General features: G+C 67.9%; 102 protein-coding genes and 2 tRNA genes (1 of these 104 cut by a window edge). 42 read left to right on the forward strand and 62 right to left on the reverse strand.

Going from position 1 to position 111,076, the window contains the following annotated elements; translation table 11 throughout:
* Positions 1 to 231: 231 nt before the first annotated feature.
* From drmA to drmC, 3 genes are read left to right on the forward strand one after another with little or no spacing between them, the layout of a single operon-like run.
* On the forward strand, positions 232 to 3,897 hold the full coding sequence (drmA, locus tag MLG87_RS15230) for a DISARM system helicase DrmA (protein ID WP_425250901.1): 3,666 nt from the start codon (positions 232 to 234) through the stop codon (positions 3,895 to 3,897).
* Positions 3,894 to 5,744, forward strand: a complete 1,851-nt coding sequence (gene drmB, locus MLG87_RS15235) for a DUF1998 domain-containing protein (RefSeq protein WP_243295922.1) — start codon at positions 3,894 to 3,896, stop codon at positions 5,742 to 5,744. Before drmA ends, drmB begins: the two co-directional genes overlap by 4 nt.
* Positions 5,741 to 6,499, forward strand: coding sequence for a DISARM system phospholipase D-like protein DrmC (drmC, locus tag MLG87_RS15240; RefSeq protein WP_243295923.1), 759 nt, complete (start codon positions 5,741 to 5,743; stop codon positions 6,497 to 6,499). Before drmB ends, drmC begins: the two co-directional genes overlap by 4 nt.
* Positions 6,500 to 6,809: 310 nt before the next feature.
* On the opposite strand, the gene MLG87_RS15245 is transcribed toward drmC, so the two are convergent.
* A tRNA-Met gene (locus tag MLG87_RS15245) sits at positions 6,810 to 6,886 on the reverse strand.
* Positions 6,887 to 6,979: 93 nt separating this feature from the next.
* On the opposite strand from MLG87_RS15245, the gene MLG87_RS15250 reads away from it, so the two are divergent.
* Entirely contained in the window at positions 6,980 to 8,926 is a 1,947-nt protein-coding gene (locus MLG87_RS15250; protein ID WP_243295924.1) for a M1 family metallopeptidase, read from the forward strand.
* 18 nt (positions 8,927 to 8,944) lie between these two features.
* On the opposite strand, the gene MLG87_RS15255 is transcribed toward MLG87_RS15250, so the two are convergent.
* The gene (locus tag MLG87_RS15255) at positions 8,945 to 9,904 is read right to left on the reverse strand and encodes a hypothetical protein (RefSeq protein ID WP_243295925.1); all 960 of its coding nucleotides are present in this window, start codon (positions 9,902 to 9,904) and stop codon (positions 8,945 to 8,947) included.
* Between the two features lie 50 nt (positions 9,905 to 9,954).
* Between MLG87_RS15255 and pyrF the strand changes: the two genes are divergently transcribed.
* Genes pyrF through pnuC form a run of 3 tightly spaced genes read left to right on the forward strand, consistent with a single transcriptional unit; the run spans position 9,955 to position 11,830 of the window.
* Complete coding sequence (gene pyrF / locus MLG87_RS15260) at positions 9,955 to 10,680, forward strand: orotidine-5'-phosphate decarboxylase (RefSeq protein ID WP_243295926.1); 726 nt, start codon at positions 9,955 to 9,957, stop codon at positions 10,678 to 10,680.
* Positions 10,680 to 11,222 carry a hypothetical protein gene (locus MLG87_RS15265; RefSeq protein ID WP_243295927.1) on the forward strand — a complete coding sequence of 181 codons (543 nt, stop codon included), beginning with the start codon at positions 10,680 to 10,682 and terminating at the stop codon, positions 11,220 to 11,222. Before pyrF ends, MLG87_RS15265 begins: the two co-directional genes overlap by 1 nt.
* The gene (gene pnuC, locus MLG87_RS15270) at positions 11,222 to 11,830 is read left to right on the forward strand and encodes a nicotinamide riboside transporter PnuC (protein WP_243295928.1); all 609 of its coding nucleotides are present in this window, start codon (positions 11,222 to 11,224) and stop codon (positions 11,828 to 11,830) included. The genes MLG87_RS15265 and pnuC overlap by 1 nt, the downstream gene beginning before the upstream one ends.
* On the opposite strand, the gene MLG87_RS16235 is transcribed toward pnuC, so the two are convergent.
* Complete coding sequence (locus MLG87_RS16235) at positions 11,811 to 13,466, reverse strand: B12-binding domain-containing radical SAM protein (protein ID WP_279341319.1); 1,656 nt, start codon at positions 13,464 to 13,466, stop codon at positions 11,811 to 11,813. The two genes, pnuC and MLG87_RS16235, sit on opposite strands and share 20 nt — an antisense overlap.
* 139 nt (positions 13,467 to 13,605) lie before the next feature.
* Here MLG87_RS16235 and purL point away from each other — a divergent pair, with 139 nt between their 5' ends.
* Positions 13,606 to 15,918, forward strand: a complete 2,313-nt coding sequence (gene purL / locus MLG87_RS15280) for a phosphoribosylformylglycinamidine synthase subunit PurL (protein ID WP_243295929.1) — start codon at positions 13,606 to 13,608, stop codon at positions 15,916 to 15,918.
* Positions 15,919 to 15,966: 48 nt separating this feature from the next.
* Positions 15,967 to 16,479, forward strand: a complete 513-nt coding sequence (locus MLG87_RS15285; RefSeq protein WP_243295930.1) for a hypothetical protein — start codon at positions 15,967 to 15,969, stop codon at positions 16,477 to 16,479.
* A 25-nt stretch (positions 16,480 to 16,504) separates the two neighbouring features.
* Here MLG87_RS15285 and MLG87_RS15290 read toward each other — a convergent pair whose 3' ends face one another.
* Positions 16,505 to 16,693: a hypothetical protein gene (locus MLG87_RS15290; RefSeq protein ID WP_243295931.1), complete on the reverse strand. Its 189-nt coding sequence runs from the start codon at positions 16,691 to 16,693 to the stop codon at positions 16,505 to 16,507.
* A gap of 88 nt (positions 16,694 to 16,781) precedes the next feature.
* Complete coding sequence (locus tag MLG87_RS15295) at positions 16,782 to 16,976, reverse strand: hypothetical protein (protein WP_243295932.1); 195 nt, start codon at positions 16,974 to 16,976, stop codon at positions 16,782 to 16,784.
* A gap of 126 nt (positions 16,977 to 17,102) precedes the next feature.
* Between MLG87_RS15295 and MLG87_RS15300 the strand changes: the two genes are divergently transcribed.
* The 3 genes from MLG87_RS15300 to MLG87_RS15310 all read left to right on the forward strand — a co-directional run bounded on the left by MLG87_RS15300 (position 17,103) and on the right by MLG87_RS15310 (position 19,648).
* On the forward strand, positions 17,103 to 18,713 hold the full coding sequence (locus tag MLG87_RS15300) for an amidase (protein ID WP_279341320.1): 1,611 nt from the start codon (positions 17,103 to 17,105) through the stop codon (positions 18,711 to 18,713).
* A 73-nt stretch (positions 18,714 to 18,786) separates the two neighbouring features.
* Entirely contained in the window at positions 18,787 to 19,242 is a 456-nt protein-coding gene (locus MLG87_RS15305) for an Ada metal-binding domain-containing protein (RefSeq protein WP_243295933.1), read from the forward strand.
* Positions 19,243 to 19,291: 49 nt separating this feature from the next.
* Positions 19,292 to 19,648 (forward strand): hypothetical protein, encoded by a 357-nt coding sequence (locus MLG87_RS15310; protein ID WP_243295934.1) that lies wholly within the window; start codon positions 19,292 to 19,294, stop codon positions 19,646 to 19,648.
* 61 nt (positions 19,649 to 19,709) lie between these two features.
* Here MLG87_RS15310 and MLG87_RS15315 read toward each other — a convergent pair whose 3' ends face one another.
* From MLG87_RS15315 to MLG87_RS15335, 5 genes are all read right to left on the reverse strand, one after another.
* Positions 19,710 to 20,567 (reverse strand): AraC family transcriptional regulator, encoded by an 858-nt coding sequence (locus MLG87_RS15315; RefSeq protein WP_243295935.1) that lies wholly within the window; start codon positions 20,565 to 20,567, stop codon positions 19,710 to 19,712.
* Positions 20,568 to 20,714: 147 nt separating this feature from the next.
* A complete protein-coding gene (gene purQ, locus MLG87_RS15320) occupies positions 20,715 to 21,413 on the reverse strand; it encodes a phosphoribosylformylglycinamidine synthase subunit PurQ (protein WP_243295936.1) in 699 nt (232 codons plus the stop codon).
* Entirely contained in the window at positions 21,413 to 21,649 is a 237-nt protein-coding gene (gene purS, locus MLG87_RS15325) for a phosphoribosylformylglycinamidine synthase subunit PurS (RefSeq protein WP_243295937.1), read from the reverse strand. The genes purQ and purS overlap by 1 nt, the downstream gene beginning before the upstream one ends.
* Before the next feature lie 31 nt (positions 21,650 to 21,680).
* Positions 21,681 to 22,040, reverse strand: a complete 360-nt coding sequence (locus MLG87_RS15330) for an MGMT family protein (protein ID WP_243295938.1) — start codon at positions 22,038 to 22,040, stop codon at positions 21,681 to 21,683.
* Positions 22,041 to 22,195: 155 nt separating this feature from the next.
* Positions 22,196 to 22,558 (reverse strand): DUF2203 domain-containing protein, encoded by a 363-nt coding sequence (locus MLG87_RS15335; protein ID WP_243295939.1) that lies wholly within the window; start codon positions 22,556 to 22,558, stop codon positions 22,196 to 22,198.
* Between the two features lie 28 nt (positions 22,559 to 22,586).
* Between MLG87_RS15335 and MLG87_RS15340 the strand changes: the two genes are divergently transcribed.
* The 4 genes from MLG87_RS15340 (at position 22,587) to MLG87_RS15355 (ending at position 26,545) form a co-directional block, all read left to right on the forward strand.
* Positions 22,587 to 23,273, forward strand: coding sequence for a hypothetical protein (locus tag MLG87_RS15340; protein WP_243295940.1), 687 nt, complete (start codon positions 22,587 to 22,589; stop codon positions 23,271 to 23,273).
* A complete protein-coding gene (lpxB, locus tag MLG87_RS15345) occupies positions 23,270 to 24,415 on the forward strand; it encodes a lipid-A-disaccharide synthase (RefSeq protein ID WP_243295941.1) in 1,146 nt (381 codons plus the stop codon). The genes MLG87_RS15340 and lpxB overlap by 4 nt, the downstream gene beginning before the upstream one ends.
* A gap of 237 nt (positions 24,416 to 24,652) precedes the next feature.
* Entirely contained in the window at positions 24,653 to 25,858 is a 1,206-nt protein-coding gene (locus tag MLG87_RS15350) for a hypothetical protein (RefSeq protein WP_243295942.1), read from the forward strand.
* Between the two features lie 162 nt (positions 25,859 to 26,020).
* Positions 26,021 to 26,545 (forward strand): dihydrofolate reductase family protein, encoded by a 525-nt coding sequence (locus MLG87_RS15355; RefSeq protein ID WP_243295943.1) that lies wholly within the window; start codon positions 26,021 to 26,023, stop codon positions 26,543 to 26,545.
* 24 nt (positions 26,546 to 26,569) lie between these two features.
* Here MLG87_RS15355 and MLG87_RS15360 read toward each other — a convergent pair whose 3' ends face one another.
* Positions 26,570 to 27,013, reverse strand: coding sequence for a cupin domain-containing protein (locus MLG87_RS15360; RefSeq protein WP_243295944.1), 444 nt, complete (start codon positions 27,011 to 27,013; stop codon positions 26,570 to 26,572).
* A gap of 217 nt (positions 27,014 to 27,230) precedes the next feature.
* Here MLG87_RS15360 and MLG87_RS15365 point away from each other — a divergent pair, with 217 nt between their 5' ends.
* Positions 27,231 to 27,746: a hypothetical protein gene (locus tag MLG87_RS15365; protein WP_243295945.1), complete on the forward strand. Its 516-nt coding sequence runs from the start codon at positions 27,231 to 27,233 to the stop codon at positions 27,744 to 27,746.
* On the opposite strand, the gene MLG87_RS15370 is transcribed toward MLG87_RS15365, so the two are convergent.
* The 5 genes from MLG87_RS15370 to MLG87_RS15390 all read right to left on the reverse strand — a co-directional run bounded on the left by MLG87_RS15370 (position 27,733) and on the right by MLG87_RS15390 (position 31,840).
* Complete coding sequence (locus tag MLG87_RS15370) at positions 27,733 to 28,950, reverse strand: hypothetical protein (protein ID WP_243295946.1); 1,218 nt, start codon at positions 28,948 to 28,950, stop codon at positions 27,733 to 27,735. The two genes, MLG87_RS15365 and MLG87_RS15370, sit on opposite strands and share 14 nt — an antisense overlap.
* A 68-nt stretch (positions 28,951 to 29,018) precedes the next feature.
* Positions 29,019 to 29,579: a hypothetical protein gene (locus MLG87_RS15375; RefSeq protein WP_243295947.1), complete on the reverse strand. Its 561-nt coding sequence runs from the start codon at positions 29,577 to 29,579 to the stop codon at positions 29,019 to 29,021.
* A 130-nt stretch (positions 29,580 to 29,709) separates the two neighbouring features.
* Positions 29,710 to 30,525: an energy transducer TonB gene (locus tag MLG87_RS15380; protein ID WP_243295948.1), complete on the reverse strand. Its 816-nt coding sequence runs from the start codon at positions 30,523 to 30,525 to the stop codon at positions 29,710 to 29,712.
* Complete coding sequence (locus tag MLG87_RS15385) at positions 30,522 to 30,965, reverse strand: ExbD/TolR family protein (protein ID WP_243288696.1); 444 nt, start codon at positions 30,963 to 30,965, stop codon at positions 30,522 to 30,524. Before MLG87_RS15385 ends, MLG87_RS15380 begins: the two co-directional genes overlap by 4 nt.
* 110 nt (positions 30,966 to 31,075) lie before the next feature.
* The gene (locus tag MLG87_RS15390) at positions 31,076 to 31,840 is read right to left on the reverse strand and encodes a TetR/AcrR family transcriptional regulator (protein WP_243295949.1); all 765 of its coding nucleotides are present in this window, start codon (positions 31,838 to 31,840) and stop codon (positions 31,076 to 31,078) included.
* Between the two features lie 194 nt (positions 31,841 to 32,034).
* On the opposite strand from MLG87_RS15390, the gene MLG87_RS15395 reads away from it, so the two are divergent.
* Entirely contained in the window at positions 32,035 to 32,448 is a 414-nt protein-coding gene (locus MLG87_RS15395) for a response regulator (RefSeq protein ID WP_243295950.1), read from the forward strand.
* Positions 32,449 to 32,611: 163 nt separating this feature from the next.
* Positions 32,612 to 36,085, forward strand: coding sequence for a serine/threonine-protein kinase (locus tag MLG87_RS15400; protein WP_243295951.1), 3,474 nt, complete (start codon positions 32,612 to 32,614; stop codon positions 36,083 to 36,085).
* Between the two features lie 24 nt (positions 36,086 to 36,109).
* On the opposite strand, the gene MLG87_RS15405 is transcribed toward MLG87_RS15400, so the two are convergent.
* The 5 genes from MLG87_RS15405 to MLG87_RS15425 all read right to left on the reverse strand — a co-directional run bounded on the left by MLG87_RS15405 (position 36,110) and on the right by MLG87_RS15425 (position 41,436).
* Positions 36,110 to 36,427: a hypothetical protein gene (locus MLG87_RS15405; RefSeq protein WP_243295952.1), complete on the reverse strand. Its 318-nt coding sequence runs from the start codon at positions 36,425 to 36,427 to the stop codon at positions 36,110 to 36,112.
* 143 nt (positions 36,428 to 36,570) lie between these two features.
* Positions 36,571 to 37,425 carry an MBL fold metallo-hydrolase gene (locus MLG87_RS15410; protein ID WP_243295953.1) on the reverse strand — a complete coding sequence of 285 codons (855 nt, stop codon included), beginning with the start codon at positions 37,423 to 37,425 and terminating at the stop codon, positions 36,571 to 36,573.
* A gap of 134 nt (positions 37,426 to 37,559) precedes the next feature.
* Positions 37,560 to 39,527, reverse strand: coding sequence for an alpha-ketoacid dehydrogenase subunit alpha/beta (locus MLG87_RS15415; protein ID WP_425250902.1), 1,968 nt, complete (start codon positions 39,525 to 39,527; stop codon positions 37,560 to 37,562).
* Between the two features lie 186 nt (positions 39,528 to 39,713).
* Complete coding sequence (locus tag MLG87_RS15420) at positions 39,714 to 40,715, reverse strand: sensor domain-containing diguanylate cyclase (protein WP_243295955.1); 1,002 nt, start codon at positions 40,713 to 40,715, stop codon at positions 39,714 to 39,716.
* 178 nt (positions 40,716 to 40,893) lie between these two features.
* Positions 40,894 to 41,436, reverse strand: coding sequence for a NifU family protein (locus tag MLG87_RS15425; protein ID WP_243295956.1), 543 nt, complete (start codon positions 41,434 to 41,436; stop codon positions 40,894 to 40,896).
* Between the two features lie 71 nt (positions 41,437 to 41,507).
* On the opposite strand from MLG87_RS15425, the gene MLG87_RS15430 reads away from it, so the two are divergent.
* Genes MLG87_RS15430 through MLG87_RS15440 form a run of 3 tightly spaced genes read left to right on the forward strand, consistent with a single transcriptional unit; the run spans position 41,508 to position 44,450 of the window.
* The gene (locus tag MLG87_RS15430; protein WP_243295957.1) at positions 41,508 to 42,176 is read left to right on the forward strand and encodes an adenine nucleotide alpha hydrolase; all 669 of its coding nucleotides are present in this window, start codon (positions 41,508 to 41,510) and stop codon (positions 42,174 to 42,176) included.
* Positions 42,173 to 43,669 carry an SDR family oxidoreductase gene (locus MLG87_RS15435; protein WP_243295958.1) on the forward strand — a complete coding sequence of 499 codons (1,497 nt, stop codon included), beginning with the start codon at positions 42,173 to 42,175 and terminating at the stop codon, positions 43,667 to 43,669. The genes MLG87_RS15430 and MLG87_RS15435 overlap by 4 nt, the downstream gene beginning before the upstream one ends.
* Before the next feature lies 1 nt (position 43,670).
* Positions 43,671 to 44,450: an inositol monophosphatase family protein gene (locus tag MLG87_RS15440; protein ID WP_243295959.1), complete on the forward strand. Its 780-nt coding sequence runs from the start codon at positions 43,671 to 43,673 to the stop codon at positions 44,448 to 44,450.
* On the opposite strand, the gene MLG87_RS15445 is transcribed toward MLG87_RS15440, so the two are convergent.
* The 17 genes from MLG87_RS15445 to MLG87_RS15525 form a co-directional block, all read right to left on the reverse strand.
* Entirely contained in the window at positions 44,447 to 47,035 is a 2,589-nt protein-coding gene (locus MLG87_RS15445; protein WP_243295960.1) for a serine/threonine-protein kinase, read from the reverse strand. The genes MLG87_RS15440 and MLG87_RS15445 overlap by 4 nt on opposite strands.
* A gap of 9 nt (positions 47,036 to 47,044) precedes the next feature.
* Positions 47,045 to 49,849 (reverse strand): TonB-dependent receptor, encoded by a 2,805-nt coding sequence (locus tag MLG87_RS15450; protein ID WP_243295961.1) that lies wholly within the window; start codon positions 49,847 to 49,849, stop codon positions 47,045 to 47,047.
* Positions 49,850 to 50,262: 413 nt separating this feature from the next.
* Complete coding sequence (locus tag MLG87_RS15455) at positions 50,263 to 51,105, reverse strand: secretin N-terminal domain-containing protein (protein ID WP_243295962.1); 843 nt, start codon at positions 51,103 to 51,105, stop codon at positions 50,263 to 50,265.
* Complete coding sequence (locus MLG87_RS15460; RefSeq protein ID WP_243295963.1) at positions 51,102 to 51,695, reverse strand: anti-sigma factor family protein; 594 nt, start codon at positions 51,693 to 51,695, stop codon at positions 51,102 to 51,104. The genes MLG87_RS15455 and MLG87_RS15460 overlap by 4 nt, the downstream gene beginning before the upstream one ends.
* On the reverse strand, positions 51,692 to 52,321 hold the full coding sequence (locus tag MLG87_RS15465) for an RNA polymerase sigma factor (protein WP_243295964.1): 630 nt from the start codon (positions 52,319 to 52,321) through the stop codon (positions 51,692 to 51,694). Before MLG87_RS15465 ends, MLG87_RS15460 begins: the two co-directional genes overlap by 4 nt.
* A 197-nt stretch (positions 52,322 to 52,518) precedes the next feature.
* Positions 52,519 to 54,564 carry an OPT family oligopeptide transporter gene (locus MLG87_RS15470; protein ID WP_243295965.1) on the reverse strand — a complete coding sequence of 682 codons (2,046 nt, stop codon included), beginning with the start codon at positions 54,562 to 54,564 and terminating at the stop codon, positions 52,519 to 52,521.
* A gap of 138 nt (positions 54,565 to 54,702) precedes the next feature.
* Positions 54,703 to 56,481 carry a M1 family metallopeptidase gene (locus MLG87_RS15475; protein WP_243295966.1) on the reverse strand — a complete coding sequence of 593 codons (1,779 nt, stop codon included), beginning with the start codon at positions 56,479 to 56,481 and terminating at the stop codon, positions 54,703 to 54,705.
* 116 nt (positions 56,482 to 56,597) lie between these two features.
* On the reverse strand, positions 56,598 to 58,247 hold the full coding sequence (locus MLG87_RS15480) for a dipeptidase (protein ID WP_243295967.1): 1,650 nt from the start codon (positions 58,245 to 58,247) through the stop codon (positions 56,598 to 56,600).
* A gap of 35 nt (positions 58,248 to 58,282) precedes the next feature.
* The gene (locus MLG87_RS15485; RefSeq protein WP_243295968.1) at positions 58,283 to 60,289 is read right to left on the reverse strand and encodes a M13 family metallopeptidase; all 2,007 of its coding nucleotides are present in this window, start codon (positions 60,287 to 60,289) and stop codon (positions 58,283 to 58,285) included.
* A gap of 50 nt (positions 60,290 to 60,339) precedes the next feature.
* On the reverse strand, positions 60,340 to 62,364 hold the full coding sequence (locus tag MLG87_RS15490) for a M13 family metallopeptidase (protein WP_243295969.1): 2,025 nt from the start codon (positions 62,362 to 62,364) through the stop codon (positions 60,340 to 60,342).
* 32 nt (positions 62,365 to 62,396) lie between these two features.
* Complete coding sequence (locus MLG87_RS15495; RefSeq protein WP_243295970.1) at positions 62,397 to 62,858, reverse strand: DUF4442 domain-containing protein; 462 nt, start codon at positions 62,856 to 62,858, stop codon at positions 62,397 to 62,399.
* A 15-nt stretch (positions 62,859 to 62,873) separates the two neighbouring features.
* Entirely contained in the window at positions 62,874 to 63,854 is a 981-nt protein-coding gene (gene glpX / locus MLG87_RS15500) for a class II fructose-bisphosphatase (protein WP_243295971.1), read from the reverse strand.
* A 31-nt stretch (positions 63,855 to 63,885) separates the two neighbouring features.
* Positions 63,886 to 64,212 carry a divalent-cation tolerance protein CutA gene (cutA, locus tag MLG87_RS15505; protein ID WP_243288678.1) on the reverse strand — a complete coding sequence of 109 codons (327 nt, stop codon included), beginning with the start codon at positions 64,210 to 64,212 and terminating at the stop codon, positions 63,886 to 63,888.
* Between the two features lie 717 nt (positions 64,213 to 64,929).
* Positions 64,930 to 65,006, reverse strand: a tRNA-Pro gene (locus tag MLG87_RS15510).
* Positions 65,007 to 65,054: 48 nt separating this feature from the next.
* Positions 65,055 to 65,462, reverse strand: coding sequence for a DciA family protein (locus MLG87_RS15515; protein WP_243295972.1), 408 nt, complete (start codon positions 65,460 to 65,462; stop codon positions 65,055 to 65,057).
* Entirely contained in the window at positions 65,459 to 66,577 is a 1,119-nt protein-coding gene (locus MLG87_RS15520) for a CaiB/BaiF CoA transferase family protein (protein ID WP_243295973.1), read from the reverse strand. Before MLG87_RS15520 ends, MLG87_RS15515 begins: the two co-directional genes overlap by 4 nt.
* Before the next feature lie 52 nt (positions 66,578 to 66,629).
* Positions 66,630 to 67,037, reverse strand: a complete 408-nt coding sequence (locus MLG87_RS15525; protein ID WP_279341342.1) for a BrxA/BrxB family bacilliredoxin — start codon at positions 67,035 to 67,037, stop codon at positions 66,630 to 66,632.
* Positions 67,038 to 67,130: 93 nt separating this feature from the next.
* Between MLG87_RS15525 and MLG87_RS15530 the strand changes: the two genes are divergently transcribed.
* The 4 genes from MLG87_RS15530 to MLG87_RS15545 are packed head-to-tail and all read left to right on the forward strand — an operon-like array spanning position 67,131 to position 70,450.
* Positions 67,131 to 67,676 (forward strand): NADPH-dependent FMN reductase, encoded by a 546-nt coding sequence (locus MLG87_RS15530; RefSeq protein WP_243295975.1) that lies wholly within the window; start codon positions 67,131 to 67,133, stop codon positions 67,674 to 67,676.
* Between the two features lie 37 nt (positions 67,677 to 67,713).
* The gene (sppA, locus tag MLG87_RS15535) at positions 67,714 to 69,486 is read left to right on the forward strand and encodes a signal peptide peptidase SppA (RefSeq protein WP_243295976.1); all 1,773 of its coding nucleotides are present in this window, start codon (positions 67,714 to 67,716) and stop codon (positions 69,484 to 69,486) included.
* A gap of 28 nt (positions 69,487 to 69,514) precedes the next feature.
* Positions 69,515 to 69,829: an Mpo1-like protein gene (locus MLG87_RS15540; RefSeq protein WP_243295977.1), complete on the forward strand. Its 315-nt coding sequence runs from the start codon at positions 69,515 to 69,517 to the stop codon at positions 69,827 to 69,829.
* Positions 69,830 to 69,841: 12 nt separating this feature from the next.
* Complete coding sequence (locus MLG87_RS15545) at positions 69,842 to 70,450, forward strand: MarC family protein (protein WP_243295978.1); 609 nt, start codon at positions 69,842 to 69,844, stop codon at positions 70,448 to 70,450.
* On the opposite strand, the gene MLG87_RS15550 is transcribed toward MLG87_RS15545, so the two are convergent.
* Genes MLG87_RS15550 through ffh form a run of 6 tightly spaced genes read right to left on the reverse strand, consistent with a single transcriptional unit; the run spans position 70,447 to position 74,978 of the window.
* A complete protein-coding gene (locus MLG87_RS15550; RefSeq protein WP_243295979.1) occupies positions 70,447 to 70,932 on the reverse strand; it encodes a PaaI family thioesterase in 486 nt (161 codons plus the stop codon). The two genes, MLG87_RS15545 and MLG87_RS15550, sit on opposite strands and share 4 nt — an antisense overlap.
* Before the next feature lie 16 nt (positions 70,933 to 70,948).
* Complete coding sequence (locus MLG87_RS15555) at positions 70,949 to 71,494, reverse strand: ribosome maturation factor RimM (protein WP_243295980.1); 546 nt, start codon at positions 71,492 to 71,494, stop codon at positions 70,949 to 70,951.
* Entirely contained in the window at positions 71,495 to 71,749 is a 255-nt protein-coding gene (locus MLG87_RS15560; RefSeq protein WP_243295981.1) for a KH domain-containing protein, read from the reverse strand.
* 60 nt (positions 71,750 to 71,809) lie between these two features.
* On the reverse strand, positions 71,810 to 72,052 hold the full coding sequence (gene rpsP, locus MLG87_RS15565; RefSeq protein WP_243295982.1) for a 30S ribosomal protein S16: 243 nt from the start codon (positions 72,050 to 72,052) through the stop codon (positions 71,810 to 71,812).
* A 57-nt stretch (positions 72,053 to 72,109) separates the two neighbouring features.
* Positions 72,110 to 73,594, reverse strand: coding sequence for a tetratricopeptide repeat protein (locus MLG87_RS15570; RefSeq protein ID WP_243295983.1), 1,485 nt, complete (start codon positions 73,592 to 73,594; stop codon positions 72,110 to 72,112).
* 25 nt (positions 73,595 to 73,619) lie between these two features.
* A complete protein-coding gene (gene ffh, locus MLG87_RS15575) occupies positions 73,620 to 74,978 on the reverse strand; it encodes a signal recognition particle protein (protein ID WP_243295984.1) in 1,359 nt (452 codons plus the stop codon).
* 102 nt (positions 74,979 to 75,080) lie between these two features.
* On the opposite strand from ffh, the gene MLG87_RS16240 reads away from it, so the two are divergent.
* From MLG87_RS16240 to MLG87_RS15595, 4 genes are all read left to right on the forward strand, one after another.
* On the forward strand, positions 75,081 to 77,075 hold the full coding sequence (locus tag MLG87_RS16240; RefSeq protein ID WP_279341322.1) for a thioredoxin domain-containing protein: 1,995 nt from the start codon (positions 75,081 to 75,083) through the stop codon (positions 77,073 to 77,075).
* Positions 77,076 to 77,194: 119 nt separating this feature from the next.
* A complete protein-coding gene (locus MLG87_RS15585) occupies positions 77,195 to 78,925 on the forward strand; it encodes an NAD-dependent malic enzyme (protein WP_243295985.1) in 1,731 nt (576 codons plus the stop codon).
* A 450-nt stretch (positions 78,926 to 79,375) separates the two neighbouring features.
* Positions 79,376 to 79,747 carry a BlaI/MecI/CopY family transcriptional regulator gene (locus MLG87_RS15590; RefSeq protein WP_243295986.1) on the forward strand — a complete coding sequence of 124 codons (372 nt, stop codon included), beginning with the start codon at positions 79,376 to 79,378 and terminating at the stop codon, positions 79,745 to 79,747.
* Positions 79,747 to 81,489 (forward strand): transglycosylase SLT domain-containing protein, encoded by a 1,743-nt coding sequence (locus MLG87_RS15595; protein WP_243295987.1) that lies wholly within the window; start codon positions 79,747 to 79,749, stop codon positions 81,487 to 81,489. The genes MLG87_RS15590 and MLG87_RS15595 overlap by 1 nt, the downstream gene beginning before the upstream one ends.
* A 59-nt stretch (positions 81,490 to 81,548) precedes the next feature.
* Here MLG87_RS15595 and MLG87_RS15600 read toward each other — a convergent pair whose 3' ends face one another.
* The 5 genes from MLG87_RS15600 to MLG87_RS15620 all read right to left on the reverse strand — a co-directional run bounded on the left by MLG87_RS15600 (position 81,549) and on the right by MLG87_RS15620 (position 87,106).
* Positions 81,549 to 81,749, reverse strand: coding sequence for a hypothetical protein (locus MLG87_RS15600; protein ID WP_243288661.1), 201 nt, complete (start codon positions 81,747 to 81,749; stop codon positions 81,549 to 81,551).
* A gap of 166 nt (positions 81,750 to 81,915) precedes the next feature.
* Entirely contained in the window at positions 81,916 to 82,410 is a 495-nt protein-coding gene (ruvC, locus tag MLG87_RS15605) for a crossover junction endodeoxyribonuclease RuvC (protein ID WP_243295988.1), read from the reverse strand.
* Entirely contained in the window at positions 82,407 to 84,671 is a 2,265-nt protein-coding gene (locus MLG87_RS15610) for a ribonuclease R family protein (RefSeq protein WP_243295989.1), read from the reverse strand. The genes ruvC and MLG87_RS15610 overlap by 4 nt, the downstream gene beginning before the upstream one ends.
* Before the next feature lie 37 nt (positions 84,672 to 84,708).
* Positions 84,709 to 85,596: a hypothetical protein gene (locus tag MLG87_RS15615; RefSeq protein ID WP_243295990.1), complete on the reverse strand. Its 888-nt coding sequence runs from the start codon at positions 85,594 to 85,596 to the stop codon at positions 84,709 to 84,711.
* 688 nt (positions 85,597 to 86,284) lie between these two features.
* On the reverse strand, positions 86,285 to 87,106 hold the full coding sequence (locus MLG87_RS15620) for a hypothetical protein (protein WP_243295991.1): 822 nt from the start codon (positions 87,104 to 87,106) through the stop codon (positions 86,285 to 86,287).
* Positions 87,107 to 87,144: 38 nt separating this feature from the next.
* Here MLG87_RS15620 and MLG87_RS15625 point away from each other — a divergent pair, with 38 nt between their 5' ends.
* Positions 87,145 to 88,149, forward strand: a complete 1,005-nt coding sequence (locus tag MLG87_RS15625) for a glycosyltransferase family 9 protein (protein WP_243295992.1) — start codon at positions 87,145 to 87,147, stop codon at positions 88,147 to 88,149.
* Here the strand turns inward: MLG87_RS15625 and MLG87_RS15630 are convergent.
* The gene (locus MLG87_RS15630; RefSeq protein WP_243295993.1) at positions 88,136 to 88,492 is read right to left on the reverse strand and encodes a cytochrome c3 family protein; all 357 of its coding nucleotides are present in this window, start codon (positions 88,490 to 88,492) and stop codon (positions 88,136 to 88,138) included. The two genes, MLG87_RS15625 and MLG87_RS15630, sit on opposite strands and share 14 nt — an antisense overlap.
* Before the next feature lie 312 nt (positions 88,493 to 88,804).
* On the opposite strand from MLG87_RS15630, the gene MLG87_RS15635 reads away from it, so the two are divergent.
* Positions 88,805 to 89,803, forward strand: a complete 999-nt coding sequence (locus MLG87_RS15635; RefSeq protein WP_243295994.1) for a PstS family phosphate ABC transporter substrate-binding protein — start codon at positions 88,805 to 88,807, stop codon at positions 89,801 to 89,803.
* Positions 89,804 to 89,978: 175 nt separating this feature from the next.
* Here MLG87_RS15635 and cysS read toward each other — a convergent pair whose 3' ends face one another.
* Positions 89,979 to 91,427: a cysteine--tRNA ligase gene (gene cysS, locus MLG87_RS15640; protein WP_341848589.1), complete on the reverse strand. Its 1,449-nt coding sequence runs from the start codon at positions 91,425 to 91,427 to the stop codon at positions 89,979 to 89,981.
* 50 nt (positions 91,428 to 91,477) lie between these two features.
* On the opposite strand from cysS, the gene MLG87_RS15645 reads away from it, so the two are divergent.
* Positions 91,478 to 92,122: a GAF domain-containing protein gene (locus MLG87_RS15645; protein WP_243296050.1), complete on the forward strand. Its 645-nt coding sequence runs from the start codon at positions 91,478 to 91,480 to the stop codon at positions 92,120 to 92,122.
* On the opposite strand, the gene MLG87_RS15650 is transcribed toward MLG87_RS15645, so the two are convergent.
* Positions 92,110 to 92,502, reverse strand: a complete 393-nt coding sequence (locus MLG87_RS15650; protein ID WP_243295995.1) for an acyl-CoA thioesterase — start codon at positions 92,500 to 92,502, stop codon at positions 92,110 to 92,112. The genes MLG87_RS15645 and MLG87_RS15650 overlap by 13 nt on opposite strands.
* Before the next feature lie 64 nt (positions 92,503 to 92,566).
* Positions 92,567 to 92,914 (reverse strand): hypothetical protein, encoded by a 348-nt coding sequence (locus MLG87_RS15655; RefSeq protein WP_243295996.1) that lies wholly within the window; start codon positions 92,912 to 92,914, stop codon positions 92,567 to 92,569.
* A 168-nt stretch (positions 92,915 to 93,082) separates the two neighbouring features.
* On the opposite strand from MLG87_RS15655, the gene MLG87_RS15660 reads away from it, so the two are divergent.
* Positions 93,083 to 93,490 carry a thioredoxin family protein gene (locus MLG87_RS15660; RefSeq protein WP_243295997.1) on the forward strand — a complete coding sequence of 136 codons (408 nt, stop codon included), beginning with the start codon at positions 93,083 to 93,085 and terminating at the stop codon, positions 93,488 to 93,490.
* A 91-nt stretch (positions 93,491 to 93,581) separates the two neighbouring features.
* Here MLG87_RS15660 and MLG87_RS15665 read toward each other — a convergent pair whose 3' ends face one another.
* From MLG87_RS15665 to MLG87_RS15700, 8 genes are all read right to left on the reverse strand, one after another.
* Positions 93,582 to 95,120, reverse strand: coding sequence for a vWA domain-containing protein (locus MLG87_RS15665; protein ID WP_243295998.1), 1,539 nt, complete (start codon positions 95,118 to 95,120; stop codon positions 93,582 to 93,584).
* Positions 95,117 to 96,073: a VWA domain-containing protein gene (locus MLG87_RS15670; protein ID WP_243295999.1), complete on the reverse strand. Its 957-nt coding sequence runs from the start codon at positions 96,071 to 96,073 to the stop codon at positions 95,117 to 95,119. The genes MLG87_RS15665 and MLG87_RS15670 overlap by 4 nt, the downstream gene beginning before the upstream one ends.
* Entirely contained in the window at positions 96,070 to 96,825 is a 756-nt protein-coding gene (locus MLG87_RS15675; RefSeq protein ID WP_243296000.1) for a hypothetical protein, read from the reverse strand. Before MLG87_RS15675 ends, MLG87_RS15670 begins: the two co-directional genes overlap by 4 nt.
* Positions 96,826 to 96,908: 83 nt before the next feature.
* Positions 96,909 to 97,673, reverse strand: coding sequence for a DUF58 domain-containing protein (locus MLG87_RS15680; protein ID WP_243296001.1), 765 nt, complete (start codon positions 97,671 to 97,673; stop codon positions 96,909 to 96,911).
* A gap of 241 nt (positions 97,674 to 97,914) precedes the next feature.
* Positions 97,915 to 99,345, reverse strand: coding sequence for a DUF4139 domain-containing protein (locus MLG87_RS15685; RefSeq protein WP_243296002.1), 1,431 nt, complete (start codon positions 99,343 to 99,345; stop codon positions 97,915 to 97,917).
* A gap of 224 nt (positions 99,346 to 99,569) precedes the next feature.
* On the reverse strand, positions 99,570 to 99,992 hold the full coding sequence (locus MLG87_RS15690; protein WP_243296003.1) for an SRPBCC family protein: 423 nt from the start codon (positions 99,990 to 99,992) through the stop codon (positions 99,570 to 99,572).
* Positions 99,993 to 100,069: 77 nt separating this feature from the next.
* Positions 100,070 to 100,741, reverse strand: coding sequence for a YggS family pyridoxal phosphate-dependent enzyme (locus MLG87_RS15695; RefSeq protein WP_243296004.1), 672 nt, complete (start codon positions 100,739 to 100,741; stop codon positions 100,070 to 100,072).
* A complete protein-coding gene (locus tag MLG87_RS15700) occupies positions 100,738 to 101,436 on the reverse strand; it encodes a zinc ribbon domain-containing protein (protein WP_243296005.1) in 699 nt (232 codons plus the stop codon). Before MLG87_RS15700 ends, MLG87_RS15695 begins: the two co-directional genes overlap by 4 nt.
* Before the next feature lie 212 nt (positions 101,437 to 101,648).
* On the opposite strand from MLG87_RS15700, the gene MLG87_RS15705 reads away from it, so the two are divergent.
* The 6 genes from MLG87_RS15705 (at position 101,649) to MLG87_RS15730 (ending at position 108,848) form a co-directional block, all read left to right on the forward strand.
* Positions 101,649 to 101,936 (forward strand): co-chaperone GroES, encoded by a 288-nt coding sequence (locus tag MLG87_RS15705; RefSeq protein WP_243296006.1) that lies wholly within the window; start codon positions 101,649 to 101,651, stop codon positions 101,934 to 101,936.
* A 92-nt stretch (positions 101,937 to 102,028) separates the two neighbouring features.
* A complete protein-coding gene (gene groL, locus MLG87_RS15710) occupies positions 102,029 to 103,654 on the forward strand; it encodes a chaperonin GroEL (RefSeq protein WP_243296007.1) in 1,626 nt (541 codons plus the stop codon).
* Positions 103,655 to 104,227: 573 nt separating this feature from the next.
* On the forward strand, positions 104,228 to 105,007 hold the full coding sequence (locus MLG87_RS15715; protein ID WP_243296008.1) for a 4Fe-4S dicluster domain-containing protein: 780 nt from the start codon (positions 104,228 to 104,230) through the stop codon (positions 105,005 to 105,007).
* Positions 105,004 to 106,182, forward strand: coding sequence for an NrfD/PsrC family molybdoenzyme membrane anchor subunit (nrfD, locus tag MLG87_RS15720; protein ID WP_243296009.1), 1,179 nt, complete (start codon positions 105,004 to 105,006; stop codon positions 106,180 to 106,182). Before MLG87_RS15715 ends, nrfD begins: the two co-directional genes overlap by 4 nt.
* A 2-nt stretch (positions 106,183 to 106,184) precedes the next feature.
* Entirely contained in the window at positions 106,185 to 107,717 is a 1,533-nt protein-coding gene (locus MLG87_RS15725) for a sensor histidine kinase (RefSeq protein WP_243296010.1), read from the forward strand.
* Between the two features lie 9 nt (positions 107,718 to 107,726).
* On the forward strand, positions 107,727 to 108,848 hold the full coding sequence (locus tag MLG87_RS15730; protein ID WP_243296011.1) for a response regulator: 1,122 nt from the start codon (positions 107,727 to 107,729) through the stop codon (positions 108,846 to 108,848).
* Between the two features lie 44 nt (positions 108,849 to 108,892).
* Here the strand turns inward: MLG87_RS15730 and lipA are convergent, their stop codons facing one another.
* Positions 108,893 to 109,777: a lipoyl synthase gene (gene lipA, locus MLG87_RS15735; RefSeq protein WP_243296012.1), complete on the reverse strand. Its 885-nt coding sequence runs from the start codon at positions 109,775 to 109,777 to the stop codon at positions 108,893 to 108,895.
* A gap of 147 nt (positions 109,778 to 109,924) precedes the next feature.
* On the opposite strand from lipA, the gene MLG87_RS15740 reads away from it, so the two are divergent.
* Positions 109,925 to 110,734 carry a segregation and condensation protein A gene (locus MLG87_RS15740; RefSeq protein WP_243296013.1) on the forward strand — a complete coding sequence of 270 codons (810 nt, stop codon included), beginning with the start codon at positions 109,925 to 109,927 and terminating at the stop codon, positions 110,732 to 110,734.
* A protein-coding gene (locus MLG87_RS15745) for a hypothetical protein (RefSeq protein WP_243296014.1) crosses the window boundary here: on the forward strand, positions 110,731 to 111,076 show its 5' portion. It continues 128 nt past the right edge of the window; the window shows 346 of its 474 coding nt (coding positions 1-346); the start codon lies at positions 110,731 to 110,733; its stop codon lies beyond the right edge, outside the window. The genes MLG87_RS15740 and MLG87_RS15745 overlap by 4 nt, the downstream gene beginning before the upstream one ends.

The following is a 111,076-nucleotide window of genomic DNA, read 5'->3' on the forward strand; positions in this document are numbered from 1 at the left end:
TGATCTCTGGAGCAAGCTGTGGCAAAGGATCACCAAAAGACCGAGAAGAAGGAACAGCCCGTTCGGATTCCCAACGCATGGCTCTTGGAAACGAAGCAGGGGGTGGATCTGGGCATCCATCTGGTGGATATCCAGGCGGATGGCATCGAGAGCGTCGGAATCGAGGATCTGGACGGAATTCTGATCTTCGATTCTTCCAAACAGATCATCGGGCTCGCCCGTGTGTTCCGGATGCGACGGTTCGAGGGACGGATCCGGGTCTACTTCGAGAGTCAGCAGCGCTTCGATCCGCCCATCGATACTTCTGGGCTGGGTCAGACCCTGCCCAGCATGGTCGGGGTGCTCACGCGCCTGGACTGGCCCGCCTTTGAGGGCATCGTCCAGGCCATCACGGGGGCCCCCTTCGCCTCCTTGCCGCCCATCAGCGGGGAGACTCCGGCTGAACAGGCCTATTTCCGAGAACTGCTCCACGACGCCGTCCGTGATGACCTCCTCGGCCCGGCAGGTGGGCCGAGGGAAGAAATCCTCGGGATGAGCGTGCGGGACCGCTATGTGGTGGGGAAGCTCGCGCCGAGGGAAACGGCGATCGATGGCGAACAGATCGAGGAATTGGGCGGTGGTGCGGGGAAGGTGGAACCGGAGGACGGCGGCAAGGAAATCGACGCCTCCACGAACACGTCCCTCGTTCCCTCCTCCCTCGGGTTCACTTTCTGCGTAGACCAGGAAATCCAGGACCTGGTGATCGAAGCCCGATGGGGAAGGTACGAACGCACGGAAGGTTCCGAACCCGACCCGAAGACGGGAAAATCCAGATCCGTATGGAAGCGGATTCCGAGCGGAGGAAGGCTCACCCTGAGGTTGGTCAATGGCCACATCGCCCCCATGTCGCCGGACGGAGACTGTCCGGAGATCGTCATCCAGGGCTCGATCCGTCAGGCCGGGAACGGGGATCGCTTGATCACCCTCTTCCTCGTGAACGCCCAGGCGCAGCCGAAGAGCAACCCGGACCAGGCGTGGATCTTCCAACCGGAGGTCATCGCCCGCCATCCCGAAGGGGCTCCGGTCTTCAGGCGCAGGCCGGTGCTCGGGGACGGGGACCCGGACGAGGAGCGGACTGCCCTCGAAATGATCTACCGCCGCCGCGTGGAGTTCGCCGTTGGCCACGGGGTCTCGGTCCACGCCGAAGTGGCCACCGAAACCCCCGATCGCGCTTCGGAAGTCCGGACCAGCGTCATGCCCGGATACGAGGTCGGTGTCACCGAGACTCCCGGCCTTGAACCCGAGGACCGCCCCGCCATGCAGAAGCTGGTGAAGGATGGGTTCCTGGACATGCGGACCTTGGCGGGCCTTGACCAGAAGGAACTGGGCCTCGTCCTCGACATCCTCGCCGCCGACTACGAGACCTGGATTGGTGAACAGCGCAGTCGGATCGGCGCGAGTGTGACCGGGTTCGATGCGGCTGCAACCGAAGCAATGCTGCGTTGCGAGAAAGTCTTGGAGCGCCTCCGCGAAGGCATCCAGGTGCTGGGAAGCGATGCCAGAGCCTGGAAGGCCTTCAAACTCGCCAACCTCGCCATGGCGGACCAGCGTGTCCGCAGCATCTACGCGCTTGAGCACCGCAGGGACCCCGCGAAGCAGATCGACCCGAAGGACTTCGACATCCCCAAGAACCGATCCTGGCGTCCCTTCCAGCTCGCGTTCGTCCTGCTCTCCATCCCTGCCCTCGCAGACCCCACCCATCGGGACCGGACCGATCCGATCGAGGCCATTGCCGACTTGCTCTGGTTCCCGACGGGCGGTGGTAAGACCGAAGCCTACTTGGGGGTGGCCGCCTTCACGATGGTCATCCGCCGCCTCCAGGGGATCGTGGGAGGCTTGGACGGCACCCGAGGCCTGGCCGTCATCATGCGCTACACCCTGCGCCTGTTGACGCTCCAACAGTTCCAGCGTGCCACGACCCTCATCTGCGCCCTGGAGATACTGCGGAAGGACGACCCGGAACTGGGTGGTACCAGATTCACGATCGGCCTCTGGGTGGGGCAGAAGGTCACCCCCAACACGACCGAACAGAGTCACCGCGCCATTCTGGCGATCCGGAACGACAAACGTCCGGAGTCCTCCACTCCAGCGCAGTTGACCACCTGTCCATGGTGTGGCGAGGAGATCGAACCGAAGCGGGACATCGAGGTCGACACTGAACTCGGCATCACCCGGATTTTCTGTGGCGACAAGCTGAGTCAATGCCCCTTCTCAAGGAATGTGGACGGCAGTCCTGGTATTCCTGTGCTCGTCGTGGACGAAGAGATCTACCACCGGCCACCGAGCATGCTGATCGCCACGGTGGACAAGTTCGCCATGATGGCCTGGAAGGGGGACACCCGGACTCTCTTCGGGCGTGCCACCCGCGAATGCCCGCGCCACGGACTGATATGGCCAGGGGCCGAATGCAACGGGGAGCACAAGAAGAAGAAAGACTTCCCGGCCACCACGGGCGTGGACCTTCTTGGGCTGAGACCCCCGGACCTGATCATCCAGGACGAGTTCCACCTCATCAGTGGCCCGCTGGGCACCATGGTCGGGCTCTACGAAACGGCAGTGGACGAACTCTGCGCGTGGAAGATCGGAGAGAAGGTGGTGCGTCCGAAGGTCGTGGCTTCCTCTGCGACGGTCCGGAAGGGCAAGGAACAGGTCAAGAGCGTGTTCCTGCGGGAGATCTCGGTCTTCCCGCCCCACGGACTGGACGTGGAGGACAACTTCTTCGCCGTCCAGCGTGGAACGGATTCGAAGCCGGGTCGCCAATACGTGGGGGTCTGTGCGCCTGGGAGTTCCAGACCCGCCGTCCTGATCCGTCTTTACGTGGCCCTGCTCACGGCAGGAAAGGCCTTGTTCGACCGTTTCGGGCCAGCAGCGGACCCCTACATGACCGTGGTCGGGTACTTCAATTCCCTTCGAGAGCTAGGCGGCATGAAGCGGCTCGCCGAGGACGACGTCCAGACCCGAGCCTTCCGCGTCCAACGCAGCGAGGTGAGGCGACCAGGGTTGGCTCAGCGGAATGTGAATCAGATCGAGGAACTCACGTCCCGCGTGTCCAGCAAAGACATCCCGAAGAAACTCGACCAGCTCGAAGTGAAGTTCAAGACCCAGTGGGCCAAGGGCGAGACGCGAGCCATCGATGTGGTGCTCGCCACGAACATGCTTTCGGTGGGTGTCGACGTGAACCGCCTCGGCCTCATGGCCGTGAACGGACAGCCCAAGAGCACGGCGGAGTACATCCAGGCCACGAGCCGCGTGGGCCGTGCCTTCCCCGGCATCGTGTTCACAGTCCTGGTGTGGTCGAGGCCTCGCGATCTCTCCCACTACGAGACCTTCGAGCACTATCACGCGACCTTCTACAAGCACGTAGAAGCCCAGTCGGTGACGCCATTCTCGCCCCGCGCCATGGACCGTGGCCTCACCGGAGCCATGGTCAGCCTGCTCCGTGGGCGGGAAACCCCCTTCACGCCGAACCTGGGTGCCCAAGAGGCCACCACTCCCTCTCGCCCTGAGTTGCAGCAGGCGGCGAAGGTTTTCTTGGACCGCGCCTGGAAGGCTACGAATCAGAGCAGCATCAAGGATCTCGCGGACCTCATGGTCGGGGAGAGGTTGGACCAGTGGGCCAAGGAGGCCCAGCGACCCAATCGCCAGTTGGGCTACGAGCGACCCGGTTCTGGCGGAACCGTTGCTCCCCTGCTGAGCAAACCCGGCTTCGAACCCTGGGGGACATTCACTGTGCCGATGTCCATGCGTGAAGTCGAGCCGGGTGTCCGGCTCCAGATGGAGACCCGGGGCATCGCAGATGCCCCACCTTGGCGGCCTCCGGTCAAGCCTGCGACCGATCAGACCGGAGGTGAGGAATGAGTACGATCCCCGTCGGAGAAGTGAGACCCAGCCAGTTGCTCTGGACCTATGGGCCAGGCGCTCTGGTGGACCTGCCTAACCTGTCCGTGGTCACCATGGGGCTCCACCAGTGGGATACGGCCCGGTGCCGCCGAGTCGAAGAGGTGCGGCTCCTCGATGCCGTGAGGCGGAGGCTCGGCCCACAAGTCGAGAAGCTGCTGATGCCGCCCGTGGTCGAGGACGACTCGATCGATCCATTCTCGCCCGAGGCTCTGGTCGGTGTGCCAGTGAAGCCCTTCCCTCGCTGGCTGCGCTGCGTGAAGTGCCAGCTACTGGCGGAAGTCGATTCCGGACTGTTCCGCGTAGCTGAGAACAGGTTCCGCCCAGAGCGCACCCAGTACCTCCACGTCAACTGCCCGAAGGGGGACGGGCGGGATCAGGACGCGGTGCCAGCCCGCTTCTTGCTGGCGTGCCGCAACGGCCACCTGGACGACTTCCCCTGGCACTGGTTCGCACACGGGGGTCCCTCGGATTGCCGGGGCACGCTCCGATTCCTGGAAGAGAGCGCTTCGCTCCAGACCCAGGACCTGTTCGTGCGCTGTGATGACTGCCGGTCCAGCCGGTCCTTGGCCCAAGCCTTCGGAGCCCGCGCCGCAGGCTTCCTTCCTGGATGCCGGGGACGGCATCCGCACCTCGACACCTTCGACGAGGGCTGCGACCAGTCCCCGCGAGCCGTGCTGCTCGGGGCCACCAACAGTTGGTTCCCCGTGAACATGTCCGCCCTGGCGATTCCCATCGCTTCAAGCCCTTTGGAGCACCTGCTCGAAGAGGGTTGGGATACCTTCCAGGAAACGGAGTCCCTCGGCGAATTGAAAGGCCTCCTGAAGGGGCTCAAGCGGAGTGGCTCCCTGCCTGGCATTGAGAAATTCGAACCGGAGGACATCTGGTCCGCCATCGAGGCCAAGCGATCTGGCGCTGCCGTTCCCGCAGGATCGAGCGAAGTCGATCTCAAACGTCCCGAATGGACCGTGCTCACGGATCCCAACCCCAGGACGGACTTCCCCCATTTCTTGGCCACACCCGTCTCAGTTCCTTCGGACTTCTCTTCGAAGTTGCATAGCGTGTTGCTGCTGGAGCGGCTGCGTGAGGTCAACGCGCTGATCGGATACACCCGCGTGGAGGCTCCCGAGGAGTCGAGCAATCCGGAAGACCGGGCTCCCATGGCTGCGTTGACGAAAGGCAGCCCGATATGGGTCCCGGCCACCGAAGTGCACGGGGAGGGAATCTTCATCCGCTTCCATGAGGATGTACTGGCTGCATGGGAAGGCTGGACGGGCGTCCTCGCGAGGGACGTCAAACTCCAGGAGGGCCACCGGGGGTGGAGAAGTTCTCGGAAACTCTCACCCGACGAAGGCTATCCCGGCATCCGATACGCCCTCCTGCACACGTTTTCCCACCTGCTGATCCGCGAACTCGCCTTGGAATGCGGGTACAACGCAGCGAGCATTCGCGAGCGGATCTATGCCTCGAAGGACGGAGATCCCATGGCCGGGATCCTGATCTACACGGCGGCTGCCGATTCCGATGGAACACTGGGAGGCCTCGTCCAACTGGGCAAGCCTGAGAACCTCGGCAGGTTGATCCGGCAGGCACTCCAGAGGGCGCGGATCTGCTCCTCGGATCCACTCTGCTCGGAACACGATCCCGGCAAGGACCGCTCGATCCACGCCGCCGCCTGCCACGCCTGCGGATTCGTGGCCGAGACTTCGTGCGAGAAGGGGAATCGCTACCTCGATCGCGCCCTGTTGTTGAAGACCTTCGAGACCACGGATGCAGCATTCTTCGGGGCAGAGGAGGATCCTGCATGACCCTGTGGGATGTCATCGCTGCCGCCGCTCAGGAATTGCACCCGGATCGCATGGAAGCGGCAGCACGGGCGGCGGAATCCCGCGATCCGGCGGGATTCCGAACTTGGACACAGGGGGCTGGGGCTCTGGTTCTCACCCAGGTCGGCAAGGCGTGGTTGGAGTGCCCAGGAACGACCGGGAAGGAAATCGCCTCTGCCCTCCGAGCTGCGGGCTCCACGGCTCGAGCCATTCGTGCGCAATCCCGTGTGGATCTCGTCTGGAGTGGTCCCGATACGCACCTCGTCCCCGTTCGCAGGACGGACCAGGTTCTCCTGGAACTGATCGAAACCTCTGAGCGAACCCTATTCCTGGTCAGCTTCGTGGCCTACAACGTGGAGAGTCTCCTGACGGCTCTCAAGAAGGCCCTTGCGCGAGGCGTAGAGGTCTCCTTCCTCCTCGAAGCCCCCGAGGCAGGGCACATCTCCATAGACTCGCCTGGGCTCATCCGAGGGGCCTTGCCGGCGGCCAAAGTCTATCAGTGGGAACCCAAGGAAACGGTGCCGGGTGGACAGGGAGCAGTCCACGCCAAATGCCTGCTGGCAGACGGAAAGGCAGCCTTCATCACCAGTGCCAACCTCACCAACGCCGCAATGGAAAAGAACATGGAACTCGGCGTGAAACTCACGGGTGGTGCGGTCCCGGAACAACTGAGGGCGCACTTCGAGGCCTTGATCGTGACTGGGGAGATCGTGCCGGTTTCACCGGGCCACCCATAGCCACCGCCTTCCGAACGCCGCCAAGTCAGCTCCGGCCGGGAAATGAGGCCCGATAATTAAGGGCATGGGTGCAGGGAAGACCAAGAGAGCCATCCGGGCCTGATTTCTCGGATGCGTAACCGATCCGCTCCTCTGGGGGCCCATTTCGCTCTGAGAAGCCGGTGGTTCCTAGGACCGTAGGTAGCCAATAGGGGATTCCATCCCCTCGAGCCTGCCGATTTCGAGTCCCTCTAGGCCCCCTCTCACCCTAGGGGCTGGCGGTTTCTCGCAACATAATGAGGAGGGCCGACATGTAGTCGGCCCTCTTGGTTGGTAGCGGGGGCAGGATTTGAACCTGCGACCTTTGGGTTATGAGCCCAACGAGCTACCGGACTGCTCCACCCCGCGGTAGGAAATCAAGTGTAGCAGGGATCTCGGGCGTGGCAAGGACGCATGGGTGGCGGGTGTTGGTAGACTCGACGGACGCTCTGGGAGGACCTGATGGGACGCCGCATGCTGGCTGCGCTGGTGCTGTTCGCGGCCATGGGGCTGGGCGCGGCGCCGCGGACCTGGACGCCGGAGAAGTGGTTCGACAAGCCGAAGTCGCCACGGATCGCCAACTACAAGATCGACGCGGTGCTGGACTTCGAGCACAAGACGCTGGAAGCGACCGAGACGCTGTCGTGGCGGAACACGGGCACGGCGCCCACGCAGGAGCTGCCGCTGCACCTGTACCTCAACGCATTCAAAGGGCCCCAGAGCCTCTTCGTGCAGGAGAGCGGCGGGCGGCTGCGCATGGACCACCAGGATCGGCCCGCGGAGCCGTCCTCCTGGGGCTATTGCCGCCTCATCAGCGCCCGGATGGAGGGCCATGACCTCCCCGGCCACGCGGGCGAGGATGAGACCGTCCATTGGCTGAAGCTGCCGCGCGCCGTCGCGCCCGGGGAGACCATCCAGGTGGAGATCGCCTGGGAGAACCGCTATCCCAGGGTCTTCGCACGCAGCGGATGGTCGGAGGACTTCCTCATGTCGGGCCAGTGGTTTCCCAAGGTGGGCGTCTACCAGGGAGACCGGTGGAACTGCCACGCCTACCACGCGAACACCGAGTTCTTCGCGGATTTCGGCGTCTACGACGTGTCCCTGTCGCTTCCGAATGCGCTGGGCCTCGCCCACACGGGGACCCAGACGAACTTCGTGACGGAGATCGAGCAGGATCCCAAGCGGCCCTTGAACGTGATCTGGCGCCTGCACGCGGAGGATGTCCACGACTTCGCCTGGGCGGTGATGCCCCGGGAGAGCTGGCGGAACCCGGCCATGTTCGAGTATCGCGGCGTGCAGGTGTTCTACTACGCCGCGGACCGCAACCGGGGGAATTTTCAGCGGCAGCGCCGGGCGGTGGAGAACGCCCTGCGCTGGAGCGAGGAGTGGTTCTTCAAGTACCCGTACCCCACGCTGACGGTGATCGACACGCCGAAGGACGCCTCCGGGGCCGATGGCATGGAATATCCGACCCTCATCACCGCCGGATCGCTACCGTTCGATCCCATCCAGCAGCGGTTCGTGCCGGAAGTTGTGTCCGTCCATGAGTACGGGCACCAGTACTTCTACGGCATGCTCGCCAGCAACGAGTTCGAGGAACCTTGGCTGGACGAAGGCTTCACGAGCTGGTTCACCCGCAAGGCCATGGAGCGCAGCTACCACAGCCTGCTGAGCGGGCGGAGGTTCCAGATCCCCACGGAGTTCGTGGAGTGGTCGGGGTACTGGTCCCTGCCGTCCGCCGATCCCCTCACGCGGGTCGGCTTCAAGACGATCAATCTCCGCAGCTACTTCGTGACGGCCTACGGGAAGCCCACCCTGGTGCTGGACCAGCTGGAGGCCATGCTGGGCCGGCCCGTGATGGAGCAGGTGATGCGGGCCTACGCCCAGGAGATGGCCTTCCGCCATCCCACCCGGCACGACTTCATGCGGATCGCGGAGCGCGTGTCCGGCCGGGACCTCTCGGCTTTCTGGCGGGACTTCGTGGAAGGCACGGAGGTGCTCGACTACGCCATCCGCTGCGTGAAGAGCCGCGAGGTCACCCAGGGCGGCTGGCTGTTCTCGGACAAGGCACCGGTCTTCGCGGCGCCTCAGCCGGCGGCCCCGGGCCGGGTGGGCTCCATCACCCTGGAGCGGAAGGGCGGGCTGAAGGTGCCGATCACGCTTTGGGTGCGCCTGGAGAACCGCGAGGAGCAGCGGCTCGTGTGGGACGGCCAGGACCGCTGGATCACCTATGAGTTCGATTCGCCCGTGGCTGCCGCCGTGCTGGATCCCGACGGCAACTACCCCATGCTCAGGGACCGGCTCCACGCCAGCTACACGCCGAAGCCGATCAAGCGCGGCTTCTACTACTGGTCGCAGATGGTCTGGGGCGCCGTGGCGGGGTGGCTGCAGGGCTGCGGGATCGGCTAGGCCATCCGTCGGATCAGGCTAGGGCTTCCGCGGCGCCGCGTCCCCCATGCGGACCGCTCGGATGTTCCCCTGTGCGTCCAGGTCGATGAGGATGGGGAACCAGGCCAGGCCCAGAACCTCGAAGGCCGCCCGGCTGGGGACGTAGTGTGCGGTCCGTCCCGCGGCCTGGAGCCGCGCGGACAGGGCCCGGGCCTCGGCCGCCAGTCCCTCGGGGATGCTCGCGCTGCGCTCGTCCATGCCCGCCTCCAGGCTGGGAATGACCCAGGCCACATCCGCGGGCAGCTCCGGCCAGGCGCCTTCTCCGGCCGGGTAGATCCAGATGCGGCGGGCGCCCAGCTGGTCCAGCCTCAGGTCCTGGTACTCCTGGCCGGGCAGCGTCCACAGGCGCAGGACCGGGGAAGGTCCGCCCAGCATGCCGAACAGCCGCTGGAACTGGGAAAGGATGGGTTCGGCAGACTCATCGGCCCGGGCCTTGAGCGCGGCGAGCCGGGTCTCGTCCTGGTCCGCCAAGGCCCAGCAGAGGGCATGGCGCAGGGCGTAGCCTCGGGTGAGGGCGGGTCCTTTCCCCAGCAGGCGATCCTCCCAGGCCTGCCGGATCGCCGGGGTGAACCGGCCTTCGCGGACCTGGGTCTTGCCCCACCGCCACAGGGCCAGGGCTGTACCGGCCTGGCGGAGGGGCAGGGCGGCCAGGCGCTGGGTCAGTCGGGCCTGGGGCGCCTGCATCAGGGCCCTCAGGGCCTCCGCCTCCCGGTGCGCGGCTCCGGGCGGGAAGGGGTCGGTGGGCGCCGTCGTCAGCGGGTCGAAGGTGGCCGCGGCCTGAAGCCACCGGTAGGCGGCGGCCCCGGGGCCCCGGGGAGCCGCAGGCAGGGGACGGCCCCAGTCGTAGGCATCCAGCGCCTGATCCTGCAGCTGGGCCGCGGTAGGCGGCGCGGGACGGACCTCGGCGGGAGGCGTGGGTGGCGGAGCGGTCAGTGGCACGGGGTCCCCTTGGTGGCAGAATGATCCTCCGCATCATACGGGAGTCCTCCTTGAACTCAGCCCCCTCACCTCTTACGCCCCGGGACCGCCTCGTGGTGGCCCTGGACCTGCCCACGGCCGGGGAGGCCCTGGCCATGGCGGAGCGGCTGGCGGGCCGCGTGGGCATGCTGAAGGTGGGGCTGGAGCTGTTCTGCGCGGAAGGGCCCGCCTTCGTCCGGGAGCTCCAGAAGCAGGTGCCGGTCTTCCTGGATCTCAAGCTCCACGACATCCCCACCACCGTGCGCCGGGCCCTGGAGGCCGTCCTGAAGCTGGATCCGCGGCTGGTGAATGTCCACGCCCAGGGGGGCCCAGCCATGCTGGAGGCGGCGGTGGAGGCCGTGCGCGCCCACCGTGCCGCGGGCGGCCGGACCGAGCTGCTGGCGGTGACCGTGCTCACGAGCCTGGACCGGGAGGCCCTGGCGGCCCTGGGCCACGCGGGGCGGCCCGAAGACCTGGCGCTGGCCTATGCGAAGCTGGCCCACCGCGCCGGTTGTGACGGCGTGGTGTGCTCGGCCTGGGAGGCTGCCAGCATCCGCGAGGCCTGTGGCGAAGCCTTCCACCGCCTCACGCCGGGCATCCGTCCCGCCGGCGCCGCCACCCAGGACCAGGCCCGCGTCATGACGCCGACCCAGGCGCTGAAGCAGGGCGCCACCTGGCTGGTGGTGGGGCGGCCCATCACCCATGCCGCGGATCCCGCCGCGGCGGCGGAAGCCATCGTGGCGGAGATGGAAGCCTGATGAGTGTCGGCTCACCCCTCGTTTACAGACCCTCCTTCGCCCAGCGGGCCATGGCCGTGCTGTTGTTCGCGGGCTCCTGGCTGGTGGGCGTGCGGGCCCTGGCCCAGATCTTCGAGCGCCTCCCTGTGCTCCGCGCCTCCATGAAGGTGGCGGAGGCCGCGGGCGAGCCCACGTGGTCATTCTGGGTGGCCCTGGTGGCGGCCGTCGGCGCGGTGGTGGCGGGCGGCGCCCTGCTCCTGGCCACCCTCCTGGGCCTGCTCCTCGTGGAGGGTTCCCAGGTGCTGGTGGATGAGCTGGGCCTCGCCGTGGAGCACAATGCTCTGCCGGCTCCCCTGGCCCGGAAGCTGGGAGCGGGCCGCCTGCTCTGGAAGCGCATCACCCTCCTCGACCGCTCCGGCCCCTTCTTCGTGGTGAAGGGCGGTGGCGAGCCGGGCCACCCCGGCCCTGGCGATCCGACCCTGCGCTTCCTCATGGTGGACCAGCTCGAGCGGCTGGTGCTGACCATCCTGGAACGCAGCCCGAACCTGAAGCACGAGGACTGATGCCAAGCGGGATGGAGGTCTTCGGGTTCCTGACGGGCGCGGCCTGCGTGGCGCTGCTGGTGCGGGAGAACATCTGGAACTGGCCTGTCGGTATCGCCAACAACCTGGTATTCATCGTGCTGTTCTACCGGACGGGCCTCTACGCGGACGTGGGGCTCCAGGCCTTCTACGTCGCCATCTCGATCTACGGCTGGTGGAGCTGGCTGCACGGGGGGCGGGACCACGGCGCGCTCACCGTGAGCCGCATCCGGCCGCCGGCTGCGATCAGCCTGGCCCTGGCGGTGGCCGCCACCACCGCCGTGCTGGCCTGGTTGCTGCGCCACTTCACGAACAGCACCGTGCCCGTGCTGGATTCCCTCATCACGGCCCTCAGCCTCGCGGCCCAGTTCATGATGACCCGCAAGTGGCTCGAAAACTGGCTGGTCTGGATCGCGGCCAACTGCCTCTCCGTGGGCCTGCTGATCTACAAGGGGCTCTACGTCACCAGCGGGCTCTACCTGGTCTACCAGGTGCTCTGCGTCCTCGGCTGGGTGGCCTGGCGGCGGGCGCTCCGGGCGGGAATCCCCGTGCCGGGGCAGCCGGTGGAGGCTACATCTTCGGCCGGCTGAGGTAGGCCTCCGCGCCCTTCATCTCGGCCGTGGGCCCGTGGGCGGGCTTCTTCGCCTTAGCTTTGTGCCGGTTCAGGCCCCAGAGGGCCGCCAGCTCCGTGGCTTCGGGGTTGCCCGGCGCGAGGGCCAGCACTTCCGCGAGGTCGGCGCGGGCCTTGTCGACCCGCCCCAGCTTCTCCCGCAGCAGGGCCCGCTTCATGAAGCCCCAGGGATTGGCAGGCTCCTTCGCGATGATCTCGGCGTACTCGACCTCGGCCTCGGTGAAGCGACCCTCCTCCTCCGCGGCCTCGCCACAGAGCAGGTTGGTGACGGCGCAGAAGCCCAGCCAAGCCTTCTGCTCGGCGAATTCGGCGGGGCTGAAGCGTGACTTGGCGCGGGCCTGCTGAGCGACATGGTCGATGTGCCGCAGGGCCTTTTCCGTGTGGCTGTCCACCCGGGCGAAGATCTCGGCGTCGCCGCTGGCGCGGTAGAAGTCCTTCCGGATGCGGCCCTCGGCCCGGTACTGGTCGAACATGCGGGTGCCCGGATACAGCGCCAGGGGGCTGATCTGGCAGTCCTGGGGCCGGGTGTCGCGGATGAAGGCGGCGGTCTCCTCCACGTCCGCCCAGGTCTCGCCGGGGATGCCGGTGATGAGGTAGATGCCCAGGTTCATGCCCACCTTGCGCACCAGGCCCAGGGCCCGGCGGGCGTGGCGCAGGTTCGTGCCCTTGTCCAGCAGCTGCAGCACGCGCTCGCTGCCGTGCTCCACGCCGAACTGCATGAACTCGCAGCCGGCGCGCTTCATGGCCACCAGCCGGTCCTCGTCCACCAGGTTCACGCGGCTCTGGCAGTTCCACAGCGGGTGCAGGCCGCTCTCCTGGATGCCCTTCATCAGCGTCAGCACCCGGTCGCGGTTGGCGGTGAAGGTGTCGTCCCGGAAGCTGAAGTAGGTAAGGCCGTGGTTTTCGCGGAGCAGCCGCATCTCCCGCAGCACCGAGGGCGCGCTGCGGAAGCGGATGGAGGTGCCCCAGAACTCCGGCGTGTTGCAGAAGTTGCAGGTGGCCGGGCAGCCCCGGCTGGTGCTGAGGTAGGCCAGCTGGCCCACGTCGTTCAGGAAATCCGCCTCCAGGTGCTCGGCGGGGATGCCGATGGTGTCCAGGTCCTCCAAGGGCGGCTGGGGCAGGGTGCGGCCCTCGCGAAGGATGAGGCCCGGCGTGCGCTTCCAGAGGTCCGAGCCGGAGGCGGTCTTCAGGCGCTCGGCGATGCCCAGCAGCACGGCCTCGCCCTCGCCCTGCACGATGGCGTCCAGGGCCGGGCAGTCCTCGAAGACCTCCTCGGCCAGGTGCGTCGGATGCGGCCCGCCCGCCAGGAGGATGGCGCCGGGGCAGGCCTCCCGGGCCCAGGTGAGCAGCTCGTAGGAGCGCTTGCGGTTGAAGGTGAACATGGAGACACCCACCACTCCCGGGTTCTGGGCCCTCAGGTAGGCCAGGACCTCCTTGCGTCCCTTGCCGCTGAGGTTCGCCACGCGGCAGGGCAGCTCCCGCGACTTCAGCATGGCCTGGAGGTAGCCCAGGCCGATGGGCAGGAAGGTCATCCACTCGTCCCCGAAGCCGCTGCGGGGAGCGCTGTAGGCGAGCAGGGTGCGGGGAGGGGTCATGGGCTCCGAGGGCGTGACTTTCCAGTGTACGGAAAGGGATTCCCGAGGGAAGCGGACATTCCGCGGCTGAGCCTCGGACGGATGTCAAGCCTCGTCCGGAGAGCCCGGAACCGCTAGAATCAAGGCTTCCGGAGCCTCCATGTCCGTTGCCCACGAACCGGCCGTCACCGAATCCCTGGCTCTGGAGCTGGGCCTGTCCAAGGATGAGTGGCAGGTCCTGCTGCGCCTGCTCGACGGCCGCATGCCCACCTACCCCGAGCTGGGCGTCTTCAGCGCCATGTGGAGCGAGCACTGCTCGTACAAATCCAGCCGCGTCCACCTGAAGAACCTGCCCACGGAGGGCCCCCGCGTCATCCAGGGTCCCGGCGAGAACGCGGGCGTGGTGGACATCGGCGATGGCTGGGCCGTGGCCTTCAAGATGGAGAGCCACAACCACCCCAGCTTCATCGAGCCCTACCAGGGCGCGGCGACCGGCGTGGGCGGCATCCTGCGCGATGTCTTCACCATGGGCGCCCGGCCCCTGGCCAACCTGAACTCGCTTCGTTTCGGAGAGATCGACGCGCCCCGCATGAAGGGCCTCGTCAAGGGCGTGGCCGCGGGCATCGCTGGCTACGGGAACTGCATGGGCATCCCCATGCTGGGCGGGGACTGCGCCTTCGACGCCAGCTACAACGGCAACATCCTCGTGAACGCGTTTACGCTGGGCGTGTTGCGCAGCGACAAGATCTTCAAGGGCTTCGCCTCTGGCGTGGGCAACAAGGTGATGTACATCGGTTCGAAGACGGGTCGTGACGGCATCCACGGCGCCAGCATGGCCTCGGCGGAGTTCGGCGAGGGCAGCGAGGAGAAGCGGCCCACGGTGCAGGTGGGCGATCCCTTCACGGAGAAGCTTCTGCTCGAAGCCTGCCTAGAGATCTTCCAGACCGACTGGGTCATCGGCATCCAGGACATGGGCGCCGCGGGCCTCACCTCCAGCAGCTTCGAGATGGCCAGCCGCGCCGGCACGGGCCTGGAGATCCGCCTCGACCAGGTGCCCCAGCGCGAGGAGGGCATGACGCCCTTCGAGCTCATGCTGAGCGAGAGCCAGGAGCGCATGCTGCTGGTGGCCCGGCCCGGCTGCGAGCCCAACATCATCGCCGTGCTGCACAAGTGGGGCCTGGACGCCTGCGTGGTGGGCGAGGTCACCGACAGCGGCCGCTTCATCGGCAGCTGGCACGGGGCGCCCGTCATCAACCTGCCCATCCAGCCCCTGGTGGACGCCGCGCCGAAGTACGACCGGCCCCGCCAGCGGCCCGGCTACCTGGACGCTGTGAATGCCGCGCCCCTGCCCGCGGACCTGAAGCCCGCCGAGGTGGAGCGCACCCTGCGCCAGGTCCTCGCGGCCCCCACGGTGGCCAGCAAGCGGTGGATCTTCGAGCAGTACGACGGCACCGTGCGCAGCAATACGCTGCTCGGCATGGGCCGGGGCGACGCGGGCCTCATCCGCGTGAAGGACGAGCAGGGGAAGGACACGGGCAAGGCCGTGGCCATGAGCAGCGACTGCAACAGCCGCTTCTGCTACCTGGATCCCTTCTGGGGCGCGGCCCACGCGGTGGCCGAAGCCTGCCGCAACCTGGCCTGCGTGGGCGCCGAGCCCATCGGCCTCACGGACTGCCTGAACTACGGCAACCCCGAGAAGCCCGAGAACATGTGGACCTTCGAGCAGGGCTGCCTAGGCATCCGCCAAGCCTGCCTGGCCCTCGACGTGCCCATCGTCAGCGGCAACGTGAGCCTCTACAACGACACCGAAGGCCAGAGCATCGCCCCCACGCCCATGATCGCGGCCGTGGGCCTCCTCGAGGATTGCGCGGGCCAGGTGGAGGTGGCCGCCGCCGACGCCACGGCCCTCTCCAAGGTGGGCAACCGCCTCTGCGGATCCAGCTTCCGCGCCGCCCACGATGGCATCTTCCTCCTGGGCGAGACCCGCGATGAGCTGGGCGGCAGCGAGTACCTCAAGCTCCGCACCGGCAAGGTCCAGGGCGCCTGCCCCGAGCTGCGGCTGGATGAGGAGCTGCGCCTCCAGGCCTGCGTGCGCGAGGGCATCCGCCTGGGCCTCATCCGCAGCGCCCACGACACCAGCGAGGGCGGCCTGCTGGTCACCGCGCTGGAGAGTGCCTTCGGCGCGAATGATGGCGAGGGCATGGGCTGCCAGCTGATGTTCTCGAAGGGCGCCCTGCGCCTGGACAGCCTGCTCTTCGGCGAGACCGCCGGCCGCATCGTGGTGAGCGTGAGCCCGGAAGCCGAAGGCAGCCTGGCCACCCTCTGCGCCACCCACCGCGTGCCCGTCGCCAAGATCGGCACCACGGGCGGTAGCCGCGTCACCCTTGCCGTGGACGGCCAGCCCCTGCTGGATGCCGACGCCGCCGAGCTGAAGGACCTCCACGCCGGGGCCCTGGAGCGCGCCCTGGGTTGACAGGGGGCCGCAGCCCCGGAAACCCTGGGACATTCCCCCGGGGGCCCCATGCGTCTGCCCATCCTGCTGTTTCTGGCTTCCACGCTCCTTGCGGCCGGCACCGCGCAGAAGGCGGCGAAGGCGAAGCCCTCCGCGGCCGGCGTTGAAGCGACTCGCCTGGAATCCGAGGCGAAGCGCGCCAAAGCTTCAGCGGAGCGCCTGAAGGTCAGCGCGGCCAAGGCGGAAACGCAGGCCAAGGCGGCCGCGGCCAAGGCCAAGGACGCGGAAACCCGCGCGGCGGACCTTCAGATCCGCGCTTCGGAAGCCCGGGCCAAGGCGGCGGAGGCCGAGGCCAAGGCTGCCTCCGAGAAGGCCAGCGAGGCGCGCGTGAAGGCCCGCGAGGCCCAGCAGCGCGTGGCCAACCTCAAGGGGGCCAAGGCGAAGCCGGCCAAGTCCGCCAAGCCTGCCGCGCCGGCGGCCAAGCCCGAGGAGGCACCGGCCACCAAGGCCGACGTGGCGCCCAAGCCAACTGCCAAGTCAGAGCCCGCGCCCAAGCCCGAGCCGGAAACAGTACCCAAGTAGGGGCCCCTCGGGCCCCTGCCTTGACTCAGATCCCCATGGCGGCCGGTGCCTTGAGCTTGGCCGCGATCTTCTGCATCAGCTCCTGATCGGCCTTGAGGGTTGCCTTGAAGGCCGCGTGGTCCGTGTGGTGGATCTCCCGCCGGATCTCGTCGAGGCTGTGGTCCAGCATCCGCATGAGGAGTTCGGTTTCCTTGGCGTCCAGGTAGAGTTCCATGGTCCCTCCCGCTGGCTTGGCCGCGTCCCGGTGGGCCGTGGTCGTGGCCAAATATCAGGTCCCGGCGGCCCTTATGCCAGCCCCGGCCCTAGAAGCGGCCACCGAGGATCCGGGCCGGCAGCAGGAACAGGCCCTTGATGAGCCCGAACACCCCCTCCACGGCGAAGCCCAGGAGCCGGAAGGGCAGAAGCAGCAGCCAGACCAGCGGGTAGAGGATCAGCGCCAGGAGCGCCAGCGGCCAGCAGACCACCAGCAGGATGAGCCAGAGCAGGAACGCGGCCATGGAAGCCTCCCGGGGCCAGGATGGGACCGCCCGGCCCCGCGTGGCGGCGTGGACCGGTCAACGCTCGTGGCGGACCGGCCGGTCGCAGGAGGATATGATCCACTGACACCCACCCCGAGGAAGCCCATGCCACGCCGAGCTGATTCCCTGTCCCTCGATCGCCGTGCCTTCCTGGGGGCCGGCCTGGCCACGGGCGCGGCTGCGCTGGTGGGCGGCGACCTGAAGGTGGGCCCGACCCGCAAGGGCCTGGCGCTGGAGGAGGCCACGGTGGATGCCCTCCAGGCGGGCATGGCGGACGGGCGCTGGACCTCGGCCGATCTGGTGCGGCGCTACCAGGCGCGCATCCGCGCCCTGGACCAGGCGGGTCCGAGGCTGAATTCGGTCATCGAGCTGAACCCCGACGCCCTGGCCATTGCGAAGGCGCTGGATGCCGAGCGGAAGGCGGGGAACCTGCGCGGGCCCCTCCACGGCATCCCCGTGCTCATCAAGGACAACATCGACACCGCGGACCGCATGAAGACCACGGCGGGCTCGCTGGCCCTGGCGGACGCCCCAACCCCGAAGGAGGACGCCTTCGTGGCGAAGCGCCTGCGGGACGCGGGCGCGGTGATCCTCGGCAAGACCAACCTCAGCGAGTGGGCCAACTTCCGTTCCACCCGCAGCAGCAGCGGCTGGAGCGGCCGGGGCGGGCAGACCCGGAACCCCTACGCCCTGGACCGGAGCCCCAGCGGCTCCAGCTCGGGCTCCGGGGTCGCCGCCGCCGCCAGTCTCTGCGCCATGGCCGTGGGCACCGAGACCGACGGCTCCATCGTGAGCCCCTCCAACGCCAATGGGCTGGTGGGCGTGAAGCCCACGGTGGGCCTGGTGAGCCGCAGCGGCATCATCCCCATCTCCAGCACCCAGGACACGGCGGGGCCCATGGCGCGGACCGTGCGGGACGCGGCGCTCATGCTGAACGCGCTGGTGGGCGCCGACCCGAAGGATGCCGCCACTGGCGATCCCGCGGCTCGCCGGGAGAAGGACTACACCCAGTTCCTCGCCGCCGAGGGCCTCCGAGGGGCCCGGCTCGCGGTGGCGAAGAACTTCCTGGGCGTGCATGCTCACGTGGACGCCGTCATCCAGCCCGCCCTGGACCTGCTGAAGGCCCGCGGGGCCGTGCTCGTGGATGTGGAGCTGAAGACCGCCGCCTACGATGACGCCGAGTTCGAGGTGCTGCTCTACGAGTTCAAGGCGGGCCTCAATGCCTACCTGGCGGGCCGGGGCGGCGCCGTGAAGGACCTGGCGGGGCTCATGGCCTTCGACGAGCGCGAGAAGGCGCGGGAGATGCCCTTCTTCGGCCAGGAGATCGTCCTGCAGGCCCAGGCCAAGGGGCCGCTGACGGATCCCGCCTACCGGAAGGCCCTCGAGACCTGCGCCCAGGCCCGGAAGGATATCCTGGGCCTGCTGGAGAAGCACGCGGCGCAGGCCCTGGTGGCGCCCACGGGCGGCCCCGCCTGGCTCATCGACCACCTCAACGGCGACAGCTCGGGCTTCAGCTTCTCCAGTCCCGCCGCGGTGGCGGGCTGCCCGCACATCACCGTGCCCGCCGGGTTCGCCGCGGGCCTCCCCCTGGGCCTGTCCTTCGTGGGCGCGCCCTGGCAGGAGGGCACCCTGCTGAAGCTGGCCTACGCCTATGAGCAGGCCTCCAGGGCGCGCCGCCCGCCGCGCTTCGCACCGTCCTGCCGCCTGACCCGTTGACTGCCCTGTTGACGGCCCCGTTGACAGCGGAGGTTCGGAAGACCACGCTTGTCCTCCCATTCAAGGAGCATCCATGAACCGCGCCCTGTTCGCCCTCCTGCTGGCCGCCTCCGTGATGGTCGCCGCCCAGGCCCCCCAGCCCAAGCCCGCCGAGCCCAAGACCGCCGCCGAAAAGAAGGCCGAGAAGAAGGCCAAGAAGGCGGAGGAGAAGAAGAAGGAGGCCGAGGCCAAGGCCGCTGCCGCGAAGCCGGCGCCTGCTCCCGCCCCCGCTGCGAAGCCCGCGCCGGCTCCGGCCCCTGCCGCTGCCCCCGCGCCCAAGCCGGCCCCCGCCCCCGCCGCTGCCAAGTCCACCGCCCCCAAGTCCGCCGCGGTCTCCACGGCCATCGTGGCCAACAAGGACTCCAAGATCTACCACCGCGCCGACTGCAAACTGGCCGGGAAGATGAAGGAAGCGAACAAGGTCACCTTCGCCTCCGCCGCCGAGGCCGACAAGGCCGGCTACAAGGCCTGCAAGGTGTGCAAGCCCTAGGCAGTCCTCAGTCCTCAGTGTTCAGTCCTCAGACTTTCGGGAGGTTCCGATGAAGTTGGTCATGTCATTGATCCTGGGTGCGTCGCTGGCCCTGGCAGCCCAGGTTCCCAGCAAGGCCGACCTGAAGGGGGCCGCGGACGCCACCGTGGACAAGGCGAAGGCTAAGGGCGATGAGAAGGCCGACCAGGCCAAGGTCAAGGCCGACCAGAAGGCCGAGGCCGGCAAGACCAAGGCGGACGCCAAGGCCGGGGCAGTCCCCGTGGCGGGCGAGCACGTGAAGGCCGCCACCGCCAAGGGCGAGGGCGCCGCCAAGACGGGCACCACCAAGGCCAAAGCCAAGTCGAAGAAGGGCACCACCAAGGGTGCCGACAAGGCGAAGGCGGTCACGGAGAAAGCAACCAAGTAACGCTTTTCTCCACTCAGAAAAAGGGCGCCGGTCGGCGCCCTTTTTCTGAGTATGGGAAAGATTACTTCTTCGGGAACTGCCGCTCGTAGGCTTCCTGCGCGTACTCGCTGGGGGGGACGCCGAAGCGGCGCTTGAAGGCGCGGGTGAAGGCGCTGGCGTCGTAGAAGCCCAGGATCTTCGCCACGTCGCTGGGGCGCTCGCCGTTGGCCAGCAGGGTCACGGCCCGCTGGAGGCGGCGCTCGATGAGGTACTGGTGGGGCGTGGTGCTGGTGGCCTCGCGGAAGAGGCGGATGAAGTGGTCCGGGGTGCAGCGGGCCATGGTGGCCAGCTCGGGGACGCTGTTCTTGGAGCCGATGTGGACTTCCATGTGGTCCAGCACCAGCTGCAGGGTGGAGCGGTTCAGGCGGTAGGGGAAGCGGCCCCGGTCCTCCTTCTCCGTGAGGCGGGACAGCTCCGCGCCCAGCAGGATGAGGAAGAGCTCGCGCGTCATCAGCTGCACGCCGTCGGGGTTGGACAGCTCCTGGGAGAAGATGCTGAAGAGCTGCTTGAGGCTGAGGCTGCGGAGCACCGCGAAGCTGGATTCCTGCCACTTGCGGGGTGGGTTCTGCAGCGACGACAGCAGCGGCTCGGGGAAGGGGCCCTCCATGAACAGCGCCGTGAAGCCGAAGGGCGCGTTCGCGTGGTGGCGCTTCAGGGTGTGGCCGAAGCCCGGCAGCAGCAGGGCCAGGTCGCCGGAGCGGATGACGCCCTCCTCGCGGTCCTCGCTGGTGCAGACGCGCACCGCATGCGTGGGCTGGAGCAGTGTCCACGCGTCCCGCGCGGGCAGCAGCTTCGCGGGCACGGGGTCGCGCTTGAGGACAGCCAGGCGGAGGGGGCCGCTGGTATAAGTTTGGAGGTTCTTGGCTTCAGGTACGCTCATGGCTCAGGAATAAACAGAGGTGCCCATCGGGGCCTTCCGGAAGGATGACAGGAAAACTTTTCGGCACGCGTGAAAATTTCACAAGCCAAGGCTGTTTTTTTTCCACGGTGCCGGCAAAGGCCCGTCCCGACCCTATTCAGACCCGATTCAAACCTTGCTGAAGGCCGCCTCCAGGCTCCTGAAGATGCCCATGCCGCCCGTGGGGCCCAGCTTGGGGTCCACGGCCCGCTCGGGGTGGGGCATCATGCCCAGCACGTTGCCCCGGATGTTCACGATGCCCGCGATGCCGTTCATGGCGCCGTTGGGCACGTGGTCCGCCCCGATCTCGCCCTGGGCCGAGCAGTAGCGGAAGGCCACGCCGCCCCGGGCCTCCAGGTCGGTCAGCTCCGCGGGGTCCAGGGTGAAGTTGCCCTCGGCGTGGGCGATGGGCACCCGGAACACCTCGCCGGCCTTCATGGCCCGGGTGAAGGGCAGATCGGTCCGCTCCACCCGCAGGTGGACGTCCGCGTGGATGAAGCGCAGGGATTCGTTGCGCAGCAGGGCGCCGGGCAGCAGCTGGGCCTCGCAGAGGATCTGGAAGCCGTTGCACACGCCCAGCACCAGGCCGCTGTTGTCGGCGTGGCGCTTCACGTCGGCCATGATGGGCGCCAGGGCCGCGATGGCGCCGCAGCGCAGGTAGTCGCCGTAGCTGAAGCCGCCGGGGATGAAGACGAGATCCGTGTTCTCAGGCAGACGCGGATCCTGGTGCCAGACGGGGATCGTCTCCCAGCCCAGCACGGTGCCGCAGGCGTGGAGGGCGTCGTGGTCGCAGTTGGAGCCCGGGAAGACCGGGACGGCCACGCGCATCACAGCACCTCGATGGAGGCCTTCTCCATCACGGGATTGACCAGCAGCTTGTCGCACATGGCCTGGGCCTTGGCCTTCACGTCCGCCGCGTCGGAACCGGGAATGTCCATCTCGATGAGCCGGCCGATGCGGACATGCTCCACCTCGAAGGCGAAGCCGTGCAGCCCCTGTTCCACCGCCTTGCCCTGGGGATCCAGGATCCCCGGCTTCAACTGCACCGACACGCGCACCTTCATGGAGCCCTCCGCCCTCCAGTGTACCTGATGGTCACCGGCCCCGGGGCCGCCACCGGTGGGCTTCCAGATCCAGGTTGCCCTGGTCGTCCACTTCGATGCCCTCGTCCCGCAGGCGGCCGATCTGCTCCATGGCGCCCCACCAGCGGCCCCGGCTGGGCACGTAGCCTCGTGTGTTCACCACGCGGTGCCAGGGCAGGTCCGTGCCCTCCGGCAGGCCCGAGAGCACCATGCCCACCTGGCGGGGCCGCTGGGGGAAGCCCGCCAGCAGGGCCACCTGGCCGTACGAGGCCAGGCGCCCCTTGGGGATGCGTGCCACCACCGCCAGGACAGCCGCGCGGAAGTCACCGGGCGGGGCGCCGGGTTCGACACGCTTGGGGGGGCGAGCGGCCATGGGGGGATTTTCCGGAAAAGGGAAGAAGAACAACTCACGCAGAGGTTCGCAGAGAAAGCCGAGGTTCGCGGAGGAAAGATGAGGTCAAAAAGCCTTCCTCCGCGTTCCTCCGCCAGCCTCCGCAATCTCCGCGAGCGTATTTTCGGGAACGGCCCTCAGGCCTGCACGCCGGGCCGCTGGTCGGCGGGCACGCGGGAGCGGAAGCCGCCTTCGTAGCTGTGCCAGTGGTCGAGGGCCTCCTCGGGGTAGGCCCAGCACCAGTAGCCGTCGCCGGCGTCGAAATCCACCAGCCACAGGCCCTTCACGTCGGCCTCCAGGTCCTGCATGCTCTGCTGCCAGGACTTGACCAGCACCTGCAGGCGCTCGCGCAGCTCCTCCACCCGGTGCCCGTCCCGGGCCTCTTCCGCCTGGGTGAGCTCCTCGGCGAGGCTGGCGGCCAGTGTGTAGACAGGTTCCGTCAATGCCTTCACTTGCGGCATCAGGGCCCGCGCTTCGTCCAGGGTGAAAATGCGGCCCATGGCACCTCCGATGCTCCATGATAAGCCGATGCGGTTCGTGCCCCAGATCCCTTCCCACGTTGATCCCGGTCCCTGGGTCCCCCTGGCGCCCCTGACCCTGCGGTGGGAGGGCGGCCTGCATCCCGACTGGTCCACCCTTGCGCGCCGGGGCCTGGCCATCCACGCCGTCCATCTGTCCGGCGAGTCGCCGGTGGAAGACGGGCTCGCCGTGCTCCACGCCTCGCTCGGCCCCGATTTCCTCATCGTGCCCGCCGCCCGTCCGCAGACCCGCGAGGCGGGCTTCCGCCTGCTGGGACACCTGGAGACCCTGCTGGAGGCCGCCAGCGGCCGCGGCGCGAAGATCGCCCTGAGCATCGAGGGCGGGGCCGAGGCCGCCGTGCTGGACCTGCTGGCCCAGGCCAAGGCCGACGCGGTGGGCTTCTGCTGGCACCCGGGCACCGTGGACGCGGCGCGCCTGGCGGACCGGCTCTGGTGCGGCGTCTGCGGGCCGACCTCGGACCTGCGCCCGCTCCAGAAGCTGGGCTACCGCTGGGACATGGCCCTGCCCGCGGAGGATCCCGCCACCTTCCGGGCGCAGGCCGCCGCGCTGGCGGCCGCCCATCCCGAGGTGATCTTCCCCGAGGAGATCCTGCCCCCGGGCCTGGACCGCGCGGCCGAGCCGCCGGAGGGCTTCGCCTTCGGGCGGCACTGGGGTCCCACGGGGAACCGTTCATGACGAAGACCCTGCTGGTCATCGCGGGCGAGGATTCCGGCGACCTCCACGGCGCGGAACTGCTGCGGGAGCTGAAGGCCCGCCGGCCCGACCTGCGCCTCGTGGGCGTCGGCGGCCCGCGCATGAGCCCCTTCCTGGACCGCAAGCTGGCGGACGTGAAGGATCTCGCCGTGGTGGGCTTCGTGGAAGTCATCAAGCACCTGCCGCGCCTGAACCGGCTGTTCAAGGCCATCCTGGCCGCCGCGGCGGAGGAGCAGGTGGCCGGCGCCCTGCTCATCGACTACCCGGGCTTCAACCTGCGGCTGGCCAAGGCCCTGCGGAAGCAGCTGCCCGCGGTGACTCTGCACCAGTACGTGTGCCCCCAGGTGTGGGCCTGGAAGAAGGGGCGCATTCCCGAGCTGGGCACCGTGCTGAACACGCTCTACTGCCTCTTCGACTTCGAGCCGGAACTGTTCCGCGGCTACCCCGTGGACGCCCGCTTCGTGGGCCACCCCCTGGTGGAGGTGGTGAAGCCCGAGTGCGACCGCGCCGCCTTCTTCGCCGAGACCGGCCTCGACCCCGCGCGGCCCCTGGTGGCCCTGCTGCCCGGCAGCCGCAAGGGCGAGATCGAGCGACTCCTGCCGCCCATGGCGGAGCTGGCCCGGCGCTGGCGCACGGCCCAGTCCGAGGTTCAGTCCGAGGTCCAGTGGGTGCTGCCTGTCGCCCCCACGCTGGATCCCGCCTTCGTGCGCAGCCACCTGGGAGACGCGCCCGTGACGCTGGTGCAGGACCGCCCCTACGCCGCCCGCGCCCACGCGGACGCGGCCCTGGTGGCCTCCGGCACCGCCACCCTGGAGACGGCCCTGCTGGGCACCCCCTTCGCCATCGTCTACAAGCTGAACGCCCTCACCTACGAGATGGCCAAGCGCGTGGTGAAGGTCCCCTACTTCGGCCTCGCCAACGTCGTGGCCCGCCGCGAAGTGGCCCCCGAATTGCTCCAGGGCGAGGTGAACCCCGAGCGGTTGGGTGTTGAGCTGGCGCGGCTGCTGGAGCCCGAGGTGGCTCGGCGCGTGCGCGCCGAGTTGAGTGAAGTGCGTGGCCACCTGGGGGAGCCGGGCGCTGCGGGGCGCGTGGCCGAGGATCTGCTGGGGAAACTCCAAGGCTGAGGGGCTCTGATAGGACTGCTTGAGATGTGGTAGTAGCGCCACTTGGAGATTCTTAATTCTTTTCCGCCAGATCTAGGGAGCGTTCCCGTTCGCCCCTGGTTTTGCCCCGTTCGGCGGAGAAAGGATCCAATGATCTACAATGCCGGTATCGTGCCTTCATCCCTATCAGACACTAGGCCCAAGGCGGGTCTGGTTGTTTATTGAAAGGTGCCCAACCATTAATACATGGAGACTCACATGACCTTGACTGCCTATAAAGAGCACCCGCTTCGTGAGTCTATATCTCGAATTCTTCATATGAAGAATGACCCCGCATTTTCAATAAAAGAAATCTCAGAAAACGAAACATATGCGTTTGCTCGAGATAAAATATTTGCAATATCACAATCCATTTATGATTTACTAAAACAAACTCCTGCAGAACTGACAAGCATAAATGCATTAAATCAAATCCATTCAAATATACAAGCACCAATTAATGAATTAACTGCTTTTATATCAAATAAAAATCTAGCCCATTTGGCCAATGCTGTATCACAGTTTGAACAAAATATACTTCCGTCTATGTGGGCATTCATGCCTGTTGTTAAATCGGTGAATGGAAAGACATTTCCTGCCATTTTGGATACAGTTTCAAAATTATCACTCGAATCCATTCAACAAATTAGTGCTAATAGAGATCAATTGATTCAAAGAATTCAAGAAGCAGAAAGTGACGTTGAAAAAATAAAACTAAAACTCGATGAAATTTCTACTGGAGCGGCGCGAGAACGCGCAGAGGCTGCTGCCTCTGTCGCAAAACTTGAACAACAGTATGTTCAGAGCGAAGGTGCAAGGCAGACTGGATTTGATGCATCTATGGCCAATTTCAAACAAGAGTTCATCGAATTAACAAATAATATAGAGCAATCAGGCGATTCAATAATTGAAACACTACTAAGTAAAAAGGATGACGCAGCTAGAATTGTTCAAATAGTAGGTAATATAGGTGTTACTGGAAATTATCAAAAAATCGCAAACTCCGAATCAACACAAGCCAACATATGGCGAATCATTACACTTGGATTCTTTTCTATAGGCATAACTATCGCAATTATCACATTTTTAACACACCTTGGCGATTCTCTGTCTCCGGATATTATGCGCTCCGTAATGATTCGCTTGCTTTATGCGCTAGTGATTGCAGCGCCCGCGTGGTACACAGCTCGGGAATCCGCTAGGCACAGGTCCAATGCCGATCGAGCAAGGCAGACTGAACTGGAACTGGCCTCACTTGGCCCATTCCTTGATGCCCTTCAGGATGATAAAAAGTCCGCAATTCGAGAAAAACTTGCCCCGCTGTATTTTGGGCGCCCTATTGAACCCCACACGGTCGAACCACCAATCGACCCAAAACTCATCAAAGAAACCGCAGTCGAAGTCGCTAAGGCCCTTAAGCATTAAATTCGTATGCTGTTGGCTAACCCTACGCTCAATTTGGGCCCCGCCTTGCCTCGTCCTTCGCGCCTTATAACCCTTGCTTCCAAGCTTCTTTTCAACATCTCGGCGCAGCCAAATCCGGTCACTTTTACCCACCCCGCGCCACCCAAAGGGGGGGAGGGCCTGATGACGGTATCCGTCTTTGTGGGGACGAGCGTGGACGGGTTCATCGCCCGCCTGAACCACGACCTGGACTGGCTGCCGGAGGGGGGCGGGGAAGACCACGGCTTCCAGGCATTCCTGGCGGGCGTGGATGCGGTGGTCATGGGGCGCAAGACCTTCAAGAAGGTGCTGACCTTCGACCCCTGGCCCTACGGGTCCAAGCGGGTGGTGGTGCTGAGCGGCCAGCCGCTCCGGCTGCCGAGCGCCATCGGCGGCGCGGTGGAGCAGATGGCGGGCTCGCCGACGGAGATCGTGGCCCGGCTGGCGGAGCGCGGCGCCACGAACCTCTACGTGGACGGCGGCATCACCATCCAGCGGTTCCTGCGGGCGGGGCTGGTGGACCGCCTCATCATCACCCGGGTTCCGGTGCTGATCGGCGAGGGCATCCCGCTCTTCAGCACCCTGCCGCACGACATCCATCTGCGGCACGTCGCCACCCGGTCCTTCCCCAGCGGCCTGGTCCAGAGCGAGTACCAGGTGCTCCGCTGACCGGGTGGCGCGCTCCTGTTCGGACTAGTGGCCCGCCGGCTTGTTGTCGTACTTGCCGGGCTGCTCGACGTAGACCACGGCCCCGTCCGGCTGGCTGTTCGAGTGGGGATGGTTCGCCGGGATGAAGACGTAGGAGCCTGGACCGTAGGGCTGCTCGTGGTCGGGGTCGCTCCCGTAGCGGAAGGTGCCCGACACCACCACGAGCCTCAGGGCGCTGGAGTGGGCGTGGACGGGGCTCTTGCTGGCCACGGGGAACTTGACGAAGCCATGCCAGGCCCCCTTGGCATGGAGGCCCTCCACATCGGCCACCATCACGCCGACGCCCTTGGCCGCCAGGTCCTCCCACGGGAGCTTGTCGGCGGCCAGGGTGACCTCCCCGCTGTGCTTCTCGCCGCCGTGGGCGAAGGAAAGGGTGCCGGCAACCAAGGCCGCGGAAAGCACGACCAGCCCGGAAGGTGAGATCTTCATTGCTTCCTCCTGGTAGAAAGCCCGCATGGGCTGTCAGACGATAGTCCTCCACCTTGTTTGTCGCAACAGGTAGATTGCTGGACGGCAGGGGTGGATTCCCCGCCGGGAGGGAGGCAGGGGAAGGCCTTTCCAGAGGCGATGTCCTGGGCGCTTGTGATGCCCCTAAACCCATCCCGGGCTTGGCGCATCATAGGGATGGATGTGCGCGGAGGTGCCCATGCTTCCCAGTCTGTTGATGCTTCCCATGGCGGTCCTCCAGGCCCCGGCGCCCCTACCGGTGGTGGAGGCCAAGGATCTTCCCAAGGCTCCCCGGGGCCCCATGACCCCCCATCGCCCCGATCCTGGCGGCGAGGCCAGCATCCTGGGCGAGACCCGGCACGGGGCCCGGAAGGGGCCGTCCATCCCGGCCCTCCAGCTGCCGGCGGGCAGCGTCCGGGTGACGGACAAGGTCCCCGACATGAGCGGGCGGCGGGCCTTCGCCATCGAGGTGCCCGCTGGCGGCAAGGTGAAGGCCCAGGTCGTGGAGGGCCGGAAGGCCTGGTTCCGTGTGCTGGCCGTGAACGCCTGGGGGCGGGATGAGCCGGGGCTGCTCCAGAACCGGATCCCCACCGGCGAACCCCAGGCCACGTACGAGAACCCCAGCAAGGAGACGCGCACCATCTACTTCATCGTGGACACCCTCGACGCCAACATGGTCGGCGAGCCCTACACGCTGGAGGTCACCCGGAACTAGAGCCGGCCTTCGGCGGATCCCCGGGGAGGTGCTGGAGCCGGAGGGGCAGGGCGTCGCGGAAGGCCTTCCGCAGGCTTTCGGGGGCGCTTCGCCAGGCCTTCAGGGCGGCGGCGCGGGTGGGGTAGGCGCCGTAGCAGGCCTGCCACCAGCGGAAACCATCCGGCCGCACGTAGGGCAGCACCAGCACGTCCGGGGCCTTGGGGCCCGCGGCGTGGGCCACCACCTTCAGGCCCTCGGCGCGGCCGGAGACCACCAGGCGCAGGGTCCAGGCGCCCTGCGGCGCGGCGGCTCGCTGGGCGGCGCCCCGGTGCAGGGCCTCCTGCAGGTCCATGCGCTCCAGCGGCTTCACGGCCTCTTCCGGATCGGCCAGGTCCTTCTCCGTGAGCACGCGACGCGGCGCTTCCACCTGCACTTCGAGGCTGCGGGAGGATCCGCCCATGAGATTGCTGACGCTGAGGGTGTAGACCGTGGTCTTGTCGGGGACCACGGCGATGCTGGACTGGCCGTCCAGCTCCAGGCCGCCGGGCTCGAGGCGCACCTTGGCGTCGCCCTGGCAGATCCACTTGAGATCGACCTGCTCACCGGGCTTCACCACGGTGCGGCTGGCTTCGAAGCTGCACACGCTGGCGATGGGCGTCTGGGCCGCCGCCATGGGCCGGCGCCCCAGCACCGCCACCTCCAGCGTGCGGCTCTGGCCACCGGCGGCGTTGTTGGCGGTGATGGTGTAGCGGGTGCTCTCCAGGGGCGTGACGGTCACTTCGCTCTTGCCGTCCAGCTCGAGCCCGCCGGGCTCCAGGCGCACCTTGGCGCTGCCCGCGCACTCCCACTTCAGCACCACGGGCTCGCCCGGCAGCACGGCCTTGGTGCTGGCGTCGAAGGCGCAGATGCGGGCGGCCTCGCCCAGGGGCATCCCGGGCGTCACGCGCACTTCCGCGTGGCCGAGTTCGGCGCTGCCAGACCCGGCGCCGGGCCCCGCGTCGAAGAGGCTGTACCTCGTCGTATAGGAAGGTCGCACCGTCACCTGGGATCGCCCCGGCAGGATCATGCCGCCGGGTTCCAGGCGCACCTGGGTCGACTGGGGGCAGGTCCAGGCCAGCAGCACCGATTCGCCCGGGCGGATTTCGCGCGGCTCGGCGGTCACGGTGCAGGGCGGCTGGGCCTGAAGAAACCCGAGGGCCACCGTCATCCAGAGGGCTGAGCGCATCAGGGGAGTTTAGTGCACCCGACCCCCCGGTGCCCCGGCGTTTTGTCAGACATCACCGGTTCGGGTTCCTACATCCGCAGGCTGGTTTCCGCGGCCACGCCCGGGTCCTCCAACAGGGTCTCGAGCAGGAGCAGGTACCACCCGATGGCGGACAGCAGCGCCGGATCGGCCAGGCGCCGGTGGGGCTGGGAGATGTCCACCAGGGCGAGGGGGGTGTTCTCCGGGACCGACCGGCTGGTGCCGTCCGGGTTCAGGGTGAGCTGGACCAGCGGCAGGCCGTCCGCGTCCAGGAAGGCCGCGCCGGGGTGGATGCCTCCGATGCGGACCCAGTCGAAGGTTTCGTCACCCTGGAAGACCAGCTTCCCGTTTCCCACCAGGTGGGGGTGGAACATGGCCAGATCCGTCTTGGAGCCCGCTTGGCGGAGGGTGACGGAACTGGCCGGGAAGCGGCTGTGCTTGAGGGTCCAGGCTCCGCCGGTGGTTTCCACCCTGGCCAGGGTGGGATCCTCGGGAAGGAAGGTGAGGGTGGCGACGGTTCCCTCCCTGGTCTCCAGGCTGAAGGTGGGACCGGCCTCGCCGGTCTTCTTCCAGGCGAGAGCGGCGGAGGCGAGGTTGATGAGCGCTGGCATAAATCCCCCTTTCTGGGGCGCTGATGCGCACACCCCAAAGGTAGGCCTGGAATGGCCTCCTGGAGGGGCGGAGAGGGGGCGTCCGACCGACCCGCTTCAGGCCGGGCCGGTGGCTGGTCGGGGTTCCTGCTCAGTTCCCCAGGTAGGTGAACCAGAAGCGCACGCCCAGGTACGAACCGTCGTAACCGTCCGGCAGACGCTGGAGGGGGGCGGCGCGGAGGACGGCCATGCGGGCGCTCTCGTCCATGGCGGCGTTGCCGCTGGGGATCTCCACCCGCACCCGGTCGAGGCTGCCGTCCCGGGCGATGCGGAAGTAGATCTGCACGCGGCCCTGGGTGCTGGACACCCGGTTCCAGTTGGAGGTGATGCGGGCCTGGACCTGCTGCAGGTACCACACGAACGGGAAGTTGCCGTCCACCCCGCCCACCAGGCCCACGCCGCCCTGGACGCCGGAGGTGGGGTTCAGGCCCGGGATGCCCGAGCCGGCGCCGAAGGCCGCGCCGTTGCCCGAGCCCACGGCGCCGGCCACGGGGTTGGGCGAGGCGGTCTTGCCCTTGGCGGCGGTGGTGCCCGTGCCGGTGCTGGCGGCATCCTTGCTGTCGCCCTTCGCGGCGGCCTTGGTGGTCTTGGTGGCGAAGGGATCCGGGGCCGTGGCGGAGGGCGTCGTGTTCCGCACCGGTGCCACCTCCTCCACGCGCCGCAGGCGCTCGCCGGTCTTGCCCACCTCCATGGCGTCGGAGCCGCCAGACTGGCCGCCCATGGCCGCGGGCAGGTTCACCCAGGTGACCTTGACCTCTTCGGCCTTCTCGCCGCCGCCGCCCCGGGGCCAGAAGAAGGCCACGCCGATGGTCAGGTGCAGGGCCAGGCTCAGGGCCAGCCCAGGCCCCCAGCGGAGCTCGCCCAGGTGGGCGCGGCTGCGGAGGTAGGCCTGGAGGTCCTGGCTCATTTCGTTCCGGTGGCTGAAGCGGCGGTGGGCGCGGCGATGGGGGCCGCGGCGGTGACGAAGCCCACCTGAGTGAAGCCCGCCTCACGGATGGCGTCCACCACCTGGATGACGCGGCCGTAGGGCACGTTGTGGTCGGCCCGCACCAGCACGGGGCGCTTGCCGCCGGACTGGGCCCGGGCCTTGAGCTGGTTGGCCAGCACGGGCAGGGCCATGAAGGCCTGGTCGAACTGGAGACGGCCATCGAAGGTGATGGAGACCGTCAGGGCCTCACTCTCCAGGTTCCGGCCCGTGCGGCTCTCCGGCAGCTTCACGTCCACGCCCGTCATCATCATGGGGGCCGCGATCATGAAGATGATCAGCAGCACCAGCATCACGTCGATGAGGGGGGTCATGTTGATGTCGGCCATGGCGCCGCGCCTGCTGCCTGGGGTGAATGACACGGGGACCTCGCACGTCTGGCTACCAGTCTACCGCCTGCCAGGTCTGCTGTCGGCGCGGCTGGATCCCGCGGCTCCCGGCCCAGGGCCACGGCGCCGGATCGGGCGCGGGCCTACCCGGATCGCTGGCGCTTGAAGATCCGCGCCAGGATGGCCTCCCGCCTGGCGGGGCCGACCGGGGCCCCGGTGATGGCCACGGGAGCGGGCGCGTCGGTGACGAACGGGTGGTCCCCACTCACCGGGGCCTCGCGTCTCAGCCCGGACTGCAGGATGGGCCGGAGAAGCTTCCGCGCCATGGATTCGAGATCGCCGAGGGGGCACGCCGGATGGGCCATGGCCACGTCGGCGACGCCACGCACCACGTGCAGGCTCAGGTGCACGACCGGCCCCAGGGCCGGTTCGGAGAAGCGGTTCCCGTAGCGCAGGAGGATCTCCTGCCGCAGGGCCTCCTCCAGGCCCTCCGCATGGGTGGCCAGGGAGCCCAGGCGATGGGCTTTCAGGTAGGCGTTGACCGTCACATGGAGTTGGAGATTTTCTTTCAGGTTCCCGACCGTGGCCCGCGCGAGGGAGGCACTGAGCGCCATGGTGATGCCCTCGGCATCCCTCAGGGAATCCCACGCCACGGTCTGGACGTGGCTGCGGAACGCCCGTTCGTCCGCGCGCCGGAGGCGGTCGAAGAGGGCGATGGCCACGTCATCCCGCCCTGCTGGGAAGTAGTTGTACAGGGTCTGGTTGCCCACACCGGACAGGGCGAGGATGTCCCGCAGGGTGATGGCGTCGGCGGGGAACTGGCGGAAGAGGCCCGCCGCCGCCTCGAGGATGGCCGCGTACGAGGCCTGGCCGGCGTGCCTGGGTTCGAGGCCCCGCAACAGTCGCATCCGCTCGTCCATGACGAGAACCCCCCCTCTCCACCGCCCCCACCATACGGTTGGCGAGGCCCATGGTTTCTAGAACGGCTGTTGGAGGCGTCAACGTAAATACCGATAATCCCAAGACTAACGAACCCGGTGGCCCTGGAATCGAGGCATTCTGGACCTAACGATAGACTGGACAACAGATCGATGAGACCCCCATGCCTGCAGTCGGGAAACCCGAGCCTGACCCGGAGACGGCATTGCCTGCCGCGTGCGTAGCCGCGCGCGCCGTGGTCCTCCTTGTGGATGACGACATCTCGATCCAGGATTCCGTGGGCGCCATCCTGGATTTCCTGGGCTTCGAGCCCATCATCGCCGCCACGGGCGAAGCGGCGCTGGACCTCCTGGAGGGGGGACTCCAGCCCGCCGTGACGATCCTGGACATGGACATGCCCGGCCTGGGTGGTGCCGGTACGCTGCCGCACCTCCGCGCCCTCCGTCCGGACCTTCCGGTGGTGATCTCGACCGGCCGCGTCAACCACGCCGTCCTGGAGCTGGTGGGGCGCTACCCCGGGGTGAGCCTGATGCCGAAGCCCTTCAGCCTGGCCGACCTCAAGCGCCACCTCGCCTGAGGGCGGCGGGTGGGAGGAGGCGGCCGTCCCCATAGGCAGGGGCGTCTGTCGAATGGTCTTAAATTGACAAATTGACCCTTGAATTCGAGTGGGTCTAGCGTGCCATGATTCGATCCTGAATATCGGTCTCTGCCGCCAACTTCTCGCCCTGGGAGCTGTGCAGATGGATGAAGTCAGGAAGGCGCGCCGGATGGTTCCCCTGGGGTCCCGGGCCGAGACCCTGGATGGCCGCGAGCCCGAACCCGAGCCCGGGTCCGCGCCCGGGAGCGGTCTGACCCTGGGTGCGCCGGTTCCCGCGGCCAGATCCGGTCCGCCGGCCTTCCCGGTGCCGGGCTGGGACCGCTACGAGTGCCTGGGCTTCCTGGGGCAGGGCGGCATGGGCAAGGTGTTCCGCTGTCGCGACCGGCGCCTGGGCCGCATGGTGGCCATCAAGTTCGTGCGCCTGGACGACGATCGCCACCTCGCGCGCTTCATGCTGGAGGCCCGGGCCCAGGCGCGGGTGGACCACGACCACGTGTGCAAGGTCTTCGAAGTGGGCGAGGTGGAGGGCCGGGTCTTCATCGCCATGCAGTGCATCGGCGGGCGGCCCTTCGACCTGGCGGCCGAGGAGCTGTCGCTGGAGCAGCGGGCCATGGTGGTGCGGGACGCGGCCCTGGGCGTCCAGGAAGCCCACCGGGTGGGGATCATCCACCGGGACCTCAAGCCCTCCAACATCATGGTGGAGCGCACGGAGGACGGCACCCTGCGCACCTTCGTCATGGACTTCGGACTGGCCCGGGACTGGGACCAGAACGTCACCGAGACGGGTGCGGTGCTGGGCACGCCGTCCTACATGTCTCCCGAGCAGGCCCGCGGAGAGGTCTCGCGACTGGATCGGCGCACGGACATCTACAGCCTGGGTGCCACGCTCTACCAGGCGGTGACGGGGCGGCCGCCGGTCACCGGAGCCAACGCGCTGGAGATCCTGGGTGCCATCGCCGCCCATGAGGTTCCGTCCATGCGCGGCCCGGGCCTGGACGTCCCCCGCGACCTGGAGGCCATCACCCTCAAGTGCCTGGAGAAGGAGCGCGGCCGCCGCTACGAGTCGGCCCGGGCCCTCGCCGAGGATCTCGACCGCTTCCTCGCCGGGGACCCGGTGCTGGCCCGGCCCACGGGGCTCTGGTACCGCGTCCAGCGCAAGCTCCGCAAGCACCGGCAGCTGGCGGCCGTGGGTGCTGTGGCCGCGCTGGCCGTGCTGGTGGCCCTGGGCGTCGCGGTGAAGACGCGGCGCGACGCCGGCCGCCGGGAGCATCTCGCCCAGCAGTTCACCGAGGCCACCGCCCGCATCGACGCCACGGCCCGCTACTCCGCCTTGTCGCCGCCCCACGACATCCGACCGGACCTGCAGGCCGTGCGGGACCAGATGACCCGGCTCCAGGCCGACATGGCCCAGGCCGGCGCCATCGCCAACGGGCCGGGCCACTACGCCCTGGGCCTGGGCCATTGGACGCTGGATGACGTGGAGAAGGCGCGGGAGCACCTGCAGATGGCCTGGGACGCGGGCTACCGGCAGCCCCGCGTGGCCTACGCCCTGAGCCTCGCCCTCGGCCAGCAGTACCGGGACCGACTCCTGGAAGCGGAGCGCATCGCCTCCAAGGACCAGCGGGAGGCCCGCCTGCGGGAAGTGGAGCGCACCCTGCGCGACCCCGCCCTCGCCTTCCTCCGCCAAGCCAAGGGCGCGGACGTGCCTTCGCCGGCCTACGTGGAGGCACTGCTGGCCTTCTACGAGGGGCGGCTGGACGAGGCCCTGGCGCGGCTCGAGGCGCTGGGGACCGAGCTGCCCTGGTTCTACGAGGCCCCGCTGCTGCGCGGTTCCCTGCTGCAGGCCCGGGCCTGGCAGGCGTGGAACCGGGGCGACCGGGAGGGCGCGCACCGGGACTTCGAGGAGGGCCGCCAGGCCCTGCGTGCCGCCACCGTCACGGGGCGGAGCGTGCCCGCGGTGTACGCGGCGACCGCCGATCTGGAGAACAACGCCTTCTTCATGGAGAAGTACGGGCAGGGGGATGTCCAGGGGCCCTTCGACCGTGGCATGGCAGCCCTGGATACCGCGCTGCGCCTCCAGCCGGACCATGTGCCGTCCCTGATCCTCGTGTCGGCGCTGGAGCGGAACCTCGCGGACACCCAGGTCCTCCAGGGCCAGGACGCCCAGGCCCTCGCCGGCTCGGCGCTGGCCGCCGCCGAAAAGGCCGTGGCGACCGGCCCCGCCCGGGCGGATGCGCGGATCGCCCTGGGCCAGACCTGCTACGTGCTGGGCAACGCCCGATTCCAGCGGGGTCTCGATCCCACGGAGGCCCTGGCCCGGGGGCTCTCGGCCTTCGGGGCCCTTTCGACCGAGAAGCGGGACTACACGGTCTGGAACCACCTCGGCCTGCTGAACCAGAAGCTGGCCCAGTACGAGGACGGTTGCGGCAAGGACTCCTCGGTCCACCTGGACGCGGCCATCGAGGGTTTCCGCACCGCGGCCCGGATGGAGCCCCACCTCCTGCCGGCGTGGATCAACCTCGGCCTGTGTCTTGAGCAGCGGGCCACGCGGCCAGGTGCCATCCAGTCGGCGGCGGACCTCCAGGAGGCGGTGGACGTCTTGACGAAGGCCCGGGGTCTCAATCCCCAGCATTTCGTGCCCTGCTTTGCCCTCGGTCAGGTGTTCTTCGACCGCGCCCTCCGCGCCCGGGCTGAGGGCCGGGACCCGCGCCCCGATCTGTTCCAGTCCCGGGATCTGCACCGCCAGGGGCAGGCAATCAATCCCGCCATCCCCAACCTCCACAACGGAGAGGGCATGGCCCTCGTCGAGCTGGCCCAGGAGGCCTGGGAGCGGGGGGAGGACCCATCCCCATCACTCGGGGAGGCCGAGGCCGCTTTCGGGGCGGCCATTCGAGTGGCGCCTGCTCAAGCCTATGGCTACGCCAACTTGGCGGAAGCGTTGCTCAGGGAGACCCGGTGGACCGGGGCGCTCCGCTCCCTCTCGAAGGCGGAGGCCGCGTTGGTGCGGGGCCTTCGCGCCGCCCCAGGCGATTCCGCCCTCTGGGGGGAGCAGGGCCGCGCCGCGGCAGTCCGGGTGGAGGCGGCACAGCGCACCGGAGCGGATCCTGCGGCTCCGGTCCGCGCGGGCGAGGCCGCTCTGGCCCGGGTCTTGGCCGCGGATCCGAAGAACCGCGACGCTTGGCAGTACCTGGGTGAGTTGCGGGCCGCCGCCGTCCGCTGGAAGGTCACCCGGGCCTCGGCCACCGAGGCGGACTTCGCCGCCGCCCGGGAGGCCTTCAACCGGGCCCTGGCGGTGGACCCGGCTTCGCAGGAGTCCCGGCTCGCCCTGGGGCAGCTCTGGCGGGACCAGGCGGCCTGGGAACGGGGGCGGGATGCCGGTCCGGCCCTGGCCCAGGGGAAGGCCCAGGCCGAGGCGCTCCTCAAGGTCCGGCCGGGCTGGGCCGAAGCCCTGGCCCTGCGGGGCACACTCCAGGTGATCGATGCGGAGACCCTGCTTCGTCCAGCCTCCCTTCAGCCGGCCCTGGCGGATCTCACCGCCGCCGAGGGCGGGAACCGGCACCTGGCGCCGGTCCTGGCCCCCTGGAAGGTCCGCGCTCAGCGGGCGGGGGCCCGCTGAGCGCGTCTGCCGCCCCGGTTGGCGTCAGCCGGTGACGCCGATCGTTCCGGCGTTGAGGGTGGCCCGGAGGTCCGGCGGGGTGTCGACCGAATAGTTGCCCAGATCGGCGTTTGCCAGGATGGCGTAGACGTTGGAGCCGCTGGCATTCGCGTCCACGGTGCAGGTGGTGGTCCCGAAGAGGGTCGAGGGATCCACCGTGGAGCCCGGGGCGGCCGTGATGGTCACGGTGGTGGGGGCACTGGAGCCGGCCTGGATGAAGTGGATGGAATCCACCGTGCGCTTGCCTTGCGTCAGGGAGGGATTGCATGAGTTGGGACCGACGGTGATCGTCTTGGTGGCCATGACGCCTCCAGAGAGAGAGAAAGAGAGGGATGCCAGGGGCCCAGGGTGGACCCTGGCTGATCGGGTGTGGCGATCCAGCCTAGTCCCATCCTGGAATAAATCGAATCAATTTGTTTGGACAGCCGGTTTGTGCCCGTCTGGGCCTACACCTGGACCGGAGCCACCACGTACTTCCCCTTGGCGTCCCGGCTGACGGTGCCGGCAGGGAACTCGGGATCGTGCTCGAAGACGCACACCGTATCCGTGCCGGTCACCTCGTCCAGCAGCTTCTGGCGCTCGTTCACGCAGGTCACCACGTCCAGGTCGTAGCCCATGCACCAGGCCGGCTGGATGTGGCGGGCCGTGGGGATGAGGTCCGCCAGGTAGACGAGCCGCTTGCCGCCGCCCTCCACGATGACGTTCTGAAGGCCCTCGATGTGGCCGGGGGCGGGGCGCACGGAGATGCCGGGCAGCAGCTCGGCGATGCCGTCCACGGTCTCCAGCAGGCCCGCGGCCTCCAGGGGCTCCCAGTTCTGGGGCAGGTAGCTGGCCTTCACGCGCAGGTGGGGGTGCTTCGCATCCGCGAGGTCCTTGGCCTGCACCACGTAGCGGGCGTTGGGGAAGCTGGGCACGGGCTTGCCGTTCGCGTCGAAGCGTGTGCTGCCGCCCGCGTGGTCGAAGTGCAGGTGGGTGAGGATGCAGAGGGTGATGTCCGCGGGCTTCACGCCGTGCTTCGCGAGGTTGGCGTCCAGCACGCCCCGGCCCTCGAACTTGAAGCGGGCCATGAAGTCGTCGCTCTCCTTGTCCCCGTTGCCGTTGTCCACGAGGATGACGTGCTTCTTCCCGTCCACCTCGCCGCGGATCAGCAGGCAGTTGGTGGCCATGAGGATCTGGTTCTCCTCGTCGGCGGGGTAGAGCTTGTTCCAGACGACCTTGGGTACGGTGCCGAACATGGCGCCGCCATCCAGCCGGAAGGTGCCGCCGCTGACGATCTGGACATCCCAGGGACCGAACTGCATGGAGACTCCTCAGGGGAAGGGACTGGAACCGCGAAAGGGGCGAATGGGCGCGAAAGAGAGATAGGGCAAAGGCCCATGCCTTGGATGCTTTTCGCGTGCCCGCAGGGCTTCGCGTTTTTCGCGGTTGCTTCTTCTTAGAATGCCAGGACCTTGCGCGCTGCCGCCAGCACCTTGTCGGCATTGGGGAGGATGGCGCGCTCGAGGATGCGGTTGAAGCCCACGGGCGTGAACTCGGAGCCCACGCGCTCCACGGGCGCGTCCAGCCAGACGAAGCACTCGGAGGCGCAGATGGCCGCCAGCTCGCCGCCGAAGCCGCCGAAGACCTTGTCCTCGTGGGCGATGAGCACACGGTGCGTCTTCTTCACGGACTTGAGGATGGCGGGCGTGTCCAGGGGGCTGAGGCTGCGGAGGTCGATCACCTCGGCGGACTTGCCCTCCTTCTCCAGCTTGGCCGCGGCTTCCAGGGCGAAGTGGACCGGCGTGCCGTAGGCGAGGATGGTGAGGTCCGTGCCTTCGCGGCGGACGCGGGCCTTGCCGAAGGGCACGGCGAAGTCCGACGGCACCACGGCCTGGGCCATCTTCGCGTTGTAGAGGAACTTCGGCTCGAGGTAGAGGGTGGTGCCGCGGCTGCGCAGGGCCGTACGCAGCAGGCCCGCGGCGTCGTCGGCGAAGGCGGGCACCACCACGCGGATGCCGGGCAGGGTGGTGAGCCAGCCTTCGACGTTCTGCGAGTGGTAGAGGCCGCCGCCGATGTAGCCGCCGGAGGCCAGGCGGATGGTGACGTTGGGAGCGAACTGGCCGTTGCTGCGCCAGTAGTCGTGACTGCACTCCACGATCTGCTCGGCGGCGGGCCAGATGTAGTCGGCAAACTCGGCGCCCTCCACCACCACCCGGATCTTGTCGTCCAGCCGGGAGAAGCCGTTGGCGGTGCCGACGATGAAGTCCTCGGCGATGGGGGCGTTGAAGACCCGCTTCTCGCCGAACTCCTGCTGCATCCCCTTCGACACGTTGAAGATGCCGCCCTTCTCCTTGTTGGCCATGTCCTGGCCCCAGATGAAGGTGTCGGGGTTGTGGCGGAACTCCTCCTTCAGGGTCTGGTTGAGGGCGGTGATCACGCTGACGGGCGTACCTTCGGCGTGGTGCGTGCCGTCCGGATACTGCGCGGAGACCCAGCCCTCGGGGATGACGAAGTCGTAGATGGTGGCGGGATCGGGATTCGGCGCGGCCATGGCCTTGTCGTGGGCGGCCAGGTAGCGGGCCTGGTTTTCCGTCTCGATGGCCTTCAGCTCCTCCTCCGCGAGGCCGTTCGCCAGGCAGTAGGCGCGGAAGCGGGGCAGGGGATCCTTGGCCTTGGCCTCGGCCCGCTCCGCGTCGTCGCGGTAGAGCTCGTGGCGGTCCGAGTTCGAGTGGCTGCCGATGCGCACGCACATGGCGTAAACCATGGCCGGACCCTGGCCGGTGCGGATGTAGGCGATGGCCTCCGCCATGGCGCGCATGGAATCCAGGAGGTCCAGCCCGTCGCACTTGATGATCTTCAGGTTGGAGTAGCCGCTGAAGTTGTCGCAGAGGTAGTCGTTGGCGCTCTGGTCGTGCTTGGGCACGGAGATGCCGTAGCCGTTGTCCTGGACCACGAAGACCACGGGCAGCTGCTCGCGGTCGGCCCCGTTGATGCTCTCGGAGCAGTAGCCTTCGGACAGCGAGGACTCGCCCTGGCTGCAGAACACCACGCTGTCGCGGCCGTAGTACTTCACCGCGCGGGCGAGGCCCACGGCGTGCTGGGTGTGGTTGCCCGTGAGGCTGGACACGTTCTGGATGCCGATGGACGGCTTCGCGAAGTGGTTGCTCATGTGGCGGCCGCCGCTGGCAGGGTCGGTGGCCTTGGAGATGCCGTTGAGGATGATCTCCTCGGGCGTGAGGCCCGCGGCGAGGCAGGTCATCATGTCGCGGTAGTAGGGGAACAGGAAATCCTGGCCGGCGCGGAAGGCCAGCCCGGCCGCCAGCTGGATGCCGTCGTGGCCGGCGCACGGGGCGTGGTACGACCAGCCGATGGCCTGCTTAAGGTAGTTCGGCGCTTTGTCATCCAGGATGCGTCCGAGGTGCATCAGTTCGTACCATCGGGCGAGGTCCTCGCGGCTGGGGGCACCCTGGCCCTCCAGCGCGTTGAGGGCCGCTTTCACCAAGGTCGGAGTTTCCAACATCCACCTCCACGGGGCCGGGTTCCACCGGCTGTGCCAGAGCTTTTCATCTTCCCATGGACCTGCCTGACGGGCCAGCGTGCGTGTCGCCGCTCACCCTCGGCGATGGCTCCAGATCAGGCTCGTACCTTCGCGATTGGCTTCAGTGAAGGCTTTGCCGACGCGGGTCAAAGCCGACTTCAAGGTCATGTCGTCATCGCCGGGGAACCACAGCGTCGCCCCGGTGGGGTGCTCGCCCACGATTCCGCGAAGCCGCGTGAGCAGGACCTCCGTGCCCTCCTCGCTGGTGTGGGGCATGATCAGCAGGTACTGGTCCGCCGACAGCTCGATGAGCAGATCCTCGCCGCGCAGATGGGAGGCGGCGGCGGCCAGGCGGCCGCGGGTGCCCGTCACCAGGGGTTGGGACCAGAGGGCGAGGGCGATGGGTTCCTTGCGGCGGCGGGCCATGAACAGCGAGGCGCGGAGCCAGATGTCGAGGTAGCGGCGGTTGGGCAGGCCGGAGCGGGCGCTCTGGAGCGCGCTGTCCTCCACGATGGCGCCGCTGAGTTCCAGCGCGTCCAGGGCCCCCCGGAGCTCCTGCTTCATGCTCTCGGATTCGAGGGTGCGCGCCATGAGGTGCCCCATGGCGCGGATCAGCTCGGTCTCGCCGCGGTCGAAGGCCCTGGGGGCGTGGCACTGGACGCACAGGGTGCCCACCACGTTGTCGCCTTCCTTCAACGCCACGCCGGAGTAGGCGCGGATGCCAAGCTCCAGGTAGCCGGGGCTCTTGCGCCAGCGCGGTTCCAGCGAGGCGTCCCGGATGGTGAGCGGGCGGTCCGGGTGGGCCATCACCCACGGACAGTAGCCCTTCTCGGGGGCCTCGAAGATGCCGTTCATGCCGGCGCCGTCCGCCACGGCCCACCAGAACACTTCGTAGCCCAGCCCCGTGATCCGGGTGAGCAGGGCGCGGTCCACGTTGAGGCGGTCCACCAGCAGGGCGAGGCCATGCTCGAAGAGCCGGGCCGGGTCCTCCCGGCTGGCATTGAGCAGGTCCGCCAGCGCGGCAAGATGGTTCCCCTTGGCACTGCGACGCTTGACCGCCTTCCCAGGGCTCACGCATGTCTCCAGTCGGTACCCTTAGAGTGCCGGACTTTTACCACAGTGCAAGGGGTCAGATTGGAAAGAATCTACCAACTCACGACGCGGATGCTGGGACTGATCTCCACTCGGCCTGGCCTCCGGCCATGACCGAGGTGCCGTGGGCGGGGAGCCGGCCAGGCCTCTGACGGGCCCTTCACCAGCTTACGACGCGGATGCTGGGACTGATCTCCTCCTGGAGCAGCCCCTCGATGTAGCGCAGGGTGCCGCTGGTGGAGGAGGGGCAGGAGCCGCAGGCGCCGTGGTAACTGATCTGGAGGGTCTGGCCGTCGAAGGAGATCACCTCCAGACCGCCGCCATCGCCCGCCAGGCCGGGGCGGATGCGGGAATCCAGCAGCTGGTTGATGCGCTCCAGCGTCGCGTCCGCGTCGCCGCCCGGCGTCAGCGCCACATCGCCGGTGTCGTTCTCCGGCAGCTTCAGGTCCTCGATGGATTCGCAGATGGGGTCGATGAGATCGGTCCACTCGGCCGAGGGATCCTTGTTCACGGTGACGAAGCGGTCCATGTAGAACACGGAGGTCACCTTGCCCAGGGCGAAGAGCGCCGAGCCCAGCGGATCGCCCACCGCCGCCCCGAAATCCTTGAAGGACCGGGAGCCGGCCTTGAGAATGGCCGGGTGCACCAGGAACTTCAGGGCATCGGGATTGGGCGTGGGTTCGATGTTGATGACCTTGGGCATGGAAGGCTCCCAGGAAAGTTTACCAAATTCGTCAGGATTTGCGAGAACCCATACTTGGACCCGGAGATCCCATGACTCGGACGAAGGTCCTCCTGAGCTGGTCCAGCGGCAAGGATGCCGCCTGGGCCCTGCACGCCCTCCGGCAGGCCGGAGACGTGGACGTGGTGGGTCTCCTCACCACCACCAACGAGGCCTTCGGACGGGTGGCCATGCACGCGGTGCGGGAATCCCTGCTGGAGGCCCAGGCCGAGGCCGTCGGTCTGCCCCTCTGGAAAGTGCCGCTGCCCTGGCCCTGCCCGAACGAGGCCTACGAGGCCCGGATGGCCGAGGCCTGCGCCAGCGCGGTGGCCGAAGGCATCGGGGCCATGGCCTTCGGGGACCTGTTCCTGGAGGATGTGCGGGACTATCGCATCCAGAAGCTGGCAGGCACGGGCCTGGCGCCCCTGTTCCCGATCTGGGATCCGGATACGGCGGGGCTCTCCCGCGCCATGGTGGCCGCGGGCCTGAAGGCCACCCTGACCTGCGTGGATCCCCGGGCGCTGGACGCGGCCTTCGCGGGCCGGGCCTTCGACGCCGGGCTGCTGGCGGACCTGCCGGCCGGCGTGGATCCCTGCGGCGAGCGGGGCGAGTTCCACACCTTCGCCTGGGACGGCCCCATGTTCAGCCATCCGGTGGCGGTCCGGAATGGCGAAGTGATCGAGCGGGACGGCTTCGTCTTCGCGGACCTGGTGCCCGCATGACGTCGCCGCAGCCCACGGGCGCGAGCCTGATGGACCCAGGCCGACCGCTGATCCTCGTCACCGGCGCCACCGGCTACATCGGCGGACGCCTGGTGCCCCGCCTCCTCGCCGCCGGCCACCACGTGCGCTGCCTGGCCCGCAACCCCGACCGGCTGGCGGGCCGGCCCTGGCCGGGGGTGCAGACGGTGAAGGGGGACGTGAGCGATCCGGCCTCCCTGGCGGTGGCCCTGGACGGCGTGTCGCAGGCCTACTACCTGGTCCATGCCATGAGCGAAGACCGGCCGGACTTCCGCGACCGGGACCTGGGCCATGCCCTGGTCTTCGCCGCGGCCTGCGCCAAGGCGGGCGTGCAGCGGATCATCTACCTGGGCGGGCTGGGGGATCCCAAGGGCCACCGGAGCGATCACCTCGCCAGCCGGCAGGAGGTCGGGGCGGCCCTCGGTTCCACGGGCGTGCCGGTGCTGGAGTTCCGGGCCGCGGTCATCGTGGGCAGCGGCAGCGCCAGCTTCGAGATGATCCGCCACCTGACGGAGCGCCTGCCCATCATGATCACGCCGCGCTGGGTCAACACCCGCTGCCAGCCCATCGGCGTGCGCAACGTGCTTGGCTACCTCACCGAGGCCCTGGAACACCCGGACGTGTCGGGTATCTTCGAGATCGGCGGCCGCGATGTCCTCGACTACCGGCGGATGATGCTGGGCTATGCCGAGGCCCGGGGCCTGCGCCGCTTCATCATCCCCATGCGCGTGCCGCTGCCGATCCTGTCGGCCCTGTGGGTGGACCTGGTCACGCCCATCCCGCTGGTCCTGGCCAAGCCCCTCATCGAAGGCATGACGACCGAGGTGGTGGTGCGCGACCCCCGCGCGCTGGAGGTCTTCCAGGTGCGCCCCATGGCCTACAAGGAGGCCCTGGCCCTCGCCTTGCAGCGCCTGGACGAGGATGCGGTGGAGACCACCTGGGCCACCAGCCTCTCCCGCGAGCAGGAGGAGGAGGTCCTGGGCTCCCACGAGGGCATGTTCCTGGAGCGCCACCACCGGCACGTGAAGGCCCCGCCTCGCACGGTGTTCGAGACCTTCTGCGCGCTGGGCGGCGAGAACGGCTGGCCCGCCGGCAACTGGCTGTGGCAGATCCGCGGCTTCCTGGACCGGCTGTTCCGCGGCATGGGCATGCGCCGGGGGCGGCGGCATCCGCGGCAGCTCCGCGTGGGCGATCCCGTGGACTTCTGGCGCGTCGAGGCCGTCGAGGAGGACCGCCTCCTGCGGCTGCGCTCCGAGATGAAGCTGGATGGCCACGCCTGGCTCCAGTTCACCGTGCGCCCGGAGGGAGCGGGCTCGCGCCTGGAGCAGACCGCCTTCTTCGAGCCCCACGGCGTGCTCGGCCTGATCTACTGGTACTCGGTGCTGCCATTCCACCTCTTCGTGTTCCCCGGCATGATCCGGGCGCTGAAGAAGCGGGCGGAGGCGGCCATGCCAGAATCAAGGCCGGGAGCCTGACATGTACGACGCGCAACGGGAGGCCTGTGTGGCTGCGGCCCAGGCCGGAGGGAAGGTGCTGCTCGGCTATTTCCGGAAGCTCGATCCCGCCACCATCACCGAGAAGACCAAGAACGACGTGGTGAGCGAGGCTGATCGTGCCGCCGAAGCCGCCATCCACGCCGAGTTGGACTTCCGCTTCCCCCAGTACGGGTTCCTGGGCGAGGAGGGCGGGAGCCACGGCAGCGCGGACATCCGCTGGATCGTGGACCCGCTCGACGGCACGCTGAACTTCGTCCAGGGCTTCCCCCACTGGTGCGTCTCAGTGGCCCTGTGGGACGCGGAGGGCCCTGTGGTGGGCTGCGTGCTGGATCCCCTGCGGGGCGACTGCTTCCTGGCCGTGCGCGGCATGGGCGCCACCTGGAACGGCAGGCCCATGCGCGTGTCGCAGCAGGCGGGCCTGGATGGCGCCTTCCTGGCCACGGGCTTCGCGTTCCAGCTGGGCGAGCGCTGGCCGGTCTTCAATGCCGCCCTCGGCCGCGTGTTCCCCCGGGCCAAGGGCATCCGCCGCGCCGGCAGCGCCGCCCTCGACCTGGCCCACGTGGCCTGCGGCATCTTCGACGGCTACTTCGAGCTGGGCCTCAAGCCCTGGGACCTCGCCGCCGGTGCCCTGCTGGTGCAGGAGGCCGGCGGCGTGATCACCGATTGGGAGGGCGGGCAGACCTGGTGCGGAACGGGGAACCTGGTGGTGGGAAATCCCGGCGTACAGCGGGACCTTCGGGCCTGTTTGCTCCCGTCCTAGTCAACCGGTTTGATCAGGTCCTCGAAGGGGGGGTATCCGCGGAACTTGCGGAAGGCCTCGTCGTGCGTCAGGACGTAGGCCAGGTTCGAGCCGCCCGCCACGGCCTGGCGGAGGCGTTCGACCATCCGCTCCTTCTCCCCGAGCGCGGCCAGTACACAGGCACATTCGAAAGGATGGCCGGGCATCGAACCTGGCTTGGACGGAAGGGCGGCCAGTTGTGCCTCCACCGCCCTGGCCTCGGTGGCCGCGCCCAGTTCCGCCAGGAGCATGCCCCGGTCGGAGAGCGGATCCGGATTGTTAGGGTCCTTTGCCAGCCGGGCGTCCACCAGGGCCAGCGCCTCCTTCTGCCGCCCCAGAATGCGAAGCATGTGGATGGTGTCGCCCCACAGCCACGGTTCCGTTGGCGGGTCCGCCGAAGGGGAATGGCGATCGAGGAACCGCGATGCCCAGCGTTGGCTCTCCGCCTCCTCCCCGTGGGCATGAAGCTCCGCGGCGGCGATGGCCTCGAGGGCCCGGGGGGGAGCCGCAAGCCCGCGGCTCGGCTTGACGAGGCTGCCGTCCTGCACGGCCTGTTCCACCTCCGCCATCCGGCCCATGGCTGCGAGCGCAGCAACTTCGCGCACGCGGAAGAGGGTGTTGTCCGGCACCACCGCCAAGCCTTTGCGAGCCAGCCGGAGCTCCTCCTCGTACTCTCCCCGCTGGTGCAGGAGCCTCCCCATGGGTAGGGCGATCCATCCTGCGAACCAGCCCTCCCAGAATACCGACGAATCCATGATCGGCCGGAATTCCCGGAGCGCACTGCCATCGTGGTGCATGGCCAGGTACAGGTTTCCAAGGTTGTAGTGGAGCGATTCGAAATCCCCGCAGACGGCGCGGACATCCAGCAGGGCCTTGACGCCTTCCGCCGGGCGGTTTTCGGTCCTTGCGCGGAAGAACCGCAGGAAGCCGCGCTCTGCGGACGTGTAGAAGGGACTGCGGGGCTCGATGGCGTCGAGCAAGGCCCTCGCCTCCTCTGCGCGCTTGGGCGTCGCGATGTAGGCGAGCAGCACGTAGATGGCGTCGAATCCATCTGGATCGCTTTCCAGAATCTTGCGCAAGGCGGCAATCGTTCCTTCGGGATCGGCGTTGAACCGTTCGTAGCAATCCCTCGACTGCAGCCAGGTGTCCAGGCGGGGTGCCCGCCACGTGCCGAACCTGGCGCCGCCGGTATCGCAAAGGGAGATGACCAGCGCACCGGCCAGGTACTGCCTGAGCTCCTTCAGCGCGGCGGTGGGGTCCTCCGGCGGCGCCTGCCAGGGTCCCAGCGAATAGATGGTCGTGCCAGCCCACGGATCCTCGAGCCGGGCCTGGAACACCAGGTCCCGGCCTCGTCGTGCGTAGCTGCCGGTCGCGACCAGTCTCGCCCGCGTGGCCGCCGCCAGACGGTGCAGGTCGCGTCCCCCGGGGTTCACCGCCAGCTTCAGGCTCCCCACCTTCTCCAGATCCTGGCGGACCAGGTCGGCGGCCTGCTGGCCCAGATCGTCCAGGGAAGGATCCCCGGTCCGGTTCTCCAGAGGCAGGACAAGCGCGAGGTGATCGTCCCACTTTGGCGTGGAAGGCACCCAGGGGCGCCACCACAGGAGGAAGCCGAGAGCTGCGGTCAGCGCCACTCCGGCGGTGGCCAGCAGTCCCCTGCGGGGAAGTCGCAGACCAGCCTGGGGTCTGGACGGAAAACGGAGTATCGGCCCGCCCTCCTTGGTCGCCATGGCCGCCAGTGCCTCCGCGAGCTCACCGTCGCTCCGGTAGCGTTCGGTGGGATCCTTCGCCAGGCAGCGCCGGACGATCGAGACCAAGCCCGCAGGGACCCCCGACGCCAGGCTTTCCAGCGGCGTAGGCTTGTCCCGTACGATCGCCGCCAGGGTCTCCGTAATCGAATCGCCGGTGAAGGGACGCATCCCGGCAACCATCTCATAGAGCACGACGCCGAGGCTGAACTGGTCGGTTGCGAACCCCACGGGTTTCCCGGTCGCCTGCTCGGGGCTCATGTAGGACGCCGTCCCCACCACCATCCCCGTGCCGGTTCCGAGGGTCGTCACTGACGTGAACTGATTCTCCAGGCAACCGGACTTGGCCAAGCCGAAGTCCAGGATCTTCACCACCCCGCGGCGGGTGAGGAAGAGGTTCTCGGGCTTGATGTCGCGGTGGATGATCCCCCGCTCGTGCGCCGCCGCAAGCCCTTCAGCGATCTGCGCACCCAGCTCTGCGATGCGTCCCGCCGTCAACGGACCCTGTTTCATCAACTCCCGCAGGGTGAGCCCCTCGAGCAGTTCCATGACCAGGAAGGGTGAGCCCTCGTGGGTGCCGAGTTCATAGATCGTGAGGATGTTCGGGTGGTTCAGCGCGCTCGCCGCCCGGGCCTCCCGCTCGAAGCGGCGCAGCCGCTCGGCATCCTCGGCGAAGGCCGCCGGGAGGACCTTGATCGCCACCTCCCGCCCGAGCTTCGGATCATGGGCGCGGTACACCTCACCCATCCCGCCCTTGCCCAGCAACGCGAGCACCCGATAAGGACCGAGGAAGGAGCCTGTGGAAAGAATTTGAGCAGACATCTTCCCCTCTCAGAAGCTCAGGGACAGGCTCCAGCGCAGGCTGCGGCCGGCGAGCCAGGACCATGGTTGGCGCCAGGTGGGGTTGCCTTCAGGGTAGGGGTACTTCCACCAGGCCTTGTTCTCGTCCACGCCAGTGACCGTCTGCCGATTGAACAGGTTGAACACGTCCAGGGAGGGCGTGACCTTGACCCGGCTGAAGCGCATCTCGTAGCGCAGGGTGAGGTCGCATACCACCTGGGTGGGCAGGCGGCCGTGGTTGCCGTACCTGCCGTCGATGGGGTGTGCCGCTCCGTAGTTGCCGAAGTCGTTGGTGCCATCCCAGTCGGTGCTGGGGATGCCGCTCACCAGCCGGGAGAAGGTGCCGACCGTGAAGGTGTGCCCAAAGAGCGGAAGGCTCTTGGTGGCGAGCAGCTTCAGGCTGTGGGTGTGGTCGAGGGGCAGGAGGCCCACACCCACATAGGGCCAGTAGTCGTAGGTGAAGGTCAGGTTGGCATTGGCCTGGAACTGCACGGCCAGGCCCTCGTAGGAGCCCTCGAAGCGGCTGTGGGTGTAGCTGAGCTCGAGGCTGTAGTCGGAGCCGTGCCTGGCCAGGGTGAGGTCGATGGCCCGGTAGAGGTTATAGGCGGTGGGGAAGACGTCGTTCACCCACACGTTGAGTGCGCCGGGGTCATTGTGCAGGGCATTGTTCCGCCAGCGCACGGTGGCGCCGGCCCTGGGATTCCAGAGGATCGAGAAGCCTTCGTCGTCGATGGGATTGCCATTCCGGTCGGTGGGCACCGAGTCCTCGATGACTTGGGTCAGCTTGCGCCAACGGTAGTGGACGCCGGCCAGCCAACCGCTGGCGAAGCGGTGGTCGTAGCCGAGGGTGTACTCATCGCGCCGGGGGAGCTGGATGCCTTCGGCAATGGGCGGCCGTGTCCCCCAGAACCTGGAGTTGTCGTAGGTTGGGCGGGAGTCGAAGCCGGGGATGCCATCGGGATTCCCGGTGATGGTCCAGGCGCGGGTGGTGAGGTCGTAGCTGGCGCTGGCGGGGCTGTAGTTCTCCCAGAGGTTGAAGTAGCCCCCGCCCGTGGTCATCACCGGGTTGAGGGGGATCTGCTCGTAGTACTGGCCGTAGCTCCCGCTCAGCTTGAGGCGGCCATCGCCCCGGAGGTCCCAGGTGAAGCCGAGGCGGGGTTGGGTGACATCCTTGGCCCTGGTGAACTTGAAGAAGGTGGCTCCCTGGTTGTCCCGCTGCTCCTGGCTCTCGTAGCGGAGGCCGTACATCAGGCGCAAGCCTGGCCGGACCTCCCAGGTGTCCTGGGCGTACAGGGCCGAGTAGTCGCCGGAGGCATGTGAATCCCGCGAGGAGAAGCTGCGCCTCAGGCCGCGGAACTGGTAGCGGTCGGGCCCGGAGTTGAACTGGTAGATGGAGATGGCGTAGCCGCCGGTGGTCCGGCCCTGGAAGGTCCACTCCGGCAAGGTCCGGCTGATCCCGACCTTCAGGATGTGGCTGGCGATCAGCCAGCTGAAATCCACGCGCAGCTGGCGCGCGGTGATGGCGCTCTCCGAGGTGTACCACCCCAGTCCGCCGTACGCGAAGTTACTGTCAGGAAGGGTTGACGTCGGCAGGGGGTTTGATCCCCAGGGCCCCAGCGGGCTGAAGTACATCTGGTCGTTCACGCGGACCTCCGTGCCGTCCGTCGGGGTTCGGTCCGATTTGAATTGGGAGCGTCCGGCTTTGACGGCCAACACCATGGACGGGCTGATGATCCAGTCCCAGTTGAGGCTCAGGTTCCGGGTGCGGTCGTGGACTGCGGCGCCGAATTGGGCCGTGCCGTTGGGTGAGGGATAGCGGTTGTCTTGGCTCTGGTCACGGTTACGGTCCTGAAGCGCGAAGGTCACCTGGTGATCCGGATGCGGGAACCAGTTCACCTTGCCGTACAGGTTGCGGGTGTCATCCTTCGCTGGATCGGACCGGAGGCCCTGGTTGTTGGGAGTCACCGAGGCCGGGTCGGGCGCCACCCGGTTGAAGCTGCCGCCGAGGAAGTAGAACAGCCGATCCTTGCGCAGGGGCCCGCTGACCGTGAAGGTGGTGTCCCAGGTCCGCTGCGGATCGTTCGGCTTCAGCTGGCCCACGGCCGGGTTGTACTTCGCGCGTGCCTGCAGCTGCGGCAAAGTCGAGGTGTAGGCCAGGGAGCCGGCGAAAGCGTTGGTGCCCTGCTTGGTGATGGCCACCACGATACCGCCGAGCGCCGAATACTCCGGGGCAAAGCCGCCGGTCTGAACCTCCACCTGCTTGACCCATTCCTTGGGCAATGCAGCACCCTGAAAGCCAGTCCGGAAGTCGTTGGTCACCAGGCCGTCGAGCAGGTAGAGGTTTTCCAGGGAAGATGCGCCGCTCACCGAAGGGTTGCCATTCCAATTGGTGGTGCCGGTGTTCGTGAAGCCCGAATCCTCCACCCCGGGCCCGAGCATGAGCAGGTCGCTCAGGTCCCGGCCGGTGGGCAACCGCTCAAGGTCGGAGGCGGTCAAGCTGGAACCCTGGATGTTCGTGCTCAAGTCCATCTGCAGGGCCTCGGCCACAACCTCGACCCGCGCCTGTCCCGACGGTGCCATCTTCACCCTCACCGGATGAACGGATGCAGTGGTGACGGTGAGGGACAGGGACAGGGCGGTGTAGCCCGCCAGTGTGAACTCCAGGGTCCAATCGCCGGGGTTGAGCAGCGCGAGATGGAACCCGCCCTCAGGGTCCGAGGTGGTCGTCCGCTGGATCTGCGCCGAAGTCGCACGGATTGTGGCGCGCGCCAGGGGGGTGCCTCTGGTGTCGAACACCAGGCCAGAGATCGCCCCAGTGGTGGACGTCTGCCCCCGCAATGGTGGGCCGATGGCCAGCAGAAGAGAGATCAAGTAGCTGACAGACCGGGGGGACACCATACTGCCTCCCTGGGTGCTTCGAAAGCCGGATCAGGTGAGTCAGGTGGATTAATCAGATACATAGTTCAGCGATTGGTCGTTTTTTCAAGGGGGAAAATGCCCTCATCGTGAAGGCTTCCACCGAGTCCATCCTCCGGTTGAGACAAAGCCTCAGCCGAGGGCGGCCCACGTCCTCGGGGCTTTGTTAGGCGCTCTCAATGCCAGCCGAGATCTTTTTCGTAGCCCGTGTTTCTCCTTCATCCTGGCTGGTTCCGTTTCTTTTTCAGCCAGGATGAAGGGGATGAATAGGATCCGGGCCGCTCAATCCCCAGCTAGTTCACGCGCCGGGCGCTGAGCACGACGATGAGGCCGCGGCCCTTCACGACCGAGGTTCCGACCACCACGGTTTCACCTTCTTTCAGGCTCAGTTCTGTGCTCATTCCAGCGACCGCGGGGCGACCATCGGATCGATTCTCCATGAGGTTCAGCCGGAAGGATTCAATCCGGAAGACAAAGGTTTCGCTGCCTGTGTTTTCGAGGACAATCCCGCGGGGGAGCGAACAGTCGATGCTCAACTCAGGGGTGTCCTTGCCCGCGGAAGCACCCATCCCGCTGGGGTCCACGGCGCTCTGCATCCTGATGCCTTCCATGAGTTGTTCCCTGGGATGTACACGCTGAACCACGGTCGCCCCAAGGGTATAGCTGCGATAGTCGAGGGTGTCCTTCAACTGCTTCACCACCCCATCAAGGTTTGATGGGAGCCCGCTGCCCTGTGCCTGAGCCTTCGATGCGAACAGGATCTGAAGGGTCAACTCCACATTCGGGGTCTTCTTGATCGCCGTAGGTGCATCCAGGCGCTTGATCGCTTCTTCGATGGCGGCCAAGTTCTCAGGGAAATCTCGGACAGTGAGCAGCCTCAGGCCATCATCGTTGGTCCAGTCCAAACGGCTGCCCCGCACACCGCTGCCCAGGGCTCGAAGGCTATTGGCGAGCCATAGGGGGCTGCGGTGCTTCACTTCGAACACCTTGCTCTTCATGGCGCGGAGCATGGCGGGGTCGGGGTCAGGCTCAGGGGCCTTGGGCTGGGCGGCGGCGGGCGGGGCGGTGGTCTGGGCCAGGGCCGGGAGGGCCGTGCCGATCAGAGTGGCGAAGGCGAGGGCGAGGCGGACGCTCATGGATGCTCCGTGGACGGTTCGGTTTCGGGAAGGGGCTTGGCCTGGGCCAGCCAGATGATTCGGATGTTGGGATCGGCGGTCTGGAACTCGATGCGCGCGGGAGTTGCGGGAGGCGATGGAGGCTCCTCGCGGGCCGAGGCAGGCGTGCGGCGGGCCGGGGCGGGTGTGGCACGGGCGGCGAGGGGGTGGGGTTGGGGTAGGGCGGGTTTCGAGCCCGGAAGAGCGGGCTCGGGCACCGCAGGCCCAGCCACGGGTGCCGTCGGTTGAGGCTGGCGCAGAGCCCAGGTGAGACTGGCCAGAAGCAGCGCGGCCGCGGCGAGGAGGGAAATGCGCATCCGAGGCGAGAGCGGCCGTGGGCGTGGTTCGGCCGCCACCCGATCCATCAACGCGCGCCGGAGCCGGGCGTGGTCGGCGGCTCCAAAGGGCGCCGCCATGGCCTCTCGCAGCCAGGCCCGGCTGGCTCGCAGATCCTCGGCCGCGGCGCGGCAGGCGGGGCATCCCTCCAGGTGCCGGTCGACGGCGGCCATCTCCGCCGTCCCCAGGTCGTCTCCGGCCCAGAGGGGCAGCAGGTCGAGGACATGGCTCGTCATGGGCGTCCTCCAGGTGTGGATTTCAGGTGGCGGGCGCAGAAGGCCTGCACCTTGGCACGGGCCGAGGCGGCCTGGGAGCGGACCGTGACGGGGCGGACGCCCAGGATCCGGGCAGCCTCCTCCGTGGACAGGCCCTCCAGGTCCCGGAGTACCAGGGCGGCCCGCTCGGCCTGGGGCAGCGTGGCCAGAGCCCGCCGCACCAGGGCCCGGCGCTGGTCGAGGAGGATGGAGGCCTCAGTGCCCAGAGGCGCTTCGCCTTCGAGGACCTCCAGTACCTCCACAGGAGCAGGCCGGGGTCCACGTTTCCGGGTGAGATCGTGGCAGACGTTCACGGCGATGCGGACCATCCAGGCCTCGAAGCGCTCGCCCAGACGGAAGGAGTTCAGGGACCGGAATACGCGGAGGTAGGTCTCCTGGGCCGCATCCTCGGCCAGGTGCCGGTCTCCCAGCATCCGCCAGGCCAGAGCCAGGATCCGCCCTTCGGTGCGCGCCAGCAGATCTCCGAAGGCTTCCACATCGCCAGCCCGGATGCGGCGGATCAGCGGTTCCAATGGATCATCCGCCGATGCTTCCGGAAGCGAGGCCAGCCCCTCATCCATCAGCGCGGCCTCGGTCTCTGGGAACACGTCACGATTCCTCCCTCACCTATCCATACCGGGGGAGCGCGCCAAGTGTTGATCCGAAAATCGAAAAGGAGAACGGAATTAAGGAAGCAGAGGAAAGCGGAGATGCGGAGGGCAACGGAGGGATGAATAGGTCATCCTGCCTCCGTTTTCCTCTGCCCCTCTGCTCTCCTCCGCTTTTCAAATTCCTTTTCGGAGAACTACGCCTCGCCCTTGGCCCGCCGGCTGTAGACGACCACGTAGAGGCACAGGGCCACGAGGGCGGCCAGACCCAGCCACTCGCCCAGGGCGCCTTCGGCCTGGTGGGCCGTGAGGAGGGGGAAGCCTTCGGTCCACTTGAGCTTGATGAAGCTGGCCACCACGCCCATGATGGCGCCGCCGGCCATGAGGCCGCTGGCGATGAGCACGCCGCGGTTCTCCCGGGCCTTGGCATCGGCCTCGCTGGTGCCGGGCTTGGGCCGGTTCACCAGGTGCGCCAGGATGCCGCCCAGGAAGAGGGGCGTGTTCAGCTCGATGGGCAGGTACATGCCCAGGGCGAAGCCCAGGGCGGGAAGCTCCACCATGCGCAGCACGAGGGAGAGCATGATGCCGAGGCCGAAGGCGTACCAGCGCAGGGGCATGGACACGGTGCCGAAGATGCCTTCGAGGATGGCCTTCATGGCGCTGGCCTGGGGCGCGGGAATGGAGGTGCCCAGGGCCATGGTGCCGTCCAGGTTCACCTGCTTGGCCATGAGCCACATGGCGATGCCCGTGAAGAGGGCGGCCACGAAGGTGCCCACGAACTTCCAGCCGATCTGGCGCGCCGGCGTGGCGCCGATCCAGTGGCCGATCTTGAGGTCGGTGCTGAAGGCGCCGGAGGCCGCCAGGGCCGTGCACACGATGCCGCCCACCATCATGGTGAGGAACATGCCGTAGCCGCCGGTGAAGTTCAGCTTGAGCATGAGCACGCCGGTGATCACAAGGGTCAGCATGGTCATGCCGCTGATGGGGTTGGTGCCGATGGTGGCGATGGCGCGGGCGGCGACGGGCGCGAAGAAGAAGGAGATGACCATCACCACCAGGGTGGCGATGAGGGCCGGCACCAGGGCCTGCTTGATGCCCAGGCCGAAGCTGAGGAAGGCCAGGGTGCCCACCATGCTGGTGACGAGGCCCACGGCGATCATGGAGCCTGCGAGGCTGCGCTCGGTGCGGATGGCGGCCTTGGGGGACTCGGCGGCCGCATCGCGATCCATGAGGGCCTTCATGTTGCTGATGATGCTGCGGATCATGTTGGGCATGGAGGCGAGCACCCCCATGACGCCCGCGCCTGCGATGGCGCCCACGCCGATGATGCGCACGTAGGCGAAGAAGACCTGCTCGGGCCTCATGTCGGCGATGAGCTTGGCGCCCGGCGGCACGATCACCGGCACGTGCTGGCCGATGGCGTGGAAGAGGGGCACCAGCACGAACATGCTGAAGAAGGAGCCCGCGGCGATGACGGCGGAGTAGCGCAGGCCGATGATGTACCCGATGCCCAGCGTGGCCGCGCTGTTGAGGAAGTTGAAGCTCATGAACTTCTCGCGCAGGGCCTTCCCCACGTACACATGCTCGAGGCGGATGTACTCGCCCATGCCGCGGAAGATGGATACGAGACCGTCATAGAGGGCGCCGATGCCCGCGGCGATGGCCAGCTCCTTGGCCTGGTTGCCGGCCTTCTCGCCGGTCACGAGGATCTCGGCGGTGGCGGTGGCCTCGGGCCAGGGGAAGATGCCGTGGTTCTCCACCATGAAGTGGTGGCGCAGGGGCACCAGGAACAGGATGCCGATGCAGCCGCCCAGGAAGCTCACCAGCACCACCTGCCACAGGGTGGGCGTGGGCACGCCGCTGCCGGGCGTCTGGGCCAGGATGTAGAGGGCGGGGATGGTGAAGGCCGCGCCGCTCACCACGTGGCTGCTGTTGGCGCCGATGCTTTGGACGATGACGTTCTCGAGGATGGTGTTCTTGCGGGGGAAGAAGCGGCTGAGGCCCACGGCCAGGATGGCGATGGGGATGGCCGCTTCGATGCCCTGGCCCAGCTTCAGGGCCAGGTAGGCCGCCGCCATGCTGAAGATGGCGCAGAAGATGAGGCCCATGGTGATGGCCCGGGGGGTGGTCTCGGGCACGCCGTCCTGGGGGACGAGGGGCACATAGGCCTCGCCGGCGTTCAGGGGGCGGCGCGCATTCGCGGGCAGACCCTTGATCTCCTGGGGTTCGGATCCGTGGGACATGGAGGCTCCTGGGGTTCAGGCCATGGAAGGGCAAAGACTCACGCAGAGATCGCGGAGGCTGGCGGAGGTCGCGGAGAAAAGAAACATGACTGTCTCCTCTGGGTTCTCCGCTTTCTCTGCGATCTCCGCGAGTGTGTTTCAGCTGGGGTAGGACTCAAGCACGGATGCCACCACGCGCCGCGAGAGGCCGTGGTAGCCGGGGCTGGCGGCGGCGAAGATCTCGCGGGCCAGGGCGCGGGTGCGGGCATGCTGGCCCAAGGCGCCGTAGAGCGGCCGGAGGTACTTCATGCGCCCCACGCGGACCAGCACCTCGCGGATGCGCGGGAAGGCCGCCTCGTAGTCCGCAGCCGCGGCCAGGGTCAGCCACTCCACGAGGATCTCGTGGTTGCCCCGGTTCATCAGCTTGAAGTGCGCGTCCAGCCAGGCGCAGTCGGCCTGGGAGAGCTGGCGGGGCAGCTTCTGGAGGTAGACCAGCAGCTCCGAAGGCGTCCAGGCCGCGATCTGGGCCTCGGTGGGCCGCTGGCCGCCGGTCCATCCCTCCGCCAGGGCCGTGAGGCCGTCCAGCTGGGCGCTGCGGAACTGGGGCGCCGTGGCGGGCATCCCGGACTCGTCCAGGTAGGCCTTGGCGTTCACGGCCGCCAGGGCGCCGGGCAGTTTCTCGTCCACGAAGGCGCAGAACTGCTCCGTGGTGATGGAAGTGAAGCGGAAGGCGTCCATGTAGTCGCGGAGGAAGCGGCCGAAGGTGGCCTCTCCCACCTGCCGCTCCAGGGCCGCCACCAGCCTTGCGCCCTTCTCGTAGGGGATGCTGGAGAAGGCGTCGTCGGGATCGATGCCCTCGAGGTGCATGCGCAGCACCGTGAGGTGGGGCTCCTTCTTGAAACGCTCCAGGCTGTCTTCCAGGGCCTTCTGGCCGGTGGCCCAGCCCAGGGCCGCGGCGTCGTCGCCGTGGAGGGTGCGCAGGATCTTGCGCTCGGCCCACACGGTGAAGCCCTCGTTCAGCCAGAAGTGCTCCATGCTGGCGTTGGTGACGAGGTTGCCGGTCCAGCTGTGGGCCAGCTCGTGGGCCACCACATCCACCAGGCTGCGGTCCCCCGCCAGCAGGGTGGGCGTGAGGAAGGTCATGCGCGGGTTCTCCATGCCGCCGTAGGGGAAGGAGGGTGGCAGCACCAGCATGTCGTAGCGGTCCCAGGGGTAGGCTCCGAAGAGGCCCTCGGCCTTGACGATCATCTCCTCCACCCCGGCGAACTCCCAGGCGGCGGCGGCCACCGTCTCCGGCTCCGCCCACACGCGGCTGCGGGGGCTCAGGTCGCGGGATTCCAGGCGCCCCACGGCCAGGGCCAGCAGGTAGCTGGGGATGGGCTGGGGCATGGTGAAGCGGAAGATGTGGCGGCCATCGCCGGTGGCCTCATCGCCGTCCGGGCCCGCGGACATCACCGCGGTGAGGCCCTCGGGCACGGTGACCTCGGCCTGGTAGGACACCCGGGCGATGGGCGTGTCCTGGCAGGGCACCATGGTGCGGGCGTGGATCTGCTGGCACTGGCTGAAGAGGTAGGGCGCCACCTTGCCCTCGGTCTGCTCCGGATCCAGCCACTGGAGGGCCATGGCGTCCGGGGCCGTCCGGTAGCGGACTGTCACTTCCCGGGTGCCATCGGGCACGGTCACCCGCAGGCGGCTGCCCAGGATGGGATCGGCCTCGCCGAGCTCCCAGGGGAGGGAGCCCTTGCCTGGCGCGTCCACCGCGAGGATCTCCAGTCCCTTGGTGTCCAAGTCCAGTGGGCCGGACATCGGGTCGCCGAACTCCAGGACCACCTCTCCAGCGATGCGCTTGGCGGCGAAGTCCACCCCCAGCTTCAGGCGAAGCCGCCGGGCCTTCGGTTGGGCTGCATCGTAGTAGGAATGCGGATCAGGGCGGTGCATGAGGGCCTCGGGGAACCCGCCATCATCCCACAGGGCCCCGATCGGCAAGCGTCACAACTAGGAGGCCCCACTGGCGGGGCCTCCTAGTTGAAAACCGAAGGTTTTCAGCCCGGGAATCACTCCTCGTCCGGAGCCAATCCCTCCACCTTCTGCATCTTGATGACGTCGCCGTGGTCCTTGACGATGCAGCGCAGCCAGTCCTCGGGAGCCTTGGGATGGGTGACCTCGCCCTTCCCGTTGCGGACGTTGCCATCCAGGTACTTCCAGATGAGGGATTCGCCCAGCTTCTTCCACCGGCCCATGAGCTCCTCGGACTGAATGGCGGCGCGCTGGGTGAGGTAGGCCTGGGCCTGGGCGGGATCCTGCTTGTAGAGCTCGAGGGCCTTGCGGTCCACCTCGGCCTGGTCGGCTAGGTAGCGGCCTTCGAGCTCCTGCTGCACCTTCTGGACATCCACGATCATGTCGCTCCAGCGGGTGTAGGTGTAGTTGCTGACGAAGTTGAAGGTCCAGAACGCGCTGTCCCAGCTGAAGGAATCAAAGTTGCCCGTGCCGATGGCGAAGGCCTTGGGCGGCGCCGTGATGGCGCAGGAGATGGGCTGGTAGACCGTGGTGTAGGTGTCGTCCACGCCGAACCACAGCACGCCGCCCACGGGACCGGGCATCCAGCCGCGGGCCTGGCTCACGAAGGAGAACCCGGTCTGCTGGGTGCTGATGGCGCGCTCGTGGAGATACTCCTGGCCGTCCACCTTCCAGGTCATGGGGCGCCAGCGGTAGGGCAGCTTGTAGGGGCCGGCGCCCACGTCCTTGGTCATGTCGAACTCGGTGCCCTCGAAGTGGTCGCGCATGAGCTGCATGACGTCATGCACGCCCAGCTTCTGATCGGGCTTGATGAAGAGCGGCATGGGCTTGGCGCCCTTCACGGCCTTCACGTAGTCGATGGAGAGGTTCTGGCTGGGCGCGGCGCGGCGGAACAGGCTCCACACACGGGCCTCGCAGGCGCGCAGGGCCCCGAAGGTGAGGGGCGCATAGGTGTCGGCGAAGCTGAAGTCCTTGTCCGCCCCCTTGAAGTAGCCCTTCTCCCGGGCGAAGGGGATGAGGTCCTTGCTGTAGATGGCGGTGCTGGGGTCGTTCAGGGGGAACTGGCGGATGCGGGACTGGTTGGCGTGGGCGCTGATGGTGCCGTCCGGCAGGTGGTAGGCCACCCACAGGGCGCCGGTCTGGCCCTTGCCCTTGCCGATCATCTCGAGGATCCAGACTTCGTTGGGATCCGCGATGGAGAAGCTCTCGCCCTCGGAGGCGTAGCCGTACTGCTCGGCGAGGGTGGTCATCACCTGGATGGCCTCGCGGGCCGTCTTCGCGCGCTCCAGGCCGATGTAGATGAGGCTGCCATAGTCGATGATGCCGCTGGGGACCTGCAGTTCCTTGCGCCCGCCGAAAGTGGTCTCCGCGATGGTGACCTGGTGCTCATTCATGTTGCCGACGCGGGTGTAGGTCACGGGGGCCTCGGGGATGCTGCCCAGCACCTTGCCCGTGTCGAAGGTGAAGCCGCTGTCCCACTCCCGGATCACGCGCACCTCGCCGGGGCTGTGCTTCCCGCCGGGCTTGAAGTAGAGCTCGCCGTAGAGCGTGTGGCTGTCGGCGGCATAGGTGATCATCGTCGACCCATCCTTGGTCGCGCCCTTGGTCACGAGCAGGTTGGTGCAGGCGTCCAGGGCCGCGCCGGCGGTCAGGAGGGTGGCGAGGAGGACGAGGGGGCGGATGCGCATGGAGATCCTTTGGAAGTCGGGACGAAAGGGCGATGCTACCAGATGGCCGGGCGGTCCTTCTCGGGCCGCTTCATGGGGTCGCCGTCCTGGCAGCCGAAGGCCTCGTAGAACTCCGGCAGATTGGCGAGCGGGCCGTTCACGCGGAACTTCGCCGGGCTGTGAGGATCGGTGACGGCGCGGAGGCGGGTGGCCTCCTCGCGGGTGAGGGTGCGCCAGGTCTCGGCATAGCCCAGGAAGAACCGCTGTTCAGGTGTGAAACCCTCGATCTTTCCGACGGGGGGTTTGCCCTTCTGGCTCAGCTTCCAGGCACTCCACGCGATCTTGAGGCCGCCCAGGTCGGCGATGTTCTCGCCCAGGGTGAGCTTTCCGTTGAGGTGCAGGCCAGGCAGGGGCTCGAAGGCGTCGAATTGCTTCACCACCAGCTCGGCGCGCTCGTTGTAGGCCTTCTCGTCCTCAGGGGTCCACCAGCTCTTGAGGTTGCCGTCCGCGTCGAACTGGCGGCCCTCGTCGTCGAAGCCGTGGGTCATCTCGTGGCCGATGGTGGCGCCGATGTTCCCGTAGTTCACCGCGTCATCAGCCGTCGCGTCGAAGTAGGGCGGCTGAAGAATGCCCGCGGGGAAGACGATCTCGTTCATGGTGGGGCTGTAGTAGGCGTTGTTGGTCTGCGGCGTCATGCTCCACTCGTTCCGGTCGATGGGGCCGCCGAGCTTCGCCAGGCGCCGCTGGAACTCGAAGCGGCGGGCCTCCAGGAGGTTGAGCACGTACGGCTGCCGCTTGACCTCGAGCTGGGCGTAGTCGCGCCAGACATCCGGATAGCCGATCTTCACCCGCATGGCGGCCAGCTTCTGGCGGGCCTTGGTCTTGGTCGGGCCGCTCATCCAGGCGAGGCCGTCGATGCGGGCCTTCAGCGCCGTGCAGAGGTTCTCCACCATCTCCAGCACCTTGGCCTTGCTGCTGGCAGGGAAGGCGCGCTGGACGTAGAGCTTGCCCAGGGCCTCGCCCAGGCCGCGGTCGGCGGCGAACATCACGCGCTTCCAGCGGGGATGCTGGGCGGTGGTGCCCTGGAGCTTCGTGCCGTAGAAGGCGAAGGATGCCTGCTCGAAGGCCTTGGGCAGGCCCGGGGCGGCATCGTTGAGAAGCGTCCAGCGCAGGTAGGTGCGCCACTGGTCGGCGGGGACCTCCTGGATCATGCGGCCCAGCTCGGCCATGAAGGCGGGCTGGCGTACCACGAAGCGGTCCGGGGTGGGGGCCGCCAGGGCCTTCAGGTAGAGCTCCGCGGGGAAACCGGGCGCGGCGGCCTTGAGCTGGACGGGCGTCATGGCGTGGTAGACGGCGTTGGGATCCCGCTGCTCCACCCGGGTCATGCTGGCCTTGGCGAGGCTCGTCTCCAGGTCGAGGATGCGGTCGGCGTCCCCGGCCTGGAAGCCGGCCATGGTCATCATCTTCGCGACATGGGCGCGATAGGCGGCGAGGAGTTCCTTCGACTTGGGATCATCCTTCAGGTAGTAGTCCCGGTCCGGAAGGCCGAGGCCGCCCTGGGCGAGCACCATGGAATAGCGGCTGCTCTCCTTGTCGTCCTGCTCGACGCCGAAATAGAAGCCCGCGAAGGCGCCCAGCCGGTGCAGGTCCGCCAGCACGGCCACCAGGGAGGCCGCGTCCTTCACGCCGTCGATGCGCGCGAACAACGGGGCGAGGGGCTTGAGCCCCGCGGCCTCGATGCCGGCCTCGTCCATGCCGCTGGCGTAGAAGTCCCCGACCTTCCGGGTCTCGGAACCTGGGGCGGCCTTGGCGGCCGCCGCGGATTCCATGATCTCCCGCAGGATCTGGTGGGTCCGGGTGTCGATCTCCTGGTCCACGCCGTAGCGCTCGTACTCGGCAGGGATGACCGTGCGCTTGGCCCAGCCGCCCACGGCGTACTGGAAGAAGTCCTGGCAGGGCCTCACGGTGGGGTCGAGGTTCGCCGGGTTGAAGCCCTTGTAGGGCAGCTGGGCGGAGAGCGGCGCCATCAGCGCCAGTACGAGCAGTACGGAGCGGTTCTTCATGCCATTCCCTTTTTTCGATCTCCGGAATGCGCTGCATTCCGGAGCATGGATCACCAGATGGCCGGCCGCACCTTGGCGTCCCGCTTCATGGGCTGGCCGTCAGTGCAGCCGAAGGCGTCGTAGAACTCCGGCAGGTTGGACAGGGGGCCGATGACGCGCTCCCGGCCGGGGCTGTGGGGATCGGTCTTGAGGCGCACGGAGAGGGCCGCCTCGCGGATGTGGTTGCGCCACACGGCCGCGGCGCCCAGGAAGAAGCGCTGGGGGCCCGTGAAGCCGTCGATGGGCGCCGGGGCGGGCTTGCCCTTGAGGCTGTTCTGGTAGGCCGCGAAGGCGATCTTGAGGCCGCCGATGTCGGCGATGTTCTCGCCCAGGGTGAGCTTGCCATTGACGTGCTCGCCCTTGATGGGCTCGTAGGCGTCGTACTGCTTCACCACGAGGTCGGTGCGGGATTGGTAGGCCTGCTTGTCCGCCTCGGTCCACCAGTTCTTGAGGTTGCCTTCCGCGTCGAACTGGCTGCCGCTGTCGTCGAAGCCGTGGGTCATCTCGTGGCCGATGACGTAGCCCAGGGCGCCGTAGTTCACGGCGTCGTCAGCCTTGGCATCGAAGAAGGGCGGCTGAAGGATACCCGCGGGGAAGACGATCTCGTTCATGGTGGGGCTGTAGTAGGCGTTCACGGTGGGCGGCGTCATGCCCCACTCCGTGCGGTCGATGGGCTTGCCGAGCTTGGTCAGGTTCTCGTGGACGCGGAAGGCAGCGGCACGGCGCACGTTGCCGAAGAAGTCATCCCGCTTCACGTCGAAGGCGTAGGTCTTCCATTTGTCGGGATAGCCGATCTTCACGCCGAAGGCGTTGAGCTTCGTGAGGGCCTGCTGCTTGGTTTCCGGGCTCATCCAGTCCAGGTTCGTGATGCGCTCGCGCAGGGCGACGCGGAGGTTCTCCACCAGCTCCAGGACCTTCTTCTTGGATTCGGGCGGGAAGGCCACCTTCACGTAGAGCTGGCCCAGGGCCTCGCCCAGGGTGCCGTCCGTCATGGCCTCGATGCGCTTGGCGCGGGGCTCCCGCTCGGGCGTGCCGTTGAGCACCTTGCCGTGGAAGGCGAAGGCCTCTTCGCCGAAGGCCTTGGGCAGCAGGTTGGCGGTGGCGCTGAGGGCATGCCAGCGCAGGTAGGTGCGCCACTGGGGCGCGGGCACGTCGGAGGCCAGCTTGCCGAAGGCCTGGAAGAAAGAGGGCTGGCTGAGGTTCAGATCGGCGAGCTTGACCCCGCGGGCGGCGAAGTAGGCCCTCCAGTCGAAGCCGGGGGCTTCGCTCGTCACCTGGTCGAGGGTGCGCTTGTTGTAGGTCTTCTGGGGATTCCGCAGCTCCACGCGGGTCCACTGGGCCTGAGCCAGGCGGGTCTCCAGATCCAGCACCACCTTGGCGCGGACCCGGGCGAGGTCCGGCGCGTCGCCCGCCAGCTCCAGCATCTTCGCGATATGCGCCTCGTACTTGGCGCGGATATCCCGGCTGCGGGCGTCATCCTTCAGGTAGTAGTCGCGGTCGGGCAGGCCCGTGCCGCCCTGGCCCAGGTAGCCCAGGTACTGGGTGGAGGCCTTGGCGTCCTGGCGCACGAAGAAGCCGAAGCCGCCGGGCAGGCCCTGGCTGTGCAGCTTCGCCAGCAGGGCGGGGAGCTGCTTCGTGTCCTTCAGGCCGTCGATGGTGGCGAAGATCGGCTTCATGGGCGCCAGGCCACGCTTCTCCATGGCGCTTTCGTTCATGCCGGAAGCGTAGAAGTCACCCACCTTCTGCTGCACGCTGCCCTTGGCCCAGGTGGTCTTCGCGCTGGTCTCGTTCAGGATCTTCTGGAGGATGGCGCGGTTGCGCTCGCTCAGTTCCTCCATGGCGCCGTAGCGGGACTTGTCCGCCGGCAGGCTGTGGGACTTGAGCCAGCCGCCGTTGGCGAACCGGTAGAAGTCGTCGCAGGGCTTCACGGTGGTGTCCAGGTTGGCGGGGTCGACGCCGGGCTTGGGCTGGGCCACCAGGGAGAAGGCCGCAAGGCCCAGACAGAGGCCGAGGGAGGCGCGCAGAGAGGAAGCCATGAATAACCTCGTAAGTTGAGGGTAAAAGCCTATCAGGAAGAACTCCGAAGTGATATATGCACCACTTTCTGCAGTTCGGCGTGGATAACGCCGTCGGCGTCCCGCCATTCCACGGGATAGGTGCGGTCCACCTTGGGCTGGTCCCGGAGGAGCTGGCGGATCCCAGCCAGCTCGGTCTCGTCGATCCGGAAGGTGGCGGACAGGAGGCTGCGGCCCGGCTTGCGGAAGCGGATGGAGGCGGCCTTGTCCCACACCACGTACTCCGGTCCGAGCCGGTGGATCAGCATGAGCATGTAGATGGGATCCGCTCCGGCGTAGAGGCTGCCGCCGAAGGTGGTGCCCACGTAGTTCCGGGTCCGCCAGGAGAGGGGCAGGCGCACGCGGACCTCGGACCAGTCCGAGGCGATGAAGGTCACTCGGGCCCCCGTGCCCCGGTAGCAGGGCCAGAGGTTGAATACCCAGCGGAAGAGGCGGGTGCGGAGGGATTCGCGCAAGAGATTCCGGGAAGGCTAGAAGCGGACCGTGACCTTCTCGCCTTCCTTCATGTGCACGGTGTCGATGAAGTGCACCTTCCGGTCCTGGTAGGTGAGCACCAGGCTCTGGGTGCGGACGCCGTGGCCGAAATGGAGCACGCCCTTCAGGAGGTTCCCGTGGGTGACGCCGCAGGCCGCGAACACGATCTGCTTGCCGGGGCAGAGGTCGTCCGTGAAGTAGATGCGGTTGAAGTCCACGCCCATGGCCTCGGCCTTCTCGCGGCTGGCGGTGTTGGTGTCCACCTTGAGGCGGCCCTGGATCTCGCCGTTGAGGCACTTGAGGGCGGCGGCGGAGAGCACGCCTTCGGGCGCCCCGCCGGTGCCCATGACCGCGTGGATGCCCGTGCCGCTGACGGCGGCGCTGATGGCGGCGCTGAGGTCGCCGTCGCCGATGAGCTGGATGCGGGCCCCGGCCTTGCGGATGTCGGCGATGAGCTGGGCGTGGCGCTCCCGGTCGAGCACGGTGACGGTGATCTCCTCGACTTTGCGGTCCAGGGACTTCGCAATGATCTCCAGGTTCTCCTGCACGGGGGCGTTGAGGCTCACCTTGCCCTTGGCGGCCGGGCCCACGACCAGCTTCTCCATGTAGAGGTCCGGCGCGTGCAGCAGGCCGCCCTTTTCCGTGGCCGCCAGCACGGCGATGGCGTTGGGGGCGCCGGTGGCGCAGAGGTTCGTGCCTTCCAGGGGATCCACGGCGATGTCCACCGCCGGGTGGTCCCCGTCCATGTCCGCCCCCATGCCCACCTTCTCGCCGATGAAGAGCATGGGCGCCTCGTCCCGCTCGCCCTCGCCGATGACGATGGTGCCGTCCATGCGGACGGTCTCCATGGCGTGGCGCATGGCCTCCACCGCGAGCTGGTCGCTGTACTTCCGCCGACCGTGGCCGACGGAGGAAGCGCAGGCGATGGCGGCCTGTTCGACCACGCGCAGGAATTCGAGGGACAGGGTCTGTTCCATGGGGGGCTCCGGATGGGCGGGTCGGATGGGCTCAGGCGAGCCGGTTCACGCTCTGATGGATCCAGTCGAGGAAGCCCTCGGACCCGGCTTCCACGGGAAACATCAGGATCTCCGGGACTTCGTAGGTGTGGAGGTCCGAAATCACTTCCGACACCTGGGGGAAGAATTCCCTGGTGGTCTTGATGATGAGCATCACCTCTTCGTCGAGGTGGGTTTCGCCCTTGAAGTAGTAGTAGCTCTTGATGCTGGGGACGATGTTCACACAGGCGGCATAGGCCTGATCCACCAGGGCCGCGGCGATGGTCAGAGCTGTCTCCTCGCTGCCGCAGGTGGTCATGATGGTGCAGGCGTCGCTCATCGGGTGGACTCCCCGCCCGGCGGGCGGAACCCGCCATTGTATCGTGCCGGCAGGGGCGCCGTTGATCACGAAGCTCGGAGGTGGATCGCGACGGCACCTGCGTGGTCTGACCACGGCCGGGCGGAGGTTGGGAGCGATATTCGCTGGGGGACCATCGGTTGGGGATGCTGCCGAATGACTCACGGGGAGGTGGGCCGCTTACCCTTCTGGGGTTTCGACCCACCCGAGCCCCGGATTCGAACGCGTCTGGCTATGCCAGCCGCCGGTCTTGTTTGGAGGTCGGCCATTCTCCGTATTCGGCGCCGACCCACCAGGGCGCGGATTCGAACGCACCCGGCTTCGCCGTGTGCCGGTCTTTCTCCGGCGCGACATCGAGTCGCGCCTCCGAAATCCCACTCGGAAGTTCGCCGCTTACCCTTCTGAGGTTTCGACCCATCCGGGCCCCGGATTCGAACTGCGTCTGGCTGCGCCAGCCGCCGGTCCCGCTTCGGCGTGCCATCTAGGCACGCCACGGGCGGTCCCACTCGGAGGTTGGCCGCTTATCCTTCTGAGGTTTCGACCCATCCGGGCCCCGGATTCGAACTGCGTCTGGCTGTGCCAGCCGCCGGTCCCGCTTCGGCGTGCCATCAAGGCACGCCTCGGGCGGTCCCACTCGGAGGTTCGAATCATTGTCTTTTCCCGACCAATAAGAAGGGGGCCCGCAGGCCCCCTTCTTATTGGTCGGGGCGAGAGGATTCGAACCTCCGACCTCTCGGTCCCGAACCGAGCGCTCTACCAGGCTGAGCCACGCCCCGACGAAGGTTTGACTCTACTGGAAACGGGCGGGGCCGTCCAGCCCGGGACTACTCGGACTCCAGGCCGAGGCGGATGCGCTCCCGACGGCGGGCTTCGAGGAGGCGCAGGGCACGGCGGAGGGGATCGGGATCCTCCGGCGGGGCGGGGGCTTCCGCAGGCGGGTCGCAGGGGGTGATCTGGAGGCCGGTCAGGCTGAGGTTCAGGGCCCGCTGGATGCGGTCGCGGATCTGGGGCCACACGGCGGTGGCGGCGTCGCGCAGGGGGCCGATCCGGGTCAGTTCCCAGCAGCCCATCACGAGCACGTTCCGCTCCACGCGCAGCGGGCGGGTGCGTTCCGCCAGGACGGGGCCCACCACGAAGACCCAGGCGGCGCGCAGGCGCGCCAGGGCCTTCTGGTCCGGCTGGCGGGCGCCCAGGGGCACCAGGCGGGGGACGCGGCGGCGGTCGGCGCTCATGGCTTCCAGCGGGGCGGGGGCAGGGGGGCGCAGGCCCGTTCGCCGTTGAGCAGCACGGGCGAGGCCAGGGTGGGAACCATGGCGTTGGTCTCGGCTTCGAACAGGGGCTGGAGCAGGTTGTGCAGCTCGCCGCCCTGGCGGAACAGCACCTCGTCCACGGTACGGATGCGGCTGGCGGGGATGGCGTTGGGTTCGCAGAAGGCCAGCACCCGGTCCACGGTGCTGGCTAGCGTGCGGGCCTCGATGAGGGCCACCAGCGCCTCCCGGTCCTTCACGCGGCCCCGGTTCTGCCGCCACTCGGGCCGCGCGTCCAGGTCCAGGTCCAGCCACATGGCCAGCACCTCGAACTGGCGGTCGCTGCCCACGGCGATGGCCACATCACCATCGGAGCAGCGGAAGGTCTGGTAGGGCACGATCTGGGGATGGGCGTTGCCCCAGCGCTGCGGGGTCTTGCCGGTCATGAGGGCGCCCGCCCCGACGTTTGCCAGGCCCGCCAGGGCCGCCTCCATGAGGGGCACCTCGATGTGGAGGGCCTCGCCCGTGCGCTCGCGGTGGAGGAGGGCCGCCTGGATGCCGTTGGCGCAGTAGAGGCCCGCCAGCACGTCCACCAGGGCCACGCCCACCTTCATGGGGCGGCCCTCCGGCTCGCCGGTGATGGCCATCCACCCGCTCTCGGCCTGGATGATGAAGTCGTAGCCGGCGCGCCGGGAGGCCGTGACATCCGAGGCGAACCCGCGGACGGAGGCCAGGATGAGCTTGGGGAACCTGGCGTGGAGCCGCTTCCAGCCAAGCCCGAGGCGATCCGCGGAATCGGCGCGGAAGTTCTCCACCAGCACATCCGCGTCCTTCAGCAGCTCGAAGAGGCAGGTCCGGCCTTCCTCTGCGTGGAGGTCGATGGTCCGGCTGCGCTTGCCGCGGTTGGCGCAGCGGAAGTAGGCGCTTTCGCCGGATTCGCCGTGCTCGAAGGGCGGTCCCCAGCCCCGCGAAGGATCCCCGTCCGGGGGCTCCAGCTTCTGGACCTCGGCCCCGAAGTCCGCCAGCAGCTGGGTCGAGAAGGGGCCTGCGAGCACGCAGGACAGATCCACGATCCTGATGTGGGACAGGGGCTTGGGCATCGGGTTCTCCGCCACCCAGCCTACTTCATGTGCTTCATGCGCCCGCGAGGGATCAGCTGGCGGCCACGGTGCGTCGGTAGGCCGCGACCAGCGAGGCCGCGATGTCCCCGGGCTCGTGGCCCAGGAAATCCTGGCGCTGCATGAGGTGGACCAGCTGCCCGTCCTTGAAGATGGCGGCCTGAGGGCTGGTGGGCATGGCGCCCTCGAAGTACTCGCGGGCCTGGGCCGTGGCTTCCTTCTCCATGCCGGCGAAGACCGTGACCAGGTGATCGAAGCGCAGGCCCTGCGTGCGGAGGGCCTCCGTCACGCCTGGCCGGGCCCCAGCCGCCGCGCAGCCGCAGACGCTGTTCACCAGCAGGAGGGTCGTGCCGGGCTGCTGCAGGGCCTCGTCCACCTGCGCGGGCGTCAGAAGCTGGCGGAAGCCCACCTGCAACAGTTCCTCACGCATCGGAGCGACCATGTATTCCGGGTAGTTCGACACCACAGCCTCCAGGGGTTCTAAAAGTTTACCTATCAAGTCAAGATTGATCCAGATCACATTTCCGGAGGTCCCATGCGACTGGTCCTGGTGGGTGGAAGCCTGCGCCCCGCATCCCTGAACACCCGGTTTCTCAAGCACCTGGCGGCCGACCTGGAAACCCACGGCCACGAGGTGTCCAGCTTCGCCGGGTCTGCGCTCCGCTTCCCGCTCTACGAAGAAGGGGAGGCGCCGACGGCGGATCTCCAGGAGTTGCACGGGAAGCTCGGGAAGGCCCAGGGTCTGGTGATCGTGTCGCCGGAGTACAACTCAGGCATCCCGGGCCACCTGAAGAATGCCGTGGACTGGCTCAGCACCATGGCTCCCAGTCCCTGGCAGGGCTTGCCGGTGCTGCTGTGCGCCGCGAGTCCGGGCGCCTTCGGCGGGGCCCGCGGCCTGGTGGCGTGGCGGGCGACCCTGGCGAACATGGGCGCGCTGGCCTTTCCGGGCGCGATCACGGTTCCGCATGCGGACCAGCAGCTCGACGAGCGCGGCGCCCCGACCGATCCCCGCACCGCCGCCTCCGTCTCGAAGACGCTGGCGGGGTTCCTGGCCCTGGCGGCCCGGCTTCACCCCGAGTGAGTTCGTGCGATCCTGAACTGTCCTCTCCGGAGCCGCCATGAAGGATTTCTTCAAGACTTTCTTCGCCGCCCTGCTGGCCCTGATGGTGGCCGGCGCGCTGGCCTTCGTCATGTTCCTCGGCGTCCTGGCGGCCCTCGGTTCCTCCGGGAAGCCCGTGGTGCCCAGCAAGGCCGTGCTGGTGTTCGACCTGGACACCAGCCTGTCCGACGCGGATCGCGAGCCCGAGCCCAGCGAGGCACTCAGTGAAGCCCTGGGCGGCGGGGGTGGGCATGCCCAGTCGCTGCCTGCGGCCATCGAGGCCCTGGACCGGGCCGCCTCCGACAGCCGCATCACGGCGCTGTTCCTCACGGGCAACCTGCAGGGGGCCGGTCCCGCCCAGCTGCGGGAGCTGCGGGAGGCGATCCAGCGCTTCAAGGCGAAGAAGCCCGTGCTGGCCTACAACCAGGGCTGGAGCAAGCGGGACTACTACCTGGCCGCGGGCGCCAGCACGGTGTTCATCAACCCCTTCGGCGAGATGGAAGTGAACGGCCTGGCCAGCGAGCCGATGTTCTTCGGCGAGGCCTTCAAGAAGTACGGCGTGGAGGTGCAGGTCACCCGCGTGGGCAAGTACAAGAGCGCGGTGGAGCCCTTCATCACCGACCGCATGAGCGAACCCAACCGCGAGCAGGTGCAGAAGCTGCTGGAGGACATCTGGAGCGAGTGGAAGACCACGGTGGCCAAGGATCGCAAGAAGACCGCCGACGACCTCCAGGCCATTGCTGACGAGAAGGGGCTCGTGGAGGCCGACGAAGCCAAGAAGATGGGCCTGGTGGATCGCGTCGCCCCCTACGACGAGGTGCTGGACGAGCTGAAGAAGCTGGCCGGGAAGCAGCCCAAGGACAAGGACTTCCCCCAGATCGCCCTGGCCACCTATGCGGGCATCCCCGGAGAAGCGAAGACCGGCAGGACCCGCATCGCCGTGGTCGTGGCCGAAGGCGAGATCGTGGATGGCGAAGGCAAGGCCAACCAGGTGGGCGGCGAGCGCCTCAGCCGCGAGCTCCGCAAGCTGCGCCTGGACGACCGCATCAAGGCCGTGGTCCTCCGCGTGAACAGCCCCGGCGGCAGCGCGGCGGCGTCCGAGCTCATCCAGCGCGAGGTCATCCTCACCAAGAAGGTGAAGCCACTCGTGGTCTCCATGGGCCACCTGGCGGCCTCCGGCGGCTACTGGATCAGCACCTACGGCGACCGCATCTTCGCCGAGCCCAGCACCATCACGGGCTCTATCGGCGTCTTCGGCCTGCTGCCCAACGTGAAGAAGCTGGCCAACGACCATGGCATCACCTGGGACAGCGTGCAGACCGCCAAGCTGGCCAACCCCATGACCCTGGCCCGGCCCAAGAACGATCTGGAGCTGGCCCGCATCCAGGGCCTGGTGGACCGCATCTACGAGCAGTTCGTGGCCAAGGTGGCCGACAGCCGCAAGATGAAGAAGGAGGCGGTCCACGAGATCGCCCAGGGCCGCGTGTGGTCCGGCCAGGAGGCCGTGAAGCTGGGCCTGGTGGACGAAGTCGGCGGCCTGGATGCGGCGGTGAAGTACGCGGCCGGCCGGATCAAGGCGGGCGACGACTACCAGGTCGTGGGGCCCGAGCGGGAGCCGGACACCCTCCGGGAAATCCTGAAGAACCTGGGCGGCAAGCCCCGGAAGCTCGCCAAGCCCGGTCCGGTGGATGGGCTGGTGGACTCGTTCCGCCACCAGCTGGACCTCCTGGCCTCGCTGAATGATCCGCAGGGCGTCTACGCGCGGCTGCCCTTCGAGCTCGAGCTGAAATAGCTGGGCGCTCCGGCGCCAGGAGGCCCCCATGCTGGGATCCAGACCCATGGGCGAATGGATCCAGGCCTACGCCCGGAGCCATCAGCACCCGGTCAACCAGGCCTGCCACACGGTCGGGATTCCCCTCGTCACGCTCTCGATCCTCCTGCTGCTGGGCGCTCCCTTCGTGCCGGGCCTGTGGAAGCTGGGCCTGGGTGCCTTCGTGATCGGGTGGATCTTCCAGTTCCTGGGACATGCGGTGGAAGGCAAGCCCCCGGAGTTCCTCAAAGACTGGCGGTTCCTGTTCGTTGGCCTCCGCTGGTGGGCGGCCAAGGTGAGCGGGCGGTCCATTCCGCCCCTCTGATCGCGAGGCGCCATGGACTCCTCCTCCTTCGTCTCGGCCATCGTCCTGCTGGTGCTGGTGACCGATCCCCTGGGCAACATCCCGGTCTTCATCGGGCTGCTGCGCCAGGTGGATCCGGCCCGGCGCCAGCGGATCATCATCCGCGAGGTGCTGTTCGCCTTCGCGATCCTGCTCTTCTTCGCGCTCTTCGGCCAGAAGGTGCTGCGACTCATGCACCTGACGGACACCTCGCTGGGCATCGCGGGCGGCGTGATCCTCTTCCTCATCGCCCTGAAGATGGTGTTCCCCCATGCGGAGGCTCCGGCGGATCTCCCCGTCCATGGAGAACCCTTCCTCGTGCCCCTGGCCATCCCCTTCATCGCCGGCCCCTCGGCCATCGCCACGGTGCTGCTGCTGGTGAGCCGAGAGCCCCACCGGCTCTGGGAATGGCTGGGCGCCCTGTCCGTGGCCATGGCCATCTCCGCCGTGGTGCTCGGGTTTGCGGAGAAGATCGCCGCCTTCCTGGGCGAGAAGGTCACCCTGGCTTTCGAGCGGCTCATGGGCCTGGTGCTGACGGCCATGGCCATCGAGATGCTGCTGGCGGGCATCCAGAAGTTCGTCATCCAGCTCCGGACGGTCTAGCTCTTCCGCTTGAGGCTCAGCTCCAGCGTGAACTCTGCCACGGGCTCGAAGGTGCCGTCCGGCAGCTTCACCGCGGCCTGGATGTGCATGGGCTCCGTGAGGCGCTCCTCGGAGGCCAGGGTGCGGCGCACCTGGTCGCGGATGGCCGCGCCCTCCTCGCAGATGAAGTAGACATCGGATTCGGGGCGCTTGAGGAAGGTGGCCTGGAAGGCCTTGAAGACCAGGGACACCGCCTGGCCGGACCGCTTGATCTGGTCCATGGCCAGCAGGCCCCCGGCGCAGTCCGCGCCGATGGCCAGCGCGCCGAAATACATGGAACCCAGGTGGTTCTTCGTCCAGCGCCGGAGGGGGATCCGCACCACGCAGCGGGCTTCCGTCAGCTCGACGACACTGGGACGCACGGAGGCCAGGAGGGGGATCTTCAGCCAGCCGAACAGGCGCATGCCGAAGGTCTGTTTGAAGCGGTCGAAGGCGGGGGACATCCCCTGATTCTCAGCCTCAGACCTGGTTCACGTCCAGCAGGCCTTCCGGTGGATCCAGGTCCAGGCGGCGGTTCGGCAGGTCCAGGGTCCACCAGGCCTTGATGTAGGGGATGTCGCGCTGGCCCGTGCGGCCGGGGCGCAGGTCCCGCATCACCACCATGTCGTAGCCCGCGGGCCCGGGATCCAGGCGCAGCACCTCGCCCACCTTGCGGCCCCCGATGAAGACCTCGCAGCCGATCCACTGGTGACGGAAGCTCTCGCCCTCGTCCAGGACCGCCGCCGATTCGGGCATCCACAGGGCCCAGCCCTTCAGTGCCTCGGCCGTCGTGCGGTCGAGCACCTCGGCGAAGGCGAGGCAGGGCCTGTCCTGGTGCCACCGGAAGCCTCGCAGCTTCACGGGCCGGGCCGGGGCGGCCGCCTCGCCGTGCTCGAGGTCCATCTGGGGCGGCGCCAGCAGCAGTCCGGCCATGCCGTCCAGCCGCTCGGGGTCATCCATGACGGCATGGAAGAGGAACTCGCCCTTGAGCCCCTGGACCTTGGCGAGATGGCCCGCAAGAAGCATCTAGGCCTCCCGTTCGTCCTCGTCGTCCAGCTCGAGGTTCACCATCAGGTCCGCCTTCTCCCCGGCGACCTTGCAGAGGGTGCGAAGCGCCGAGATCATGCGCCCGTGCTTGCCGATAATGCGCCCGCGGTCCCTGGGGTCCGCGAAGACCAGCACATCGCGCTTCCGTCCCTCGCCGCTGACCTCGACCCGGAGGGCCTCCGGATGGTCCAGCAGGGGGGTCAGCACATCGCGCAGGAAGGCTTCGGGATTCATGGGCGCTCCACGAACAAAGAAAGCCGGACCCTGGCCCGGCTTTCGGCGAACGGAAACCGGCTACAGGATCTGGTTCTTCTTGAACAGATCAAGGACGGTCTTGGAGGGCTGGGCGCCCTTCTGGAGCCAGGACTTGGCCTTCTCGGCGTCGATGCGAACCTCTTCGCCGGCGCCGGCGATGGGGTTCACGAAGCCCAGCACCTCCACGGCGCGGCCGGTGGGGATGCGGTCATTCTCGGAGACGACGATGTGGTAGAACGGGCGCTTCTTGGCACCATTGCGAGCAAGTCGGATCGAAAGCATGGGCACTCCCTGAGCAGGAGAGTGTATCGCGGAATTCACCCGTTCCCAAGCGCTAATTCAGGGCTCGAAGCTCGAGGGCGGGAAGCTGCCTTCCATGACGGCCTGGCGCTCCCGGACGTTCCGGCGGAGGGTCGGCCAGCGGGGGTGGGTCCGCATCTTCTCGAGGAAGGGTGAGGACTCGTACCAGCGGGCGCAGCTGAACCCCTGGACGAAGGCCCGCGTGGCGCAATCCACAGCCCGATCCGAATCGCCGAGGAGCGAATAGGCCTCCGCATGCTTGAAGGTCAGTTCCCCGTCGGGAATGCGGAGCTTCCCGCGGACATCGTCGATCCGCCGGAGTTCGGCCAGGCCGTCCGCGGTCCGCCCCTCCAGCAGGGCGCGATAGACCCGGGCGAGGTCCTGGAAGGGGCTGAAGCCCCCCGCCGTCTCGGCGTCCTTCATGCGCCCGAGGGCCGTCTTGCGGTCGCCTTTCAGCAGGGCGAGGTAGCCCAGGTAGAACAGGACGCCCGAATCCTCGCGCAGAGTCCTCGCCTGCTGCACGTCCTGCTCGAAGGCGGACCAGTCCCCGATGTAGAGGTTGGTGGTCTCGACGGTCCAGGAGGAGGCGGGGGACAGGGGGGCGAGGAGCTCCTGCCGCCGGAGCATGGCCGACCGGGCCCCCGTCAGCAGGCCCGAGGTGCGGCCGGCGTAGGTGAGGCCGAGGAAGATGTCGGGAACCTCCGGGCGCAGGCGCATGGCCTCGTCGAGGACCCGCAGGGCCACATCCTGGTTTCCCGTGTCCGTGAGCATCAGGGACCAGAGGAAAGTGGCCCGGGGGTGGCCGGGCACCAGCTCCACGGCCCGCTGGAACGCCCTGTGGGTGCGGGAATTGAGACCGATGCCGGCCTCGGCGGGATCCACCCACAGGCTGCGGTAGAGGTGATCCCCCAGCGTGGTCCAGGCGGTGGCGCACATGGGTTCGGCCTCGGCCAGGGCCTGGGTGGCGGGCAGCTGGTTCGTGGCTTCCCGGTCGTCCCGGATGGCCATGGCCCGCAGGAGCTGCCAGAACCGCTCGGGATCCCGGGGGTAGAGGTCGGCCCGGAAGCGGTGGCGTCGATCCAGGGGCCACCGCGCCACCCAGGTGTCCATGGCCTGGGCGGGATCCATGGGGGGCTGGGCATCCCGGCGCCAGGGGCGACCCGCCAGGAGCTCCGCGGGCGTGGTCCACTGGGTGGTCAGGGCCAGCCGCTGGCCGTCCCGACGTCCGTGGAAGCGGAACAGGGCGAGGTCGGACGGGAGTTTCCGCAGGTCCGCCGGGGCGGGAACGGCCGCGGCGTGGGTGACCGTGATTCCCGCCAGTACCTCGAAGTGGTCCGAGATCAAGGTTTCGAGGCCCAGGTTCACCTCGGTCTGCTGCGAAGGTTCGGAGCTGATGATGAGCACCCGCCGCGCCCGAGCGGCGTGGGCGCTGGACCGCCACAGCCATGCCCCGGTCAGGCTGACGGCCAGGATCACCCCGAAGACCATCCAGGTTCTGGCGGATGTCAGGGGACGGGGGAGCACCAAGGGTCCTCGCTAGAAAGGCAGGCTAGAAAGGCAGGTTGGGGCCGCCGCCCATCTTGGCCATGCGCTGCATGCGGGCCATGAACTTGGGGTCGTTCATCTGGCCCATCATCTTCTTCGTCTCCACGTACTGCTTGATGAGCTGGTTGATCTCGCTCACGGGGCGCCCGCAGCCGGCCGCGATGCGGCGCTTGCGCTTGCCGTCCAGCAGGTTGTGGTTGGCGCGCTCGGCGGGCGTCATGGAGTTGATGATGGCCTCGAGATGCTTGATGCGCTTGTCCGTGGCCACCTGGGCCAGCTGGTCCTTCATCTGCCCCAGGCCTGGCAGCATGCCCAGGATCTTGTTCATGGAGCCCAGCTTCTGCACCTGCTGGAACTGCTTGCGCATGTCCTCCAGGGTGAACTGGTTCTTGGCCAGGCGCTTGGCCATGACCTCAGCTTCCTTCTCGTCGATCTTGTCCTTGGCGTGCTCGATGAGGCTCAGCACATCGCCCATGCCGAGGATGCGCTGGGCCATGCGGTCCGGGTGGAAGCGCTGGAAGTCCTCCAGCTTCTCGCCCTCGCCCACGAACTTCAGGGGCTGACCCGTGGCCTGCTTGATGCTGAAGGCCGCGCCGCCGCGGGTGTCGCCGTCGGTCTTGGTGAGCACCACGCCCGTGATGCCCAGCTTCTCGTGGAAGGCCGTGGCGCTGCGGACCGCGTCCTGGCCCGTCATGGCGTCGGCCACGAAGAAGATCTCGTCCGGAGAGACCGAGCCCTTGATGCGGACCAGCTCCTCCATCAGCGCTTCATCGAGGTGGAGGCGGCCCGCGGTGTCGAGGATGACCGTGTCCCAGCCCTTGAGCTTCGCTTCGGCTACGGCGGCTGCGCAGATGGCCACGGGATCCTTCTCCTCCGTGCGGAAGGAGGGCACGCCGGCGTCCTTGGCCACCACGTGCAGCTGCTCGATGGCGGCGGGGCGGTAGACGTCCGCGGGCACCAGCAGGGGCGAGCGGCCCAGCTTCTTCAGGAACACCGCCAGCTTGCCGCAGGTGGTGGTCTTGCCGGCGCCCTGCAGGCCCACCATCATCACCACCGTCGGCGGCTTCGATGCGAAGGCGATGGGATGCTCGGGGGCCTGGCCACCCATGATCTCCACCAGCTCGCGGTGGACGATGTCGATGAAGGCCTGGGCGGGGTTGAGGCCCTGCATGACCTCGGCGCCGAGGGCCTTCTCCTTCACCCGCTGGAGGAAGGTGCGGGCCACGCTCACGTGGACGTCGGCTTCCAGCAGCGCCATGCGCACTTCGCGCAGCACGGCTTCGAGGTTGGCTTCCGTCAGCTTCGACTGGCCCCGGAGGGCCTTCATGGCCTGGCTGAGTTTCTGGGTGAGGCTGTCGAACATGGGACTCCGGAGCGGCACGAAAGTTCCATTCTACCGGTGGCCACCGTCATGTCCCTGTCATGAAAGGGATCCTGGGGCATAATCCGGTCCGGGGAGCCGGATATGTCCAATCATCTCGCTGGAAGCCTCAGTCCCTACCTGCTCCAGCACGCCCACAACCCCGTGGACTGGTTCCCGTGGGGCGGGGAGGCGCTGGCCAAGGCACGGGCCGAGCAGAAGCCCATCTTCCTCAGCATCGGCTACAGCGCCTGCCACTGGTGCCACGTCATGGAGCGGGAAAGCTTCGAGAATCCGGCCGTGGCCGAGGTGCTGAACGCCCACTTCGTGAGCATCAAGGTGGATCGGGAGGAGCGGCCCGACCTGGACGACCTCTACATGGACGCCGTGCAGGCGATGACCGGCCGGGGCGGCTGGCCCATGAGCGTGTGGCTCACGCCGGACCTGGAGCCCTTCTACGGGGGCACCTACTTCCCGCCGGAACCCCGGGGTGGCATGCCGGGATTCATCCCCCTGCTTCGGCGCATCGCTGAGGTGTGGCGGGAGGACCGGGCGGGCGTGGTGGGGCAGGCGGCGAATCTTGCAACGGAGCTTCGGCGGCAGGCGACGGTGGAAGCGGGTGCGGAGCTTCCGGGTGAGGCGGTGCTCGACGAGGCCCTGGCCCAGCTGCGGGCCGCGTTCGATCCCCGCTGGGGCGGCTTCGGCCCGGCGCCCAAGTTCCCCCAGTCCATGGCCGTGGAACTGATCCTGGCCCGGGGCACGGCGGAGGACCGGGCCATGGCCCTGCGCACCCTGGACGCCATGTGGGAGGGCGGCATGTACGACCACCTGGGCGGCGGCTTTGCCCGCTACAGCGTGGACGGCCAGTGGCTGGTGCCCCACTTCGAGAAGATGCTGTACGACAACGCCCAGCTCGCTTGCACCTATCTGGCGGCTTTCCAGGCCACGGGAGAGGCCCGCTACAGCCAGGTGGCGCGGGAGACGCTGGATTACCTGCTGCGGGACCTGCGGGATCCCGCCGGCGGCTTCCACTCCAGCGAGGATGCGGATAGCGAGGGCGAGGAGGGGAAGTTCTACGTCTTCACGCCCGCTGAGGTCCGCGATGCCCTGGGCGAGATGGATGGCCCGCGCTTCTGTGCGGCCTTCGGCATCACCGATGGCGGGAATTTCGAGCACGGGAAGAGCGTGGTTCACCGCTTTTCATGTCCTCGGGAAGCTTCGCTTCCCGAGAAAGAAGATCAGCTGCTGCGAGAGCGCCTGCGGCAATGGCGGGACCGCCGCGTGCGCCCGGGCAAGGACGACAAGGTGCTGGCGTCCTGGAACGGGCTGGCGCTCTCCGCCTTGGCCCGGGGCTTCCAGGTGCTGGGTGAGGCTCGTTACCTCGAAGCGGCCACGGCTTGCGCGGCCTTCCTGTACCGGGAACTCTGGCGGGATGGACACCTGCTGCGTGTCTGGCGGCAAGAGCAGGCCCACACGCCGGGCTTCCTGGAGGACAGCGCCGCCGTGGTGGAGGGGCTGGTGGACCTCTACGAAGCGGGTTTCGATCCCGCCTGGCTGCGCTGGGCGGAATCGCTGGCCGAGGGGCTGCTGGCGCGGTTCCTGGATCAGGTCGACGGCGGCTTCTTCAGCACCGAGGCGGATCAGGCGGACCTCCTCTTCCGTCTGAAGCCGGGGTTCGACAACGCCATCCCCGGCGGCAACACGCTGGCGGCGCGGGCCCTGCTGCGGTTGTCCCGCCACCTCCAGCGAGAGGACTTCCGGCTGGCCGCCGAGGGCGCGCTCCGCTGCTTCGCCGCCTGGATGCGACGGGCGCCCCGGGCCTTCCTGGGGATGCTCGGCGTGTTCGACCTGGCCCTGCGCGAACCGGTGGAGGTGGCCATCTCCGGCAATCCGCGCAGCTCCGCGGTGCGGGCCATGCTGGCGGAGGTCCACCGCCGCCACCTGCCCGGGCGGGTCCTGTCTGTGTCGGAGGATCAGCTCCTCCCCCTGCATGAGGAACGCGCCACCTCCAAGGAGGGTCCCTTCGCCTTCGTCTGTCGGGGCCGCACCTGCGCCCGGCCCGTGACATCGCCGGTGGAATTGGCTTCGCTCCTCCACTGACCGGCCTTCCGGATGTGACCCGTTGCCCTGGGGTAGATTGGCTACACTGGGGTGGTCATTCGCGTGAGCATCCACGGAATGCCGGCGCGTTCGCGCGATCATGTGAAACAGGGGCTGCCATGAAGACCTTCACGCTGAAGATCGACCCGCTGACGGGCGAGGAATATTACGAGGTCTACGTCCGGGGCCGGCAGCTGTTGAACAATCCGCATCTGAACAAGGCCTCGGCGTTCAGCAAGGAGGAGCGTCTGGGGTTGGGCCTGGACGGCATGCTGCGGCCCGGCATCTCCACCCTGGAATCCCAGCTGGACCGCACCTACGAGGCGTTCCAGCGCAAGTCCGACGACCTGGAGAAGTACATCTACCTGTCGGGTCTCCTGGACCGGAACGAGGTCCTGTTCTACCGCCTCCTGGTGGATCACCTGGACGAGATGGTGCCCATCGTCTACACGCCCACCGTCGGCCAGGCCTGCCTCCAGTTGAGCCACATCCAGCGGCGCTACCGGGGCATCTACATCACGCCTGAGAACATCGGGAACATCGACCAGATCTTTCACGGACTCTCACAGCCGCAGGTGAACCTCATCGTCGTGACGGATGGCGAGCGCATCCTGGGCCTGGGCGACCTGGGCTCCGACGGCATGGGCATCCCCGTGGGCAAGGTGAGCCTCTACGTGGCTGCCGGCGGCGTCCACCCCGGTGTCTGCCTGCCCGTCACGCTGGACGTGGGCACCAACAACCCCCGGCTGCTGGAGGATCCGCTCTACCTGGGCATCCGCAAGCCCCGGCTCCGCGGCGCGGAGTATGAAGAACTGGTCGAGAAGTTCGTTCTCGGCGTGAAGCGCAACTTCCCCGGCGCCCTGCTCCAGTGGGAGGACTTCGCCAAGCACACGGCCTTCAAGAACCTCGATCGCTACCGCGAGCGCATCCTCTCCTTCAACGACGACATCCAGGGCACGGGGTCTACGGCCCTGGCGGCGCTGATGACCGCCATGCGCATCAAGAAGAGCCGCTTCCAGGATGAGCGCTACGTCATCGTGGGCATGGGCCAGGCCGGCACCGGCATCGCCATGAACATCCGCGCCGCGCTGAAGGCGGAAGGCCTCTCCGACGCGGAGGCCCGCAAGCGCATCTTCGCCGTGGACATGCAGGGCCTGCTCATCGAGGGCGATCCCCTGCTGGAGGGCCCCCAGATGCCCCTGGCGCAGTGCCGCTCCTCGGTGGAAGGGTGGAAGCTGGACGACCCCTCCCGCATCGGCCTGCAGGATGTGGTGCGCAACGCGCATCCCACGGTGCTCATCGGCGTCACCGCCCAGCCGAACCTCTTCGACGAGGCCATCCTGGCGGAGACCGCCAGGCATTCCGAACGGCCCATCGTGCTGGCGCTCTCGAACCCCACCCACAAGTGCGAGTGCTCGCCCGAGGCGGTCTGGAAGGCCACGGACGGCAAGGGCCTGGTGGCCACCGGCAGCCCCTTCGCGCCAGTGGAATGGAAGGGCCGCACGCTCCAGGCCTCCCAGTGCAACAACATGTACATCTTCCCGGGCGTGGGCCTGGGCGCCCTGGTCTGCAAGGCCACCCGGATCACGGACAGCATGTTCCTGGCGGCCAGCAAGGCCATCAGCACCTTCGTGACGCCGGCGCAGGAAGCCACCGGCCTGCTGCTGCCGGAGATGAAGGACATCCGCCAGGTCTCCGCCGCCGTGGCCAAGGCCGTGGGCATCGAGGCCAGGAATGCCGGCCTCGGCCGCCTGCTCGACGACGACCAGCTGGGGTCCATCGTGACCAAGGCCCAGTGGGAGCCGCACTACACCACCTACCGGGCCGGCGCGCCGGGCCTGATCGACTGATGGCTGCCAGGACAGTTTTTCCTCTTGAGAGGGGTGGAGGCCGGCCTAGCCTGTGAGTCGGGAAGAGTTTCTCTTTCCTCCCACGGGGCGACCGTTCACGCCAGCCCCTTCCGGCCCGTGATCCTAGTGGCCGAGACAATTGGGCACCCTTCGGGGTGCCCTTTCTATGGTCCGGGGGTTGCGCGCTGCGCGCATACCCCCGGGCCCCCGCGGCAAATCCCGGCGTAGCCGGGCTTTGCCTTGCCCCGTTGTCCGGGGGTTCCCTCCGCAACGCACGCGTTGCAGGGATCTATGGGCTCGCTGCGCGAACACCCCCGGGCCCCCGCGCACAAGCCCTGCAGAGCCGGGCTTGTGCTTTCCCTCGCTTGTCGGCGTTCCCTTTTCACGGGAGCCCTTGACAATCGGCCTGATCTACACAAAATGGTCTACACCATCTTGTGTAGGATTCCCATGAAGCGACCGAACAAGCCGACTGACGTGGAGCTCAAGTTCCTGCGGGTCCTCTGGGACCTGGGGCCGTCCACCGTGAAGGAGGTGCATGCCCGCCTGAACCTCACGGAGGAGTACGCCTACACCGGCGTCCTGCGGATGCTGCAGGTGATGCTGGACAAGGGCCTGGTGACCCGGGACGAGCGGCAGCGCAGCCATGTCTACACCCCGGCTCACAGCCGGGCGGCCATGGAGGGGGGCTTGGTGGCCGATCTGAGCGAGCGTCTCTTCGGGGGATCCGCCGCTGCCCTGGTGCTCGCGGCCCTCCGCTCCGGTCCCGTCAGTCCCGAAGAAAAGGCCCGCATCCGCGAGCTGCTGGGCAAGGAGGAGTGATGGCCGCCATCGTCCAGATCCTGGGCTGGGCCCTCGTCCACGCCCTCTGGCAGGACAGCCTGCTGGTGGCCCTGGCGGCCCTGGGCGGCCTCCTTCTCAGGGGCCGCGTCCGACACGCCATGAATGGCCTGATCCTGGCCCTCTGCCTGGGGCTGCCTGCGGTCACGGCCTGGCATTTCCACCGTTCGGAACCGCTGGGGGCCGGCCGGATCCAGGTGGCCGAGGTCGCGCAGAACCGCCCGGCCGCGTTCCTGCCCCGGGCGGACATGGCGTCCAGACCCCTGCTGACGAGGCTGGAGGCCGCGCTCCAGCCCCGGCTGCCCTTCCTGGTGGGCCTCTGGGCGGTGGGAGCGGGTCTCATGGCCCTGCGCCTGGGCGGCGGGTATGCCCTCAGCCTGAGCTGGAAACGGAGGGGCGTCCCGGTCTCCCGGGAATGGCAAGGCATGATCGATGATCTGGCCCTGCGCCTGGGAATCCTGCGCAAGGTTCGCCTTCTCCTGGTGGGGCAGGGGTCATCGCCCGTGGCTCTCGGGCTGTGGAAACCGGTGGTGCTCCTGCCGGCGACCCTGCTCACGGGCCTCCCGCCGGGCTACCTAGAGGCGCTCCTGGCCCATGAATTGGCCCACGTGCGCCGCCTGGACTACCTGGCCAACCTCCTTCAGGGCATCGCAGAGACCCTCCTCTTCTTCCACCCCGCCGTCTGGTGGCTCTCGGCCAGGATCCGGGCCGAACGCGAGGAGCTCTCCGATGATCTGGCGGCCGAGATGCTCGGCGATCCACGACGCCTGGCCTTGGCCCTCAACGCGCTGGACGACCTCCAGCGACCCCTTCCCCACCTGTTGTTCCCGGCCCTCGCGGCCCGAGGAGGGCATCTGCTCACCCGCATCGAACGTCTGCTTACCCCGAAACCTGTCAGGGGCCCCCTCGGAGGCGCCCTGACCCTCCTGCTGATTCCCGGCCTGGCGCTCGCCCTGCGGGCCGCGGCTCCGGTATTCCCGCCCATCGGGGCACCGGTCACGGTGATCGCCCAGCTGGATGCCCTGGCTGCCCGGGAGGGCCTGGATCCCCAGCTGCTCCGGAGCATGGCCTGGGTGGAGAGTGGCTTCAACACGGCCGCGAAGAGCCCCCGTGGCGCCACGGGGCTGCTCCAGGTCATGCCCGAAACCGCCCGGAAATATGGCGCGACGGATCTGGAGGATCCCGCCCAGGTGATGGCCGCGGGCACGAAGTACCTGCGCTTCCTGCTGGACCGCTACCAGGGGGACGTCCAGAAGGCGGTGGCGGCCTACAACTGCGGCGAGAAGGCCCTGGACGAGGGGCGCATCACCGAGGAGGCCACCCGCTACCGGACCCTGGTGATGGACGTGCTGGCCGCGAAGGCCGTGCAGCCGGAGGCCCCGCTGGCCGAGGGCGAAGTCCAGGGGGTGATCCGGCGCGGAAGCGGAGGCCGGATCTCGCTCCAGCTTCGCGCCAGTGGCCGGGGAAACCTGAAACTAGAGATCCTGCCGGCCGAGGGCACCGGGGTGCTGGGAACCGTCCGGATCGGAGAGAAGCGCCAGGACGGGACCTTTGCCGTGGGTCCTTGGGAGGAGTTCAGGCCCAGGATTCTGCTGGATGCCTCCAAGGCCGGGGCCGGTCTGGTGATTCGTGGCGAGGATCCTGGCATCGGCTGGCGGGGCGAGGCCCGCGTGCCGCTGGACGCCCCCTGGAAGACCTTCACCTTCCAGATGAAGAAGCCATAAGGCATTCCCGTACGCAGAACGGCCCGGCATCGCCGGGCCGTTCTGCGCAGGATCGAGCCTCAGGCTGCGAAAGTCCGATGGCTGCGGTGCATGACCTCGGCCTCGAGCTCGGCTTCGAGGGCCTGCACCTGGCGAAGGACGGCGAGGCCGCGCGGGGAGGCGCTCATCTTGGACTCGAGCTGGTTGAAGACCTCGTGCAGCCGCTCGGCGGTGGTCCAGAAGGCGGGGTTGTGCTGTCGAACGCTGGCATCCATGTGCATGGCCACTCCACTGCTTGCTGGACATCATCATCGTCTTTGATGATTCCCAATGCTAGTGATAGACATCACAAGAAATGTCACGAGTTACGGACATTTTTGTCATGGTCGCCATGACAATTCCGGAAGCCCTTGAAAAACATGACATTCAGGTTGTCAACGGGGCGGATCAGACCCGCCGGGTGGCCAGCAGATGGCCGATGGCCACGGCGGCGGCGTCGGCCGCATCGGCCGCCAGGGGCTCCTTCAGGTTCAGCAGGGTCATGACCATCTTCCCCACCTGGCTCTTGTCCGCCCAGCCGTAGCCGCTGACGGCCTTCTTCACCTGCATGGGGTTGTAGTCGCCCACGGGCAGGCCGTGGAGGGCCGCCGTCAGCAGGATGCCGCCGCGGATCTGGCCCAGCTTCAGGGCGGTGGCGGCGTTCTTCTCCACGAAGGGAGACTCCACGGCCATGAAGCCCGGCCCGTGGGCGGCGATGGCCTCCGCCAGGCGCTCGTGGATGCGCAGGGCCCGCTGATCGAAATCGGCGCCCCGGGGGCTGCGGATGACGCCCGCCTCCACCAGGGTCAGGCGCGAACCGAAGCGCTCCACCACCGCCCAGCCGCAGGCCAGGGAGCCCGGATCCACGCCCAGGCAGCGCACGGGTGAGGGCGCGACGATCACCGGCCCTTCCGCTTGCCACCGCCCCGCACCGCTCCCTTGGGCGGCTTGGGTTTGGCCTCTCGGGCCTTCTTCGGCGGCCGGCCCTTCGGCGGCGCCTCATGGCGCACCTTGGGTTCCTTCGCCCGGCCCCCGCCCCCCCGCCTCGGTTTTTCGAAATCCCCTTCCCGCAGCGTCGCAGGCGCTGCGAGCGTCGGCACGAAGGTGAAGGCCTTCCCGTGGCCGTCCTGGGCCCTGGCCTCGGTCATCCAGGCGCTGATGCGGCGCAGGTCCTCGTCCACGGCGGTGACCTCCACCTCCACGGCGTCGCCGATGGTGAGCACCACCGATCCGCGGAGGCCCGTGGCCTTGGTGCGGTGCTCGTCGATCCAGAAGCTGCCGCCCAGGGCCGCCAGCGGCACCCCCACCTCCACGAAGGGGGCGTCGAGGGTGATGAACACCACCTTGGCGGAGAAACCCTGGATGCGGCCCCGGAACCGCTGCCCGATGCGGGACTTCATCAGCAGGCAGGCCTTCCACTTGTCGTTCTCGCGCTCCGCCTCGGTGGCCTTCTGCTCGGCGTCGCTGGCGCCCTTGGCCAGCACGGCCAGGTGGCTCTGGAGGGCCTCGGGCAGGCGCTCGCCCCGCAGGACCTTCCGCAGCAGGCGGTGGACGACGAGGTCGGGGTAGCGGCGGATGGGGCTGGTGAAGTGCAGGTAGTCCTGCAGGGCCAGGCCCGAGTGGCCGATGTTCTCGGCGCTGTACTCGGCCCGCTTGAGGCTGCGCAGCAGCAGGGTGTTGATCATCACCTCCAGGGGGCCGCCCCGGATCTTGTCCAGCATGGCGTTGAGGTGCTCTGGCGTGGGCGTCTCCTTGGGCTTCAGCAGCCCGAAGGTGCGCGCCACCTCCGCGAAGATCTCCAGCTTCAGCGGGTCGGGCTCGTCGTGGATGCGGTAGATGGTGGGGACCTTCTTCCGCGTGAAGAACTGGGCCACGGCCTCGTTGGCCAGCAGCATGAACTCCTCGATCATGCGGTGGGCGTCGTGGCGCGGATAGCGGCGGGCATCCACGGGGCGGCCCTCCGCGTCGAAGATGAACTCGGCCTCCTCGGTGTCCAGGTTCATGGCGCCCCGGCCCAGGCGGGCCACGGTGAGGCGCCGCGACAGCACCAGCGATTCGTCCAGCAGGGCGCAGAGGTCCTCGCCCAGCTCGGCCCGTTTCCGCGTCGAGAGGTCGATGCTGGCCTCCTTCACCTCGTCGTAGGTGAGGCGCTTCGCGCTGCGGATGACGCTCTCGGAGAGCCGCGTCTCCACCACCTCCAACTCGGGCGAGATCGTCATCCAGGCCGTCATGGTCAGGCGGTCCACGCCTTCGCGCAGGCTGCACAGATCCCCGCTGAGGCGGTCCGGGATCATGGGGATGGCCTCGTCCGGGAAATACACCGAGGTGCCCCGAAGCCGGGCCTCCTCGTCCAGGGGGCCGTTCTCGGCGACGTAGTGGCTCACGTCCGCGATGTGCACGCCCAGCAGCCAGCCGCCGCCTTCGGACTTGGGCAGCGCCTCCAGACTGATGGCATCGTCGAAGTCCTTGGCCGTGGGCGGGTCCACGGTGCATGTGAGCGTTTCGCGCAGATCCTCGCGGCCCTGGATCCATTCGGCGGGGATGGCCGTGGGGAAGGGCGCCAGCTCCTTCATCACGCCGTCCGGGAAGGCCGTGCGCAGGTTGAAGAGGGCCGCGGTCAGCCTGTTCTCGATCTTCAGGTCAGTCTTCTTCCCCAGCCGGGCCACCACGATGCCGTGCAGCTGCTTGGCCTCGGGATCGGCATCCAGCTTCACGCTCACCAGCTCGCCATCCTCGGCCAGATCCGTGGGCGGCACGGAGATGATCTGGGAGAGCCGCGGTTCCAGGGGCACCACCCGCCAGCCCCAGGGCTGCTTCTGAAGCGTGCCGGGCAGGGGGATCTCGCCGCGGCCCCGCACCTCCAGCACCCGGGCCTTGAGGCGCCCGTCCCAGCCCTCGCCACAGACTTCGGCCAGGACCTTGTCGCCGTGGATGGCGCCGTGGGCATCCCGCCAGTCCACGAGGAGGTCCATGCCCGGGCCCTTGGGCATTCCAGCCAGGCGCAGGAATCCGCCGGCGCCCTCCGGATGGCCCAGGAAGGTGGCTTCGAAGGTCTCGTACGGACGAAGCCCCGCGGTTGCCCGCGGGGCTTTCGAGGCCTCCCGTCGATCAGGAGTTCGCGCCGGGGGGCGGACGGAAAAGCGGGAGGCGGCGCGGCGGGGCATATCCCCAGGGTACCGCGATTGGGCTCCCGGGTCGGGATCAGCCCTTCTTGCCCTTCTTGACGGGCTTGGCGGGCTTCACGGGCGTGGCCGGGGCCTTCCCGAACAGGACGTCGAGCTGGTGCTGGACCTTCTTGCTCTCGGGATCCACGACGGACAGGCGGTACAGGAAGCGCGCCTTGCCGGCCTTGTCGCCCTGGGCCTCGAGGTAGGCCGGGCTGGAAACCACGGCCTCGACCCACTTGAGCTTGTCGCCCTTGCCGGCCTTGTACTCCTCCACCTGGTTGGCCTCGCCCTTCAGCTTGTCCTCCATGACCTTCACCAGGGGGTCATAGGCCTCGGTCTCGCGCTTGGTGACGTCGAGGTAGGTCTGGAAGAACTTCACCCACTTGGCGTCGTCCGCCTGTTCCTTCTCCACCCCCAGGGCGAGATCCAGCTCCTGACGCTCGCCGGGATCGAGGACGCTCTTCCCCTTCAGCTCCTTGATGCGGGCGTCGTTCTCCTCAAGCACCTGCTTGGCCCGGGCGCCGGCCTGGGTGTAGTAGGTGACGGTCTGGCCGAAGGGCTCCTTGATCGCATCGTAGCTTTCGGCGGCCAAGGCCTTGGCGGTCTTTGCGTATTCCAGGGCCTTCTCCCAGTAGCCGGCGGCGTCCGCGGTCTCCACGGCCATTCGGTAGGCCTGGCAGAGGTCCATGTAGGTCACGGCGCTCTGGACCATGGTCTGGTTGTCCTTCTTGTCGAAGGCGGGCTTGGTGGCGGGAAGCAGGCTCTCGGCCCGCTTCATGGCCTCGGGGTACTGGAGGTCCGCCACCAGCTTGTCCACGGCCGGGCGTTCAGCCTTCAGCCGGTCCCCGAGGGACGCGGCGGGCGCCTGGGCGATCAAGGCGGCGGGGAGGAGCAGGGCAGGAAGAAGGGCGAATGTACGCATCAGCATGACCCAAAGTTGAGGGGGCGTCCCCCGGGGGAAAACGTCCATTGTGGTTCCATGGTCCAGCTTTGACTAGCCTGCCTTTTATCTCGACTTATCCCAAGGCTTCGGCCATCTGGCGAGCGGTGAGCGTCGGAGACCGTAGGCGGGGTCACCTGATGGATTCAGGGCGGCTTCGAATCTCGGTCTTGATCCTCGCCATGTCCTCTCGCTCGATCCTCCGCGCGGGGACACCGCCCCGCGAACCCCGTCGGGTGGCGCAGCGGGCTGCGGGGCAGCCTGCGAAGCCGGGACCCGGCGAGCGGTGAGCATCGGAGACCGTAGGCGGGGTCACCTGATGGATTCCGAGCGGCTTCGAATCTCGGTCTTGATCCTCGCCATGTCCTCGCGCTCGATCCTCCGAGCGGGGACACCGCCCCGCGAACCCCGTCGGGTGGCGCAGCGGGCTGCGGGGCAGCCTGCGAAGCCGGGACCCGGCGAGCGGTGAGCATCGGAGACCGTAGGCAGGGTCACCTGATGGATTCAGGGCGGCTTCGAATCTCGGCCTTGATCCTCGTCATGTCCTCGCGCTCGATCCTCCGCGCGGGGACACCGCCCCGCGAACCCCGGCGGGTGGCGCAGCAGGCTGCGGGGCAGCCTGTGAAGCCGGGGCCCGGCGAGCGGTGAGCATCGGAGACCGTAGGCGGGGTCACCTGATGGATTCCGGGCGGCTTCGAATCTCGGTCTTGATCCTCGCCATGTCCTCGCGCTCGATCCTCCGCGCGGGGACACCGCCCCAGGTCTCCCCCGCCCCCACCCGGCTCCCCGGCAACACCACGCTCTCGGGCAGGATGGTGGCGTCGTCGCCGATGACCACGTCGCCCATGATGCAGCAGGCCAGGCCGAGGGTGGCGCGGTGCCCGACCGTCACGGGGGCGATGACCAGGTTCCCGGCGCCTCCGTAATGGGCGCAGAGGCGCACGCTGCCGCCCAGCGCCGCGTCATCGCCGATGGTGATGAGCTGGGGGTCGCTGATGTACTCCGTGTTGATGAAGGCATGGCGCCCGATCTTCATGCCCATGGCCTTGAGGAACCACACCCCGAAGGGCGTGAGGGTCACGAAGGGCAGGAAGGTGTAGCGCACCAGGTAGAAGAGCCCGTTGTGGAGGAACCAGGGCACGGCATGCAGGGTGTAGTAGCCGCCCTTGAACGGTTTCACCCGGGTGGGCAGCAGCCAGTTGTAGAGGGGGACCACCACCAGCAGGGTCAGGCCGAAGATGAAGAAGCAGATGGCCAGGGCGATTCCCTGGCCCACCCAGGGCAGGACGCCGGGGAGCCTCTGCAACCCCGGATGGACCTGGGCCCAGGCCCACAGGGCTGGTGCCAGGGCCAGGCCCAGCGCCGTGGAGACCAGGGCGTACATCAGCAGGACCGCCACCATGTAGGCGCTCCTGCTGAAGCGGCGGAGCAGGCGGTCCAACCCATTGAGGGCCGGGGGATTCTTGGACTGGTCCATGGCGAAGGGCTTCATGCCCCCAGCCTAGCGACATCGGCAGGTAGCATGGGGGCATGGATCTGGTCCTGCTCCGCCTCTCCGCCCTCGGCGACATCCTCCGGGTGATGCCGGCCTGGGCCAACCTCCAGGAGGCCTTCCCGGAAGCGCGCTTCCGGGCCGTCGTGGAGGACCGCCACGCGTTCCTGCTGGAACCGCTCCCCTGGCTGGAACCGGTGATTGTGCGCCGGAAGCGCCTCTCGAATCCCTTGTCGGCTCTGCCGGAGCTGCGGCGGGTGGCGGGCCTGGTGCGGGATGCCGAAGCCAGCCTCGATTTCCACGGCATCCTCAAGGCGGCCCTCATCCCGAAGCTGGCGGCCATCCCCGAGCGCTGGGGCGATGGCGTCACCAAGGAGTTCGCCGGGTCGCTCCAGACCCATCCGCTCCCCTTCCGCCACCAGACCCGATACGACCAGGCCCTGGGGTTGGCCGAGGCCTTCGGGCGGGGCCGGGGCGTACCAGGCCTGGGCCGCTTCAGGCCTGTGCTCCAGGCGGTGGATCTGCCGGATCCTGGCGAGGTCTGGCCGGTCCGGACGAAACCCCGCGCCGTACTGGTGCCCGGCGCTTCCCGCCGCGGCGCCATCAAGCGCTGGCCCCTGCGCCACTGGATCACCCTCGCCGGGATACTGAAGGACCGGTGGGACCTGCGGTGGTCCCTGGGTCCCGAAGAGGAGGACCTCCGCGGCTGGCTGCCGGCGGAAACCGGGGTTCCGGCCCTGCCGCGCCTGGGCTTCTGGCAGCTGGCGGCGGTCCTGCGGCAGGCGGATCGGGTGGTGGCACCGGATACGGGCCTCCTTCACCTGGCGGTCGTCCTGGGCGTGCCGGCCCTGGGCCTCTACGGCTCCAGCGATCCCGTGGTGGCCGGCCTGCCCGTGGGCGCCGGCCGCGTGCTCCGCACGGGCATCAGCTGCTCCCCGTGCCGGGAACGCGCCTGCCAGCGGCGCCAGTGCCTGGAGGAGCTGGCCCCGGAGGCGGTGCGCGCCGCCCTCCTGGAATCGCCGGGAACCCTCACCGGATATTGAACTTGAACTTGCCCTCGTGGCATTCCAGGCACTTCACCTTGGGGGCCTGGTGCTGCCGGTGGCATTCGGTGCAGGGAATCTCGCCCAGGTGGGAATCGTGGGGGTTGGGCTTCACATCCTTGGTCAGGGCCTTCATGGCGGGGTAGTCGCCGTGGCAGGTCATGCAGGAATCAGAAGCCACGGCCTTCTTGGTGGGCTTTTCCTCGTGATGGCAGTCGAAGCAGTGGACGCCCGCCTTCGCATGGTGCTCCGGCAGCTTGTGGGTGGCTGAATCCTGGGCCCACATCGGCGCCGCCATGAGCAGGCCGCAGAGCAGGCTGGCTAGACAACGGGCAAGTGCCATGGCGATCCCTCGGGCCGGCGGGGCGGGGCCGCCAGATTCACGAGCAGTCTACCGGAGCCCGGATCCCGATCCAGGGGACAGGATCCAGGGCGGTTCCGCAGATGCAGACCTGGAGGGCGTTTTTGCCTCCGGCGTGATCCGGATCACGTTTCCATGCGGGGACCGGGGGGATTGGGGTTCGGGTGTACGATGGCGACCTAAAGGGCATTTATGGCGGCATCTTTCCAGGTCATTGGCAGTTAACCGGGGAACACTCAGGGGACCGGCAGGGGGGGATCCCGGTCGGAACGCCTGATTCAACAAGGGGTCCATATGAGAGGGAACCACACCTATCTCGCCGCGGGCATGGCCGTGGCATTGGGGATGTCCTGTTTCGCTGGGCTCCAGGCCCAGACAGCCCAGACCCGGGCCAAGGTGCCCGCCTCGATCCCCCGCTACCAGGCCCAGGCCGCGGTGAAGGGCCCCATCGACCTGCCGGGGGCGGACGAGCTCATGGATCTCGGCGACGAGTGGTCCGCCGGCTTCCGGAAGTTTCATCCCGAAGCCAATCTGATCTACCGGTCGAAGCTCACGAAAGAGGCGGTCAAGGACTTCCAGGACGGCAGCGCCCTGCTCATCCTCGCCGACCGCGAGTTCACGCCCGAAGAGACCAAGGCCTTCCAGACGAAGTTCGGCTACATGCCCATGCGCATCCCCGTCTGCCTGGACGCGAATATCGTCTTCGTCAACAAGGCCAATCCGATCACCTCCATCACGATGGAGCAGCTGGACGCCATCTATTCCCGGACTCGCCTCGGCGGCAGCAAGGCGCCGGCGCTCACCTGGGGTGACCTCGGAGTCAAGGGCGAGTGGGCCAAGATGCCCATCGTCGCCTATGCGCGGGCCGAGGGGACGAACACGCGCACCTCGTTCGCCGCCCAGGCCATGCTCAAGGGTGAGTACCGGCCCGGCATCCAGGAGCGCGGCGACTCCTCGGCCCTGGCCGAGGCGGTCATGACCGACCGCGCGGGCATCGCCTTCGGCACCATGGCCTCCTGGTACTTCGCCAACAAGGTGCTGCCGGTGACGCCCTATCACATCGAGGATGCCCGCTTCCCGAACCAGGAGGCGGTCACCACCAGCAAGTACCCCATGCCCCGGCTGTTCTACGCCTACCTGAACCGGACCCCCGGCCAGCCCCTCCCAGCCCCGGTGAACGAGGTCATCCACTTTCTCCTGACCCAGGAAGGCCAGAACGCCGTGGCCGATTCCGGCCTCCTTCCCGGTCCCCCGGAGTTCATCCAGATCGCGCTGAAGCGGCTCAGCCGCTGAGACCCTTACGCAGAAAGGCCCTCGCGCCCCGGCACGAGGGCCTTTCTGCGTGGTGAATGAATATAAGCAGAAGCCCGGCTTGGCCGGGTTTCTGCTTGGGGGCCCGGGGGTGTGCGCGCAGCGCGACCTTAGATCCTCGCAACGCATGCGTTGCGAGGGGGACCCCCGGAAAACACTATCCCCGTCGCCAGCCGACCGTTCCGTCCTTGCGGTCCTCCAGGACGATGCCCATGGCCTTGAGCTGGTCGCGCACTCGATCGGCTTCGGCCCAGTTCTTGGCGGCTTTGGCCGCCCGGCGGGCCTCGATGAGGGCCTCCACCTCGGCATCGAGGCTGGCCTCCTCGTGGGGCCAGGCGGCGAAGATGGCGTCGGCCTCGTCCAGGAAGGCCAGCACGGCGTCGCGTTCCTCGCGGGTGAGGGCCACATGGTCGTCCTGGGCGTTGAGGTCGCTGATGAGGGTGAAGATCGCCGCCAGGGCCTCGGGGGTGTTGAGGTCGTCGGCCATGGCCGCCCAGAAGGCTTCGCGGGCTTGGTCCAGGCGGACGGTGGGTTCGATGGCCTCTGCCCAGGGACCGCCGCCGGCCTGGCCCTCGCCCTCCATGCGCTTGCGGAAGGCCCGGATGCGCTTGAGGGAATTCTCGGCGGCCCGCAGGCCCTCGAAGCTGAAGTTCAGCACCTTGCGGTAGTGGTTGCTCTGGATGGCGTAGCGCAGGGCGATGGGATCCACGCCCTTGGCCACGAGGTCGCGCAGGGTGAAGAAGTTCCCCAGGCTCTTGGACATCTTCTGGCCCTCGACGAGCAGGAACTCGCCGTGGACCCAGTGCTCCACCCAGCGGTGGCCGAGCTTGCCTTCGCTCTGGGCAATCTCGTTCTCGTGGTGGGGGAAGATCAGGTCCACGCCGCCGCTGTGGATGTCCACCCGCTCGCCCAGCAGCTCCATGCCCATGGCCGAGCACTCGATGTGCCAGCCGGGCCGCCCGGGGCCCCAGGGGCTGTCCCACCAGGGCTCGCCGGGCTTGGCAGCCTTCCACAGGACGAAGTCGGTGACAGAGTCTCGTTCGTATTCGTCGGCGTCCACGGAGGCCCCTGCCTGCATGCCCTCCCGGTCCAGGTGGGCCAGGCAGCCGTACTGGGGCAGGCCGGCGATGCGGTAATAGACGCTGCCTTCGCGGGCGTAGGCCAGGCCCTTGGCTTCGAGATCCTGCACCAGGCGGATCATCTGGGGGATGTAGGCGGTGGCCCGGGGCAGGAAGTCCGCCTTCCGGATGCGGAGGGTGTCCAGGTCCTCCAGGAAGATGGCCGTGAAGCGCTCGGTGAGGGCCGTCATGGCCCCGTGGCGGGCCTCGTTGGAGGCCTCCGCAGGCAGGCCGCCCTGCGAATCCCGGATGATCTTGTCCTCCACATCCGTGATGTTCATGCAGTGGCGGACCTCGTGGCCAGCGGCCTGGAAGGTCCGCTTGAGCAGGTCCTGGAAGAGGAAGGTCCGCAAATTTCCAATGTGTGCGTAGTTGTAGACCGTGGGACCGCAGGTGTACAACGAGAGTGACCCCGGCACCACAGGCACCACGGGTTCGATCTTTCGGGTCAGGGTGTTGAAAAGGGAGATCGGCCGCCGCATCTTCATGGCACTAGGTAACCATCTTTATCGCTTCTTCTGAAGGCTTCGTGTGCCCCATGGGTTTCTTCGGTGGAAAGACCAGGGACCTCGCGTCGGTGGGACGGGAGGACCGGCTGCGTCAGCTTGAGGAGGAGAACCGGGCGCTCCGGAACCGCATGGCGGAGACCCAGGAGCTGGTGCGCCACCTGGACGAGGATCGGGACCTCCTCCTGGGCGCCGCGAAGCGCCTCCGCCCCGGCCTCTCCCCGCGCGAGCTGGGCGAGGCCCTCATGGAAGTCTGCTTCAAGCCCCTGGGCCTGGCCTGCTTCTACGTGGCCCTGGCGGACTGGGACAACGACCAGCTGCAGTTCGTGTTCTACCACGAGGGCGGGCGTCTCCGGCAGCACCCGTCCCGGCGGCTCTCGGATCGGGCGGGCCTGTCCGAGCGCGTGCTCTCCGGCCACCGGGCCATCTACATCCGGACCATGGAGGAGGGGCAGGCGGCCGGAAGCCTCCTGACCGCCGCGGAACAGGCCACGGGCCTCATCCCCCATTCCTGGTACGGCATCCCGCTGGGAACGGGCGGGCGGCCCGTGGGTCTGGTGAGCTTCCAGAGCTTCCAGACCGATGCCTTCAGCGAGAGCCGGCGGGGGGTCATGGATGCCCTGGCGGCCCTGCTGTCCAATTGCCTCTGTCTGCAGGCCGAGCTTCAGGGGCGCTGAATCAGCTCCAGGAGATCATCCGGCAGCACCCGGGCGCGGTTATCGGAGCCAGCCACCAGGTGGGTGCTCTCTCCCTCGGCCAGCAAGGTCCCGTTGCGTTCGATGCGGTAGCCGAACACGACGCGGCGGCGGCCGGTATCCCGGAGGAAGGTCCGGACCTGCACCAGTTCGTCATAGCGGGCCGGTGAACGGAAGCGGACGCGGATCTCGTTGACCACCAGGCGCACGCCCCGGGCTTCCCAGTCCGCGTAGCTCTGGCCCAGCTCGCGCAGGAAATCGCTGCGGCCCAGCTCCATCCACACCGGATAGGTCGCGTGATGGACGATGCCCATGGCATCCGTCTCGGCGTAGCGCACTCGAAGTTCGGTCAGGGATTCCATGGTTCCAGCGTACACAAAGAGGCCCCGCGTGGCGGGGCCTTGAGATGCACGGAGGGGCTCCCGGCTACTCGACGGTGACGCGGATGTGATCGCCCTTGTCCGTGGTGACTTCCAGGAGCAGGTCGCCCGGCTTGGCGTCGGACAGCAGCTTCTGGAGCTGTTCGGGCTTCATGCCCTTCTTCGTCTCGCCATTGATCTTGATTTCCCCTTCGCCGGCCATGTCGAGGATGCCGTTGGCCAGGCTGATGGGCATGCGGACATGCACTTCGCTGGGGCCATCCGCACCCTTGTGCCTGGCATGGTGCTGGAAGGATTTGGAGACGATGTCCACCTTGAGGAACCGCGCGGTCTGCGCGGACAGAGGGAGACTGAGGCTGGCCGCCAGGGCCAGCGGGATCATGACGGCGCGCATGGGCGGCCTCCTTGGAAGGAAAGGGGTTCGGCACTCGCCGATTCACCTGGGATTACGGGGGTCTGACCCGCCGGATTAGCCCGGGTATCCTGGGAGATGGAACGGAAGCCCGGTTGGCTCCATCCAACATTCTGTGCGGTGCATCCGCCCTCTCTCCGGAGTTCCAGCATGAAAGCCCTCGCCGCCCTCCTGCTCATCGCCGCGCCCCTGGTGGCCCAGGGACCCGTGAAGTGGGAGCACGACTACCAGACCGCCCTCAAGCGCGCCAAGGCCGAAAAGAAGGTCATCTTCATGGACCTCTGGACCGAGTGGTGCCCGCCCTGCCAGTACCTCCAGAAGAACGTCTTCCCCAGCGCCGAGGGCCAGGCCGCCCTCGCCAAGGTGGTGCCCTTCTCCGCCCTCGTGGAGAAACGGGACCGCACCCCCCTGCCCGAGGGGAAGAAGCTGGCCGACAAGTTCGGCCTCGAAGCCTTCCCGACCATGGTGATCCTCGACGCCAACGGCAAGGAGGTCCGCCGCCAGGTGGGCGCCTTCCGCACCGGCGCCGAGTTCGCGGCCTGGCTGGGGCAGAAGTAGCTATCAGCTCTCAGCTGTCAGCCATCAGTAAAAGCACGGCGGCCTCCGGGCCGCCGTTTCTTTAGCTGACGGCTGATAGCTGACAGCCCGATTACAGATCCTTCACCCCTCCCGGGGTCTTCGGGGGCTTGGGCAGGCGCTGCTTGATGCCCTCCAGCTCGTCCTGCTGGGCACCCATGCTGGGGCGGGGCGGCGGGGGGGGCGGAGGGGTCTTCGGATTGGGTGGTGGCGGCGTGGCGTCCTTCACCAGGGTCTGCAGATCGTGGATGGCGTCCGGCTGGCCCGGATGTTCCAGCAGCAGGCGTTCCAGCAGGGCCCGGGCTTCGGCGGGACGCCTGGCCTCGAGGTGCGCCCGGGCGGCCAGGAGCAGGGCGGGCGTCCGCCAGGGCGGCAGGGGCCGCGGGGCTCCCTGGCCCACCAGGGGAGACAGGGCCTTCAGGGCCTCATCGGGAAGGCCGGTCCTCAGGTCGATCTGGGCGGCCAGGAGCACATGGGAGGGCTTGGCGTCCCCCGGACGCCACCGGCGGGCCCCAGGCAGATCCCCGTTCTCTAGGGCCCGCTGGGCGAACCAGGCCTTCACGCTGGGGGGCGCCCAGGCCTTCCCGGACTGGGCGCGGAGGGGCGTGGCCAGGGCCAGCAGGAGGAGCAGCGCGGGCCGCCACCGGGCCATGGGCTTGCCCGCGAAAGCCAGCCAGAGGGCCAGTCCCGCCAGGGCCAGCCAGGCACCTACCTCGGGGTGGGCTGGCTGGAGGGAACGCCGGGCCGGCAGGGGCAACCTGCCGGCGGCCAGGGACTGGAGCCCCGCGGCGGCCGTCTCGCCGTTCGTGAACACCTGGCCCCCGGTGGCCTGGGCCAGGCGGGCCAGGAAGTCAGGGTGGGCGGTGCTCACGGCGGGTTCGGCCGCTGAGGACTGGGCTGATGGTTGGGTGGGGGGCTGGCCTTCGGGCGCGGGCCTGACGGGCACGGCGTGGGGTTGGCCGTCACCCAGGGCAAGTACGCAGACCGGGAGCTTCGCCTTCTTCAGGGCCTCCACGGCGCGGGCCAGGGCGATCTCGGGAACCTCCCAGGTCTCTTCGCCGTCGCTGAGCAGGAGGATGACGGCGGGGGCATCGCGGTCCGCCTGCGCGGCCACCTGGGGCAGGCCGCGACCCAGGCTCGTGCCGGGGGAGCCCACCTCGCCGGGTACCACGGCGCGCAGCGCCTCGCGGAGCAGGGTGCGGTCCTCCCCGGGGGGCTGGAGCGGGATGTCGTCGCCGGTGAGCAGATCCAGGCTCCAACGCAGGCCGGCCTGGGGCTGGGACCAGATGCGGTCGAGGGAGGCCACGGCGGCGTCCCAGCGCGAGCGGCCCCCGGCATCGGGTACGGTCATGGATCGGCTGGCGTCCAGCACCACATGCACAGTCAGCCTCGGGAACTCCGGCAGGCCCCAGCGGGGTTCTGCCAGACCGAGCCCCAGGCCCGCCAGCATGAGCGCCATGCCCAGGCCCTGCCAGAGCGGGCGCTGGCCCACCACCTGAACGCCCAGGCCCGGCCGCAGGTGGGCGCGCAGGGCGAGGGTGATGGCCAAGACCGCCGCCACGCCGAAGGGCGCCAGCAGCCAGGGATGGGTGAAGGGGAGGTTCATGTTCATGGCCCCTCCACCCAAGCGGGCCGCGGCTTGCCGCGCTTGAAGGCGAGGTCCGCGGCCAGGGGCAGCGCCAGGAGGGCCGCCGCCAGGAGGAACCAGCGCGCCAGGGGCTCGCCCTCCGTAGGCTGATCCACGGGCAGGAGCGTCTTCTCCAGCTGGTCGACGGACGCGAGGCTGCGGGCCAGGCCGCCGGGATCCTCGGCGCTGAAGGACTCACCGCCGGTGAGGTGGGCCACCTGTTGCAGGGTGGCGTGGTCCACCTCCACGCGGAGGCGGGCGAAGCCGCCGCCCTCCAGGGGCACCAGGCTCTCGCCGTCGGTTCCGATGGCCACGGCGTGGATGCGGATGCCGTTGCGCTGCGCCTCTTCCGCGGCCTCCACGGGCGTCACCCGACCTCGGTTCTGCACCCCGTCCGTGATGAGCAGGATCACGCGGCTGCGGGCGGGGCTGTCCTCCAGGCGGCGCACGGCGGTCATGAGGGCGGAACCGATGGCGGTGCCGTCGTCCCGGCTGTCCAGGTCGAGGCGGGCCAGCATGCGGAGCAGGCGCGTGTGGTCGGCGGTGAGGGGGCTGAGGGTCACCGGGTGGGCGCTGAAGAGGATGAGGGCGAAGCGGTCGTCGGGCCGGCGCTGGACGAACTGGGCCAGGGTGCGACGGGCCGCGTGCCAGCGGTCCTCGTCGGGCCGGTCGAGGATCTTCATGCTGCTGCTGCCGTCCAGCACCACGGCGAAGTCCACCACGGGAGCCTCACCCCGCACGGGTCGGCGCCACTCGGGGCCCGCCGCAGCCAGGCCCAGGGCCAGGGCCAGCACCGGCGGCAGCCAGTGGGAGCTGAGGCGCGCCAACGCGCTGGAGGGTCGCGACGAGGGGATGCCCCAGCGGTAGACCACCCGCCAGGCCCAGACCAGCAGGGGTACGGCCACCAGCAGCAGGAGGGGTTGGCGCAGGGCGATCATGCGTCCCCCTTCTGGTCGCCGCGGGCGTCCAGGGCCGCCACCAGCAGCTCCGGAGCCGGGAAGGGGGGGTCGGTCCGGCCGAAGCGGGCCGCATCCAGGCTCCTGGTCCACTGGTCCCAGGGGCCCAGGTTGCGAGCCTGGAACTCCGCGGGACCCCAGGCGCGGGCGGCATCCCCGAAGCGGGCGGCCAGCAGGTCGCGGCCCAGGGCGTGGGCGGCGTCGAGGGCAGTGCGATCCCGCCGGGCCGGGGGCCAGTGCCGGCGGAAGACCTGGGTCGCGTGGTGCAGGTGGCGCTTGGCCGAGCCCTTCCGCCAGCGGCGGATGATCCAGGAGGCCAGCGCGAGGGGGGGCAGCAGCAGGAGGCTGGCCCAGGCCCAGGGGAAGGGGATGGCGGGCAGGAGATCCTCGTTTCCGCCGCCGAAGCCCACCCAGGGACCGCCAAAGGGGATGGTACGGGGCACGTCCAGCCGCAGCTCCGGACTCCGCTGTCCATTGCCCAGGTCCAGGGCGGGGATCATCGCCAGCCCCGGCTCCAGGGCCTGCACCTGGAAGCGCCAACCGCGCCCGTCCGGCAGGGGTTCCATGGAACGCAGGCGCAGCGGCCCCAGGCGATCCTCCACCGTGGGCCGCGGTGGGGCCGGCGCTCCTGGATTCTCCTCCCTCAACTCCAGCACCTGGAGTTCGCCGAGCTTCAGTGGACCGGCCGACTTCCAGGTGGGCGCGGCACCGGCCCACAGGCCCATTGCCAGCAAACATGCGATCTTTTGATATCTCGGAATCCGCCTGCGGATTCCGAGCCAGGACAGGCGAAGGACGGAACCACCGATCTCCATGCTTACGCCCCCCCCGCCCGCAGCCACGCGTTCAGCTTCACGATGGGGTCCTCCAGGAGGTCCCAGCGTTGCCGCTCGATGGCGGGGGAGAAGCCGGGGTCGGGCCAGGTCGGGGCCCTGGGCCCTTCGGGTGTCTCCGGCTGGAACCAGACCAGCCGGTGCCGCGTGGCCAGGGGCTTCAAGAGGGGCGCCAAGCCCTGCAGACCCGCGCCGTTGCTGAAGAGCCAGAGGCGGTGCCCCTTGCCATGCTCGCCCCAGTGGCCCAGGGCCTCGCGCCAGGTGGCCTCCGTGGGAATGGAGGGGCCGCGCTCGGCCAGGGTCTCCAGGATGCGGAGGCCGTGGATGCGGCCCCGCTTGGGCGCGATGCGGAGGGCTGGGGTGCGGCCATCGCCGGGGACGATGAGGCCCAGGCGGTCGCCGGTGGCCTGGAGGGTGGCGAAGGCGGCGCCGCAGAGCTCCAGGGCCCAGCGCAAAGGCGAGACCGGATCGCCCAGGAACATGGAGGGTGAGGGGTCCACCACCAGCCACAGCACCAGGTCGCGGCTGCTCTCGAAGCGCTTCATGATCGGTTCGCCCGTGCGGGCGGTCAGCGGCCAGTTGATGAAGCGTGGATCATCGCCCGGCACGTAGGGCCGGTTCTCCACGAAGGTGAGCCCCGCGCCCTTGAGCTTCGAGGGATGCAGGCCCTCGGTGCCGCCGCCCAGCCGCCCCCGGAGGCGCAGGGGCAGGCGTCGCAGGCGGGCGAGGAAGCGGGCGGGGAGGGGCATGGCAGTTCAGTATGGCGGAATTCGGGGTCAGTCCTCAGTCCTGAGTCTTCAGTCCTCAGGTACTGCTTTCCGTGGCGGCGCTTCGCGCCGCATCATCTTTTCCCCTTGATGCCGACCCATCCCTTCCAAACGGCCACACCCAAAGGCAAATAAAGGCCCTGCCAGAGGCTGCCCCGGGATCCTTTACTGAGGATCGAGGATCGAGGACCGAGGACCGAGGACCGAGGCCTGGAGACCGCCCCTACCACCTCACCCGCACGCGGTAGGTCAGCGTGGCTTTGCCTTCGGCGGGGACGGCGACCTGGAACTTCCCGGTGCCGGCGGCGGCCTTGATGCAGGGGTGGCTGCTCTGGAGCACCTCCCAGTCGCCGGGCATGGGCTCCAGCACCGTGACGGTGACGGGCTCCTTCTTGGCGTTCTTCAGCTCGATCTCGAAGGCGGACTCATGCACGAAGCCGTACTTCCCCTGCTTGCCGAGGCTCTTGTAGTCGGTCTGCTTGCGCCTCGCCGTGATGTCGAAGGCGTCGCCCAGCTTCATACGGACCAACTCGTTCTTCGGCGTGTGGTCGATGTTGTCCTCGCCCACGAACTGGGCACGACCCTCGCCGTCCCGTTTGTAGACGCGAATGATGCCCTTGGGGAGCGGCATGCCCAGACGGCTGGCCTCCTTGTTGTCGAACTCGACGAACACGCCCACCTTCTGCTTGTCGCCCAGGTCGCCGTAGCTGCCGGAGTAGTAGTAGGCCTGGCCCTGGAGCAGATACTCCTTGCGGACGGGCACGACACTGGCGCTCAGCAGGGCCACCTGCTTGGTCTGGTTCACGGCCAGGGTGGTGGGGCGGTCCAGGGTGTAGAGGTGGTACTCGAAGAGGCTCTCCTCGGCCATCTTCGGCGGGGCGGGAGCGGCTCTGGCCATAACTTCCACGGTGGCGTAGGCACGCTCTGGGCGCTGCTGGGCCCGGTTCACATCCCCCGCGACCAGCTGCAGGGTGGCATTGGGGTAGGCGGCGCCGCTCTGGTTGGTGAGGGTCACCCAGCCGCTGAGGTCGAGGGTCTTTTCGTCCGGCGCCAGGTTGGCCACATAGTCGGCCCGCCAGGAGAGACCGCCCGTGAGGTAGCTCAGCTCCAGCTTCTGCTCCCGGTCGGCGCCGCTGTTGAGGGTGATCACCAGGGTGGGCCGGGCCCGGAGGTTGCCGGGCACCTTGGGGAAGATGAGGCGGCCGGGGACGGCGGTCTCGATGCGGTCCGCGAACTGGAGCACCGTGCCGTTGTTGGTGGCCAGCACCGTGGCCTCCTCGCGCACCTCCTTCGCCCCCGCGCCGGATTCGTTGGGCACGCTGCGGACCACCGTCACCTTCTCGCCCACGTACTTCTCCAGCAGCTTCTGGGGCGTGAGCAGGTCGAAGTCGAAGTTCTGCTCCGCCACCCAGAAATCCTTCGGGTGGGTCAGGTTCCGCAGCAGGGCCGTCTCGGGCCGGATCTGGGCGGACACCTCCTGGAAGGCCAGCCGGGACTCGCCCTTGGGCAGCCGCACCTCCCGCGTGTCCTTCACCAGGGCCAGGTTGTCGTTGTAGATCGTGACCGCCAGAGCTTTCTGATCCTTCAGCGTGGTGACGGCCTCCTGGGCGACCAGGAGCGAGGGCAGGGTGGCAAGCAGCAGGGCGGGGCGCATGGAACCTCCGGGATGTGGGCGGGGTGCCCGATACAAGGTCATGCCGGGAATTGGGACATCCTTTCATGAAAAGAATGAAGTACGCGGAGGAGAGCTGAGGGGCGGAGGAGAGCTGAGGGGCGGAGGAAAGCTGAGGGGCGGAGGAAAGCGGAGAAAAACATCCCAGTAAGGTTTTCCCCTCCGCTCTCCTCCGCTTCCCTCCGCTTATTCCATTCCTTGATATTTCAGATCTGCCCGGCCCCAGCCAGTTCCTGGATGCGGGCGAGGCCGCTGTCGAGCTGGCCCTGGAGCAGCTTCTCGGCGCCCATCATGGCCATCATCATCGGGATGTCGGCCTCGTCCACCAGGCGCAGGGTGCAGCCGCCGTCGGCAGGGGCGATCTCGAAGCGCAGCTCGTGGTCGAACATCTTCTTCGCGCCGGGTACCAGCACCACCCGCTGGCCGGGCACGCGCTCCTTCACCACCAGCTCCTGGGGCATCTTCATGCCCATGACCTCGATGATGTAGCTGTGCCGGTCCGCCTCGCCCTGGAAGTTCATGGCCGCCGGCTCCAGGAACGCCCGGTGCTTCGAGAGGTCCGAGAGGAAGGCGTACAGCGCGTCGGCGGAGACGGGCAGCGAGGCCGTGGCGGTCTTGATCGTGGTCATGGGGACTCCGGGGACGAAGGAACCATCGAACCACGAAGCGGGCATGGCCGGGAGGCCCTACCTCCGGACAGGATGGCTTACCGGACGTACACCCGCTCGCCGAAGAACGCGGTGCCGATGCGGATCTGGTCCGATCCCGCGGCGATGGCGGTCTCCAGGTCGGCGCTCATGCCCATGCTGAGGCTCAGTGGCCGGCCCAGGTCCTGCTGCAGCCGCTCGCGCAGGGTGGCCAGCTGGGCGAAGGCGGCTTCGTCCTCGGGCGGGGGGATGGCCATGAGGCCGCGCAGGGGCAGGTGGGGATCGTCGCCCAGGGCCTCGATCAAGGCGGGCAGGTCCGCTTCGGCGCAGCCGCCGAGCTTGGTTGCCTCGTTCCAGAGGTCCACCTGGATCCAGACCGGGCGCACCACCTGGAGTTCCTCGGCCAGACGCCGCAGGCGCTCCGCCAGCTCGGGGCGATCCAGGCTCTGGATCTCGGCGAAGTGCTGGAGGGCGGGCTTGGCCTTGTTGCGCTGGAGCGGGCCGAGGAGGACGAAGGCCAGGTCGGGCAGGGCCGCCGCCTTGTCGGTGCCTTCCTGCACGTAGTTCTCACCGAACCGCGTGAAACCCAGGGCAGCGGCCTCCTGGATCAGCGCAAGAGGCTGCTTCTTCGACACAGGCAGGAGCTCGATGCGTTCGGGGTCCCGGTTCCCAGCCTCGCAGGCGCGGGCGATGCGGGCCCGCAGGACCCCGACCCGGTCCGCCAGGCTCACGGCAGGAAGAGGATCCGCTGGCAGGATTCGCAGGCCACGGGACCCTTGGCCTCCTTCAGCTGGAAGAGGAAGGGGCCGCGCAGCTTGACGTGGCAGCCGGTGCAGGCGCCGTTCTCCACGGGCACGACCACCCGTCCCTGGCGGGCGCCGGCGAGCCGATGGAAGCGGGCGACCTCGGTGGTCGAGAGCTTCGCTTCCAGTTGCGCCTGCTTGGTCTGGAGCTGCTTGCGCCCCTCCACCTGGTTGGCGTGCTCGCCTAGAAACACCGAATGGAGCTCGTCGAACTTCACCTTGAGGGTGGCCCGCTCGGCTTCCAGGGCCTCCAGGGCCTGCTCCAGGGCCTTCGCCTCGGTCTCCAGGGCCTTCAGGGGCTTGGCGATGGAGGACTTCAGCCGCTCTTTCTCGTCCAGCTCGCGGATGGCCGCGGCGTACTGCACCTTCTGGCTGGTGGTCTTCACGGCGGCGCGCGCCCGCTCCTCTTCCTTCTGGGCCTGGGCCAGTTCCTTGGTCTTCACCTGGATGTGGATCCGGGCCGACTCCAGGGCCTTGGTCTTTTCCGCCGTCTGCTTCTCGATGGCTTTGAGCCGGGTATCCAGGACCGCCAGATCAGGAGGCAGGGCCGACAGGTCGCGCTCAATGGTCCGAAGGTAGTCCAGGGTGGCTTGCAGGTCGCGCAGGATGGCGAGGTGTTCCATGAAATTGAGGCTACACCCTGCGGAGGCTCGCAGCTCGCATTTGGATATCTGACATTTGTTGGAAGAAAATATGAATTGTATGCACTAAAATTTAATGCCGTTTGGGAAGATCCTGCTTGACCAGCTCGGGGGCCGATGACAGACTTGGCACTCGCTGTGGCTGAGTGCTAACAGCCCCATTCGTTTCTTTCTCTTCTTTCCAAGGAGGTCCCATGGCCATCAAGCCCCTCTCCGACCGCGTCGTGCTGAAGCGCGTCGATCCCGCCGAAGTCGTCAAGGGCGGCATCATCATCCCGGACACCGCCAAGGAGAAGCCCATGGAGGCCGAGGTCGTGGCCGTGGGCGAAGGCAAGATCAACGAGAACGGCACCCGCAACCCCATGTCCGTGAAGGCCGGCCAGAAGGTGCTGATCGGCAAGTACAGCGGCACGGAAGTGAAGATCGACGGCGTCGACCACGTGATCGTGCGCGAGGACGAGATCCTGGCGATCGTGGGCTAACGGGGCTTTCGGCTCTCAGCCATCAGTTGATGGTCGATAGCTGACAGCCCGATTCCGATCCGATTCCAACCTTTTCCAATCTGGAGACACACATGGCCAAGTCCATCATCTATGCCGAAGATGCCCGCCAGGCGATCCTGCGCGGCGTGAACAAGCTCGCCGACGCGGTGCAGGTCACCCTCGGCCCCAAGGGCCGCAACGTCCTCATCGAGAAGAAGTTCGGCTCCCCGCTCATGACCAAGGACGGCGTCACCGTCGCCAAGGAAGTGGAGCTGAAGGACAAGCACGAGAACATGGGCGCCCAGCTGGTGCGCGAGGTCGCCTCCAAGACCTCCGACATCGCCGGTGACGGCACCACCACCGCCACCGTCCTGGCCCGCGCCATCTACCGTGAGGGCATCAAGGCCGTCGTGAGCGGCGCCAACACCATGGAGATCAAGAAGGGTATCGACCTGGCCGTCGACACTGTTGTGAAGGCCATCGACGAGATCAAGAAGCCCGTCGAGGGCAACGCCATCGCCCAGGTCGGCACCATCTCCGCCAACGGCGACGAGGAGATCGGCAAGATCATCGCGGAAGCCATGGCCAAGGTGGGCAAGGACGGCGTCATCACGGTGGAAGAGGCCAAGGGCCGCGACACCGAGCTGAACGTGGTCGAGGGCATGCAGTTCGACCGCGGCTACCTCAGCCCCTACTTCGTGACCAACCCCGACCAGATGAAGGTGGAGCTCGAGAATCCCTACATCCTGGCCTACGAGAAGAAGATCTCGAACATGCGCGACCTCCTGCCCCTGCTGGAGCAGGTCGTCAACAGCCGCCGCCCCCTGCTGCTCATCGCCGAGGACGTGGACGGCGAGGCGCTGGCCACCCTCGTGGTGAACAAGATCCGCGGCACCCTGAACGTGGCCGCCGTGAAGGCCCCCGGCTTCGGCGACCGCCGCAAGGCCATGCTCGAGGACATCGCCATCCTGACCGGCGGCAAGGCCATCAGCGAGGACCTGGGCCTCAAGCTCGAGAACCTCACGCTGGCTGACCTCGGCAGCGCCAAGAAGATCGTCATCGACAAGGAGAACACCACCATCGTCGAGGGCGCCGGCGCCAGCGAGGCCATCCAGGGCCGCGTGAAGCAGATCCGCGCCCAGGTCGAGGTCTCCACCAGCGACTACGACAAGGAGAAGCTGCAGGAGCGCCTGGCCAAGCTCGTGGGCGGCGTCGCCGTCATCAAGGTGGGCGCGGCCTCCGAGACCGAGATGAAGGAGAAGAAGGCCCGCGTGGAAGACGCCATGCACGCCACCAAGGCCGCCGTCGAGGACGGCATCGTGGCCGGCGGCGGCGTCGCGCTGCTCCGCAGCCTGCCCAAGCTCGCCGACCTCAAGGCCATCGGCGATCAGGCCACCGGCGTGGACATCGTCCGCAAGTCCCTGGAGGAGCCCCTCCGCCAGATCGCCAACAACGCCGGCGTCGAAGGCTCCGTGGTGGTCAACACCGTGCGCGAGGCCAAGGGTAACCACGGCTACAACGCCGCCACCAACGAGTACGGCGACATGGTGAAGTTCGGCGTCGTCGATCCCGCCAAGGTGACCAAGTCCGCCCTGCGGAACGCCGCCTCCGTGGCCGCCATGATGCTGACCACCGAAGCCATCATCACCGAGCTCCCCGAGCCCAAGGCTCCCGCCCCCGCGGCCCCCGGCATGGGCGGCATGGAAGACATGTATTGATTAGCCGCGACTGCGGTTCGTGGAAAAGGGGCCCCGCGGTTGCGGGGCCTTTTTTTAGTGCATTGGAGAGGGGACGATTGGAGGGACTGCTCTGACGGTCGTGATTCGCTCCCTGTGGGGCCCCGCTTCGCAGGCTCCACTGGAGCCTGGTTCGCGACCCACATGGTCGCGACATGGAAGACATGTATTGATCAGAAGCAGCTGTCAGCCATCAGCTTTCAGCTGTCAGAGAAACGCCCCGCGCATGCGGGGCGTTTCTCGTTTCAGACCGGAATAAAGGGGACTTTGACGTCCCAAGAACACGTTGCGATGTGACAAAACCCCACCCGCAGGGGGGCTAAGGACGGAAGGGGAAAACCTCTCCCGATGGGGTGGGCTGGCGGGAAGATCTGGAAAGCCTAACCCGCGCCGTTCCTGGGAACTGCTTCGCGCAAGCGAGGCTTTTTTCTTATATCAGACAACATCGTCATTTTTAATTGCTACCAAGGGGTTGACTATGATTCCGGCCGAATGGATGCTTCTTCCGAATCCCCGGGAATGTCTCCCGGGCACCTTGAAAAAGCAGGAGAACCCATGGGCATGGGCCTTCTCTTTGACGCGACGCGCTGCATCGGATGCGGCGCCTGCAGCTCCGCCTGCAAGGAGCAGAACAAGCTACCGGGGAAGGTAGAGGAGGTGTTGACGGCCTACACCTGGACCACGGTCCAGGAGCGAGAGGGCCTCAACGTGCGCCGGATGTGCATGCACTGCGAAGTGCCCACCTGCGCCTCGGTCTGCCCGGTGGGTGCGCTGAAGAAGACGCCGGAAGGGCCAGTGGTCTACGATGCCGAGCGTTGCATGGGCTGCCGCTATTGCATGATGGCCTGCCCCTTCGAGATCCCGAAGTACCAGTGGGACCGGCCCGTGCCCGTGGTCGGCAAGTGCATCATGTGCGCGGGCCGCCTCAAGGAGGGCAAGCCCACCGCCTGCGCGGAGGCCTGCCCGGCGGAGGCCACCATCTTCGGGAAGAAGGAGGACCTGATCTGGGAGGCCCGGACGCGCATCCGCCAGAAGCCCGGCGCCTACGTCGACCACATCTACGGCCTCACGGAGGCCGGCGGCACGTCGGTCCTGATGATCTCCAACGTGCCCTTCGACAAGCTGGGCCTGAAGTCCAACCTGCCCGGGGAGCCCCCGGCCATGAAGACCTGGCAGGTGCTGTCCAACATCCCTGACTTCGTCGCGGTCTGGGCCGTCTTCCTCTATGGGGTGCACTGGATCACCGCCAGGCGGGAAGAGGTGGCGAAGGCCACGGCCAACGGGAATGGGAACGGCCGCAACGGACAAGGCCACGGACGGGAGGACCGGTCATGAACACCACGCTCACTACGCCCGCCACGCTGGCCGGACGCCGGTTCCGGCCCGGCTTCTGGACCGCGGTCTTCGGCATTCTCTTCCTCGCGTTCTGCGCTGTGTCCGTCATCCGCTACACCAAGGGGCTGGGCGCGGTCACCAACCTGAGCGACCAGTTCCCCTGGGGGCTCTGGATCGGCTTCGACCTCCTCTGCGGCGTGGGCCTGGCCGCCGGTGCGTTCACCCTCACGGCGGTGGTTCACCTCTTCAACCTGCGTCGCTACGAGCCCATCGTGCGCCCCACCATCCTCACCGGCTTCCTGGGCTACGCCTTCGTGATCGTGGCGCTGCTCCTGGACCTGGGCCAGCCCTGGCGCATCTGGCATGCCATCGTCTACTGGAACACGCACTCGGTCATGTTCGAGGTGGCCTGGTGCGTGATGCTCTACACCACGGTGCTGGCGGTGGAGTTCTCGCCGGTGGTCTTCGAGTACTTCGGCTTCCACGCGCCGGCGAAGTTCATCCATCAGCTCATCACGCCCCTGGTCATCCTCGGCGTGATCCTCTCGACCCTGCACCAGTCCTCGCTGGGATCCCTCTACCTCATCGTCCCCAGCAAGCTGCACCCGCTCTGGTATTCGCCGATGCTGCCGCTGCACTTCTACATCTCGGCCATCGGGGCGGGCATCGGCATGATCGTCCTGGAATCCTACCTCAGCAAGCGGGCCTTCCACCGCCACTTGGAGATGGATCTGCTCGAGCCCCTGGCCCGGGGCATGGTGGTGGCGCTCGGCATCTACGGCCTCATGCGGCTGCAGGGGATCGCGCGCAACCACGCGTTCGGGACGATCTTCGACCTCAGCTATGAAGGGCGCATGTTCCTCCTCGAGTTCGCGCTGGGCGTGGTGCTGCCCGTGGTGCTGATGTCCTTCCGGAAGCTGCGCACGAATCCCGATTGGCTGGTGGCAGGCGCCTTCCTCGCGGTGCTCGGGTTCGTCATGAACCGCCTCAACGTGAGCATCACGGGCATGGAGGCGGCTTCCGGCACCCGCTACCTCCCCTCGGCCATGGAGATCACCGTCTCCCTCGGCCTCGTGGCCATCGGCATGGCGGTCTTCGCCTTCGCCGTCCGCACCTTCTCCGTCTTCCCCGAGGGTCCGGTCGCTGGCTCGAAGGAGCTGCCGAGGAGAGGCTAGGCATGCGAACCCGAATCGGGACGCGGCTTGTTCTGGGCGCTGGCCTCGCGACCGCGGTGGTGATCGGAGGCATGGCCTTCGCCGTCCTCCGAGCCCACACGGCGCAGCTCCTCGCCGAACGCACCCGCAGCGCCGACCAGCTCAGCGAGACCATCAAGAGCGCGACCCACTTCGACATGCTGGAGAACCGGCGGGAGAACCTGCACCGCCAGATCCGGGCGGTGGGCGACCTGCGCGAGGAGGGCATCCGGAAGGTTCGGGTGTTCAACAAGGAGGGCCGCATCATGTTCTCCTCCGCGGAGGAGGAGATCGGCACCAGCCTGGATATCCGCGGCGAGGCCTGCTACGCGTGCCACGCCGAGGGCCGCCCCCTGGAGCGCCTGGGCATCCAGGCCCGGGCCCGAACCTTCCGCGCACCGGATGGGACTCGCATCCTGGGGCTCATCAACCCCATTCCCAACGAGCCTTCCTGCTCGACGGCGGCCTGCCATGCCCACAGCGGGAAGCAGAGTCTGCTGGGGGTTCTCGATGTGAACGTCTCCCTGGCTGAGGTGGATCGTGAGATCCGCCACAGCCGCACGCTGATGGTGCTCTCGGCCACTGTGGCCATCCTGGCGGGCGGCCTGATCCTCTGGTTCCTCAACCGGAGCCTGGTGGTCAAGCCCGTGGCGGCCCTTGTGGCGGGCACCCGTCGGGTAGGCGAGGGGGATCTCGGCACCACCATTCCCGTGAGCGGCAACCACGAGCTGGGCGAACTGGCGGGTGCCTTCAACACCATGTCCCAACGGCTGGCGGAAACCCAGCGGCAGCTGGCCCAGGCGGACAAGCTGGCCTCCGTGGGGCGGCTGGCCGCGGGCGTGGCCCACGAGATCAACAACCCGCTGACCGGCGTGCTGAGCTACGCATCCCTGCTGCGCAAGCGGCTGGACGGTGACAAGGAGTCCTGCGACGACCTGGATGTGATCGTGCGGGAGACCGTCCGGTGCCGCGGAATCATCCGCGGGCTGCTCGACTTTGCCCGGCCCACGCCGCCTGCCCGCAAGCCCATGGACCTGAACGAGGTGGTGCGGCGGGCCGTGTCCGTGGTGATGACCCAGCTGTCCCTGAACCAGGTGGATCTGTCGCTGGATCTTGCGCCCCAGCTTCCCGTGGTCCACGCGGACGCGAATCAGATCCAGCAGGTGGCCGTGAACCTGCTGCTGAACGCCGGGGATGCCATCAACGGCGACGGCGGCACCATCAGGCTCACCACGCGGGCCGGCGCAGAGGGTTCCGTGGAAATGCTCGTCCAGGACAACGGGCGCGGCATTCCGGCGGAGGATCTTCCGCGCATCTTCGAACCGTTCTACACGACCAAGGGGAGCCATGGCACAGGTCTGGGCCTCGCCGTGAGCTGGGGCATCGTGGAAGCCCACGGTGGAACCCTGGAGGTCCACAGCGACCCGGGCCAGGGCGCCTGCTTCACCCTTCGCATCCCCGCGTCCGCCGGCCCCGGAGAAGGCACCGGCCCACTCCCCATTCCCACCACCACCTAGGAGGTTCCCATGACCGCCCTGCTGATCCTTTTCATGTTCGTCGCCTTCGTGGGCATCGACTTCCTGGTTCGCACGAGCCTCCGCCGCATGCGGGAGAAGCGCGAGCGTCAGGCCCGGGAAGCGGTGCTGAACACCGCCATCCACCTCGACTTCACCTACGAAGCCAAGAGCCTGAAGCGCGTGGAGGTCCCCAATCCCAAGGCCAGGATCCTGGCGGTGGACGACGAGGCCGTGGTGCTCGACTCCTTCCGGCGGATCCTGGTGCTCGAAGGCTTCAGCGTGGACACCGTCGAGCACGGCCCCGAGGCGCTGGGCCTGATCCAGCGCCACGACTACGACTTCCTGTTCACGGACCTCAAGATGCCCGACATGGACGGCGTGGACGTGGTGAAGGGGGCCAAGCACCTGCGGCCGGACCTGGATGTGGTGGTGATCACCGGCTACGGCAGCATCGACACCGCCGTGCAGACCCTCCAGTTCGGGGCCTGCGAGTACGTCCAGAAACCCTTCACGGCCGACGAGCTGGCCGAGTTCGCGAAGAAGATCCTCATCAAGCGGGAGGCCCGCCTCGAGGCGCAGCGGCGCCCGAACGTGCGCGTGGTGGCGCCGGAGATGGCCGAGGTCCTGTCCGCCAGCGAGTTCTGCGTGCCCGGCGGCGCGTTCCTGTCCACGGGCCACGCCTGGGTGCGCATCGAGCCCGAGGGTCAGATCCGCGTGGGCATCGACGACTTCGTGCGGAAGGCCCTCGGCTCGGTGAAGGGCGTGGTGCTTCCGGAACGGGGGAAGACGGTGCGGAAAGGCGACATCCTGTTCACCCTGAAGGGTGCCTCCGGCGAAGTCCACGTGGCCGCGCCGCTCAGCGGAAGCGTCGAGCACCACAATGAGGGCCTTCTCTCCACGCCTTCCGACCTCATGCACAGCCCCTACGATCGCGGCTGGGTCTGCCTGATGACGCCCAGCGACCTGGCCGGCGAACTGGCGGCCCTCAAGATCGGGCAGCCCGTCATCGACTGGTACCAGGAGGAGATCACCCGCTTCAGGACCGCGGAGACGCCTCTGGCGGCCGGCACCCTGGACTGGTCCACCTTCGAGAAGCAGTTCCTGGGACAGGGCGAGCACGCCCCGGCCTGAACCTCGGCGCCTGCCGGGAGAGCCTGCCGGAGAGCTTTGAGGGCCTAGCCCTCGAAGCTCTCCTTGGCGTGGTAGCTGGACCGCACGAGCGGGGCGGACTCCACCCGCTGGAAGCCCATCTCCAGGCCCTTCCGGCGGTACAGGTCGAACTCGGCCGGCTCCACGAAGCGGTCCAGGGGCAGGTGCAGCTCCGAAGGCGGGAGGTACTGGCCGATGGTGGCGATGTCCACGCGGCTCTTCCGCCAGTCGGCCATCAGGTCGAGCACCTGCTCCGGCGTCTCTCCCAGGCCCACCATGATGCCGCTCTTCACGCGCATGGCCGGGGCGTGGGCATCGCGCCACTCCGCCGTCCGGCGCAGCACTGTGAGGCTCTGGGCGTAGTCGGCGTCCGGTCGCACCCGCCGGTAGAGATGCGGCACTGTCTCGACGTTGTGGTTCAGCACATCGGGGCGGGCCTCCAGCACGGTGAGCAGGTCCGCCTCGCGGCCGCGGAAATCCGGGATGAGCACCTCCACCCCGCAATGGGGCGACAGGGTGCGGATCCACTGGATGGTGGCGGCGAAGTGAGCGGAACCCCCGTCGGGAAGGTCGTCGCGATTCACAGAGGTGACCACCGCGAACTTCAGGCCCAGGCGGGCGACGGCTTCAGCCACGCGCTGGGGTTCCTCCGGGTCCAGCTCGCCCGGGCGGCCCTTGCCCACGTTGCAGAAGCCGCAGTGCCGGGTGCAGACGTCGCCCATGAGCATGAAGGTGGCTGTGCGGTGGACGCCCCAGCATTCGTGCAGGTTGGGGCAGCGGGCCTCCTCGCAGACTGTCACCAGCCGCTGTTCGCGGATGAGCCCCTCGACTTCCGCCACCACCTCGGGCGCCGGCACGCGGATCTTCAGCCAATCAGGACGGGGACCGGGGAGGACGGGAGGGCGGGCCATGGCCTTCCATTGTGGATGAATGGCCACGGATAAACACAGATGAACACGGATGCGGATGACTGCGTATAGATCATCTCTTTTTAAATAAGCGTTTATATGTGCTCATCTATGGCTAATTCCAGCTTCCTCTTCCGGTAGAATGACCCCATGTCCGACACCCCCCAGGAAGTCCCCGAATCTGTGGCCGAGCCTTTGCCTGAGGTTCCAAAAACCTTCGAGCCTCCCAAGGGCTTCGAGACGAAGTTCCGTGGGCTGGCGCTCCATCTGTCGGCCTTCGAAGGCCCCCTGGACCTGCTTCTGCACCTCATCCACGAGCAGAAGCTGGACATCCTGAACCTCCCCATGGCGGAGGTCACGCGGCAGTACATGGAATACCTCAAGCTCATGGAAGAGCTGAACCTGGAGATCGCGGCGGAGTTCGTGGCCATGGCGGCCCAGCTGCTGCAGATCAAGTCGCGGCTCATGCTGCCCCGCCCGCCCCAGGAATCGGGCGAGGAGGACCCCCGCGAGGCCCTGGTGCAGCGCCTGCTGGACTACCAGCAGGTGAAGGCCGCGGCCCTGGCCCTGTCGGAGCGCGAATCGGACTGGCAGAAGGTGGCCTTCGCCCCTGGCCTCGACCTGGAGGACCACAAGCGGGTGGAGGACGAGCCCATCCGGGCCACGCTGTTCGACCTGCTCGGCGCCTACCGCGAGGCCCTCAAGCGTCTGCTCCCGCCGCCGCCGGTGGAGGTGCGGACCCAGCCCAAGACGCTGGAGCAGCGGGTGATGGAGGTGCTCCGTGACCTTCAGGATGGCCTGTGGAAGCCCTTCCAGGGCCTGCTGGGCCCGGCGCGGACCCGGGAGGAGCTGGTGCTGACCTTCCTGGCCCTGCTGGAGCTGGTGCGGACCGGTCGCATCTCCCTGGTCCAGGGGGAGGCGTTCGGGGAGATCCGCGTCAAGGCCTCCGAGGCCGCGTGATCGAGGCGCCCGAGCACCTCCGGACGGCCTGCCGCCAAGCCCGCCTCGTGGGGTTGGCTCTTTGCCTGGGCACGCCCATCCTCATCGGGGCCTTGATCCTGTCCGGCCTCGTACCGGCCGGGAACCATCCGCCCGAAGGGACGTATCTCCAAGTGGGCCATCTCTTCACCGGCCTGGTCTTCTTCTCCGCCGCCTGGGTGCTCTGGCGGCGCGGGGCGGTGTTGAAGGCCTTCCCCGAGGTTCCGGTCTCCCTGCAGACCGGCGTGGTCCTCCGGGAGACCCTCATCTACGCGGCGCTCTTCGAGCTGAGCAGCCTCTACGGACTGGTGTACTGGCTGCTGG

This window comes from Geothrix mesophila (assembly GCF_022808835.1).
Classification (GTDB): Bacteria; Acidobacteriota; Holophagae; order Holophagales; family Holophagaceae; genus Geothrix; species Geothrix paludis.

What these genes read in the sequence shown, in the direction of transcription:
- MLG87_RS15250 (WP_243295924.1), top strand. Translation starts at nt 6,980, where the DNA reads ATGGGACGCCGCATGCTGGCTGCGCTGGTGCTGTTCGCGGCCATGGGG.
- MLG87_RS15560 (WP_243295981.1), bottom strand. Translation starts at nt 71,749, where the DNA reads ATGAATCCCGAAGCCTTCCTGCGCGATGTGCTGACCCCCCTGCTGGAC.
- MLG87_RS15525 (WP_279341342.1), bottom strand. Translation starts at nt 67,037, where the DNA reads ATGGTCGCTCCGATGCGTGAGGAACTGTTGCAGGTGGGCTTCCGCCAG.
- MLG87_RS15380 (WP_243295948.1), bottom strand. Translation starts at nt 30,525, where the DNA reads ATGAGCCAGGACCTCCAGGCCTACCTCCGCAGCCGCGCCCACCTGGGC.
- MLG87_RS15645 (WP_243296050.1), top strand. Translation starts at nt 91,478, where the DNA reads ATGGGTTTCTTCGGTGGAAAGACCAGGGACCTCGCGTCGGTGGGACGG.
- MLG87_RS15455 (WP_243295962.1), bottom strand. Translation starts at nt 51,105, where the DNA reads ATGAGCGTCCGCCTCGCCCTCGCCTTCGCCACTCTGATCGGCACGGCC.
- MLG87_RS16240 (WP_279341322.1), top strand. Translation starts at nt 75,081, where the DNA reads ATGTCCAATCATCTCGCTGGAAGCCTCAGTCCCTACCTGCTCCAGCAC.
- MLG87_RS15315 (WP_243295935.1), bottom strand. Translation starts at nt 20,567, where the DNA reads ATGAGCGTACCTGAAGCCAAGAACCTCCAAACTTATACCAGCGGCCCC.
- MLG87_RS15440 (WP_243295959.1), top strand. Translation starts at nt 43,671, where the DNA reads ATGTACGACGCGCAACGGGAGGCCTGTGTGGCTGCGGCCCAGGCCGGA.
- MLG87_RS16235 (WP_279341319.1), bottom strand. Translation starts at nt 13,466, where the DNA reads ATGACCCCTCCCCGCACCCTGCTCGCCTACAGCGCTCCCCGCAGCGGC.
- MLG87_RS15360 (WP_243295944.1), bottom strand. Translation starts at nt 27,013, where the DNA reads ATGAAGATCTCACCTTCCGGGCTGGTCGTGCTTTCCGCGGCCTTGGTT.
- MLG87_RS15740 (WP_243296013.1), top strand. Translation starts at nt 109,925, where the DNA reads ATGTCCGACACCCCCCAGGAAGTCCCCGAATCTGTGGCCGAGCCTTTG.
- MLG87_RS15700 (WP_243296005.1), bottom strand. Translation starts at nt 101,436, where the DNA reads ATGGAACACCTCGCCATCCTGCGCGACCTGCAAGCCACCCTGGACTAC.
- MLG87_RS15630 (WP_243295993.1), bottom strand. Translation starts at nt 88,492, where the DNA reads ATGGCACTTGCCCGTTGTCTAGCCAGCCTGCTCTGCGGCCTGCTCATG.
- purQ (WP_243295936.1), bottom strand. Translation starts at nt 21,413, where the DNA reads ATGCGCGTGGCCGTCCCGGTCTTCCCGGGCTCCAACTGCGACCACGAC.
- purS (WP_243295937.1), bottom strand. Translation starts at nt 21,649, where the DNA reads ATGAAGGTGCGCGTGTCGGTGCAGTTGAAGCCGGGGATCCTGGATCCC.
- MLG87_RS15300 (WP_279341320.1), top strand. Translation starts at nt 17,103, where the DNA reads ATGCCACGCCGAGCTGATTCCCTGTCCCTCGATCGCCGTGCCTTCCTG.
- MLG87_RS15290 (WP_243295931.1), bottom strand. Translation starts at nt 16,693, where the DNA reads ATGGAACTCTACCTGGACGCCAAGGAAACCGAACTCCTCATGCGGATG.
- MLG87_RS15460 (WP_243295963.1), bottom strand. Translation starts at nt 51,695, where the DNA reads ATGACGAGCCATGTCCTCGACCTGCTGCCCCTCTGGGCCGGAGACGAC.
- MLG87_RS15515 (WP_243295972.1), bottom strand. Translation starts at nt 65,462, where the DNA reads ATGAGCGCCGACCGCCGCCGCGTCCCCCGCCTGGTGCCCCTGGGCGCC.
- MLG87_RS15390 (WP_243295949.1), bottom strand. Translation starts at nt 31,840, where the DNA reads ATGCGACTGTTGCGGGGCCTCGAACCCAGGCACGCCGGCCAGGCCTCG.
- MLG87_RS15520 (WP_243295973.1), bottom strand. Translation starts at nt 66,577, where the DNA reads ATGCCCAAGCCCCTGTCCCACATCAGGATCGTGGATCTGTCCTGCGTG.
- MLG87_RS15335 (WP_243295939.1), bottom strand. Translation starts at nt 22,558, where the DNA reads ATGGGCCGCATTTTCACCCTGGACGAAGCGCGGGCCCTGATGCCGCAA.
- MLG87_RS15470 (WP_243295965.1), bottom strand. Translation starts at nt 54,564, where the DNA reads ATGTCCCACGGATCCGAACCCCAGGAGATCAAGGGTCTGCCCGCGAAT.
- MLG87_RS15375 (WP_243295947.1), bottom strand. Translation starts at nt 29,579, where the DNA reads ATGCCAGCGCTCATCAACCTCGCCTCCGCCGCTCTCGCCTGGAAGAAG.
- MLG87_RS15490 (WP_243295969.1), bottom strand. Translation starts at nt 62,364, where the DNA reads ATGGCTTCCTCTCTGCGCGCCTCCCTCGGCCTCTGTCTGGGCCTTGCG.
- MLG87_RS15610 (WP_243295989.1), bottom strand. Translation starts at nt 84,671, where the DNA reads ATGCCCCGCCGCGCCGCCTCCCGCTTTTCCGTCCGCCCCCCGGCGCGA.
- MLG87_RS15650 (WP_243295995.1), bottom strand. Translation starts at nt 92,502, where the DNA reads ATGGAATCCCTGACCGAACTTCGAGTGCGCTACGCCGAGACGGATGCC.
- MLG87_RS15595 (WP_243295987.1), top strand. Translation starts at nt 79,747, where the DNA reads ATGGCCGCCATCGTCCAGATCCTGGGCTGGGCCCTCGTCCACGCCCTC.
- MLG87_RS15655 (WP_243295996.1), bottom strand. Translation starts at nt 92,914, where the DNA reads ATGCGCGCCGTCATGATCCCGCTGGCCCTGGCGGCCAGCCTCAGTCTC.
- MLG87_RS15475 (WP_243295966.1), bottom strand. Translation starts at nt 56,481, where the DNA reads ATGCACCGCCCTGATCCGCATTCCTACTACGATGCAGCCCAACCGAAG.
- MLG87_RS15445 (WP_243295960.1), bottom strand. Translation starts at nt 47,035, where the DNA reads ATGTCTGCTCAAATTCTTTCCACAGGCTCCTTCCTCGGTCCTTATCGG.
- MLG87_RS15530 (WP_243295975.1), top strand. Translation starts at nt 67,131, where the DNA reads ATGCGACTGGTCCTGGTGGGTGGAAGCCTGCGCCCCGCATCCCTGAAC.
- MLG87_RS15620 (WP_243295991.1), bottom strand. Translation starts at nt 87,106, where the DNA reads ATGAAGCCCTTCGCCATGGACCAGTCCAAGAATCCCCCGGCCCTCAAT.
- MLG87_RS15435 (WP_243295958.1), top strand. Translation starts at nt 42,173, where the DNA reads ATGACGTCGCCGCAGCCCACGGGCGCGAGCCTGATGGACCCAGGCCGA.
- MLG87_RS15590 (WP_243295986.1), top strand. Translation starts at nt 79,376, where the DNA reads ATGAAGCGACCGAACAAGCCGACTGACGTGGAGCTCAAGTTCCTGCGG.
- MLG87_RS15635 (WP_243295994.1), top strand. Translation starts at nt 88,805, where the DNA reads ATGAGAGGGAACCACACCTATCTCGCCGCGGGCATGGCCGTGGCATTG.
- nrfD (WP_243296009.1), top strand. Translation starts at nt 105,004, where the DNA reads ATGAACACCACGCTCACTACGCCCGCCACGCTGGCCGGACGCCGGTTC.
- drmB (WP_243295922.1), top strand. Translation starts at nt 3,894, where the DNA reads ATGAGTACGATCCCCGTCGGAGAAGTGAGACCCAGCCAGTTGCTCTGG.
- drmC (WP_243295923.1), top strand. Translation starts at nt 5,741, where the DNA reads ATGACCCTGTGGGATGTCATCGCTGCCGCCGCTCAGGAATTGCACCCG.
- MLG87_RS15715 (WP_243296008.1), top strand. Translation starts at nt 104,228, where the DNA reads ATGGGCATGGGCCTTCTCTTTGACGCGACGCGCTGCATCGGATGCGGC.
- lpxB (WP_243295941.1), top strand. Translation starts at nt 23,270, where the DNA reads ATGACGAAGACCCTGCTGGTCATCGCGGGCGAGGATTCCGGCGACCTC.
- MLG87_RS15555 (WP_243295980.1), bottom strand. Translation starts at nt 71,494, where the DNA reads ATGCTTCTTGCGGGCCATCTCGCCAAGGTCCAGGGGCTCAAGGGCGAG.
- sppA (WP_243295976.1), top strand. Translation starts at nt 67,714, where the DNA reads ATGAAGGATTTCTTCAAGACTTTCTTCGCCGCCCTGCTGGCCCTGATG.
- MLG87_RS15670 (WP_243295999.1), bottom strand. Translation starts at nt 96,073, where the DNA reads ATGATCGCCCTGCGCCAACCCCTCCTGCTGCTGGTGGCCGTACCCCTG.
- cutA (WP_243288678.1), bottom strand. Translation starts at nt 64,212, where the DNA reads ATGAGCGACGCCTGCACCATCATGACCACCTGCGGCAGCGAGGAGACA.
- MLG87_RS15330 (WP_243295938.1), bottom strand. Translation starts at nt 22,040, where the DNA reads ATGGCCGCTCGCCCCCCCAAGCGTGTCGAACCCGGCGCCCCGCCCGGT.
- MLG87_RS15625 (WP_243295992.1), top strand. Translation starts at nt 87,145, where the DNA reads ATGGATCTGGTCCTGCTCCGCCTCTCCGCCCTCGGCGACATCCTCCGG.
- MLG87_RS15485 (WP_243295968.1), bottom strand. Translation starts at nt 60,289, where the DNA reads ATGAAGAACCGCTCCGTACTGCTCGTACTGGCGCTGATGGCGCCGCTC.
- MLG87_RS15600 (WP_243288661.1), bottom strand. Translation starts at nt 81,749, where the DNA reads ATGCACATGGATGCCAGCGTTCGACAGCACAACCCCGCCTTCTGGACC.
- lipA (WP_243296012.1), bottom strand. Translation starts at nt 109,777, where the DNA reads ATGGCCCGCCCTCCCGTCCTCCCCGGTCCCCGTCCTGATTGGCTGAAG.
- MLG87_RS15660 (WP_243295997.1), top strand. Translation starts at nt 93,083, where the DNA reads ATGAAAGCCCTCGCCGCCCTCCTGCTCATCGCCGCGCCCCTGGTGGCC.
- MLG87_RS15400 (WP_243295951.1), top strand. Translation starts at nt 32,612, where the DNA reads ATGGATGAAGTCAGGAAGGCGCGCCGGATGGTTCCCCTGGGGTCCCGG.
- MLG87_RS15410 (WP_243295953.1), bottom strand. Translation starts at nt 37,425, where the DNA reads ATGCAGTTCGGTCCCTGGGATGTCCAGATCGTCAGCGGCGGCACCTTC.
- MLG87_RS15365 (WP_243295945.1), top strand. Translation starts at nt 27,231, where the DNA reads ATGCTTCCCAGTCTGTTGATGCTTCCCATGGCGGTCCTCCAGGCCCCG.
- pnuC (WP_243295928.1), top strand. Translation starts at nt 11,222, where the DNA reads ATGCCAAGCGGGATGGAGGTCTTCGGGTTCCTGACGGGCGCGGCCTGC.
- MLG87_RS15355 (WP_243295943.1), top strand. Translation starts at nt 26,021, where the DNA reads ATGACGGTATCCGTCTTTGTGGGGACGAGCGTGGACGGGTTCATCGCC.
- MLG87_RS15265 (WP_243295927.1), top strand. Translation starts at nt 10,680, where the DNA reads ATGAGTGTCGGCTCACCCCTCGTTTACAGACCCTCCTTCGCCCAGCGG.
- MLG87_RS15730 (WP_243296011.1), top strand. Translation starts at nt 107,727, where the DNA reads ATGACCGCCCTGCTGATCCTTTTCATGTTCGTCGCCTTCGTGGGCATC.
- MLG87_RS15480 (WP_243295967.1), bottom strand. Translation starts at nt 58,247, where the DNA reads ATGCGCATCCGCCCCCTCGTCCTCCTCGCCACCCTCCTGACCGCCGGC.
- ffh (WP_243295984.1), bottom strand. Translation starts at nt 74,978, where the DNA reads ATGTTCGACAGCCTCACCCAGAAACTCAGCCAGGCCATGAAGGCCCTC.
- MLG87_RS15685 (WP_243296002.1), bottom strand. Translation starts at nt 99,345, where the DNA reads ATGCGCCCCGCCCTGCTGCTTGCCACCCTGCCCTCGCTCCTGGTCGCC.
- MLG87_RS15725 (WP_243296010.1), top strand. Translation starts at nt 106,185, where the DNA reads ATGCGAACCCGAATCGGGACGCGGCTTGTTCTGGGCGCTGGCCTCGCG.
- MLG87_RS15430 (WP_243295957.1), top strand. Translation starts at nt 41,508, where the DNA reads ATGACTCGGACGAAGGTCCTCCTGAGCTGGTCCAGCGGCAAGGATGCC.
- MLG87_RS15540 (WP_243295977.1), top strand. Translation starts at nt 69,515, where the DNA reads ATGCTGGGATCCAGACCCATGGGCGAATGGATCCAGGCCTACGCCCGG.
- MLG87_RS15340 (WP_243295940.1), top strand. Translation starts at nt 22,587, where the DNA reads ATGCGGTTCGTGCCCCAGATCCCTTCCCACGTTGATCCCGGTCCCTGG.
- MLG87_RS15395 (WP_243295950.1), top strand. Translation starts at nt 32,035, where the DNA reads ATGCCTGCAGTCGGGAAACCCGAGCCTGACCCGGAGACGGCATTGCCT.
- MLG87_RS15370 (WP_243295946.1), bottom strand. Translation starts at nt 28,950, where the DNA reads ATGCGCTCAGCCCTCTGGATGACGGTGGCCCTCGGGTTTCTTCAGGCC.
- drmA (WP_425250901.1), top strand. Translation starts at nt 232, where the DNA reads ATGCGACGGTTCGAGGGACGGATCCGGGTCTACTTCGAGAGTCAGCAG.
- MLG87_RS15305 (WP_243295933.1), top strand. Translation starts at nt 18,787, where the DNA reads ATGAACCGCGCCCTGTTCGCCCTCCTGCTGGCCGCCTCCGTGATGGTC.
- MLG87_RS15680 (WP_243296001.1), bottom strand. Translation starts at nt 97,673, where the DNA reads ATGCCCCTCCCCGCCCGCTTCCTCGCCCGCCTGCGACGCCTGCCCCTG.
- MLG87_RS15545 (WP_243295978.1), top strand. Translation starts at nt 69,842, where the DNA reads ATGGACTCCTCCTCCTTCGTCTCGGCCATCGTCCTGCTGGTGCTGGTG.
- MLG87_RS15690 (WP_243296003.1), bottom strand. Translation starts at nt 99,992, where the DNA reads ATGACCACGATCAAGACCGCCACGGCCTCGCTGCCCGTCTCCGCCGAC.
- purL (WP_243295929.1), top strand. Translation starts at nt 13,606, where the DNA reads ATGTCCGTTGCCCACGAACCGGCCGTCACCGAATCCCTGGCTCTGGAG.
- MLG87_RS15415 (WP_425250902.1), bottom strand. Translation starts at nt 39,527, where the DNA reads ATGCACCTCGGACGCATCCTGGATGACAAAGCGCCGAACTACCTTAAG.
- MLG87_RS15550 (WP_243295979.1), bottom strand. Translation starts at nt 70,932, where the DNA reads ATGTCCCCCGCCTTCGACCGCTTCAAACAGACCTTCGGCATGCGCCTG.
- glpX (WP_243295971.1), bottom strand. Translation starts at nt 63,854, where the DNA reads ATGGAACAGACCCTGTCCCTCGAATTCCTGCGCGTGGTCGAACAGGCC.
- MLG87_RS15285 (WP_243295930.1), top strand. Translation starts at nt 15,967, where the DNA reads ATGCGTCTGCCCATCCTGCTGTTTCTGGCTTCCACGCTCCTTGCGGCC.
- MLG87_RS15705 (WP_243296006.1), top strand. Translation starts at nt 101,649, where the DNA reads ATGGCCATCAAGCCCCTCTCCGACCGCGTCGTGCTGAAGCGCGTCGAT.
- groL (WP_243296007.1), top strand. Translation starts at nt 102,029, where the DNA reads ATGGCCAAGTCCATCATCTATGCCGAAGATGCCCGCCAGGCGATCCTG.
- MLG87_RS15405 (WP_243295952.1), bottom strand. Translation starts at nt 36,427, where the DNA reads ATGGCCACCAAGACGATCACCGTCGGTCCCAACTCATGCAATCCCTCC.
- MLG87_RS15615 (WP_243295990.1), bottom strand. Translation starts at nt 85,596, where the DNA reads ATGCGTACATTCGCCCTTCTTCCTGCCCTGCTCCTCCCCGCCGCCTTG.
- MLG87_RS15665 (WP_243295998.1), bottom strand. Translation starts at nt 95,120, where the DNA reads ATGAACATGAACCTCCCCTTCACCCATCCCTGGCTGCTGGCGCCCTTC.
- MLG87_RS15425 (WP_243295956.1), bottom strand. Translation starts at nt 41,436, where the DNA reads ATGCCCAAGGTCATCAACATCGAACCCACGCCCAATCCCGATGCCCTG.
- MLG87_RS15310 (WP_243295934.1), top strand. Translation starts at nt 19,292, where the DNA reads ATGAAGTTGGTCATGTCATTGATCCTGGGTGCGTCGCTGGCCCTGGCA.
- MLG87_RS15585 (WP_243295985.1), top strand. Translation starts at nt 77,195, where the DNA reads ATGAAGACCTTCACGCTGAAGATCGACCCGCTGACGGGCGAGGAATAT.
- MLG87_RS15295 (WP_243295932.1), bottom strand. Translation starts at nt 16,976, where the DNA reads ATGGCCGCGTTCCTGCTCTGGCTCATCCTGCTGGTGGTCTGCTGGCCG.
- MLG87_RS15350 (WP_243295942.1), top strand. Translation starts at nt 24,653, where the DNA reads ATGACCTTGACTGCCTATAAAGAGCACCCGCTTCGTGAGTCTATATCT.
- rpsP (WP_243295982.1), bottom strand. Translation starts at nt 72,052, where the DNA reads ATGCTTTCGATCCGACTTGCTCGCAATGGTGCCAAGAAGCGCCCGTTC.
- cysS (WP_341848589.1), bottom strand. Translation starts at nt 91,427, where the DNA reads ATGAAGATGCGGCGGCCGATCTCCCTTTTCAACACCCTGACCCGAAAG.